General features: G+C 63.1%; 111 protein-coding genes, 1 pseudogene and 1 riboswitch (2 of these 113 cut by a window edge). Of the genes and pseudogenes, 40 read left to right on the top strand and 72 right to left on the bottom strand.

Translation table 11 applies throughout. The annotated features are described in order from the left end of the window. Both BJ994_RS14175 and BJ994_RS14170 read right to left on the bottom strand, forming a co-directional pair. On the bottom strand, window positions 1-549 hold the 5' portion of the coding sequence (locus BJ994_RS14175) for a ribonuclease Z (RefSeq protein ID WP_167995082.1). It extends 345 nt beyond the left edge of the window; 549 of the gene's 894 nt are visible here — the first part of the coding sequence; the start codon lies at window positions 547-549; its stop codon lies beyond the left edge, outside the window. A 12-nt stretch (window positions 550-561) separates the two neighbouring features. Then, window positions 562-1,836, bottom strand: coding sequence for a multidrug effflux MFS transporter (locus BJ994_RS14170; protein ID WP_342450382.1), 1,275 nt, complete (start codon window positions 1,834-1,836; stop codon window positions 562-564). Between the two features lie 92 nt (window positions 1,837-1,928). Here BJ994_RS14170 and BJ994_RS14165 point away from each other — a divergent pair, with 92 nt between their 5' ends. From BJ994_RS14165 to BJ994_RS14150, 4 genes are all read left to right on the top strand, one after another. Further along, window positions 1,929-2,615 carry an ATP-binding cassette domain-containing protein gene (locus BJ994_RS14165; RefSeq protein ID WP_167995080.1) on the top strand — a complete coding sequence of 229 codons (687 nt, stop codon included), beginning with the start codon at window positions 1,929-1,931 and terminating at the stop codon, window positions 2,613-2,615. 23 nt (window positions 2,616-2,638) lie between these two features. Beyond that, the gene (locus BJ994_RS14160; protein WP_342450381.1) at window positions 2,639-4,147 is read left to right on the top strand and encodes a DUF6297 family protein; all 1,509 of its coding nucleotides are present in this window, start codon (window positions 2,639-2,641) and stop codon (window positions 4,145-4,147) included. Window positions 4,148-4,629: 482 nt separating this feature from the next. Next, window positions 4,630-6,567 carry a S8 family peptidase gene (locus BJ994_RS14155; RefSeq protein WP_209066890.1) on the top strand — a complete coding sequence of 646 codons (1,938 nt, stop codon included), beginning with the start codon at window positions 4,630-4,632 and terminating at the stop codon, window positions 6,565-6,567. A gap of 94 nt (window positions 6,568-6,661) precedes the next feature. Further along, window positions 6,662-7,294: a Pr6Pr family membrane protein gene (locus BJ994_RS14150; protein ID WP_167995076.1), complete on the top strand. Its 633-nt coding sequence runs from the start codon at window positions 6,662-6,664 to the stop codon at window positions 7,292-7,294. Here BJ994_RS14150 and BJ994_RS14145 read toward each other — a convergent pair. The 3 genes from BJ994_RS14145 to BJ994_RS14135 are packed head-to-tail and all read right to left on the bottom strand — an operon-like array spanning window position 7,278 to window position 9,510. After that, window positions 7,278-7,694 (bottom strand): SgcJ/EcaC family oxidoreductase, encoded by a 417-nt coding sequence (locus tag BJ994_RS14145; RefSeq protein WP_167995056.1) that lies wholly within the window; start codon window positions 7,692-7,694, stop codon window positions 7,278-7,280. The two genes, BJ994_RS14150 and BJ994_RS14145, sit on opposite strands and share 17 nt — an antisense overlap. Then, a complete protein-coding gene (locus BJ994_RS14140; RefSeq protein ID WP_167995054.1) occupies window positions 7,691-8,014 on the bottom strand; it encodes a hypothetical protein in 324 nt (107 codons plus the stop codon). The genes BJ994_RS14145 and BJ994_RS14140 overlap by 4 nt, the downstream gene beginning before the upstream one ends. A 56-nt stretch (window positions 8,015-8,070) precedes the next feature. Continuing rightward, the gene (locus tag BJ994_RS14135; RefSeq protein WP_167995052.1) at window positions 8,071-9,510 is read right to left on the bottom strand and encodes a lipase maturation factor family protein; all 1,440 of its coding nucleotides are present in this window, start codon (window positions 9,508-9,510) and stop codon (window positions 8,071-8,073) included. Between the two features lie 143 nt (window positions 9,511-9,653). Here BJ994_RS14135 and BJ994_RS14130 point away from each other — a divergent pair, with 143 nt between their 5' ends. Both BJ994_RS14130 and BJ994_RS14125 read left to right on the top strand, forming a co-directional pair. Further along, entirely contained in the window at window positions 9,654-10,421 is a 768-nt protein-coding gene (locus BJ994_RS14130) for a hypothetical protein (protein WP_167995050.1), read from the top strand. Window positions 10,422-10,598: 177 nt separating this feature from the next. Continuing rightward, the gene (locus tag BJ994_RS14125) at window positions 10,599-11,021 is read left to right on the top strand and encodes a hypothetical protein (RefSeq protein WP_167995048.1); all 423 of its coding nucleotides are present in this window, start codon (window positions 10,599-10,601) and stop codon (window positions 11,019-11,021) included. A gap of 14 nt (window positions 11,022-11,035) precedes the next feature. Here BJ994_RS14125 and BJ994_RS14120 read toward each other — a convergent pair whose 3' ends face one another. The 4 genes from BJ994_RS14120 to BJ994_RS14105 form a co-directional block, all read right to left on the bottom strand. Continuing rightward, window positions 11,036-11,716 carry a response regulator gene (locus BJ994_RS14120; RefSeq protein ID WP_167995047.1) on the bottom strand — a complete coding sequence of 227 codons (681 nt, stop codon included), beginning with the start codon at window positions 11,714-11,716 and terminating at the stop codon, window positions 11,036-11,038. Beyond that, entirely contained in the window at window positions 11,709-12,935 is a 1,227-nt protein-coding gene (locus BJ994_RS14115; protein WP_167995046.1) for a sensor histidine kinase, read from the bottom strand. Before BJ994_RS14115 ends, BJ994_RS14120 begins: the two co-directional genes overlap by 8 nt. A 26-nt stretch (window positions 12,936-12,961) precedes the next feature. Continuing rightward, entirely contained in the window at window positions 12,962-14,029 is a 1,068-nt protein-coding gene (locus BJ994_RS14110) for a hypothetical protein (protein ID WP_167995045.1), read from the bottom strand. Window positions 14,030-14,176: 147 nt separating this feature from the next. Continuing rightward, window positions 14,177-15,838, bottom strand: coding sequence for an alkaline phosphatase D family protein (locus tag BJ994_RS14105; RefSeq protein ID WP_167995044.1), 1,662 nt, complete (start codon window positions 15,836-15,838; stop codon window positions 14,177-14,179). A gap of 163 nt (window positions 15,839-16,001) precedes the next feature. Between BJ994_RS14105 and BJ994_RS14100 the strand changes: the two genes are divergently transcribed. Then, window positions 16,002-16,829, top strand: a complete 828-nt coding sequence (locus tag BJ994_RS14100) for an aquaporin (protein ID WP_167995043.1) — start codon at window positions 16,002-16,004, stop codon at window positions 16,827-16,829. Here the strand turns inward: BJ994_RS14100 and BJ994_RS14095 are convergent. After that, window positions 16,826-17,530, bottom strand: coding sequence for a GntR family transcriptional regulator (locus tag BJ994_RS14095; RefSeq protein WP_167995041.1), 705 nt, complete (start codon window positions 17,528-17,530; stop codon window positions 16,826-16,828). The two genes, BJ994_RS14100 and BJ994_RS14095, sit on opposite strands and share 4 nt — an antisense overlap. A 51-nt stretch (window positions 17,531-17,581) precedes the next feature. Here BJ994_RS14095 and BJ994_RS14090 point away from each other — a divergent pair, with 51 nt between their 5' ends. Next, window positions 17,582-20,440 carry an FAD-binding and (Fe-S)-binding domain-containing protein gene (locus BJ994_RS14090; RefSeq protein ID WP_209066887.1) on the top strand — a complete coding sequence of 953 codons (2,859 nt, stop codon included), beginning with the start codon at window positions 17,582-17,584 and terminating at the stop codon, window positions 20,438-20,440. A 349-nt stretch (window positions 20,441-20,789) separates the two neighbouring features. Here the strand turns inward: BJ994_RS14090 and BJ994_RS14085 are convergent, their stop codons facing one another. From BJ994_RS14085 to BJ994_RS14060, 6 genes are read right to left on the bottom strand one after another with little or no spacing between them, the layout of a single operon-like run. Next, window positions 20,790-21,710 carry an alpha/beta fold hydrolase gene (locus BJ994_RS14085; protein WP_167995036.1) on the bottom strand — a complete coding sequence of 307 codons (921 nt, stop codon included), beginning with the start codon at window positions 21,708-21,710 and terminating at the stop codon, window positions 20,790-20,792. A gap of 49 nt (window positions 21,711-21,759) precedes the next feature. Beyond that, the gene (locus tag BJ994_RS14080; protein WP_167995034.1) at window positions 21,760-22,692 is read right to left on the bottom strand and encodes a glycine betaine ABC transporter substrate-binding protein; all 933 of its coding nucleotides are present in this window, start codon (window positions 22,690-22,692) and stop codon (window positions 21,760-21,762) included. Between the two features lie 30 nt (window positions 22,693-22,722). After that, on the bottom strand, window positions 22,723-23,508 hold the full coding sequence (locus BJ994_RS14075; protein ID WP_167995031.1) for an ABC transporter permease: 786 nt from the start codon (window positions 23,506-23,508) through the stop codon (window positions 22,723-22,725). Next, on the bottom strand, window positions 23,505-24,725 hold the full coding sequence (locus BJ994_RS14070; protein ID WP_167995029.1) for a betaine/proline/choline family ABC transporter ATP-binding protein: 1,221 nt from the start codon (window positions 24,723-24,725) through the stop codon (window positions 23,505-23,507). The genes BJ994_RS14075 and BJ994_RS14070 overlap by 4 nt, the downstream gene beginning before the upstream one ends. Continuing rightward, window positions 24,722-25,366 carry an ABC transporter permease subunit gene (locus tag BJ994_RS14065; protein ID WP_167995027.1) on the bottom strand — a complete coding sequence of 215 codons (645 nt, stop codon included), beginning with the start codon at window positions 25,364-25,366 and terminating at the stop codon, window positions 24,722-24,724. The genes BJ994_RS14070 and BJ994_RS14065 overlap by 4 nt, the downstream gene beginning before the upstream one ends. A gap of 46 nt (window positions 25,367-25,412) precedes the next feature. Beyond that, window positions 25,413-26,246, bottom strand: a complete 834-nt coding sequence (locus tag BJ994_RS14060; protein ID WP_167995025.1) for a DUF6282 family protein — start codon at window positions 26,244-26,246, stop codon at window positions 25,413-25,415. A gap of 282 nt (window positions 26,247-26,528) precedes the next feature. Between BJ994_RS14060 and BJ994_RS14055 the strand changes: the two genes are divergently transcribed. Both BJ994_RS14055 and BJ994_RS14050 read left to right on the top strand, forming a co-directional pair. After that, complete coding sequence (locus tag BJ994_RS14055) at window positions 26,529-27,371, top strand: nitrilase-related carbon-nitrogen hydrolase (protein WP_167995023.1); 843 nt, start codon at window positions 26,529-26,531, stop codon at window positions 27,369-27,371. Between the two features lie 4 nt (window positions 27,372-27,375). Then, window positions 27,376-28,146 (top strand): IclR family transcriptional regulator, encoded by a 771-nt coding sequence (locus BJ994_RS14050; protein WP_167995021.1) that lies wholly within the window; start codon window positions 27,376-27,378, stop codon window positions 28,144-28,146. Window positions 28,147-28,153: 7 nt separating this feature from the next. Here the strand turns inward: BJ994_RS14050 and BJ994_RS14045 are convergent, their stop codons facing one another. Then, entirely contained in the window at window positions 28,154-29,281 is a 1,128-nt protein-coding gene (locus BJ994_RS14045; protein WP_167995019.1) for an FAD-dependent oxidoreductase, read from the bottom strand. A 19-nt stretch (window positions 29,282-29,300) separates the two neighbouring features. Beyond that, the gene (locus BJ994_RS14040) at window positions 29,301-29,852 is read right to left on the bottom strand and encodes a TetR/AcrR family transcriptional regulator (RefSeq protein WP_209066878.1); all 552 of its coding nucleotides are present in this window, start codon (window positions 29,850-29,852) and stop codon (window positions 29,301-29,303) included. Window positions 29,853-29,890: 38 nt separating this feature from the next. Between BJ994_RS14040 and BJ994_RS14035 the strand changes: the two genes are divergently transcribed. Then, window positions 29,891-31,030: an alpha/beta hydrolase gene (locus BJ994_RS14035; protein ID WP_209066876.1), complete on the top strand. Its 1,140-nt coding sequence runs from the start codon at window positions 29,891-29,893 to the stop codon at window positions 31,028-31,030. Between the two features lie 12 nt (window positions 31,031-31,042). Here the strand turns inward: BJ994_RS14035 and BJ994_RS14030 are convergent, their stop codons facing one another. Continuing rightward, window positions 31,043-31,471, bottom strand: coding sequence for a VOC family protein (locus tag BJ994_RS14030; protein ID WP_167995017.1), 429 nt, complete (start codon window positions 31,469-31,471; stop codon window positions 31,043-31,045). A gap of 239 nt (window positions 31,472-31,710) precedes the next feature. Here BJ994_RS14030 and BJ994_RS14025 point away from each other — a divergent pair, with 239 nt between their 5' ends. Then, complete coding sequence (locus BJ994_RS14025; protein ID WP_167995015.1) at window positions 31,711-33,186, top strand: alanine/glycine:cation symporter family protein; 1,476 nt, start codon at window positions 31,711-31,713, stop codon at window positions 33,184-33,186. A 73-nt stretch (window positions 33,187-33,259) separates the two neighbouring features. Here the strand turns inward: BJ994_RS14025 and BJ994_RS14020 are convergent, their stop codons facing one another. The 4 genes from BJ994_RS14020 to BJ994_RS14005 all read right to left on the bottom strand — a co-directional run bounded on the left by BJ994_RS14020 (window position 33,260) and on the right by BJ994_RS14005 (window position 37,484). Further along, entirely contained in the window at window positions 33,260-34,162 is a 903-nt protein-coding gene (locus BJ994_RS14020; RefSeq protein WP_167995013.1) for a macrolide 2'-phosphotransferase, read from the bottom strand. A 307-nt stretch (window positions 34,163-34,469) separates the two neighbouring features. After that, window positions 34,470-35,507 carry an LLM class flavin-dependent oxidoreductase gene (locus BJ994_RS14015; protein ID WP_167995011.1) on the bottom strand — a complete coding sequence of 346 codons (1,038 nt, stop codon included), beginning with the start codon at window positions 35,505-35,507 and terminating at the stop codon, window positions 34,470-34,472. A gap of 45 nt (window positions 35,508-35,552) precedes the next feature. Continuing rightward, window positions 35,553-36,419 (bottom strand): TPM domain-containing protein, encoded by an 867-nt coding sequence (locus BJ994_RS14010; protein ID WP_167995009.1) that lies wholly within the window; start codon window positions 36,417-36,419, stop codon window positions 35,553-35,555. Between the two features lie 120 nt (window positions 36,420-36,539). Beyond that, entirely contained in the window at window positions 36,540-37,484 is a 945-nt protein-coding gene (locus BJ994_RS14005) for a helix-turn-helix transcriptional regulator (RefSeq protein ID WP_167995007.1), read from the bottom strand. 132 nt (window positions 37,485-37,616) lie between these two features. On the opposite strand from BJ994_RS14005, the gene BJ994_RS14000 reads away from it, so the two are divergent. Next, window positions 37,617-38,660: an NAD(P)-dependent alcohol dehydrogenase gene (locus BJ994_RS14000; RefSeq protein WP_167995005.1), complete on the top strand. Its 1,044-nt coding sequence runs from the start codon at window positions 37,617-37,619 to the stop codon at window positions 38,658-38,660. 110 nt (window positions 38,661-38,770) lie between these two features. On the opposite strand, the gene BJ994_RS13995 is transcribed toward BJ994_RS14000, so the two are convergent. Genes BJ994_RS13995 through BJ994_RS13985 form a run of 3 tightly spaced genes read right to left on the bottom strand, consistent with a single transcriptional unit; the run spans window position 38,771 to window position 43,935 of the window. Continuing rightward, window positions 38,771-40,798, bottom strand: a complete 2,028-nt coding sequence (locus tag BJ994_RS13995) for a glycoside hydrolase family 3 protein (RefSeq protein ID WP_245192303.1) — start codon at window positions 40,796-40,798, stop codon at window positions 38,771-38,773. Window positions 40,799-40,858: 60 nt separating this feature from the next. Continuing rightward, window positions 40,859-42,652 carry a serine hydrolase domain-containing protein gene (locus tag BJ994_RS13990; RefSeq protein WP_209066874.1) on the bottom strand — a complete coding sequence of 598 codons (1,794 nt, stop codon included), beginning with the start codon at window positions 42,650-42,652 and terminating at the stop codon, window positions 40,859-40,861. Next, window positions 42,652-43,935 (bottom strand): exo-beta-N-acetylmuramidase NamZ family protein, encoded by a 1,284-nt coding sequence (locus tag BJ994_RS13985; RefSeq protein WP_167995003.1) that lies wholly within the window; start codon window positions 43,933-43,935, stop codon window positions 42,652-42,654. The genes BJ994_RS13990 and BJ994_RS13985 overlap by 1 nt, the downstream gene beginning before the upstream one ends. Window positions 43,936-44,474: 539 nt before the next feature. Between BJ994_RS13985 and gdhA the strand changes: the two genes are divergently transcribed. Beyond that, complete coding sequence (gdhA, locus tag BJ994_RS13980; RefSeq protein WP_167995001.1) at window positions 44,475-45,815, top strand: NADP-specific glutamate dehydrogenase; 1,341 nt, start codon at window positions 44,475-44,477, stop codon at window positions 45,813-45,815. 4 nt (window positions 45,816-45,819) lie between these two features. Here the strand turns inward: gdhA and rbsD are convergent, their stop codons facing one another. The 6 genes from rbsD to BJ994_RS13950 are packed head-to-tail and all read right to left on the bottom strand — an operon-like array spanning window position 45,820 to window position 51,677. Continuing rightward, a complete protein-coding gene (gene rbsD, locus BJ994_RS13975) occupies window positions 45,820-46,203 on the bottom strand; it encodes a D-ribose pyranase (protein WP_167994999.1) in 384 nt (127 codons plus the stop codon). Further along, window positions 46,200-47,150 carry a ribokinase gene (locus BJ994_RS13970; RefSeq protein WP_167994997.1) on the bottom strand — a complete coding sequence of 317 codons (951 nt, stop codon included), beginning with the start codon at window positions 47,148-47,150 and terminating at the stop codon, window positions 46,200-46,202. The genes rbsD and BJ994_RS13970 overlap by 4 nt, the downstream gene beginning before the upstream one ends. Beyond that, on the bottom strand, window positions 47,147-48,091 hold the full coding sequence (locus BJ994_RS13965) for a substrate-binding domain-containing protein (RefSeq protein WP_167994995.1): 945 nt from the start codon (window positions 48,089-48,091) through the stop codon (window positions 47,147-47,149). Before BJ994_RS13965 ends, BJ994_RS13970 begins: the two co-directional genes overlap by 4 nt. A gap of 28 nt (window positions 48,092-48,119) precedes the next feature. Beyond that, the gene (locus tag BJ994_RS13960) at window positions 48,120-49,103 is read right to left on the bottom strand and encodes an ABC transporter permease (RefSeq protein ID WP_167994993.1); all 984 of its coding nucleotides are present in this window, start codon (window positions 49,101-49,103) and stop codon (window positions 48,120-48,122) included. Next, window positions 49,096-50,631, bottom strand: a complete 1,536-nt coding sequence (locus BJ994_RS13955) for an ATP-binding cassette domain-containing protein (protein ID WP_167994991.1) — start codon at window positions 50,629-50,631, stop codon at window positions 49,096-49,098. The genes BJ994_RS13960 and BJ994_RS13955 overlap by 8 nt, the downstream gene beginning before the upstream one ends. A gap of 41 nt (window positions 50,632-50,672) precedes the next feature. Further along, entirely contained in the window at window positions 50,673-51,677 is a 1,005-nt protein-coding gene (locus tag BJ994_RS13950) for a LacI family DNA-binding transcriptional regulator (protein ID WP_342450380.1), read from the bottom strand. Between the two features lie 225 nt (window positions 51,678-51,902). On the opposite strand from BJ994_RS13950, the gene BJ994_RS13945 reads away from it, so the two are divergent. The 3 genes from BJ994_RS13945 to BJ994_RS13935 all read left to right on the top strand — a co-directional run bounded on the left by BJ994_RS13945 (window position 51,903) and on the right by BJ994_RS13935 (window position 53,827). Continuing rightward, window positions 51,903-52,328, top strand: a complete 426-nt coding sequence (locus BJ994_RS13945) for a MarR family winged helix-turn-helix transcriptional regulator (protein ID WP_167994987.1) — start codon at window positions 51,903-51,905, stop codon at window positions 52,326-52,328. After that, window positions 52,325-53,569, top strand: coding sequence for an MFS transporter (locus tag BJ994_RS13940; RefSeq protein WP_167994985.1), 1,245 nt, complete (start codon window positions 52,325-52,327; stop codon window positions 53,567-53,569). Before BJ994_RS13945 ends, BJ994_RS13940 begins: the two co-directional genes overlap by 4 nt. A 72-nt stretch (window positions 53,570-53,641) precedes the next feature. After that, window positions 53,642-53,827 carry a PspC domain-containing protein gene (locus tag BJ994_RS13935; protein ID WP_167994983.1) on the top strand — a complete coding sequence of 62 codons (186 nt, stop codon included), beginning with the start codon at window positions 53,642-53,644 and terminating at the stop codon, window positions 53,825-53,827. A gap of 55 nt (window positions 53,828-53,882) precedes the next feature. Here BJ994_RS13935 and BJ994_RS13930 read toward each other — a convergent pair whose 3' ends face one another. From BJ994_RS13930 to BJ994_RS13890, 9 genes are all read right to left on the bottom strand, one after another. Beyond that, window positions 53,883-54,953, bottom strand: a complete 1,071-nt coding sequence (locus tag BJ994_RS13930) for an Ldh family oxidoreductase (RefSeq protein ID WP_167994981.1) — start codon at window positions 54,951-54,953, stop codon at window positions 53,883-53,885. 21 nt (window positions 54,954-54,974) lie between these two features. Then, a complete protein-coding gene (locus BJ994_RS13925; protein WP_167994979.1) occupies window positions 54,975-56,141 on the bottom strand; it encodes an MFS transporter in 1,167 nt (388 codons plus the stop codon). Window positions 56,142-56,147: 6 nt separating this feature from the next. Continuing rightward, entirely contained in the window at window positions 56,148-56,945 is a 798-nt protein-coding gene (locus tag BJ994_RS13920; RefSeq protein ID WP_167994977.1) for an IclR family transcriptional regulator domain-containing protein, read from the bottom strand. Window positions 56,946-57,013: 68 nt separating this feature from the next. Then, on the bottom strand, window positions 57,014-57,676 hold the full coding sequence (locus BJ994_RS13915) for an RraA family protein (RefSeq protein WP_167994975.1): 663 nt from the start codon (window positions 57,674-57,676) through the stop codon (window positions 57,014-57,016). After that, window positions 57,677-58,678 carry a tripartite tricarboxylate transporter substrate binding protein gene (locus BJ994_RS13910; RefSeq protein WP_167994973.1) on the bottom strand — a complete coding sequence of 334 codons (1,002 nt, stop codon included), beginning with the start codon at window positions 58,676-58,678 and terminating at the stop codon, window positions 57,677-57,679. It abuts the gene before it with no gap. Between the two features lie 58 nt (window positions 58,679-58,736). Beyond that, a complete protein-coding gene (locus BJ994_RS13905; protein ID WP_167994972.1) occupies window positions 58,737-60,242 on the bottom strand; it encodes a tripartite tricarboxylate transporter permease in 1,506 nt (501 codons plus the stop codon). A gap of 7 nt (window positions 60,243-60,249) precedes the next feature. Next, on the bottom strand, window positions 60,250-60,819 hold the full coding sequence (locus BJ994_RS13900) for a tripartite tricarboxylate transporter TctB family protein (RefSeq protein ID WP_167994971.1): 570 nt from the start codon (window positions 60,817-60,819) through the stop codon (window positions 60,250-60,252). Between the two features lie 13 nt (window positions 60,820-60,832). Then, window positions 60,833-61,669, bottom strand: a complete 837-nt coding sequence (locus BJ994_RS13895; protein WP_167994970.1) for an NAD(P)-dependent oxidoreductase — start codon at window positions 61,667-61,669, stop codon at window positions 60,833-60,835. A gap of 523 nt (window positions 61,670-62,192) precedes the next feature. Beyond that, window positions 62,193-63,494 (bottom strand): MFS transporter, encoded by a 1,302-nt coding sequence (locus BJ994_RS13890; RefSeq protein ID WP_245192582.1) that lies wholly within the window; start codon window positions 63,492-63,494, stop codon window positions 62,193-62,195. 284 nt (window positions 63,495-63,778) lie between these two features. Between BJ994_RS13890 and BJ994_RS13885 the strand changes: the two genes are divergently transcribed. After that, window positions 63,779-64,966 (top strand): epoxide hydrolase family protein, encoded by a 1,188-nt coding sequence (locus BJ994_RS13885; RefSeq protein WP_167994968.1) that lies wholly within the window; start codon window positions 63,779-63,781, stop codon window positions 64,964-64,966. Window positions 64,967-65,042: 76 nt separating this feature from the next. On the opposite strand, the gene BJ994_RS13880 is transcribed toward BJ994_RS13885, so the two are convergent. The 6 genes from BJ994_RS13880 to BJ994_RS13860 all read right to left on the bottom strand — a co-directional run bounded on the left by BJ994_RS13880 (window position 65,043) and on the right by BJ994_RS13860 (window position 67,259). Continuing rightward, a complete protein-coding gene (locus BJ994_RS13880) occupies window positions 65,043-65,285 on the bottom strand; it encodes a toxin (protein ID WP_167994967.1) in 243 nt (80 codons plus the stop codon). Further along, window positions 65,282-65,515, bottom strand: coding sequence for a ribbon-helix-helix domain-containing protein (locus tag BJ994_RS13875; protein ID WP_167994966.1), 234 nt, complete (start codon window positions 65,513-65,515; stop codon window positions 65,282-65,284). Before BJ994_RS13875 ends, BJ994_RS13880 begins: the two co-directional genes overlap by 4 nt. 107 nt (window positions 65,516-65,622) lie before the next feature. Further along, a complete protein-coding gene (locus tag BJ994_RS13870) occupies window positions 65,623-66,213 on the bottom strand; it encodes a dihydrofolate reductase family protein (RefSeq protein WP_167994965.1) in 591 nt (196 codons plus the stop codon). Window positions 66,214-66,249: 36 nt separating this feature from the next. Then, the gene (locus BJ994_RS18445) at window positions 66,250-66,570 is read right to left on the bottom strand and encodes a dihydrofolate reductase family protein (RefSeq protein WP_342450379.1); all 321 of its coding nucleotides are present in this window, start codon (window positions 66,568-66,570) and stop codon (window positions 66,250-66,252) included. Beyond that, window positions 66,494-66,826, bottom strand: a complete 333-nt coding sequence (locus tag BJ994_RS18440; RefSeq protein ID WP_342450378.1) for a dihydrofolate reductase family protein — start codon at window positions 66,824-66,826, stop codon at window positions 66,494-66,496. The genes BJ994_RS18445 and BJ994_RS18440 overlap by 77 nt, the downstream gene beginning before the upstream one ends. A 55-nt stretch (window positions 66,827-66,881) precedes the next feature. Continuing rightward, window positions 66,882-67,259 (bottom strand): YciI family protein, encoded by a 378-nt coding sequence (locus BJ994_RS13860; protein WP_167994963.1) that lies wholly within the window; start codon window positions 67,257-67,259, stop codon window positions 66,882-66,884. Window positions 67,260-67,487: 228 nt separating this feature from the next. On the opposite strand from BJ994_RS13860, the gene BJ994_RS13855 reads away from it, so the two are divergent. Both BJ994_RS13855 and BJ994_RS13850 read left to right on the top strand, forming a co-directional pair. Beyond that, the gene (locus BJ994_RS13855) at window positions 67,488-68,384 is read left to right on the top strand and encodes an alpha/beta hydrolase family protein (protein ID WP_167994962.1); all 897 of its coding nucleotides are present in this window, start codon (window positions 67,488-67,490) and stop codon (window positions 68,382-68,384) included. A gap of 110 nt (window positions 68,385-68,494) precedes the next feature. Then, window positions 68,495-69,223: a class I SAM-dependent methyltransferase gene (locus BJ994_RS13850; protein WP_167994961.1), complete on the top strand. Its 729-nt coding sequence runs from the start codon at window positions 68,495-68,497 to the stop codon at window positions 69,221-69,223. Between the two features lie 554 nt (window positions 69,224-69,777). Here BJ994_RS13850 and BJ994_RS13845 read toward each other — a convergent pair. The 8 genes from BJ994_RS13845 to BJ994_RS13810 form a co-directional block, all read right to left on the bottom strand. Next, on the bottom strand, window positions 69,778-70,215 hold the full coding sequence (locus BJ994_RS13845; RefSeq protein WP_167994960.1) for a DUF805 domain-containing protein: 438 nt from the start codon (window positions 70,213-70,215) through the stop codon (window positions 69,778-69,780). Window positions 70,216-70,374: 159 nt separating this feature from the next. Further along, the gene (locus BJ994_RS13840) at window positions 70,375-70,629 is read right to left on the bottom strand and encodes a helix-turn-helix transcriptional regulator (protein WP_167994959.1); all 255 of its coding nucleotides are present in this window, start codon (window positions 70,627-70,629) and stop codon (window positions 70,375-70,377) included. A gap of 2 nt (window positions 70,630-70,631) precedes the next feature. Further along, the gene (locus BJ994_RS13835; protein ID WP_167994958.1) at window positions 70,632-71,210 is read right to left on the bottom strand and encodes an AraC family ligand binding domain-containing protein; all 579 of its coding nucleotides are present in this window, start codon (window positions 71,208-71,210) and stop codon (window positions 70,632-70,634) included. Between the two features lie 84 nt (window positions 71,211-71,294). Then, a complete protein-coding gene (locus tag BJ994_RS13830; protein ID WP_245192301.1) occupies window positions 71,295-71,996 on the bottom strand; it encodes a phytanoyl-CoA dioxygenase family protein in 702 nt (233 codons plus the stop codon). Window positions 71,997-72,351: 355 nt separating this feature from the next. Beyond that, the gene (locus tag BJ994_RS13825) at window positions 72,352-72,891 is read right to left on the bottom strand and encodes a hypothetical protein (protein WP_167994957.1); all 540 of its coding nucleotides are present in this window, start codon (window positions 72,889-72,891) and stop codon (window positions 72,352-72,354) included. Beyond that, the gene (locus BJ994_RS13820) at window positions 72,888-73,478 is read right to left on the bottom strand and encodes a GNAT family protein (protein ID WP_167994956.1); all 591 of its coding nucleotides are present in this window, start codon (window positions 73,476-73,478) and stop codon (window positions 72,888-72,890) included. Before BJ994_RS13820 ends, BJ994_RS13825 begins: the two co-directional genes overlap by 4 nt. A 4-nt stretch (window positions 73,479-73,482) precedes the next feature. After that, on the bottom strand, window positions 73,483-74,190 hold the full coding sequence (locus BJ994_RS13815) for a VOC family protein (protein ID WP_167994955.1): 708 nt from the start codon (window positions 74,188-74,190) through the stop codon (window positions 73,483-73,485). Between the two features lie 184 nt (window positions 74,191-74,374). Continuing rightward, complete coding sequence (locus BJ994_RS13810) at window positions 74,375-74,590, bottom strand: helix-hairpin-helix domain-containing protein (protein ID WP_167994954.1); 216 nt, start codon at window positions 74,588-74,590, stop codon at window positions 74,375-74,377. A gap of 146 nt (window positions 74,591-74,736) precedes the next feature. Continuing rightward, window positions 74,737-74,853, top strand: a riboswitch (SAM riboswitch). 44 nt (window positions 74,854-74,897) lie between these two features. Here BJ994_RS13810 and BJ994_RS13805 point away from each other — a divergent pair. Continuing rightward, window positions 74,898-76,223, top strand: a complete 1,326-nt coding sequence (locus tag BJ994_RS13805) for a bifunctional o-acetylhomoserine/o-acetylserine sulfhydrylase (RefSeq protein ID WP_167994952.1) — start codon at window positions 74,898-74,900, stop codon at window positions 76,221-76,223. A gap of 152 nt (window positions 76,224-76,375) precedes the next feature. Here the strand turns inward: BJ994_RS13805 and BJ994_RS13800 are convergent, their stop codons facing one another. Further along, on the bottom strand, window positions 76,376-77,023 hold the full coding sequence (locus tag BJ994_RS13800) for an isochorismatase family protein (protein ID WP_167994950.1): 648 nt from the start codon (window positions 77,021-77,023) through the stop codon (window positions 76,376-76,378). Between the two features lie 133 nt (window positions 77,024-77,156). Here BJ994_RS13800 and BJ994_RS13795 point away from each other — a divergent pair, with 133 nt between their 5' ends. Continuing rightward, window positions 77,157-78,101: a GlxA family transcriptional regulator gene (locus BJ994_RS13795; RefSeq protein WP_167994948.1), complete on the top strand. Its 945-nt coding sequence runs from the start codon at window positions 77,157-77,159 to the stop codon at window positions 78,099-78,101. A 112-nt stretch (window positions 78,102-78,213) separates the two neighbouring features. On the opposite strand, the gene BJ994_RS13790 is transcribed toward BJ994_RS13795, so the two are convergent. The 7 genes from BJ994_RS13790 to BJ994_RS13760 form a co-directional block, all read right to left on the bottom strand. Next, window positions 78,214-78,474, bottom strand: coding sequence for a Txe/YoeB family addiction module toxin (locus BJ994_RS13790; RefSeq protein ID WP_167994947.1), 261 nt, complete (start codon window positions 78,472-78,474; stop codon window positions 78,214-78,216). After that, entirely contained in the window at window positions 78,471-78,722 is a 252-nt protein-coding gene (locus BJ994_RS13785; protein WP_167994946.1) for a type II toxin-antitoxin system Phd/YefM family antitoxin, read from the bottom strand. Before BJ994_RS13785 ends, BJ994_RS13790 begins: the two co-directional genes overlap by 4 nt. 254 nt (window positions 78,723-78,976) lie before the next feature. Continuing rightward, window positions 78,977-80,122: an NAD(P)/FAD-dependent oxidoreductase gene (locus tag BJ994_RS13780; RefSeq protein ID WP_167994945.1), complete on the bottom strand. Its 1,146-nt coding sequence runs from the start codon at window positions 80,120-80,122 to the stop codon at window positions 78,977-78,979. Window positions 80,123-80,125: 3 nt separating this feature from the next. Beyond that, window positions 80,126-81,214 carry a Gfo/Idh/MocA family protein gene (locus tag BJ994_RS13775; protein WP_167994944.1) on the bottom strand — a complete coding sequence of 363 codons (1,089 nt, stop codon included), beginning with the start codon at window positions 81,212-81,214 and terminating at the stop codon, window positions 80,126-80,128. Then, window positions 81,211-82,107: a carbohydrate ABC transporter permease gene (locus BJ994_RS13770; protein ID WP_167994943.1), complete on the bottom strand. Its 897-nt coding sequence runs from the start codon at window positions 82,105-82,107 to the stop codon at window positions 81,211-81,213. Before BJ994_RS13770 ends, BJ994_RS13775 begins: the two co-directional genes overlap by 4 nt. Beyond that, complete coding sequence (locus tag BJ994_RS13765; protein WP_167994942.1) at window positions 82,107-82,994, bottom strand: carbohydrate ABC transporter permease; 888 nt, start codon at window positions 82,992-82,994, stop codon at window positions 82,107-82,109. The genes BJ994_RS13770 and BJ994_RS13765 overlap by 1 nt, the downstream gene beginning before the upstream one ends. Window positions 82,995-83,076: 82 nt before the next feature. Then, the gene (locus tag BJ994_RS13760; RefSeq protein ID WP_167994941.1) at window positions 83,077-84,375 is read right to left on the bottom strand and encodes an ABC transporter substrate-binding protein; all 1,299 of its coding nucleotides are present in this window, start codon (window positions 84,373-84,375) and stop codon (window positions 83,077-83,079) included. Window positions 84,376-84,544: 169 nt separating this feature from the next. On the opposite strand from BJ994_RS13760, the gene BJ994_RS13755 reads away from it, so the two are divergent. Then, window positions 84,545-85,615 (top strand): LacI family DNA-binding transcriptional regulator, encoded by a 1,071-nt coding sequence (locus BJ994_RS13755; protein WP_167994940.1) that lies wholly within the window; start codon window positions 84,545-84,547, stop codon window positions 85,613-85,615. 122 nt (window positions 85,616-85,737) lie between these two features. On the opposite strand, the gene BJ994_RS13750 is transcribed toward BJ994_RS13755, so the two are convergent. The 4 genes from BJ994_RS13750 to BJ994_RS13735 all read right to left on the bottom strand — a co-directional run bounded on the left by BJ994_RS13750 (window position 85,738) and on the right by BJ994_RS13735 (window position 90,992). After that, a complete protein-coding gene (locus tag BJ994_RS13750; RefSeq protein ID WP_167994939.1) occupies window positions 85,738-87,015 on the bottom strand; it encodes a flavin-containing monooxygenase in 1,278 nt (425 codons plus the stop codon). Window positions 87,016-87,293: 278 nt separating this feature from the next. Further along, window positions 87,294-88,811, bottom strand: coding sequence for an APC family permease (locus BJ994_RS13745; protein WP_167994937.1), 1,518 nt, complete (start codon window positions 88,809-88,811; stop codon window positions 87,294-87,296). A 180-nt stretch (window positions 88,812-88,991) separates the two neighbouring features. Further along, the gene (locus BJ994_RS13740) at window positions 88,992-90,488 is read right to left on the bottom strand and encodes an aldehyde dehydrogenase family protein (protein WP_342450452.1); all 1,497 of its coding nucleotides are present in this window, start codon (window positions 90,486-90,488) and stop codon (window positions 88,992-88,994) included. Window positions 90,489-90,500: 12 nt separating this feature from the next. Continuing rightward, window positions 90,501-90,992 (bottom strand): hypothetical protein, encoded by a 492-nt coding sequence (locus BJ994_RS13735; RefSeq protein ID WP_167994933.1) that lies wholly within the window; start codon window positions 90,990-90,992, stop codon window positions 90,501-90,503. A gap of 119 nt (window positions 90,993-91,111) precedes the next feature. On the opposite strand from BJ994_RS13735, the gene BJ994_RS13730 reads away from it, so the two are divergent. Both BJ994_RS13730 and BJ994_RS13725 read left to right on the top strand, forming a co-directional pair. Next, the gene (locus BJ994_RS13730) at window positions 91,112-93,100 is read left to right on the top strand and encodes a primary-amine oxidase (protein ID WP_167994931.1); all 1,989 of its coding nucleotides are present in this window, start codon (window positions 91,112-91,114) and stop codon (window positions 93,098-93,100) included. Between the two features lie 90 nt (window positions 93,101-93,190). Next, window positions 93,191-93,805 carry a TetR/AcrR family transcriptional regulator gene (locus BJ994_RS13725; RefSeq protein ID WP_167994929.1) on the top strand — a complete coding sequence of 205 codons (615 nt, stop codon included), beginning with the start codon at window positions 93,191-93,193 and terminating at the stop codon, window positions 93,803-93,805. Here BJ994_RS13725 and BJ994_RS13720 read toward each other — a convergent pair. After that, on the bottom strand, window positions 93,802-94,746 hold the full coding sequence (locus BJ994_RS13720; protein ID WP_167994927.1) for a LysR substrate-binding domain-containing protein: 945 nt from the start codon (window positions 94,744-94,746) through the stop codon (window positions 93,802-93,804). The two genes, BJ994_RS13725 and BJ994_RS13720, sit on opposite strands and share 4 nt — an antisense overlap. Before the next feature lie 155 nt (window positions 94,747-94,901). Between BJ994_RS13720 and BJ994_RS13715 the strand changes: the two genes are divergently transcribed. From BJ994_RS13715 to BJ994_RS13685, 7 genes are all read left to right on the top strand, one after another. Beyond that, window positions 94,902-95,327: a Rid family hydrolase gene (locus BJ994_RS13715; RefSeq protein WP_167994925.1), complete on the top strand. Its 426-nt coding sequence runs from the start codon at window positions 94,902-94,904 to the stop codon at window positions 95,325-95,327. Then, on the top strand, window positions 95,324-95,995 hold the full coding sequence (locus tag BJ994_RS13710) for a DUF1028 domain-containing protein (RefSeq protein WP_167994923.1): 672 nt from the start codon (window positions 95,324-95,326) through the stop codon (window positions 95,993-95,995). The genes BJ994_RS13715 and BJ994_RS13710 overlap by 4 nt, the downstream gene beginning before the upstream one ends. After that, on the top strand, window positions 95,985-97,130 hold the full coding sequence (locus BJ994_RS13705; RefSeq protein WP_167994921.1) for a M20 family metallopeptidase: 1,146 nt from the start codon (window positions 95,985-95,987) through the stop codon (window positions 97,128-97,130). Before BJ994_RS13710 ends, BJ994_RS13705 begins: the two co-directional genes overlap by 11 nt. 25 nt (window positions 97,131-97,155) lie before the next feature. Next, on the top strand, window positions 97,156-98,574 hold the full coding sequence (locus tag BJ994_RS13700; RefSeq protein WP_167994919.1) for an aspartate ammonia-lyase: 1,419 nt from the start codon (window positions 97,156-97,158) through the stop codon (window positions 98,572-98,574). 277 nt (window positions 98,575-98,851) lie between these two features. Then, window positions 98,852-100,177, top strand: coding sequence for an MFS transporter (locus tag BJ994_RS13695; protein WP_167994917.1), 1,326 nt, complete (start codon window positions 98,852-98,854; stop codon window positions 100,175-100,177). A gap of 395 nt (window positions 100,178-100,572) precedes the next feature. Then, a complete protein-coding gene (locus tag BJ994_RS18215) occupies window positions 100,573-100,746 on the top strand; it encodes a hypothetical protein (RefSeq protein WP_245192300.1) in 174 nt (57 codons plus the stop codon). A 249-nt stretch (window positions 100,747-100,995) separates the two neighbouring features. Continuing rightward, complete coding sequence (locus BJ994_RS13685) at window positions 100,996-101,403, top strand: lyase family protein (RefSeq protein WP_167996028.1); 408 nt, start codon at window positions 100,996-100,998, stop codon at window positions 101,401-101,403. A gap of 127 nt (window positions 101,404-101,530) precedes the next feature. On the opposite strand, the gene BJ994_RS13680 is transcribed toward BJ994_RS13685, so the two are convergent. The 4 genes and pseudogenes from BJ994_RS13680 to BJ994_RS13670 all read right to left on the bottom strand — a co-directional run bounded on the left by BJ994_RS13680 (window position 101,531) and on the right by BJ994_RS13670 (window position 104,217). Next, window positions 101,531-102,280, bottom strand: coding sequence for an ABC transporter permease subunit (locus BJ994_RS13680; protein WP_209066867.1), 750 nt, complete (start codon window positions 102,278-102,280; stop codon window positions 101,531-101,533). Between the two features lie 81 nt (window positions 102,281-102,361). Further along, on the bottom strand, window positions 102,362-102,679 hold the full coding sequence (locus tag BJ994_RS18210) for a hypothetical protein (protein WP_245192661.1): 318 nt from the start codon (window positions 102,677-102,679) through the stop codon (window positions 102,362-102,364). A gap of 42 nt (window positions 102,680-102,721) precedes the next feature. Then, window positions 102,722-103,189, bottom strand: a pseudogene (locus BJ994_RS18205) (ABC transporter ATP-binding protein); the annotation flags it as partial. Continuing rightward, window positions 103,189-104,217, bottom strand: coding sequence for an ABC transporter substrate-binding protein (locus tag BJ994_RS13670; protein ID WP_167994914.1), 1,029 nt, complete (start codon window positions 104,215-104,217; stop codon window positions 103,189-103,191). The pseudogene BJ994_RS18205 and the gene BJ994_RS13670, both read right to left, overlap by 1 nt. A 646-nt stretch (window positions 104,218-104,863) precedes the next feature. Between BJ994_RS13670 and BJ994_RS13665 the strand changes: the two genes are divergently transcribed. The 8 genes from BJ994_RS13665 to BJ994_RS13630 form a co-directional block, all read left to right on the top strand. Next, window positions 104,864-105,838 (top strand): dipeptidase, encoded by a 975-nt coding sequence (locus BJ994_RS13665; protein ID WP_209066865.1) that lies wholly within the window; start codon window positions 104,864-104,866, stop codon window positions 105,836-105,838. A gap of 30 nt (window positions 105,839-105,868) precedes the next feature. After that, the gene (locus BJ994_RS13660; RefSeq protein WP_167994913.1) at window positions 105,869-106,159 is read left to right on the top strand and encodes a muconolactone Delta-isomerase; all 291 of its coding nucleotides are present in this window, start codon (window positions 105,869-105,871) and stop codon (window positions 106,157-106,159) included. A gap of 63 nt (window positions 106,160-106,222) precedes the next feature. Next, window positions 106,223-107,704, top strand: coding sequence for an aldehyde dehydrogenase family protein (locus BJ994_RS13655; RefSeq protein ID WP_167994912.1), 1,482 nt, complete (start codon window positions 106,223-106,225; stop codon window positions 107,702-107,704). A 1-nt stretch (window position 107,705) separates the two neighbouring features. Next, a complete protein-coding gene (locus tag BJ994_RS13650) occupies window positions 107,706-108,512 on the top strand; it encodes an IclR family transcriptional regulator (protein ID WP_167994911.1) in 807 nt (268 codons plus the stop codon). A 55-nt stretch (window positions 108,513-108,567) separates the two neighbouring features. Continuing rightward, window positions 108,568-109,290 (top strand): maleate cis-trans isomerase family protein, encoded by a 723-nt coding sequence (locus BJ994_RS13645; RefSeq protein ID WP_167994910.1) that lies wholly within the window; start codon window positions 108,568-108,570, stop codon window positions 109,288-109,290. A 51-nt stretch (window positions 109,291-109,341) separates the two neighbouring features. Further along, window positions 109,342-110,220: an ABC transporter permease gene (locus BJ994_RS13640; RefSeq protein ID WP_209066862.1), complete on the top strand. Its 879-nt coding sequence runs from the start codon at window positions 109,342-109,344 to the stop codon at window positions 110,218-110,220. Window position 110,221: 1 nt separating this feature from the next. Then, a complete protein-coding gene (locus BJ994_RS13635) occupies window positions 110,222-111,172 on the top strand; it encodes an ABC transporter permease subunit (RefSeq protein WP_167994906.1) in 951 nt (316 codons plus the stop codon). Window positions 111,173-111,179: 7 nt separating this feature from the next. Then, window positions 111,180-112,751 carry the 5' portion of a phytoene desaturase family protein gene (locus BJ994_RS13630; protein ID WP_167994904.1) on the top strand. The gene runs 36 nt beyond the window's last position, so the window shows 1,572 of its 1,608 coding nt (coding positions 1-1,572); it begins with the start codon at window positions 111,180-111,182; the stop codon falls past the right edge of the window.

The following is a 112,751-nucleotide window of genomic DNA, read 5'->3' as shown; positions in this document are numbered from 1 at the left end:
GCTGACGTCCCCCAGTACGACGTCGGCGAGCCGGCCCTCGCGCTGGAGGCGCCCGACGTCAGGCCCCGCAATCCCCGAGGCAGCGAGCCGGTGTGGCAGGAGCGTGCGCGAGTCAGGTTCGCTGAGCCGGTAGCCGTACGCCTCGATGCGGTGATGAAGGGGCTCCACCGAGAGTCCATCGGCGATGGAACCAGCGGAACCGTGGGGCTGCAGCCGCAGGTCGAGACCCGGAGTGGCCAGTGAAACCAGCGCCCGGACCACCTCCTCACCCGAGGCCGGATAGTGCAGGTAAACGGGATGGTGAACGCCGTCGAGCACCATACGCGAGAGCACACCGGGCAGGCCGAAACAGTGGTCGCCGTGGACGTGGGTGAGGCAGATGCGATTGATGTCGGTCGCGGATACGCCCGCGTAGGTCATCTGCCGCTGCGTGCCTTCCCCCGGATCGAACAGCAGCCCTTCGCCGTCCCAGCGCAGCAGATAGCCGTTGTGATTGCGTGTACGCGTGGGAACCTGCGACGCAGTACCAAGGATCACGAGTTCACGCATGGCACGAGTCTGTCACTTCGGGGGCCGGACAGCCTCGACCTGTTCGTAGGTGTCCAGCCTCATCCAGCCACCCCTGCGGAAAACGGGAGTTCCAAGGAGCAGAACCACCACCGTCAGGGTGCAGGCACCGAGCATCACTACGGCCATGGAAACCGAGTTCCCCCCGAGTACTCCCACCAACGGACTGACGACACCGGCAACACCGGACTGCAGCGCGCCGATCACCGCGGCGGCGGTCCCGGCCATATGCCCGTACGTGTTCAGCGCGAGGACGGAGGCGTTCGCGGGAATCATTCCCTGGGTACCGAGCACCAGCCACAACGCCACCATCAATCCGAGGACTCCGCCGAAACCGGATGCGGCAACAGCCACCAGAACAAGGGCAAACACAAGCTGCACCACAGCCGCCGCTCGCAGCAGACGGGCCGATGAGACCTTGCGCACCAGGGCCGCGTTGAGCTGCGCGGAGGCCACCAGGGCCACCCCGTTCAGTGCGAACACCAGCGCAAACTGGGTCTGGCTCAGCCCATACTCGTCCTGAAAAACAAACGGCGAGCCGACTACATAGCTCATGATCACGCCGAGCCCCAGCCCAGGGATGACCGCGAGCGACATGAACCGCACATTCCGGAACAGGTGCCAGTAGCCGCCAGCAATATGGCGTACGTGGCCGGGCCGGCGTCGTTCCTCCGGCAGAGTCTCCGGCATCCACCGCCAGACGATAGCCACGAGCACCAGCCCGATCAGGGCCAGGGCATAGAACACGGCACGCCATTCCCACAGACCGGCAATGGCCTGGCCAACGGTCGGCGCAAAGAGGGGTGCGACGCCAATGACCAGCATCAGCCGCGACAGGAGGCGCGCGGCGTCGGACCCGACAAACCGGTCGCGGATCACGGCGATAGCAACCACCGAAGCCGCAGCGTTAAAGAATCCCTGTAGCACGCGCAGGGCAATGAGCGTGCCGATATCGCCGGCGATGGAACAGAGCACCGAGATCACGACGTGCAGCAGGATTCCCACGATGAGAGGCTTCCGCCGCCCGAAGCGATCCGAGAGCGGACCAATGACGAGTTGCCCCACGCCGCCGCCGAGCAGCATCCCCGAAAGCGTGAACTGGACCGCCGCCTGGCTGGCCCGCAGATCCTCGGCCACCGCCGGTAGGGACGGCAGGTACATATCCGTGGTGATGGCAGGCAGGGCGGCGAGGGCGCCAAGCATGAGGATGTATTTGATGCCGGGCTTGTAGCGGGGTGTTTGCGCTGGCTGCGCAGGGGTGGAACTCACCTGCGCAACTCTAGTCCTGTGGACTGGCGCATGGGCGATGTTCTGAAACGTTACGAACCCGGCATCCGGCACCGGCCCGATAGGGTGGTCGGGTGACTGATCGGGGGACCGTACTGGAGGCCGAGCGCCTCCTGGTCGGCTATGCGGGCGCACCGGTGTGCGGGGAATTTTCGGTGAGTGTCAGCGCGGGGGAGGTTCTCGGCGTCGTCGGTTTCAACGGCGCGGGGAAGTCGACGGCGGCACGCACCCTGGCGGCCCGTCAGAACCCGATCTCGGGTGAGGTCAAAGTGCACGGACTCCTGGCAAACCCCGACGCCGTACCCTTCCGCCGCGAGGTCTCCGCAGTTTTCGATGAGGACCTCTTCTTTCCCTCCCTCACGGTCCGCGAACACCTGCTCCTCGTAGCGCGCGGACACTCGCTGCCCCAACCCGAAGCGGTTGTGGAGGAGGAATTGGACTTCTTCGGGCTGAACGAGCGGGCCGACGTCGTCCCGGAGCAGCTTTCCTCAGGACAACGACGGCGCACCCTCCTCGCAGCCGGGCTTCTGCGCCCGGCCTCCCTGCTCATTCTCGACGAGCCCGAACAGCGGCTGGACCCCGTGATGCGGGAAGCGTTGGGACACCGCATCCGGACAATGGCCGAGGACGGCTGCGCGGTTGTCCTCGTCACCCACGATCCGCAGTTGCTGACCAGCACCGCCACCGACTGCCTGGTGATCGACGACGAAGTCACGCACTCAGCGCCGGAACGTGGCGCGGCGATCATCGCGGGCTCCTGATGGGCGCGGCGCCCGCACAGGAGGTGAGCTCCGCCGTCGACGTCGTCCGCTTCACCCGGCGGTCCTCGCGCCGCTACAACCGTGCACGTACCTCATTCGGGGACCTGTTCATCGACGTGTACACGAGCGTGCTCGCACTAGCGTGTGCCGCGGCGCTCGCGGTGTCGTTTGTGCTGACGCTGCGCGGTGAGTTCCTGGACCGCGAGCCGGGCGCGAGCGGCATCATCCCGAACCCGGTTCTCGTCATCCCGGACCAGGCACTGTGGGTCCTGCTGACGTTCGCGGTGCTCGCCGTCGTCGTACTCCTGGGCCGGCGGCTGGGACCGATCGCGCTCGGCGGGCCCGAGAGCGCGTGGTGGCTGCCGCTGCCGGTCGACCGGCGGCCCATGGTGTGGAGGCCGTTCCTGAAACGGACAGTCGCGGTGGGCATCGGGTCCGCCGTGCTGTACCTGCCGTTCAGCGTCCTGACCGAGCTTGACCGGCCGCTCGCTGAGCACGGGTTCGCGGCGGCCACGTTCGGGGGACTCGCCGCGGCCGCGCTTGGCGTAGCGGCTCTACTGCAGCTGAAAGCGGGCAGCGGAATGCTGCGGGTCCTTGTGCCTGCCGTATTCCTGGCGGGCAGCGCTGGGGTGGTGGTGCTGGCGCCGTCGGTCTGGACGTCGGTGCTGGGCCTGGTGCTGCCCGTTCTCCTACTACGCGTGATCTCACCGCTCGCCGGCACCGTGCCGGGTGCGGAACTGATGCGGGCGGGCGGGGTATCCGGGCACGTTGGCGCGTCGATCTTCCTGATGAACTCGAACGAAGTCCTGCGAGCCCTCAGCGGCGGCGCTCGTTCCGCCCACGGCCGCGGCGCACGCTTCTACGCCCGCCCCACCCGACGGCCCTTCGTCGCGTTGCTGCGCGCCGACGTCGTCGCCTTCCTTCGCCTGCACCGGACGCCGACGACGGCGCTCGCCTGGCTGGCCGCGTGCGTTGCGGTGATGCTGGTGGACGGTGGTCTCCCAGTTTTCGCCCAGTTGGCGGCGGTTGTAGTGGCCGGCTGTGCGACGGCGTCCGGGTTCGGCGCCGTCGCGCGGCGGACGGCCCTGGTCCCCGAACTCGGCGGGCTGGTCCCGGTCAGCCAGACGCTGGTCCGCTCCAGCAGGGCCGTCATGCCCGCCGTCGTAATGGTGGCCTGGATGGCGCTGCTCGGAGCCGTACTTGTTGTCCTGGGGGTGGTCGGGCCCCTGCTCATTCCTTTGGCGGCGCTCGCAGGTGTGGGAATGGGTGCGGGCTCTGTCCGCGGCGCTACCCGGCCGCCCACTGACTGGACAGCACCGCCGGTCGAAACTCCCTTCGGGCCGGTGCCGCGCGCGCAGTTCGCTTCCTCCCTGCGTGGCGTTGACGTCACTGTGCTTAGCATGATCCCGGTACTCCTCACGCTGTACCTCGGAGCCGTTTTCCTCCCGGTGCTGCTCGTGCAGGCGGTAGTCAGCGGGGTGGTGTTCCTCGTCGTCGCGATGACCGCGTCCGAAGGCCAAGGGAACGCCTAACCTCACGGTGAGCGGCCTGCGTCGTACTTTTATTGAGCATTGAAGCGAAACAGCCGGCTGGACTTTACCGCTTGATGCCATTCTTCGCATGGAATGAATGAAACTTCATCAAAGGCGTTGTGTTATTGCTGATTACGCCGTGCACTATATGCAGGAAGCCATCTGCATGCTAAAAGCATAACGAGAATATCTAAACGAGTGACTAGACCGTTCTTGAAACGATTCTCGTAAGCGTACACCTGAGATCTGCGCCGATTGCGCACTTCCGCACGTTGAAAAACGAGAAAGTGGTAACTATCACATACCTCATCGAGGACGTGAGCGCATTACTTTGGAGCAAACTTGTTTGATTTGCCCTGGAGGTATTTACACCTTGCAAAAACACTCGTACTTTTACATCGGTTCCCGGTTCACCTACCGAGAACCACCATCATTCCCACCTCCCGGAATCCAATCGATTCCGGGCGAGAGAAAGCAGTTCAATGGGTAATACCAAATCGAGGAAGCAGGGTTTCCTCGCACTGTCCGTCGCTGCGGCGGTCGGTGCGATGACCTTCGTTGCTTCCCCTGTGATCGCCGCGCCCAACCCCAGCGGTGAAGCTGACGCCGGAAAGGCAACCGCGTTCGTCCAGAACGTCGCGGAAGGCGAAAGCTACAGCAAGTTCATCGTGACCTACAAAGCATCGGCTGCAAACGCAAACGCCAAGGGCCGCGCAAACGCGTGGGGTCTCGCTGCAAAGGAGCAGGGAGTCTCGGTCAAGGAAGTCCGTACCCTCGCAACCGGCGCCACCCTGATCTCCTCCAGCAAGCCCCTGGCCGGAGAGGACGCGAAGAACTTCATGAAGGACCTCGTCGCTTCCGGCACCGTTGAGTCCGTAGAGCCAGATGTGAAATTCACGGCGCTCCTGGATCCTAACGACACCCGCTACAACGAGCAGTGGGACTTCACCGGCCAGAACGGCATGCGCACACCCGGTGCCTGGGACACTTCGACGGGCGTTGGCGCCGTGGTTGCGGTCATCGACACCGGCATCACGTCCCACTCGGACCTGAACGGCAACATCCTGCCCGGCTATGACTTCGTGGCTGACGCATCAGCAGCCCGCGACGGCAACGGACGCGACGCCAACGCCCAGGACGAGGGCGACTGGTACGGCGCAGGCGAATGTGGCCAGGGCTCGGCCGGCCGGTCATCGTGGCACGGCACGCACGTAGCCGGCACTGTTGCGGCAGTGACCAACAACGCCAAGGGTGTAGCGGGCGTTGCACCGGATGCGAAGGGTGTTCCGGTCCGTGTACTCGCCAAGTGTGGCGGATCGCTGTCAGACATCGCTGACGCGGTTATCTGGTCCTCGGGCGGATCAGTACCCGGAGTTCCAGCAAACGCCAACCCGGCGGACATCATCAACATGAGCCTCGGCGGCGGCTCCTCCTGCAGCAGCACCATGCAGAGCGCCATCAACGGTGCCGTCTCACGCGGTACCAGCGTTGTGGTTGCAGCAGGTAACAGCAACGTCGACGTCTCCGGCGCCATGCCGGCAAACTGCAACTCCGTCATTGCCGTTGCAGCCAGCAACATCGACGGTGGGCGCTCGTACTACTCGAACTACGGTTCGCTCGTTGACATCACCGCACCGGGTGGCGACACCCGCAACGGCGCCGCGGGCGGCATCCTCTCGACCCTGAATGCGGGTTCGACGACGCCGGCCGGCGAGAGCTACGCCTCCTACCAGGGAACCTCCATGGCCGCCCCGCACATCGCCGGTCTGGCAGCACTGATGGTTGGTGCGAAATCTGACATCGCCCCCGCCCAGGTCGAGGCGACGCTCAAGGACGGCGCACGCACCCTTCCCGGCAGCTGCTCCGGCGGCTGCGGTGCCGGCCTCGTAGACGCAGCGGCAACGCTGGCCCTGCTCGGCGGCGGAACCGATCCCGATCCCGATCCGGATCCGGACCCGGAACCCTCCGGCAACCTGCTGAAGAACGCCGGCTTCGAAGAGGGCGGCGCGTCCTGGACATCGAACTACGCCGACACCTTCGAGAGCGGTGCGAACGCACGTACGGGCAATGGCTATGCGGGACTGAACGGCTACGGACGGTCCAGCTCCTACACCCTGGACCAGTCGGTGACCATTCCGGCCAACGTCTCCGCGGCTTCGCTGAACTTCTTCCTGAACGTCGCGAGCAATGAGGGAACCGCCTACGCCTACGACACGCTCCGGGTGCAGGTGATCGACGGGTCCTCCACCAAGACCCTCGCCACCTACTCCAACAGGGACAAGTCGTCCGCCTACGCCGAGAAGGTTCTTGACCTCTCTGCGTACAAGGGCAAGACCGTCAAGCTGCGCTTCCTCGGTGTGGAGGATTACTCCTACGCAACCGTCTTCCGTATCGATGACACTTCGGTAACCACCAGGTAGAGGTCCCGGAATAGAGAGGCCGCCGACCGCATCCCCACATGCGGTCGGCGGCTTCTTGCGTCTCTTGCGCGTTGGGCGCCGTTACTATTCGAGCATGACGAAGAAGAACCTGGTGATCGCCTTTCGGCTGGTATTCGCGGCGCTCTCCCTTGCCGGCGTCGTCGTGCAGCTCACGATCTCGCTGAACTCGGATTTCGGCGCGGTCAACTTCTTCAGCTACTTCACGATCCTCTCGAACATCATCGCCAGCCTTGTATTCATCATCAGTGCGGTCCGCCTGGCACGGAACTATCAGACCAACGATGTGGACGTCGCCATTCGCGGCGGGTCGGTTGTCTATATGGTCTTCGTGGGAGTCGTGTTCAATACGCTGCTTCGCGATGTCGAGCTCGGTGGGCTGCTGCCCTGGATCAACACCGTTCACCATATGGTGATGCCGTTGGCCGTGCTGGTCGACTGGATCGTGTGGCCGCCGCGCTCACGCATCAGGCTGCGGACCGTCTTCGTGTGGATGATCTTTCCGGTTGCCTATGTCCTCTACTCGCTGATCCGCGGAGCGGTGGTCGGGTTCTATCCTTACCCGTTCCTCGATCCCACGGTGCAGGGGTACGGCGGTGTTGCGCTGTACTGTGCCGCGTTGGTGGTCGCGTTCGCGGTGCTGGCACTGCTGGTGCGCTGGATCGCGAACAGGGTTCAGCACGCGGGTGCCGTTACCGCTGGAGGATGACCTTGGAGGTTTCGAAGTCGACCGGCGCGGAGGTGTGTTCGTGAACGATCCTCCAGCCGTCGTCGAACTTTTGCAGGACCCACGTCAGCCGGTTCTGCATGGAACCGAGTTCCTCACCGGTACTGCTGACCTCCCGGTAAGTGATGATCGCGTGCAGGGTGGCCAGTGTGTCCGTGAGGGTCGTCTGCACATCGGCGAAATCGACGCCCACGCTCTGCTCGCCCAGCGAGCCGAACCACTCCTCCACGGATGTCCGCCAGGCGGACGCACCTTCGTGGCTCCAGACGACCCAGAGATCGAAGAGGCGGACGCCGTCGTCGTACAGGGAAAGCAAGCCGCCGACGTCCTTGGCGCGGACGGCGGCGGCGTAACGCTGCGGAAAGGTCTCGACCTCGTTCACGGCATCCCGTCGACGCCGGCCTGACCCTGAACGCCGGCTCCGGGGTACTGGTGGGCGTTGTGCGGGCGGTCATCCTCGAAGGGCTTGCCGTCCTCATCATGGCCGTAGGTGCGGGGACGGTTGAGGTCGCGTTTGCGTGCCTGGAGGCCGAGGAAGAACATGACGATGCCCTCGAGCAGCAGGAACGCGCCGATCGCGGCGAGGAACCAGGCCAATCCGTCAGCCGTGCCGTTGATGATCTCGGCCATCGGAGCCAGGAGCAGGAAGAATCCGGCGAGTAGTGACGTGCCACCGATCAGCAGGAGTTTGGTGAAGGTCATGACGGTCCCCCTTGAATAGTCGTTCTTCCATTCAATCAGCGTTTACCCGGCAGTGGCTAGGCGGCCGGGTGTTCGTGGTCCGATCGTAACGAGATCGGATCCACCAGCGTGCCCGACTGCTCCCGCATCCACCACAGACCCGTGGACCGCTTTTCCTCGCGGGTGCTGAAGCGGTAGCGGAAGACCCGGGCGCGGATGTAGCGGGGTGGTTCGCCGTCGAACGGGTCATGGCGGATCAGTTTCAGGATCTTTGGGTCGGCCCGCAAAAGCTTCACAAGCAGCGGGCTGAACCAACCGCCGTCGGACCCAAGTGCGAGGAACCACATCAGCCAGTCCAGCCGCAGATGGTACGGCGCGTACTGTCGCGGCATGCGGCTAGGGTCGCCGGGCTTGCCCTTGAACTCGTATTCGCGCCACCGTGAGCCGGGGGCGCCGTCGTCGATGGTGCCCTCGATGATCACCTCGTACCGAGCCTTCGTCACGCTTCCGAACGCGCCGTACGCGTTGACCAGATGGAAGCGGTTGAAGCTGGCGTTCATGAGCTGGCGCTTCGCGAACAGGTTCCGTAGCGGTTGCCAGCTCAGGTAGGCGATGAACGCGGCCATCAGTACGACGACGACGGTGAACCAGACCGGCGTCCGCCCGTACGCTGGTTCAATGGTGACCTGGAAGAGGGCTTCGTAGAAGGAGTCGGGGACGGCGCCGAATGTGAGCACGATGGTTATCCAGTTCAGCCACGCGAAGTTTCCGGAGATCACGAGCCAGGCCTGGGTGGCAATGATGATGACTGCGGCTATCCCTGCTATCGGCTGGGGTGCGAAGAGGAAGAACGGCACCACGAGTTGGGTGAAGTGGTTTCCCGCAACCTCGATGCGGTGCAGCGGTTTGGGCAGGAGATGGAAGAACCGGCTGGCCGGGTTCGGCATGGGCTGGGTTTCGTGGTGGTAGTAGAGGGCGGTGAGGTCCCGCCAGGAGCGGTCACCGCGGATCTTGATCGTCCCTGCACCGAACTCAAGGCGGAACACCAGCCACCGGATGGCGAGGAGTACGAGGAGCGGGGGATCGACGTCGTTCGAGCCGAGGAACGCCACCAGGAACCCCGCTTCGAGCAGCAGGCTTTCCCAGCCGAAACCGTAGAACACCTGACCGATGTTCACGATCGACAGGTAGAGCGCCCACATCATGAGGAATGCAACCATCGGAAGCCAGGGAGGGCCTGCCTGCGGTAGTCCTGCTATCAGGAGGGCGGCAATGGCGGCGCCGATCCAGCATGTGGTGAGTAGGAGCCTGTCCGAGTAGCGCCAGCGGAACAGTGTGGGCCCTGCGCGTTTGCCGACGCGCTCGATGAATCTGGGCGCGGGGAGGAGTCCGCGTTCGCCGAGCAGGGCCGGGAACTGGTTGATGGCCGAGACAAACGCGATCAGGTAGATGGCGGCGACCCCGCGCTGAAGGATCTGCCGGCCTATCTCGTATCCGTCGGCGTCGAGCCAGTCCATGCTTCAACGATTGTTCTGTGCTTCGGTGGCGTCAAGGGGCGGGCTCGGCGGGTCTTTGGATAAGCGCCGCAAGCTGGCCGACCCTCTGGGTTACGATTCCTCCATCGACCGCGAACTGGTCGCGGCACAAGGGGAAATCCATCATGAAAAAGTCTTTCGTTACCTCCTGCGCGCTCGCAGTAACTCTGTTGCTGACCGGCTGCGGCGGCTCCAATGAGGCAGCCTCGGACGCACGTTTTTCTGCACCCTCGGACGCAGCTTCGTCTGCCGCTGAAGCGCCCTCCACAAAGCCCACGACGACGGCGCCTCCTGAGCTGGTCAGCAAGGCTGAGCTTGAAGCTCGGGTAGCCTCGCTAACTGACGCCTTGGATGCCCCTCTTCAGATCGTTCCCCCGCAAGAGGCGGAAGCCGGAGTGGCGAGAGCCGAGGAGGCGATGGGGAGTTCCACTATCCACCCAGAGAAGTGCCGCGAAATGGTCATGCACAACATGGAGTTGGGCCGTACCAGGGCCACCGGAGGGCTGCTGGGAATGGGGGCATCGGACGATGAAGGTGGTGTACTTCTGGCCGCGCTACTGGACGGTTCGACCGATGACGCCGTCGAGCGAGGATTCACTATGGATCGTGAGCAGCTCAAGGCCTGCTCCTCGATGACGATTTTGATAGGGGAATCGACGACTACGCTCACCTCCGAGGAGCTACCGCAGGATCCGATCGGCGAACAATCCTATGCTCTTCTGGCAATCGAAAAGGTCGGCCCCGGAGGAGCGGTGTATACGCTGTCGGTGAATGCGCGCGGCAATGGCCTTATCGCATCCGTTCAGACAGTTGGGACGGTTGAACCGGACGGAGCCGCACAGGACCAACTCGCCGACCTGGCTGCGCAACTGCTGGAGCCGAGTAAGCCGTAACGGATGCAACCCTGGCTTTCAGGAGTTGGGACATTTGGCTGAGGTGTCCGCAGGGTGTTGCCTCCTCGAGAGTGCAGGCGTTGCAGGCATTGCAGGCAACGACAGCAGAGGATGCATTCTCCGAGAAGACATATGGTCAACCCGCTCGACGAGCGGTGCAACTTAGGAATAGGGAACATGAGAGCAAGAGCCACAGCAGCAGTTTTGGTGACGACGGCGGCACTCGCCCTGAGCGGCTGCGGCGTCTTGAGTGCCAATTTGGGCGGTGAAGCGGAGGCACGTGACGGCGCCGCCGTACCTGCGGATGGTTGCATCGGCGGATGGGAGGGGTGGTGGAACTCCACTCCCGTTGACGGAAATGACGAGCACCTGCCCCAGCAGACGGTCACAATCCTGACTGACACAGGCCGCGTCATCGACACCTTCGACCGTTCCGGCAACCTCGCCGGCGATGCCGAAACCACCGGCGTCGACTATCAGCCGGAAGGCGACGAGACCTGGCCGGCGAACTCCGCCGTGGTCGTCGACGCCGAGACCGGCGAGACGATCAAGATTATTCCCATCGAGCCGGGAACCAATGTGTGCGGCGAAACACCTTGATCCGCTGAAATAAGCTAACGTGCACCCGGCAGGATGAACCCCGACTCGTACGCCGCGATCACGGCCTGGGTGCGGTCGCGCACGCCGAGCTTCGTGAGGATCGACGCGATATGGCTTTTCACCGTTTCCACACCGAGGAACATCCGCTCCGCAATCTCCTGATTGTTGTACCCGCGGGCAAGATTCTGCAGCACCTCATTTTCGCGGGCGCTCAGCCCTGCACTGCCGACAACATCGTTCCCAGCCACGCCGCCATGCCGTTGACGGTCAGCAACCAGCTGTCTCAGCTTCGAGGGGAAGACAATCGACTCACCGCGGGCAACAGCACGAACCGTCTGAATGAGTTCCTCCGGCTGTGAGCGCTTCAGCAGGAAACCGTGGGCGCCGGCTTTGAGCGCATCGTAAACGTAGTCGTCACTCTCGAAAGTGGTCAGGATCAGGATCCGCGGGGCATGAGGCAGGAGCCCGGAATTGGCCACGAGCTGCGCTGTCGCCTCAATCCCGTTCATCTGCGGCATCCGGACGTCCATCATCACCAGGTTCGGCTGCAACCGGCGGACCTGCGACCAGACTTCCCTGCCGTCGTCGGCCTCGCCCACTACATCGAGGTCCTTCTCCAGGGACAGGATGGCCGCAAGACCGGACCGGATGAGTGGTTCATCATCCACAAGCAGGATCCGAAGAGTTTCACCCACGGGCACTCCCAACAAGGGGAAGCGAGACGTCGAGGGTCCACTGGCCGTCTGCCGCACAGACCCGCACGCTTCCGTCCACCAGCCGCGCCCGCTCCCGGATGCCGTCCAGACCTCGACCACCGCCGGCCGAAGATGAAGGAGAAGACGAACCCACAGGGTTGCCAAGGATCAGCTGCAGAGAGCGTTCACTGCGCAGGACCTGAAGCCGGGCTTCGCGCGGAGACGCGTACTTCAACGCATTGGTCAGCCCCTCCTGCAGGACCCGGAGAGCGGCAGCCGAGGCGGCCGGGGGCAACCCGGCCAGCGCGCCGTCGTCGTAATCGGTCACCACAACCAGCCCCTGCGAAGTGAACCGCTCCACCACGGTGGGAAGCTCCTCGAGCCCCGTTTCGGCACCCACGGAGCCGGAGGAGCGCAGAATCCCGATCACCCTGTCCAGCTCAGCGAGTGCTGCCCGGCCGGTTTCGGCGGCGGTGTGCATGGCGCGTGCGGCAGCGTCAGGATCGGTCGCCAAGAGCCGCTGCGCCGCTGTGGACTGCAGTGTTGTGACGGTGAGGGCGTGACCTACGGAATCGTGCAGCTCACGGGCAAGTTCGTTCCGGCGTGCAGCCGCCCGTTGCTGCTCCGCCTCAAGCGCCGACCGTTCGGCGGCGTCCGGGCCCAGCATGCCCTCCGCCCAGTGGGGCAGCGCCGACCCGGCGAGAACGGTGAAGACCGTGATCGCGACGCTGAGGCCGAAGGTCCAGAGCACCGCCGTCGTCGTGTCAGTGAAAGGGACGACGACGGCGGCAAGTTCCGCGACATCCTCCATCCGGCCGGCGAGGAAAGAGACTGTGATCGTAACGACGAGCGGGATGGTGACCACCAGCGTCACCAACAGGAGCGATCCGGTGAGCAGGTGGACCATGTACCAGGCGACTCCACGCCAGCGCCGGGAGGGACGGTCGAGGCCGATGGGCTCCGGAAGGTCGATGGCCAGCAACTCCCGCACCGCGGTCCGCTCGAGGGCCCGGGTGGCCGAAAGGCTCGCCGGTACGGCCAGCAGCGCGACGAGGAGCGCAAACGCCACGGCCGCCGAGCCGGAGCTGACCGAAGCCAGCTGCGCCGCCCAGATGAATACCGCGAAATACGGCACGGCGAGCAGGGTGCCGATCATCATGAAGACGAAGTGCCTGGCAATGCGGGCTGTCCGCCTGGGCTTGCGTCCGCGGTCGGTCATGGCCCTATTCTTGCTCATCAAGGAGCTCAGGCGGACTGCCCGCAGATGCCACACTGTCCGCGCCGCTTGAGGTAGTAGGCGAGCGTCGCCGCCGCGAGCAGCGGACCCCACACGATCCAGAGGAAGGCCGGTGCACCGGTGGCCCAGTTCTCGGCGTCGAACGGGACGCCGCCTGTGATATCAGCGGTGAAGAGGCGGATGATCTCGGTGCCCGCGGGCACCACAACGACGGAGACCAGGCTCGCCGGAATAACGGCCAGCAGCACAGGAACGGACCGTCCTCCAATGAATGGAACCCAGCGCGGGAACACCGACCCCCAGCGTTGAATCAGGCCGAGCGTCAGCAGGGTGCCGAGCAACGCCATCGACGCCAGACCCAGGCCGGCGTACACCCCGCCGCCGGCCTGCAATTCGCTGAGCAATTCTGTGCTGAGTCCCAGCGGAATTCCGGCTGCCCAGGCGAACCGGGTGAGCGCATACGCGGCCGGTATCACCGCGGCCGCAATCGTCACCGGCTTGCCCCAACGCCGGGCGGACGCAGCGGTGAACCGGTTGTTCCCGCGTCCGCAGGCGAGGCACGCGCCGACGCTTCGACGAACGGCGACGACGGCAGTCCCCACCCACATCGCAACACCGGCAAGCACCGCGGCCTGGTGCCCGACGATCGGCCAGTGGAAGTCGATGTCCAAAGAGCCGGGATTCACCAGGAAGTTGATGAGCAGAAAGGGTACGTAGCCGAGCATCGTCAGGAGCCGGCTGTCCACCACGAGCAGAAGCGTAATGCCGGCATAAACGACAGCGAACGTAACCGCCGCGCCCGCGAGGAGCCGGCCCGGCCGTCGTCGTACGTGGATTGCCAGGGCGAGTCCGCCGCCGAGTACCGCAAGGGCTGGAAGCACCCAGTGCAGTACGTCGCCGAGCGGTCCGTTGAGGGGCGCATGTTCGGCAGGTGCTGCCGGATCTGCCAGCGGCAGCCGACCGCCAAGTACGACGACGGCGGCCGCCACTGCCGCGTAGGCGAAGGCTGCGATCGAGGTGATGAGCGGGACGGCGGGTAGCAGTTTGGTTGGGCGTTTCAAGGATTGCTGAGTCATGACTTCAGTCTTGTTTCGCGTTGCCGCCCGCGAATCCCTCCCGCGGATGAGCGGCATCCCCCAAGCGGGGGAACTTACGTGCACCTATGGCGGCTTCCACCGCGGCGAAGTCGCCGTAGCTGCACGAAAGTTCCGGATTACGGGGTGTTACGGGGTTTTGGCTGCCCGCGGCTCGATGGTGATTGAGGTGACCTCCCGCAGCTTCGGCGCGGAATGGTCCTTATCGTCAACAACGCCGGTGTCCCAGCGGAGATTCAGGCCCTCAGGTGTTACCTCGAGGCTCGCGAGGTTGTTATCGAACCACGGGCTCTTCAGCGTTGACCAGTGGAACGGTGGATGAGGAATGAACTTGGCGAGCATACCTCCCACGGGCCCGGCAACCCGCGTGGACATCAGGGCCGCGACCCAGCGCAGCGCCGGCCGCAAAGGGTTGCGGATGGGTGAGCAGACCGCCTGAAGTACGCGGGACTGCATGGGCTGGTCCACCTCCTCGATGTAGGAAAAGTGCACGTCACCCGACAGGAAGGTCACAGTCTCGGGAGCCTTGCCGCGGCGGCCCTGGGCAACTTCTGTGGCCATGGCGGCAACGGCGCGGAAGGTCGACGGGAAGGCAGCCCAGTGTTCAAGGTCAATGGCCTGCCGGATCCGCTCGCCGACAGCGGCAACGCGCTCTCCCCAGCGGCCGTCGGCGAGCACGGCATTCCACTCCTCGATATGGTGCAGCCCGCGCGGTAACAGGAACGGCAGGGATGTGGCCACGAGGAGATGGCGGCGGTCGCCCTGCATCCGCTCGTCCAGCCACTGCAGTTCCTTGCCGTCCAGCATTTCGCGCTTCCCGGGTTCGAGGACGCGCGCCGCCCGGGAGTCGAGCACGATCAGCCGCACGTCACCGAAGTTCCGGCAAAAACTCCAGCGGTACCGTTCAGGATCCCGGTCCGCTTCCTCGACCAGGGCTTCAAGGACGGGGCTGAGTTCCAGTTCGCCGGGGCCGCGGTGGGAGACGATGGCCTGCCAAATCTCGTCGTCGGCCCTGTCTGCGGGCGACAGGTTACCGAGGTGCTGGTAGACCCAGTAGGACGCGAGCCCGGAAACGATCCGGTCCTTCCACCAGGGGATGCTCTCAACCTTCCGCTTCCAGAGCAGCGAGGAGTTCCAGTCGTCGCGGATGTCGTGATCATCGAAGATCATGGCGCTCGGAAGGGTGGACAGCAGCCAGCGGATGGCCGGGTTGGACCACGCGAGCCGGTAAATCTGTGTGTACTCCTCGTAGTTGCGCAGTTCAGCGTCAAGCTTGGTGGTGATTCCGCGGTCGTCCCTGATGAGCTGCAGCATCTCGTTGCTCGGAATGTCCGCGTACACCTGGTCCCCGAGGAACGCAATCAGGTCCGGCTGCGGGGACCCATCGCGGGAGGCGAGATCCAGCGCGAAGGCCAGCAGCGAATCCACACCGTGGGTCTTGTGCGCGGCAAGGTCGTTGGCCTCGCTGGTCCTGCAGGATCCGAACGCCAGCCGGAACGGGCGCTCAGGATCCACGGTGCGGATAGTGGAAGGCGGGAAGGGTGATCCTTCTTCGGGCCACACCTGCTTGTTGCCGATATGCACGGTGTAGGGGAGCGTGGCTCCGGGTTCCAGCCCGCCGATCTCAACCAATGCGTAGTGATGTCCATGGATCGAGAACGTGCGGGCATCCCACTCGCGGTCGCCGGCACGAACAACGACGACGCCGGCCACCCCGGTTTCCACCCATACGCTCGCCGAGGTCTCGTCGACGAACCGCAGCAGAGGGCCGAGCATCAGGAGATTGTCCATCGTTCATTTCTACCCGGGTTCGCGAGGGCCGCGCTATGGGGGCGTCCAGGAACAGTCCGGTCTACGGCCGCGTTTCGGGTGACCGCCGCTGAATTGTGTCAACAAATTCCAGCTATCGTCCGTGCAATTTTGTCCGAGCCGTTCAACCGATGAAGCTGTTGCCATGACACCTGACCAGCCACCCTTGTGGCGCCGTGCCGTAGCGGAATTCCTTGGCACAGCCATGCTCGTCGCGATCGCCGTCGGTTCCGGGATTGCCGCTGTACGGCTGTCGCCCAATGACATCGGCCTGCAGTCGCTGCAAAACAGCACCGCCACGATGTTTGGCCTAACCGTACTGATCCTGGTTTTCGGGCCGGTGAGTGGGGCTCATCTTAACCCGGTGATTTCGCTTGCCGATTGGTTCCTGGGGCGGCGTACCGCTTCAGGCCTGTCGCTGCCGGATCTCGGCGCCTATGTTGTCGCCCAGGTCACGGGGGCAATTGGCGGCAGCGTGCTCGCGAATGCGATGTTCGACGTTGGGACGGCCGTCTCATCCAAAGAACGCGACACTTCCGGGTACATGTTGAGCGAGATCGTTGCCACAGCCGGGTTGATTCTGCTGATTTTCGCCCTGGCGGCAACGAATCGGGGCGCGCTCGCCGCGCCGGCGGTCGGCGCCTATATCGGAGGTGCGTACTGGTTCACGTCCTCAATGTCGTTCGCGAACCCCGCGATGACCGTCGGACGTATTTTCAGCGACACTTTCGCCGGCATTGCGCCAGGCTCCGTGCCCCCTTTTGTCGTAGCACAGTTGATCGGCGGTGTAGTGGGCGTCGGACTCCTGCTCCTACTCTTTCCGAAGGTCAAACACGCCGCCGGCGACATCGTTATACCGCACCCGGCAGAAGCGGTCATGGCCCCCGGCTTCCATGAAGAGCCGGCCGGTCCGTCGCATGCGATCCCGGCAAGCCCCCAGATCCCGATTAACGGCGGGGCAAAGCCGAACTAGCGGCTCCAGGTGACGTACTCCGCCCACAGGCGGTCAACGTCGTCGTCCTCCCCGGCCGCTTCCCGCAGGAGCAGGCGGCCGGTCGATTCGAGGTGCTTGCGCATCGATTCGGCCGCGGCGGTGGCGTTGCCGTGTTCGACGGCGGTGAGGATCGGCAGGTGCTCGGCGTACACCTCCTCGAGGGACCGGGACTTGCGCATGGTGGACATGCCGACAAGCCGCGTGGCATCGCGCAGGTTCTCGATGATCCGGATGGTGTGGCTGTTGCCGGCGAGGTTCAGCAGGAGGGCGTGCAGCCGCTGGTCGTGGAGGAGGAACGCGCCCTCATCGCTGTCCTGGACCGCTTGCTGCATCGCCTCGCGTTCGGTTTCCAGCGCTGCACGATCCTCCGCGGAAGCCCGCCGTGCCGCCTGCGCCGCTGCCGGTATTTCGAGCGCCATCCGGACGGCCATGATTTCGGCCAGCTCCCGTGCGCCGGGCAGCACCACGCGGAATCCCCGGTTACGCACAATCGACACCATGCCCGTTTCCGCGAGCCGGAGCAACGCCTCGCGGACCGGGCTGCGCGAAACGTCGAGCTGATCCGCCAACTGGTACACCGAATACAGCTCGCCCGGCACGAAGGTGCCGTCCCGGATGCCCTCGCGCACGGCGTCGATGGTGCGCTCGGTCAGGGACGGCGGGCGGGGAGTGGAAGGCATGTCACCAGAGTAGTAGCCAGGAACCCCTCGTGTAGGAGTAACATGTTACTTATGGCGACGACGCTCACCGAACCCACCTCCCTGACCGCAGAACTGCAAGCACGCGGCGTTGCAGACGCCCGCGCGGACGCAACGTCCCGCGCCGTGTACTCCAGTGACGCTTCGCTGTATCGAATCCAGCCCGCCGCCGTCGTCTTTCCGCGCCACATCGACGAGGTGCTGACCACCCTCGAGGTGTGCCGTGAGCGCGGCGTTCCCGTCACGTCCCGCGGTGCAGGCACGTCGATTGCCGGGAACGCCATCGGCCCGGGCGTGGTGATCGACTTCAGCCGGCACCTGAACCGGGTCCTGGAGTTCGACGCCGAAGCGCGCACCGCCGTCGTCGAACCCGGCGCAGTCCACGCGACGCTACAGAAGGTGGCGCTCGCGAACGGGCTTCGGTTCGGCCCCGATCCCTCGACGCACACGCGCTGCACCGTTGGCGGGATGATCGGCAACAACGCGTGTGGCTCGCGCGCGCTGGCCTATGGGCGCACCGCAGATAACGTGACGCAGCTCGACGTCGTCACCGGCTCCGGTACGCGCCTGCGGCTGGGGGCTGCGGGGGAGACGCCGAGCCGTGCGGAAACTGATGCGTTGCGCTCACTCGTGGCCGCGAACCTCGGGACCATCCGGACCGAGCTCGGGCGGTTCGGGCGGCAGGTTTCGGGATACTCGCTGGAGCACCTGCTGCCTGAGCGGGGGTTCGACCTGCGACGAATGCTTGTGGGCAGCGAGGGTACGCTCGCGGTGATCCTTGAGGCCGGCGTCCGCCTGGTACAGGACGCGCCGTACAAAACCATGGTGGTGCTCGGCTTCGGGAACATCGGCGAGGCGGGTGACGCCGTCACCTCCGTGCTGCCCTTCAAACCGACGGCGTGCGAGGGGCTCGATTCGCGGATTGTCGAGGTGGTCCGCACCCGTAAGGGGCCGCAGGCCGTGCCCGAACTTCCCGGCGGCGCCGCCTGGCTGTTCGTCGAAATCTCAGGGGACGACGCGCTCGAGGTCGCCTCCCGGGCCGCCGAGGTGAGTCGAATCGGCGCCGCGCGGCATGCCCGCATCGTCGAGGATCCCCGTCAGGCGGCAGCGCTCTGGCGGATACGTGAGGACGGCGGCGGACTCGCAGGACGCTCGCCGTCGGGAGCTCCCGCCCACGCCGGATGGGAGGACGCGGCGGTTCCCCCGGAGCGGCTTGGCGACTACCTCCGCGAGTTCGATGAGATGCTCCTCGCCCACAACCTCACCGGCTTCCCGTTCGGCCATTTCGGCGACGGTTGCGTGCACGTCCGTCTGGACTTCCCCTTCCAGAACGACGACGGTGCCGCCGCCTTCCGCGCCTTCCTCACCGACGCTGCGAAACTGGTGGCGTCCTACGGCGGCTCGCTCTCCGGCGAGCACGGCGATGGACGAGCCCGCAGCGAGCTGCTGCCCTACATGTATACGCCGGATGCGCTGGCACTGTTCGGCAAGGTCAAGGGAATCCTGGATCCGGACAATCTCCTCAATCCGGGCGTTCTGGTGGATCCCGACCCGTTGGACGCCAACGTCCGTGTCGCCTCCGCTGGGCCCCTGCGTTCGGGACTGGCGTTCGGCTACGAGCACGACGACGGCGACTTCAGCCAGGCGGTCCACCGCTGTACCGGGGTGGGGCAATGCCGTGCGGCGCATCGTGATAATCAGACGGTCATGTGCCCCTCGTACATTGCGACACTCGAGGAGAAGGATTCGACCCGCGGACGCGCGAGGGCGCTGCAGGAGATGATCAACGGAAGCGTGACCGGGGGGCGGTCCGATGGTCTTCCTCCTGGAAAGCCGAACTGGCGGGCCCCCGAAGTGCACGAAGCGTTGGACCTCTGCCTGTCCTGCAAGGGCTGCGCGTCCGATTGCCCCACGGGGATCGATATGGCCGCCTACAAGGCTGAAGTGCTGCACCAGAGTTACAAGCGGCGGTTGCGGCCGGCGTCACACTATTCGCTGGGGTGGTTGCCGCGGTGGGCGCGATTCGCTTCTGTGGCGCCGCGGGTGCTGAACTTCCTGATGCGGCTACCCGGGGCTCGTCAGCTCGGGTTGCGGGTTGCCGGGGTGGATTCGCGGCGGAACATTCCGGCGTTCGCTCCGCAGACGTTCCACAAGTGGTTCCGCTCGCGGACTGCTGGTTTCTCCGGTGATCGCCCCCAGGTACTGCTGTGGGCGGATTCGTTCACGAACAACTTTTCGCCTGAGGTTGGTCAGGCTGCGGTGCGGGTGCTGGAGGACGCTGGGTACGAGGTGCTGATCCCCGAAAAGCCGGTGTGCTGCGGGCTGACGTGGATCTCGACCGGGCAACTCGACGCGGCGCGGAAGATTCTGCGTTCATCCGTTTCAGTGCTCGATGAGTACGTGGAACAGGGCATTCCCATCGTTGGGCTCGAGCCCTCCTGCACAGGGGTGCTCCGGTCGGACGCCGTGGAGTTGCTGGGCCGCTCAACTGCTGGTCCGGTTGCCGGTGCCACTTACACCCTCGCCGAACTGTTGGCGAAGACGCCCGGCTACACGCCGCCGTCGCTGGTGGGAACCACCATCGTTGCGCAACCGCACTGCCATCATCATGCGGTGATGGGTTGGAGTCCTGACGCCGCCCTGCTTGAGGGTGCGGGTGCGACGCTGCAGAAGCTTGGCGGCTGTTGCGGGTTGGCCGGGAACTTCGGCGTGGAACGGGGGCATTACGAGGTGTCCGTTGCGGTGGCCGAGCAACAACTCCTGCCGGCGGTCCGCGCCGCGGAAGATGACGCCGTCGTACTTGCCGATGGCTACTCGTGCCGCACCCAGCTCGAGGATCTCAGCGAACGGAAGGGTATCCACCTGGCGCAGCTGCTGGATCAAAGGCGGTAGCTTCGGCTGCTGCCGACTGGCGCAGCTCGCGGGCCAAAGGGCGGCTAGCTTCCGCTCCCGGTCACGCCGCACACAGCAACAAGTCCCACTGTCTGCTGTGCCGCCCGGGGGCCGATATGCCTCTTGCGAAAGTGCCTGCATTGCAGGCAATGACGGCAGATTGCAGGCAACAGCAGCAGATTGCAGGCATACCTGCAGTGCAGGCAGTATCTGAAAAGAACACAGGAGGCCCAGCGACATTGCCGCAGCGCATCGACCGTCCTCAGACACGAAGAAGCCGGTGAGGTGCAGGGCCGGGGGATAACCCACGGACCCGCACCTCACCGGCCCTTATGACAGACGATGAACTCTAAGCCGAAACGCTCCTGGCCGGCGACCCGCTTGCCGCAAAGGCACTGTCGAAGAACTCCTGCAGCCGGTCGCACAGCAGCATGAACTCTGGGTGCTCGCTGTACATGAAGTCGTTGTGACGGCCGTCGATCGTGTAAAGGGTCTTCGGTGAGGATGCCGCTGCGTACAGGGACGCTGCCTCATCGTAGGGGTGGAGGGTGTTGCGGGTCCCATGCCCGATGAACAGCGGAACCGGTGCCAGATCCTTCACCACCTTCTCCACCTTCAGGTCGATGATCGACTCGGTGAATTGCAGGCGCGTGGGGTGCCCGAACCCGTAAACCTGTGAAAGTTCCTTACCCACGTAGTCCTCGGTAGCCGGATCCAGTGGGTAGTGCGCGAAGGTGTCGGCCAGCTTCGACTCTCCCTCGAGCACCCGCCGCGTGCGGTCCGACTGGACTTCGTCGACGATCTTCGTCCACTCGTCGTAGGTGTGAATCGACTTGAGCCAGCGCTCGCCGTCGTAAAACCCATTCAACGACGCTACACCGGCAACATTGCGAGCCTTCTGACCGGCGAGCACCACATTTGCCGCGCCCATTCCCCAACCGATGAGCCCCAGACGGTGGTTGTCGACATCTTCCTGCGAGTGCATGAAGGTGATGGCGTTACGGATGTCCTCAACCTGCTGCTCAATGAGGACCGTTCCCTTTTCACCTTCACTGTCCGCGAAGCCCCGGTAGTCGAAGCCCAGGCAGATGTACCCGCGCTTCGTCAGGTTTTTCGCGAACATCTTCGGGTAGAACTCGTTGAATCCCTGGTAGCCGGAGTTCACTACTAATGCGGGGTGAGGCCCGTCTCCTGAGAGCTCCTCGGGGTAATAGAGGGTTGCCTTGAGGCGGCTACCTTCACTGAAGAACGTGGTTTCCTTCTCGATCACTGTGTTTCCTTCTGTTCCATGGTGGATCTGTTCGTCGGTATAGCGCTGCCTAACCGAGCAGGCCTTCGCTCTCGAGCCATTCCTCTGCGACGTCACGCGGCTGCTCGCCGTCGTTGTCGATCCTGCCGTTGAGTTCAGTCATGGTCTCGTCGGTAAGTGCTTCGCTGATCGGTGCCATGATGTCCGCGATGGCCGGGTACTCATCGAGGGTTTCCTGCCGCAGGGTGAGTGCGCCCTGGTACTCGACGAAGAACTCCTGATCGTCCTCGAGCACCGTCAGGTCATTGGAGACAATGCGTGCATCCGTGGAGAACACCTCGCCGAAAGTGCACTCCTCGCCGATCTGCGTATAGATCAGGTTGAGATCGAGCTCGACGACGTTGTTGAACTCGAAGCCGTAAGCCTCCTCCAACCCGGGAAGCCCGTCATCGCGGTTGATGAACTCGCTGGCCGCGCACACAGTGGCGTCATCCGGGTTCTCCTGGATGTAGGCGGCTGCATCGCTCATGGTGCTGAGACCGTTTTCTTCAGCGAAGCTGCTCGGAACAGCGATGCGGTAGGTGTTCTCGAAATTGGCGGGTTCCAGCCAGGCAATGCCATTCTCGGCGTCCGCCTCAGCCACGGCGGCGTACAGGTCCTCCGGTACGTCCGTGGTGGTATTGCCGAGAATGTTTACCCATCCGGTGCCGGTGTAGTCCCAGTACATGTCCACTTCGCCGGTTTCCAGCGCTTCACGGACGGTGGCGCTGCCGGAGATTCCGGTCCTGTCCTCGACCGCAGCTCCAGCGTTTTCCAACGCCACAGCGGTGATTTGGCCGAGCAGGATTGACTCGGTGAATTCCTTCGACCCGACGATGAGTTCAGCGCCGGCGAGCTCACCGCTGGAAGCGGCGCCGCCGTCGTCGTTCCCGCCGCCACAGGCGCTCAGCGTCAGTACAAGACCGGCACCGACTGCGGTGATTGTCCTTGCCTTCAAGTTCATGATTCCTTCTTCGTTGTAGTTGGTGTGGTTCTAGAGGCCTTTGGGCCGAAGGAAGTCCTCGGCTATTCCGGCCAGGTAATCGATCAGCAGCGCGAGGACAGCCGTGAGCGCTGCGCCGATGATCTGGATGAGAACGCGGTTGGTTGATAGCCCGGCGACGATGATGTCGCCGAGGCCACCGGCATTGATGTAGGTGGTCAGGGTCGCTGTTCCCACGTTGATGACCAGCGCTGTGCGAACACCTGCCAGGATGATCGGAACGGATAGCGGCAGCTCAAGTCGGAACAGCACACCCGATTTGGAGATCCCCATGCCACGGCCCGCTTCGAGGACGGATTCGTCCACCTGTTCAAGCCCCACCATGGTGTTCAGCAGTACGGGGATGATGGCGTAGAGCACGAGGCCCACCACGGCAGCCTGGAAACCGAGGAACAGGAACGCAACGGCGAGGAGTACCAGGACGGCAATCGTCGGGATTGCCTGGCCGAGGGTGAGCAGGGTGATCAGGTATGGCCGGAAGCGGCGGGTGAACGGGCGGGTCAGCAGGATGCCCAGGGGAACGGCGATGACCAGCGTGAGCAGTGTCGAGACCGCTGTCAGCTGGATGTGTTCCCAGGTAGCAGTGGCAAGAGCCGCGGCATTGAGCGAACGGGCTTCAATGCTGTCGAGCTCCCGTGAACTGACGTAGAGGTACATAATCAGACAGGCAGACGCGAGTATCGCCGGCATCACGAGGTAGCCGGCGAGTGACCGGTGGCGCGGAAGTGCTGCGCTGGGCACGACGGCGGTACGAACCCGGGTCCCAACGTCCGTCATGGCTGCCCTCCCGCCGTGGCAACGCCGGCCCCGTAAGCCGACCCGGAATTCGCCTGCGCCGCGGTGCTCCGCATGGAACGGATCGCTCCGTTGATCTGATTGATGTCGACGATCCCCTGGTAGGCGCCGTTGGAGCCGGTGACGATAGCCACGCCGTACGGTGCCGCGACCAGTTCGTTCAGCGCATCGCTGAGCGTGTCGGTGGGCCGCACGGTCACACCCGGTTCGAGCCCCAGTTCGCTGAGCGGACGCCCTGATGCGCCATCGAGGTCTTCCGCGCCAACCCACCGGGAGGGCCGCCCGCCGTCGTCGAGTACAAGGACGGCACCAAAGGCGCTCCCGCGGAGCATGTTCCGGACCTCGGTATGGTCAGCGTTCGTTCGAACGGTTGGCCACTGCGTCAGGTCGATATCGGATACATGACTGAGGTTGAGGCGCTTGAGCGAGGCGCCCTTGCCGATGAAGTCGGCCACGAACTCATTGGCCGGTGCCGTCAGGATGCGCTCCGGGGTGTCGTACTGGGCAACCCGGGAGGCCTCCTGGAGGATCACGATGCGATCGCCCATCTTGATCGCCTCATCGATGTCATGGGTGACGAAGACGATGGTTTTGCGGACCTCGGACTGCAGGCGCAGGAACTCGTTCTGGAGGCGGTCGCGGGTAATCGGGTCAATCGCGCCGAAGGGTTCGTCCATCAGCATCACGTCAGGATCCGCTCCAAGGGCACGCGCGACTCCCACCCGTTGGCGTTGCCCACCTGAAAGCTGTTTCGGATAGCGGTCGCGGTACTCTGCCGGCGCCATGTTGACCATCTCCAGCAGTTCGTCTACCCGGGCGGATACCCTCTTGCTGTCCCAGCCGAGCAGCTTCGGCACGGTTGCGACGTTTTCCCCGATGGTCATATGTGGAAAGAGGCCAACCTGCTGGATGACGTAGCCGATGCGCCTCCGCAGCTGGTCGGGATCGGCGGATGTGACATCGTCGCCATCGAGGATGATCCGGCCGGACGTGGGTTCGATGATGCGGTTGATGGTCTTCATGGTGGTTGTCTTGCCGCAGCCGGATGGGCCAACCAGGACAACAATCTCACCCTCGTAGATGTCCAGCGTCAGATCGTCGACAGCGTTGTGCTTCTGGCCGGGGAACCGTTTCGTGAGATTTTCCAGCCGGATCATGACTTTGCGGGCGTTCTGGCTGTTGGTCGGTGAGGTGATCATCGGATTCCTTGGGAGGTTGTGAGCCTGCGGATGGCATAGAACAGGACATCGAACAGAATGGCGAGGACAACGATGCCGACCGTTCCCGCCAGCACCAGATTCACGGCCACGGGTGTGCCGACCCGGGCCAGCCCGGTGAAGATCAATTCGCCGTAGCCCGGTCCAAGCACGATCGAGCCGATGGCGGCGATGCCGAGGAGCACCAGGCTGGTCACCCGGACGCCGGTGATGATGACGGGCCAGGCCAGAGGCAATTCGATGCGCAAGAGCTGTTGGCGGCGGCTCATCCCCATGCCGCTGGCTGCTTCCACGATTGCCGGGTCCACTTCCCGTAAACCGGTGATTGTGTTGCGTACAACGGGAAGCAGCCCGTACATGGTCAGCGCGACTACCACCGGCATGGCGCCCAGGCCCAGCGGTCCGATGAGCAGGATGAAGAGGGCAAACGAGGGAACCGTCAGGAACGCACCCGTAACCGCCAGCACAGCTTCCCGTGGACGGGGCTTGCGATAGGTAGCTATGCCGAGGCCCACGCCAATGACCGTTGCGAGCAGCACTGAAACGCCGACGACGGCGGCATGCCCGAGTCCCAGCTCAAGCATGTCGTCACTGCGGCTGACCAGGAATTCGAAGAAGTTCACTCGGATCCGCTCCCTGATTGATTCCGGGCGGTTTGTTCAGAACTGGTCATGACAGCACAAGCTCCCTTGGGTTGTCGGACGCACTTGCTTCGAGCCAGCTTCGGTCCAGGCCAAGTCCGGCGAGCGTCTCGATGAGTTCGCGCAGCGCGCGGGGTGGTTGCGGGCTGGTCGGTTGCCCGGCGTCGGAAGCCAGGATCAGTTTGTCCCCTGCCGCCCGGGCAACTTCGGCGAGCAGTGCGTTAGTCATCTCCGGTTGGTGCCAAAGCTGATAGGCGGTGATTTCGACGTATGCCCCCTGCGCCGCGAAGTCAGCGATCTCGGAAATGCCCATCGCCGGGACGGTATAGGAAGGGTGGGTCAGCAGGAACCTGGTGATGTTACGGCTTCGTGCCTGCTCGAACAGCCAGCGGCATTCGTCGCCGCTCAGGTGGCCTGTGCAGAGCACGGCGTCGAACTCGGCAATCAGGTCCAGCACCAGCGCAATGTCGTCCAGTTGCTGCTCGGTTGCTGCCAGCACCGGCGGAGTGGAGAGCGTTGACCGGTTCAGGCGGGGCTGGAGGTCGCTCAATCGGGGAAGGCCGGCTGCTTCCTGTGTGTGCGCATCCGCCGTCGGGAACCAGATGACCCTGCCGCCGCTTTGCAGCGTGGCTGCAACCGACGAGGGATTGATTCCGCCGGCCGGCCGGTTGAGCGCAATGCCGCCCACGACGTCGAGCCCTGACGCTCGTGCCAAAGCCCTGGCTCTACCGACGGTTGACTCCTGATGGCCCTTGAGCACGAAGCCGCTGAAGCCGGCGGCCGCGTACTCGGCGCAGATCTGATCGTCGTATCCGATGCGGTCCATGACATCCGGTGCCGCGTGAACGTGTACATCGAACACGCTCAGGAGGCCCGGAGTCTTGTAGTGAAAGGGCTACGCTGCCCGTTTTCGGTCTGGATCATGTCGACGACTCTAAGAGGCGAATGTGATGAAGACAACACGGTGGTGCAAAATATGCAACACTGTTGTCTGGATACTCAGTTGCCGGCAGGTTGTTGAATTTGCATCCGACTATTGCAATCAACGCATCCGGACGGGATAGTGATGCCACGACGATCGACGCTATTTTGATGAGCTCGGACCATCAGAAGCAGTTCAGGAAAGACAGGAAGAACGTTGCCCTTGAGTGAACCCAACAGCCGTGCCCGGGATACGTTGCGCGTCCGGCTTCTACAGACCGATCCCGTACTGGGTGACGTTGACAGGAACCTGCAGAGCCTGGATGAGCTCATCGGGTCATCCTCGGATTGCGATCTCGTTGTAGCGCCGGAGCTTGCCACTCACGGGTATCACCTCAGCGAGGTTCCGGACGCGATGCCGCTTCAGCCGGACGACGAGCGGCTGCTCGGACTTGGCAGGCATGGTCCGGCAGCCGTGGTGGGATTCGCTGAGGCCTTCCGCCACCACACCTTCAACAGTGCCGCGCTCCTGACAAACGGCAGTTCCCGGATTCAACGGAAGATGTACCTCCCCACCTACAAGGGGTGGGAGGAGCGCAAGCACTTCCGCCCGGGAGGCCAACTCCACTGTGAAGACCTCCTGAACACGCGCCTATCCGTACTCATCTGCAACGACGCCTGGCAGCCTGCCATCCCGTGGCTGGCTGCACACGGTGGAGCGGAAGTGCTTGTGGTGCCGGTCAACAGTGCCACCAGCAACGTAGGCGTCCCAACTGAGCGCGCCTGGGAAATTCTGCTGCTTCACGCGGCGGTGGTCCTTCAGTCCTACGTGGTGTTCGTGAATCGTTGCGGTGAGGAGAACCAGCGGGACTTCTGGGGTGGGTCGCGGGTATTTTCGCCATCCGGAGAAGTGTTGGGGCAGTTGGGTTCGGAACCGGGAGAACTGGACTGTGAACTGGACCTGGGGGCGTTGCGAACACTGCGGCGCCAGTGGCCGTTGCTGCAGGAGTCCCGGGCTGACCTCATAGCGCGGGAAGCTTCCAGGCTGGCGGAGGAGGAGGCCTGAGACCATGACTGAATCCAGAAAACAGAGTGGGGCAGCCAAGATCATGGCGTTGCTGGAGGTACTGGGCACTGCTGATGCGGCTCAGTACCCGCATGGAATGACGGTGTCGGAGGTTGCCCGGGCCCTGAGCAGGGACAAGTCCATCATTTCCCGCCAGTTGAAGAGCCTCCTGGAGTCCGGTCTGGTATCCCGGGATCCATCAGGGTGCTTCGAGTTGAGTTGGCGTCTGTATGCGTTGGCATCGCGTGCGGGCGATCAGAATCTGGCGAAGCGGGCTGGGCCGGTGATGCGACGGCTGACGGACAACGTTCGTGAGCGTAGCCATCTGACCGTCCTGAGCGACGGGGAAGTACTCACGGTCCGCTCCGAGAGTTCGCGTCGGTCCATCGAAACGCAGGGCTGGGTGGGGCGGACCATCCCCGTGGGGAGAAGCTCCAGCGGCATGGCGCTGCTTATGGACCATGAAGACGAGCAAATTCTTGAAATTGCGTTGGCAACAGATCCCGCCGGTTCACGCAAACAGGCGGCTGCATTCCTGGATGAGATCAAGCAGTCCAGGCAACGCCAGTACACGATCGCCAACCGCATTTTCGATCCGGAGATCATCGGCATCGGCACACCCATTCGCGATTTCTCAGGACGAATCGTTGCTGCACTGAACATCTCCGGTCCGGCAGCCCGCATCGAGGACCACATTCCACTGTTCGGCTCGCACCTCATTGCCGCGGCCACCAGCCTCCGGCACCCCGACACGGGGGCTGCATCCGCGCACTGAACCTACCTCAGATCGGCTCGCGCAGGTCCTTGATCAGCGGCCCGACCATCTGCTCCATCGTTGCGAGCAGCAGCGCCTTATCCCGAACTGCAGCCAGGCGGGCCGAGCGCACGAACATCAGCCGCGCCAGCCGCCGCGACTGGTTCTGCGCCGCCTCGACGCGCTGCCGCCGTCGTCGTACGTAGAGGTCCAGTGCGTTCGGGAGGTAGCCAGCGTCAGTGCGGGATAGTTCGTCCGCCAGTACAGCCGCCGATTCCAGTGCCATTGACGCACCGATCCCCGCCGTCGGAAGGAACGCTGCCGCGGCGTCACCCAGCAGCGCTACCCTTCCCTTCACCCACTTCGGCGCCCGCACGTCGGCCATCGGCCAGAGGTAAAGCGGCTCATTCTCCGGTGGCAGGCCATCCACCAGTTCGGGCGCCCCGTGTTCTGTGAGCAGCGATGCCACCCGGGTGGACCGGCCGCGGGATTGCAGCGTATCGAGAGGTGCTCCCGCGATGACGCACAGCCGGTCGCGGCACGGGTAGGTGCCGAGGAAACTCCCGGCGGCCCAACGTTCGGTGGTCGCTCCGGGCGGAGTCAGCGATGGATCCGCCCACCAGACGTAACAGCCCCAGCCGGTGTGCCGGTCGGGTACGCGTCCGATGGTCAGGTCGCGGACGCGGGAGTGGATGCCGTCCGCGCCGACCACCAGGTCGAACGTGCCCGTGGTCCCGTCGTCGAACGCCACCTCCACCTCGTGGACGGACTGCCACAGCGAGGCGATCCCGACGCCGTCGCGCACGTCGATCGAGCTGGTGAGCGGTTTCCGCAGGAGTGTCAGCAGGTCCTCGCGCGGGATGATGCCAAGATGTCCGAAAGCGCCGATGCTCTCCGGCATCGCAGAGGAAAACAACGTGCGGCCGGACCCATCCCGCCCGGTGTAGGACTCCATCGGCTCACTCGCCGCAACGAACTCCTCATGCACGCCGAGCGCATGGAAGACCCGGCTCCCATGCGGCCACAGGGCGATCGCGTAGCCAAGGTCCGCGTCGTGCGGCCGACGGTCGACGACGACGGCGGCCTCCCCCCGCCTCGCCAGTAATCCGGCCAGCGCCAAGCCTGCGGTGCCGGCTCCGACTATGAGGATGCGCATGATTTTTCGTCCTAACGGGTCAGTGGGAAATGAGTCCGCGCAGCAGCGCCGCGATCGCCGGGGCGGGGTCGGCATCGGGTGCGGGGTGGACCAGCCGACTGGTCAACAGCCCGTCGATCAGCGCGAGCAGGTACTGCAGGTGCGCCTTCGGATCCCGCGAGCCAAGAGTTAGGAGCGCGGGCATCATCCAGTTCGCCAGTTCAGCGCGGCCCTTCTCGGCCTCCTCGCCCAGCTGCGGCCGGTTGCTCGCCTCAACGAACACGGCGTGGCGCGCGAGGGAAAGCGAACGGTGCTCACCCGTCAGCTTCTCAACGAGGCGGCCGAGGGCCGAAGCGAAACCGCCGACGTCGTCAAGGTCCTTCGTGGAAGCGAGCGCACTCCAGACAGCCATTTCCCGTTCGAGGATCCGGTTCAGCGCGCCGGTCAGGAGGGCGTCGCGGGACCGGAACCGGTTCGATGTGGAACCGAGCGGCAACTGGGCCGCCGCATCAACCGCGCGGTGGGTCAGTTGCCGTACGCCGCCCGCGGCAAGCACTTCGATGGCGGCGTCGAGAAGAAGCTGTTCACGCATAGACAGAACACTACACCCGTAGTCTAGAATCACTACATATGTTGTCGAATCTGCCTGTTGGTTTCCTGCTGACCGTCCTGATCCTCGGGGTGGCGACCGTCTGCGCGTTGTGGCCCAAGCGTGCGCCGGGCCCACTCGGCACCGGAATGTACCTGGCCGGCATGGGCGTGAACGAGATACCTCTGGTCGCTGCGCTCTGGGCAGTCCCGGGCACAGTGCTGACCCTGGCAGATGACGATCCACTCACGCCCGGCGGGATTCTCGGTGCGGTGATCCTGGTTGTGGCCTGGGTTGGCCTCGGTGTCGTGGCGTACCGCGCAGTGAGGTCGGCCGATGTGCCGGAGGCAGCTATGCGTGCGTCGCTCGGTACGGACTGGCGATCGGGGGTCGAGCCTGGGCGGCCGAACCTGCTGCGCGCCTTCCTGCTTCCCTTCCTTCGGCGGCGGCGGGACGTTGAGCGCGTGCGGAACATCGCGTACGACGACGGCGGCAGGCGGCACCTGCTCGATGTGTACCGGCACCGGTCCCGGCCTCAGGGGTGCCCGGTGTTTGCCCATTTCCATGGCGGGCATTTTGTTTCCGGGGCCAAGAACCGCGAATCGCTGCCGCTGCTTTACCACCTCGCGAGCCGTGGATGGCTGTGTGTGAGCGCGAACTATCGGTTGACTAGCTTCCCCGATTACGTGGTGGATGCGAAGCGGGTCCTGGCCTGGGTGCAAGAGCAGGGTGCGTCGTATGGGGCGGATCCGTCGGTGGTGTTCGTGGCCGGTAATTCCGCAGGGGGCTATCTGGCCTCCTTCGCGGCGCTGACTCCGAACCAGCCGGAGTATCAGCCGGGCTTTGAGGGTATCGACACGTCCGTTACCGCCGCCGTGTGCCAGTACGGGTACTACGGCACGACGGCGGGGGATCCTCGCAGTACTCCGGCCGCGCATGTCAGCGAGGAGGCACCGCCGTTCCTCGTGGTGCACGGGGATCGGGACACGATGGTTCCGGTTGAGTGGACCCGGGAGTTCGTTGCCGAACTGAAGGCAGCATCCCGCGAGCCCGTGGTGTATATGGAACTGCCCGATGCCCAGCACACCTTCGACTACTTCAACTCGCTCCGCGCACAGCTCGTGGCCGAGCGGATTGAGGCGTTCGCCGGGTGGGTCCGGAGCCGCGCGAACGCGAGGTAGGCAGCCCGCACGTCAGCCGAGCACCACGTCACCGGTCTCGGTGATCCGCCAGCCCGGGTTGTGCGCGATCTCCCAGACGACGCCGTTCGGGTCCTTTACGTGCGCGTGGAAGATCCCGCCGAACTTACCCTGCTGCGGCTGCTTCAGGATGTTGGCGCCAGCCGCAGCCATCGCGCCGACCGTGCGGTAGACCTCCTGCGGGCTGGCGACGTTGTGCGACAGGGTGATGCCGGAGATGCCCGGCGCAGCGGTGACGCCCTGGTCCTCGGCGAACTTGCCGGCCTCGAACAGGCCAAGAAGCAGGCCGGGAGCAACCTGGTAGAAGATGATCTCGTCGTCGACGTCCAGAAGTGCGTCCCAGCCGAGGCCCTCATGGTAGAAGCGCCGCGCCGTCTCAAGGTTGGGCGTGGCAAGCGTGATGAAGTGCAATTGCTGGTCCATGGGGTTCCCCTTGCGTCGTTGCGGCACCGATGGCCAGCCTAGCTGTGATCATCCGGCGGCGAGTGACGCGGCTCTATCGTGAAGCTGCCGCAGACGACCGCGCTCCCATTCCTTGAGAAACGGTTGGCGACGAGCCACATAGTATGTAACATTTCACATACTATGTGGCACAAGCCACAAGCGATCACCGCCGTGCTGGCCGTCCTCGGCCGGCGGACGACGACTCAAGGAAGAGGCGCATGGACACCCTGGTAAGCATCAGCGACGGCTTGTGGAACCCGATGGCCTACATGGCGCTGGGGGTGGGGCTGTTCTTCACGCTCCTCACCGGCGCCGCCCAGTTCCGGCTCCTGCCGGACACACTGCGGCAGATCTTCAAGCCCAAGAACGCCGACGACGGCGGCATCTCGCCCCTGCAGGCGCTCCTCCTGACCATTTCGAGCAGGGTGGGCGTGGGCAACATTGCCGGCGTCGGAACAGCAATTGCCGCAGGCGGTCCGGGAGCACTGTTCTGGATGGTGGTCTGCGCTCTGTTGGGTGCGGCGAGTGCTTTTGCGGAGTCAACCCTCGCGCAGGTCTTCAAGCGCAAGATCAACGGTGAGCATCGCGGCGGCATGCCGTTCTACGTTAAGTACGGGCTGCGGATCAAGTGGCTGGCGGTGCTTCTGGCTGTGCTGACGGCGCTGGGATATGGGTTCCTCTTCCCCGGCGTGCAGTCCAACAACATTGCGGCGAGCATGGAGACGGCGTTCAGCATTCCGGTCTGGGTGACGGCGATTGTCGTGACGGGCCTGCTGGGTTTCGTGATCGTCGGTGGTACAAAGCGCGTTGTTGGCGCCGCCCAGTTCATGGTCCCGATCATGGCTGTCGGGTACATCCTGGCCGCCGTCGTCGTACTGTTGGTCAACTTTGACCAGATCATTCCGACTCTCGGACTCGTCCTCTCAAGCGCGTTCGGCATGCATGAAGTGTTCGGCGGCATCGCGGGCGCGGCTGTCGCATGGGGTGTACGGCGAGCGGTGTTCTCGAATGTTGCCGGCGTGGGCGAAGGAACGTACGGTGCGGCGGCGTCGTCGGTCAGTCACCCGGCGAAGCAGGGCCTGGTGCAGGCATTCTCGATCTTCATCGACACCGTTGTAGTCTGCTCGGCGACCGGCCTGATGGTGGTCATGACCGGTTCGTACAACGTCACGCGTGATAACGGCGATCCGATCGTCACCAACGTTCCCGGCCTTGAAGCCGGCTCCGCTTATACACAGGAAGCGGTGAGTGATGCGCTGCCGGGATTCGGTCCGGGATTCGTTGCGATTGCTTTGTTCTTCTTCGCCTTCACCACACTGGTGGCGTTCTACTACATCGCGCACACGAACATCGTGTTCCTGGCAGGCCGCGAATTGGGTCCGGTGCTGAGCTGGGTGCTGAAGATCGGCATGCTCGCAATCACGTTCTACGGATCGGTCGAGTCCGCAGCCGTCATGTGGACGATCGGCGACATCGGCTACGCCTCGCTCGGTTGGATCAACATGGTGTGCATCCTGCTGCTCGCGCCGATTGTCCGGAAGGTCATCAAGGATTACGACCGCCAGCGCCGCACTGGCGCGGACCCCGTTTTCGATCCGCGTCCGCTTGGTATCAAGGGGGCAGACTTCTGGGTGGAAGCCACTCCGTCGGAGACAACAGTCGGTTCGCGGCGCGGGAGCGCGGGCGAGGACTGACCTGCTCGCTTTCCCGTAGGCACAGAGCCCGACGCCGGTGCCTGCCTCCGGCGTCGGGCTTTCCTATGGAGCCTTAACCGTTTGGGCGAAGCTGCGCCTCCGCTGCCGCTCGATGCTCCGGTTCGCCTGATTCGAGTGCAAAAAGCGCATAGTTCAACGGTCCGGCGGCAATCAGTTCGCTGCACCGTCCTGCGAGGTTGGGTTCGCTGTGCCCGGTGAGGTCGCGATACGCGTCCACGGTCGCGGCGAACTGCTCCGGCGGCGCAATCATGAACTGGTACATGAAATCGAGCGCCGGATCGCTGACCCTCGCGGTGGTCCAGTCCAGCGCTGAAACGATGCGGCTGTCTTCATCCAGGAGCAGATGCGCCGGGTAGAGCTCGCCGTGGGTGAGCACGGTGCGCTCCGGCCAGAGGTCGTCGTCGTCAATCCAGGTGCGCCACACGGTGACGAGATCGGACTCGACGTCGAACTCGTCCAGCACCCGGTCGAGGTCACCTGACCACCGTTGCCGCACCTGTTCGGGAGTTTCGAAGGGAATGCCGGCTTCGGCTGCCTCGGTGGTATCGAGGCGGTGTAGGGACACGATTACCTCCGCAAGCGATTGGGCGTACTCAGGTGAGGCGACGTCGTAGTGCCAGACCGGCTGCCCTTCAACATCGAGCGTCAGTCCCGGCTTGCCAGGCAGCAGCGGATAGGCGATGAGATTGGGCGAGCTGATGCGCCAGTCCGGCACCGCGATGGGCAGGCGCGGGCCGACGAAGTCGAGGATGCGCTTTTCCTCCACGATCTTGGCGGACACATCCGCCCGCCGGGGAATCCGCAGCACCCAGTCCTCACCGGTTTCCGCACTGGTTGCGAACGCCACCCGGTAGTCCAGGCCGGCTTCGTTGAACCGGATGGTCGCGGGGTCCAGGGCAAGCCCGTGCTGCTGGGCGAGGTCCGAAACGGCGTTCGCTGTTGGTTCGGGTGTCATGCCTTCGATTCTTGCACCCGACGACGACGGGCTCAGCTTCTCGCAACGGCCTCCAGGACGAGCTTCGGGCTGGCCTCTCGCGGCGGCCTCCAGGGCGCCGCCGAACTGTCAGCCCGGACCACCACCCGGCTGTCCTCCCGGATATGCGCGGGGAGGCTATATGTCGCTGCGGATTCCGCGTGCACTGCAGGCATTGCATGCAACGAGAGCACCGCAGGCAGAATCCTGAGAGGGACAAGGCACCAATCCGGCCTTCCGCGGACTGCCTCCCCGGGGGCAAAACCAGGCGGCAACAGACGGGTGGAACTCAGCCCGCCGTCGTCGTTGTTTTCCTCTCCCAGCCGATAGTCGGCGCGATGTGCTCGATGACGTTGCGGAGGAGCTTCGCGTTGTAGTCGACGCCGAGTTGGTTGGGGACGGTGAGCATCAGGGTGTCGGCGGACTGCACGGCGGCATCCGCGGCGAGTTCTTCGGCGAGTACGTCCGGTTCACCGATGTAGCTCTTGCCGAAGCGGGACATCGCGCCGTCGAGCACTCCTACCTGGTCGCGGGTTTCGCGGAGGGCGCTGAGGGCGAAGTAGCGGCGGTCTTCGTCGTCAACGATCGGGATTACGCTGCGGCTGACCGATACCCGCGGTGAGAAAGTGTGGCCGGCCTCCGTCCAGGCATCGCGGTACAGCTGAATCTGTTCGGCCTGGAGCTGGTCGAAGGGAACGCCGGTGTCCTCGGTGAGCAGGGTGGAGCTCATCAGATTCATGCCCTGTTCGGCGGCCCATACGGCGGTCTTGCGTGTGCCGGCACCCCACCAGATTCGTTGGCTCAGACCGGGGGAGTGCGGCTGGATGGGCAGGAGCCCGGAGGCCTGCCGAGGGTCCGCCTCGGCGACGCCCGCGCCGCTGATCGCATGACGGAAGACCTCGGTGTGGCGGCGTGCCATGTCGCCGGGCTCTTCGCCCCCGGCCGGGACGTACCCGAAGTTGGCGGCGCCGTTGAGCGCGGGTTCGGGTGACCCGCGGCTGATGCCGAGTTGGAGCCGTCCGCCGCTGATGAGGTCCGTCCCGGCGGCTTCCTCTGCCATGTACAGCGGGTTTTCGTAACGCATGTCGATTACGCCGGTGCCCATCTCGATCCGGCTGGTACGCGCAGCGATTGCGGCCAGCAACGGGAATGGCGCTGCCTGCTGGCGAGCGAAGTGGTGGACACGGAAGAATGCACCGTCCACCCCGATTTCCTCTGCCGCAACGGCGAGGTCGATGCCCTGCAGGAGGGAATCGCGCGCAGTGCGCGTACGTGAACCCTCAAGGGGAGACCAGTGACCAAAGGAGAGGAAGCCGATACGCAACATGTTCGTCACAACCATGTACGACGGCGGGACATTCCGCGGGTGCGCTCAGTAGCTCCCGGACGCGCCGCCTCCGGTGAATCCTCCACCGCCGCTGATCGATGAACCGGAAGTGCCCGCAGTGTTGCCTCCATACAGCGACGGATTCGCCACGTACAACGGCAGCCAAATCGCCGGACTGGTGAGCGCGTTGTCCTTCCGATGGCTGTAGCGGTACTTGCGGTAGGCGTCGCGTTGGGCGTCGGTCAGCTCGAAGTCCGGATCGCGCTGCTCTGCAGTCCGGATCTCCTGATCAGCAACACGACGACGACGGCGTGAGTCCGCCACGACCAGCCCGACTATGAGCCCGATGACGACAACAAGCCCGCCAACGATGCTGACCGGAAGAACCCAGGCATACGGGTCCTTCGGCGGTTCCTGACCCTGTGCATAGGTGTAGATCTGGCTGATCGCTTCAGTGAGCCCCTCGGCGTACTGCTCGTTCCCGAACGCCGGTTCGAGGACATCCCCGATGACGTCCTCGGCCTCATCATCGGAGAAGCGCTCGCGGACGCCGTCGGCTGTTTCGATGCGCAACTCGCGCTCGCCGGTATCCGCGACCACGAGCACGCCGTTGTCTGCTCCCTCGTCGCCGACGCCCCAGGTGGTGGCGACCTCGCGGGCGTAGTCTTCGATCGATCCGGCGGCGCCGTCGACCGTGAGCACCGCCACGCGGGCTGCGTCTGTGCTGCCGTTCTGCTCTTCGATGAGCGTGTTGAGTTCCTGCTCCTGCGCGTTGGAGAGGACGTCGGCGGAGTCCAGGACGTTGCCCTCGGCCGGAGGTTCGGGCACTGTGCCAGTGCCTTCGTCGCCGCAGCCGGTGAGCACCAGCAGCAGCATCGCGCCTGCCATGACTGCGCGTCTTGGATGCAACACGAGCGTCCTTCCGGTCCGGTTTTCTCCAGCGTAGCGAGGCGCTCGTCGCAAGGAATCGGTCGGAAGGACTAATCCCTCCGATCGAAGGGCGCGCGTAGAACCGATTAAATTTGTCGCCACTCAAGCATTCTGCGTGCTCCAGCTCGCCAGGAAGTTCAGCGCCTCTTCGGCAGGGCTCGCCGGTTCCACCGTGTAGGTCACGATGGTCAACCCGGGATCGCCCGGCAGCACCAGCGACTCCCCGGTCACCTCGAACTCGCCGACCACGGAATGGCGCAGTGTCTTCGTGGACGTGTAATGGAACTTCACGTTATGGGAAGCCCACCACGCCCGGAACTCCTCGCTGCGGGTGGACAGTTCGCCAACCAGGTCCGTCAATCCACGGTCGTACGGATTGGAACCGGCTTCAAGGCGTAGGGCAGCAACAGAATCCCGCCCGATCCTCTCCCACTCCACGAAGAACTCACGCGACCGGGGATCAAGGAAGGTATAGCGGGCGAGATTGAAGGAGGCCGCGCCGTCGTCATACGCCTCTGAGAACAGGGCGCGGCCCAGGCGGTTGGAGGCCACGACGTCGAACCGGTTGTTCCGCACATAAGCGGGCGCATGGATGGTCTCAAGGATGCGCAACACGCCCTCACGCACCCCGGTGCGTGCGGCAGCACGCGGCCGTGAACGGGTCCCGGACGTGGTCACACGGCTGGGCGCCTTAGCAGCGTTCGCGAGATTGAACAGGTAACCGCGTTCCGCCTCGTCGAGCTGCAGCGCCCGGGCCAGGGACTCCAGCACGGAGTCGGACACCCCGCCGAGGTTCCCGCGTTCCGCCTCGTCGAGCTGCAGCGCCCGGGCCAGGGACTCCAGCACGGAGTCGGACACCCCGCCGAGGTTCCCGCGTTCCAGACGTGTGTAGTAGTCAGTGCTCATGCCGGCGAGCATCGCCACTTCTTCGCGGCGCAGGCCCTTGACCCGGCGTCGTCCTCCGTAGAAGGGGATCGCCGCCTGTTCCGGGCTCAGTCGTTCGCGGCGCGTGGTGAGGAAGGCGCGCACTTCGTCCCGGTTTTCCATGCTCCAACGGTACGACGACTCACGGCCCGCCAGGGAGGGACTGGCAGTACCGGGACAAGCCGGAACTCCCACATCGACCGGCGAGGGTGTTTGATTGATAGCAGTCCGCACGATCGATCTGAGGAGATTTCCTTGCCCACCACCGTTTCCGCTTACTCCGCACTATCCGCAACCGAAGACCTCATCCCGACAACCATCGAGCGCCGGGACGTTGGCCCCGATGACGTCCTGATCGAGATCAAGTTCGCAGGCATCTGCCACTCGGACATCCACACCGTCCGCGGTGACTGGGGTCCGCAGCAGTATCCCCTGGCACCCGGGCACGAAATTGCCGGCGTCGTCACGGAAGTCGGCTCGAACGTCACCAGGCACGCTGTCGGTGACCGCGTGGGCGTGGGCTGCATGGTCAACTCCTGCCGCGAGTGCAAGAACTGCAAGGCAGGCGAAGAGCAGTACTGCCTCAAAGGCATGACCGGCACCTACGGCGCTGTTGACCGCGACGGCTCGATCACCCAGGGCGGCTACTCCACCCACGTTGTGGTGGCAGAGGACTTCGTGGTCCGCATTCCCGAGGGTATCGAGCTCGACGTCGCCGCGCCCCTTTTGTGCGCCGGCATCACCACTTACTCGCCGCTGCGCCACTGGGGTGCCGGGTCCGGTAAGAAGGTTGCCGTCGTCGGCCTCGGCGGTCTCGGTCACATGACCGTCAAACTCGCCCACGCGATGGGTGCTGACGTTACGGTGCTGTCCCAGTCGCTGAAGAAGCAGGAGGACGGGCTCCGTCTCGGTGCCGACCGCTACTACGCCACCAGCGACGAGAACACCTTCACGGAGCTGGCCGGATCCTTCGACCTGATCATCAACACCGTGAGCGCTTCGATCAACATCAGCGACTACCTGGGCCTGCTCTCGCTCGACGGTGCGCTGGTGAACGTCGGTGCTCCCGCTGAGCCGCTGCCCGTGAACGCGATGGCGCTGATCGGTGGACGCCGGTCCTTCGCCGGATCAGCGATCGGCGGTATCCGCGAAACCCAGGAGATGCTGGACTTCTGCGCCGAGCACCAGCTGGGCGCAGAGATCGAGGTCATCCCGGCCGAGAAGATCAACGAAGCGTACGAGCGCGTTCTCGCCTCGGACGTGCGGTACCGGTTCGTGATCGATACGTCGACGCTCTAACCATTCGTCGCAGGTTTAAACCGAAACCTCGGCGTGTCCGTTGAGACACGCCGAGGTTTTGGCATTGAGGCCCGTCAAACCTGCACGGAATCGATCAGGAGGAGCGGGAGTTATGGCCTCCCGGTTGTGAAGGTGTCGCTCCACTCAGTGGTGGCGCCGTCGTCGAGCACGTAGCCCTCCTGCGCCACGGCTGTGACGGTGACGGTGTCGCGGAGCTTCCGGTGGGACCCCGCTGCGACCACCTCGCCGTTGACCAGGTAATCCACGCCCTCCACGGCGGGAATGGTCAGGGTGTCCTGCCCTCGGCCCGGCCGGTCATCAAACATTGGCTCCGCAGGGACCACTTCGGTGGCGTAGCTGAGACCGAAGCCCAGCGGCAGGAGCATGCCCTCGCCGTCGGCTTCGGGAATGTTGACCGGCAGCTTGCCGGTCGGATTCACTTCACCCGTGATGGCACGCACAACGCCGTGGAAATTCACCGGCTTCACGCCGTAGCTGTTCAGCACGGCGTCAGCTCCCGGGAAAACACTGATGTCGTACGGGTTGCGGGTTGCAATAACGACGACGGGCGTACCCGTCTCCGCGAGCGCCGCCACCATCTGTTGCTGGGCAGCGTTGCCGGTTGCGTTGTACGAGGTGAAGACGACGACGTCGGCATCCTCCGCCGCAGCGACCGCACGTTCGCGGTACGCAGCCGAGGGTGAGCTGCCGTTTTCGTATTCTTCAGTGACGGCGAAGCCCTTATCCATGAGCATCGGCCCAACCAGTTCCGGCCAGCCCGAACCCGATCCGACCATCAGCACCGACTCGTGCCCATCGAGCGGCAGGACGTCGCCCTCGTTGCGCAGAAGGGTGACGGCGCGGTCCGATATGGTGTTGGCCGTGGCGAGGTGCTCAGGGTTACCGACGACGGTGTCCACGGCCCCGAGATCAGCCATCGGCTGCTCGAACACTCCGCGCTTGACCTTCCACTCGAGGATCCGGCGGACCGATTCGTTGATGCGTTCCTCTGTAAGCTCTCCGGATTCGACGGCGGCGCGAACGCCCGCGAAGGACGCATCGACGTCGGGCGAGTTCAGAAGGATGTCCGAGCCGGCCTGGATGGCCATGACGGAGATCTCCTCCTGGCTCCACTGAGCGGTCATCGCTGCCATGTCCAGGGCGTCAGTGGTAACCAGGCCCTCAAAGCCCATCTCGTCACGGAGCAGGCCGGTAAGAACCTTGTGCGAGAGCGTGCCCGGCATTTCCGGGTCGATCGCCTCGACGATGATGTGCGCGGTCATGACCATGTCCACGCCGGCATCAATCGCGGCCTGGAACGGCTGCAGGTGCTTGTTCAGCGTTTCGCGGTCGTAGGTGACGATCGGCAGTCCATAGTGGGAGTCCACCGAGGTATCGCCGTGGCCGGGGAAGTGCTTGGCCGAAGCGCCAACATTGTGGGCCTGCATGCCTTCGATCTGGGCGACGCCCAGGGCGCTCACGGTGTCCGGATCCTCACCCATGGAACGGATTCCGATCACCGGGTTGTCCGGGTTGGAATTGAGGTCCAGGACAGGAGCGAAGTCAACGTTGATGCCCATGGCCCGCATCTCCGAGCCGAGAATCTCGCCCTGTGCCCGGGCCAGCTCCTGGTCGAACGTGGCGCCGAGGGCCATGTTGCCGGGAAGGACTGTGGCGGGCGGCCCGATGCGGGCAACGAGTCCGCCTTCCTGGTCGATCGTCACGGCCAGCGGAATGCCGCTATCATCCAGGGCGACTTCCTGCAGACCGTTCGACAGGCCGGCCACCTGATCCGGATTGTTTGTGTTGCCGGACCAGGCGAAGTAGAGCACGCCGCCCAGATCGTACTTCTCGACCACCTCGGCCGGCGTATCAACACCGTAGCGTGCCTGGTTATTGGCCTTCATCGACGTGTCGTTCGCAGATGACCCGTACACATGTGTCCAGGTCATCTGGCCGATCTTCTGGTCCAGGGTCATGTCGGCGATCATCGCGTCGATGTTGGGTGCCGCGGTCGTCGTAATGGGGGTGTTGGCTGGGACGTTGGTCGGCACGGTCGCGAAGGCCGCGCCCGTGCTCGCGACGAGCAGCGCGGTGGCCGCCGCCGTCATCAGTGTTGCCTGTCTCTTCAAATGCATGGTTCCAGTACTTTCACTTGGTGGGCGTCAGCGCCCAGTGGATGGATTGGTCGGAAGTTGTCAGCGGCGTACGAGCGAGAACCCGTCCGCCTCGAAGGCGTCAGCGTTGCGTTCGCCGTTGAGGATGGTGCGGTTGCCGTCGTGAACCTGGATGTTGTCCACGAAGATGCCGCGGCCAAGGGTGTTGCCGTCCGTGGTGTAGCGCCAGCGGATCAGGTGCTCGCCCACGGGAAGCGTGGCCGTGGCCTTGCCCCAGGTGCGCTCGCCGTGGTTGTTGTAGGTGCCATCTGTCTGCTCGGTTCCCTCCGGTCCTGTTACCGCGAACGGCAGCAGGTCCCAGGTCTGGCCGCCATCGGTGGAGGTCTCCAGCGCGAAGACGTCAGTGGTCTCGTTGTCGGCAAAGACGTCGAAGGTCAGCTCGGCTTCGTCCGGGACAGTCACGCTGGTCTGCAGGGTGGCCTCGGAACTGTTGGCGGCACCGCCGAACCAGGCGGTTGGACCCTTCTGTGGGTTTACAGCGAGGGCGCCGGCGAGGCCGTCCGCAACCACTCGTCGAGCCGGGTTGTTGGACCCCCAGGTCCGGCTGGGATGCACGCGGTTGGTCAACAGGATCGCGAAGGACCGGGATGCGTAGTCAATGACGATCGACGTTCCGGTGTACCCGGTGTGACCAGCTGCGGATGGATTGGAGAGTCCGCCCATGTACCACATCTGGTTCAGCTCGAACCCGAGGCCGTGCGCGTTGCCGGGGAACTCCTCGTTCTCGTTCTGCAACAGTTGCTCGACGGTGCTCTGCTCCAGAATCCGGACTCCCTGGTAGACACCGCCGTTCAGCAGCGTCTGGGCCAGCACGGCCATGTCACCGGCGGTGGAGAAGATCCCCGCGTGACCCGCAATGCCGCCCAGGCTCCACGCATTCTCGTCATGGACTTCGCCCCACACCATGCCGCGGCCGGCGGCCTCCTGGTACTCGGTGGCCGCGATCCGGTGCAGCTTGCTAGCCGGAGGGTTGTACCCGGTATCGGTCAGGCCAAGCGGCCCGGTGATTCCGGTTGTCAGCGCTTCATCGAGCCGCTGGCCGGTGACCTGCTCCACCAGCACGCCGAGGGCGATCAGGTTGAGGTCGCTGTAGGTGTAGGCGGTTCCGGGTTCGTCATCCGGTGTGGTCTCCATGACCGCCTGGATGCGTTCAGCCTTGGTGTCATAAGCGCTCCAGAGCGGCAGCCACGGTTTCAGGCCCGAGGTGTGCGTGAGCATCTGCCGCAGCGTTATCTCTTGCTTGCCGTTGTTCCCGAAGTCGTGGACGTAGGCGGCGTACGGCTGGTCCAGGTCCAGGTGCCCCTGTTCAACCTGCTGCATGACCAGGAGCGAGGTGAAGAGCTTGGTCACCGAGGCGAGGTCGTAGATGGTGTCCTCGGTGGCCGCGATCTGCTCATCGGCGGGCAGTTTGGTGCCGTCGCCGTCCGCGTAGAGACGCGAGAATCCACTGGCGTGCTTCCCGACAATCCGTCCCTGATGAGCCATCAGCCCGACGGCGGACGCGTACATCGGGCGGGTGCCGGCGTCCGTGGGATTCGCGTACGCCTCCACTTGGTCCCAGGCGGCGTCAATGGTTGAGGTGTCGTGGATGCCGACGGCACGGGGGTTACCTTCGACCAGGCGCGTGTTGGCCGGTGAGAACCCGTCCAGGGGCATGTCGAACCTTCCCGCGGCGCGATGGTCTGCGCCGTTCGTATTGCGCTGGGCTGCAGGGCTCTCGTCTGCGTAGGCCACTCCGCTGAATCCGCTGAGGATCATTCCCGTAATGGCCAGGACGGCGCCTGTCTTGTACCCGGCCTTGTGTGGCGCGCGCATCAGCGGCGTCCGGGGTAGAGGAGGAAAGGCCGGGTGTCGCGGACAAACTGACCGAGTTCGCGGCCCCAGGAGCCGATGATCGTTTGGGCGTCAGCACCGGCGTCGATCTGCTCGGCGGCGCGTGCCGATCCGCTGAGCAGACCCATCCAGCGGCCGCCGTCGCCGCGCCAGTCGAACCCCGGGTACAGGCGCTTTGCCTCGACGAGCATGTGGATGCCCACTTCGAGGGCTTCGACGCTCTCGTGATCGTTGATGTGCACCTGGACGCCTGCGCAGATCTGACCAGCATTCTTGGACAGAGTCGGGTTGAAATACGCCTCACGGAAGGTGACGCCGTCGAGCCCCTTGCTGTTCAGGGCCTCCGCCCACTGGTAGTCCACGTAGGGGGCGCCGATGAGTTCGAAGGGGCGGGTGGTGCCGCGTCCCTCGGACATGTTGGTGGCCTCGAACAGGGCAGTGCCGGGGTAGAGGGTGGCGGTTTCCGGCGTCGGCATGTTGGGGCTGGGGAGGATCCAGGTTGCCCGGTTGTCCGGGCCTGTCATTTCCCGCTTCCAGCCTTGCACCTCGACCACTTCGAGGTCGATTGGCTCGAGGCCAGCCTTGGGGAGGAAGACGGCGTTGAAGTAGCGCGCGAGCTCGCCGACCGTCATGCCGTGCTGCAGCGCGATTCCGAGCTTGCCGACACCGGACTGGAAGCCGTCCTGCAGCACCGGCCCGCGTGCCTGGCCACCGATCGGATTGGCGCGGTCAAGGACCACAAAGCGGCGTCCGCTCTGCGAGGCTGCCTGCATGGCGTCCCACATGGTCCAGATGTAGGTGTAGAAGCGGGCGCCGACGTCCTGGATGTCGAACACGATGGTGTCAACGCCGGACTCCTCGTAGAAGCGCGCGTAGGTTGCTACCGATGCGCCGTAGGTGTCATAGACGGTGATGCCGGTGCGGGGGTCAACGGAGGTTTCCTCGGCTGCGCCGTCCTGCGCGGTGCCGCGGAAACCGTGCTCGGGGCCGAAGACGGCGCCGACGTCGACGCCCTTGCTCGCCATGTCATCGACAATGGTGCGGAAGCTGGACAGGACACCGGTTGGGTTGGTGATGACGCCGATTGTGCGGCCGGCGAAGACGCTCCAGTTATCAGCGGCAGCTACGTCGGCCCCATTGACCAGCGTGTGTTTGTTCTTGTTCTTGGGCTCCTTCGCGACGGCGCTTGGTGCAAACGGTGCGGCGACGGCGGCGACGGCGCCGAGTCCGGAGGCCTGGATCAGACTTCTTCTGTTGATAGACATGGGGGTGCCTTTCGATGGGTGTAGAGGCGTAACACTTGATCGGCAGTATCGTTTCAACCGGTCGTGCTGGAGGTGGGCTTAAAAGGGCACCTGCTGCCGATTGGTTGAAGCGACATGTGAAGGTGATCTAGATCACTATGAAACCTATGCCGACTTAGGGGCTTGAGTCAACTAAGTTCGAGAGCGGGTTTTCTTGAAGGTGGGATGCAACGCGCCTACGGTTGAAATTCCATACCGATTCGTCAGGGGTCGGCGACTGGGACTTCATCGAGATCCAGTCGGAGTTCGTGGACTGAGCAATGCGAAAGGCCTGCAGCTGAAGTCCGACGACGGTTCTTTCATCGCGGGGGAGGGGCCCCTGGTGTCGGGGTCGACGCTTGCGTTGGTTATGGCGATGGCGGGCCGCGCCGTGTACCTGGACAGGCTGGAGGGTCCGGGTGTGCCGATTCTCCAGTCGCGCTTGAAGAGCTGACGCTGACGGTGGGTTTATGCTGCGGCGATAGTCTTGCCCGGTACCTCTGCAGCGATAGGAGAGTCACATGGACTCGAGAATAGAAGCGATCCGCAACGACGTAGTCCGCCGCAACCCCGGCGAGACGGAGTTTCACCAGGCCGCGTATGAAGTTTTCGACTCGCTGAGTCCTGTCCTGAAAAAACATCCCCAGTTCGTGGAAGCGTCGATTCTTGAGCGGATTTGCGAGCCCGAGCGCCAGATCATCTTCCGTGTGCCCTGGGTCGACGACGACGGCACGGTCCGCATCAACCGCGGCTTCCGGGTGGAGTTCAACTCGGCTCTCGGACCCTACAAGGGCGGGCTCCGTTTCCATCCGTCGGTGTACCTCGGAATCGTGAAGTTCCTGGGTTTCGAGCAGGTCTTCAAGAACGCGCTGACCGGAATGCCGATCGGTGGAGGCAAGGGCGGCTCCGACTTCGATCCGCGCGGGCGCAGTAACGGTGAGGTCATGCGTTTTTGCCAGTCCTTCATGACCGAGCTTTACCGTCATATTGGCGAGTACACCGACGTGCCAGCGGGCGACATCGGTGTGGGTACCCGCGAGATCGGCTACATGTTCGGACAGTACAAGCGGATCACCAACCGTTACGAGTCCGGCGTGCTGACCGGCAAGGGCACTGGTTGGGGAGGTTCACTGGTACGCCCGGAAGCAACCGGCTACGGCGCGGTTCTGTTCGCTCGCGAGATGCTTGCTACCCGCAAGCTCGGATTCGAGGGCCAGCGGGTGGTGGTTTCCGGTTCCGGCAACGTCGCGCTGCACGCGATTGCGAAGGCACAGGCGCTGGGCGCCAACGTAATCACCTGCTCTGACTCTTCGGGGTACGTTGTCGAGGAGCAGGGCATTGATATCGACCTCCTGAGGGACATCAAGGAGAACCAGCGTGGACGCGTGAGCGACTACGCGGAGCAGCGCGGTTCTGGAGCGGTCTTTGTTGCGAACGGCTCCGTCTGGGACGTGGAGGCGACAGTTGCGCTACCCTGCGCTACCCAGAATGAGTTGGACGAGGCTGCGGCGAAGGGGCTGCTATCCCGTGGGCTGGTTGCCGTCGCCGAGGGTGCGAACATGCCGAGCACTCCCGAAGCGATCGAGCTGTTCCAGGAAGCGAAGATCCTGTTCGGCCCGGGCAAGGCAGCGAACGCCGGCGGTGTTGCGACGTCGGCTCTGGAAATGCAGCAGAACGCCAGCCGAGATGCCTGGTCGTTTGAGCACACGGAGCAGCGGCTCGAAGGGACGATGATTGGCATTCACGAACGATGTGCGGCTACGGCTGATGAGTACGGGCTGCCGGGCAACTATGTTGCCGGAGCGAACATCTCCGGGTTCGTGCAGGTAGCTAACGCGATGCTGGCACTCGGCGTCGTTTAAGCACCTAGAACGTCACCCCGCAGCGCAGCACAATGTTCGCGAACGGCGTCGCCTCGCCCGTCCGGATGATCAGCCGCGTTGACGGCAGCAGAGCCTTCAGCTCCTCGTGGGCAACGAGTTCCGGCATCAGCTGTTCCGCCCGGACAATCTCTTCAATAACGCTGCCCGACGCCTCGCTGGCTATCAGGGATCCCTCGATCTCGACGTCGTCAAGCACAGCCCGCAGTACGTCGCCAAAACGTGGCGTCCCCTTCACAAGGGCGAGGTCGACGACGGCGGCAGACGCCGGCAGCGGCAGCCCACAGTCCGCGATCACCACCAGATGTCCGTGACCCAGTGTGCCGAGCGCGGCGTTGAGGGGGCCGTTCAGTATTCCGTGTTTCTTCAAGCCCCGGCTCCCGCAGAAACCGGAGGCAGAGCATCTTCCAGTGAAGGATAGGACGGTTGCGCGCCCTCCGCTCCGACGGCGAAAGCACCAACGCGCACGGCGACGCGGACGGCGTCGGGCAGGGAATCTCCCATGACCAGCCGGGCGGCCAGGGCGCCGACGAAAGCGTCCCCGGCGCCGGTCGTGTCCACCACCGGCACTGACGGCGCCGCAATCTCAAGCAGGCCCGAGGAGGAGGCCAGCAAAGCACCCGAACCACCCAGCGTGATCACCACGGACCCGAACCCGCATGCCAGCAGGGAACGCGCAGTTTCGGCATGGTCCAATGAATCGGCATGGTCCGACGGCGCAGGTGCCCCGGTTAGCTGGGCCAGCACCAACGCGCCTTCGTGCTCATTGACCACCAGCGGATCGGCGCGGAGAAGCGTCTCACGGTCCAACTCAATCACTGGTGCCAGATTGATCAGCACCCGCCCGTGCGCAGCGGCGACGGCGGACGCGACCGACGCGGCAGGAATCTCGCCCTGCAGAACCAGCACACCGGCGTCGGCGATCCGATCCGAGGCGGCGCCGACCAAGGACTCACTGACTTCCCCGTTTGCGCCGGGGATCACCACAATGGTGTTCTCGCCGTCGTCGTCAACCTCCACAATGGCCACTCCCGTGGTGGTTCCCGCGCGATGCACCGACGTGGTGTCCACCCCGGCCGCGTGCAGGCCGGAGAGTGCGACGTCGGTGTAGGAGTCCTGTCCCACGGCGCCGATCATGGTGGTCGGGGCACCAAGCTTCGCCGCAGCTACGGCCTGGTTGGCGCCCTTGCCGCCGGGCATCACCGTCATGGTCCGCCCCAGCAGGGTTTCGCCCGGCTGGGGGTGGCGTTCCAGTGTCACTACGAGGTCGGCGTTGATGGACCCTACAACGACGACGCCCGGCGGCTGTGTGCTCATTCGGTGAATTCACCAACGTTCTCCGAGTTCACGGTGGTTACCGGAACGGGGATGGTTTCCTCGACGGTTTCGCCCGCTAGCAGCTGATCGAGAACTTCAACGGCGCGCTTGCCGAGTTCGGCCGGCTGCTGCGCGATGGTTGCTGCCATGGTTCCCGCCTCAATGGCGGCGAGGCCTTCCTCGGTGCCGTCGAAACCGACCACGCTCACTTCGGTGCCGGCGCGCTCGCCGAGCGCCTGGATGGCGCCGAGTGCCATTTCGTCGTTCTCGGCGAAGATGCCGGTCACATCCGGGTTGGCCTGCAGGAGGTTGGTCGCGACGTTCAGTGCTTCGGCGCGGTCGAAGTTGGCGGTCTGCATCGCTACGACCTCGATATTCGGGTACTCCGCAATGCCCTCGGCGAACCCTGCTCCGCGGTCACGGCTGGCGGAGGTTCCAGCGACGCCCTGCAGGACGATGACCTGGCCTTCCTCGCCCATCGCGGCTGCGAGTGCGTCGGCTGCCTGGCGGCCACCGGCCACGTTGTCGCTGGAGACGAGGGACTCGATCTCGGCGCCGTTGACGGCGCGGTCAACAGCGACGACGGGGATGTCGTTCTCGATCAGCGGCGCGACAGAGGCGGCCGCGGCGTCGGAATCCACAGGGTTGATGATGACGCCATCGGTGCCGCTGGATGCGGCGGTCGCGAGCTGGTTGGTCTGGGTGGCGGAGTCGTTCTGCGCGTCGACAACCTCAAGGTCGATGCCGGCCTCTTCGGCAGCGGCCTCTGCTCCGTCACGGAGTTCTACGAAGAATGGGTTGTTCAGCGTGGACAGCGCGAGCGTGGCCGACGCCGAACCCTCTGCCGCTTCATCGCCGCCCCGGTTACATGCGGTGGCGCTGAAAGCTAGCGCGAGGGACACGGTCAGGACTGCTGCCTTGCGCGGATAGGTGAACTTCATTGTCTTGATTCCTAACTGTTGATCGGACTTAGTGGGGTGCGTTCTTCCTACGCAGCGAATCGATCCCGACGGCGACGGCAATCACCATGCCGATCACAACCTGCTGCCAGAAGGACGAGACATTGAGTAGATTCAGGCCGTTGCGGATCACCACGAGCACCAGTGCGCCCACGAGCGTGCCGCTGATGCGCCCAACGCCGCCTGCCAGCGAAGCGCCTCCGATGACGACGGCGGCAATGGCGTCGAGCTCGTAGCCCACCGCGGCCTGGGGCTGGGCGGAGTCCAGCCGGCCGGACAACAGCAGGCCGGCGAGTGCGGCGAACAGACCGGACAGCGCGAACACGGTGACCAGGACCTTGCGGACCGGTACCCCGGAGAGCCGTGCTGCTTCGGTGTTGCCGCCGACGGCGTACATGTAACGCCCCATGACGGTGAAGTTGAGGATCACTGCGGCGACGATCCCAGCGACCACCAGGACCACGATCGGCATCGGGATGACGCCGAGGTCGCCGCCGAGGAAGGAAACTTCAGGCGCCGTCGCAATCGGCCTGCCTTCGGAGAGCACCAGGGTCAGGCCGCGGGTCACGCTGAGCATGGCGAGCGTAGCGATGAAGGACGGCAGGCGCCCGTAGGCTACGGCGAATCCGCTCACCGCACCGCTAAGCGCCCCAATGAGTAAACCGCCGACGACGGCGAGCCACCCCGGCAGATCCGCCTGCGAGAAGATCCAGGCGCTGCCCATGGCGGAAAGCGCTGCCACGGAGCCCACCGACAGGTCGATGCCCGCAGCGACGATGACGAAGGTCAGCCCGAACGCCATCACCGCGATCACGGAGGCCTGGATGCCGATGTTCAGGAGGTTCGGCCCGGTGAGGAAGTCCGGCGTGGCAATGAACAGGGCCAGCCCGAGGACAAACAGCCCTACGAGCGCGCCGTTATCCGCGAGGAACTTCTTCACCCGTGACCCGCGCGCGGCGTTCTTCGGCGCGGTGGGCGCTGCAACCTTACTCATTCCCGTCCTCCATTAGCTTGTCTTCGAGATCGCGCTGCACGTCGCGTACCGCCAGGGTCATGACGGCGTCCTGGGTGGCCTCCCCGGCGGCCAGTTCGCCCGAGATATGCCCACCGCTCATCACCAGCACCCGGTCGCTCATGCCGAGCACTTCGGGAAGTTCGCTGGACACCATGACGACGGCGCCGCCGGCGGCGGTGATCGCATTCATCAGTTCGTAGATTTCAACCTTTGCTCCGACATCCACGCCGCGGGTCGGTTCGTCGAGCAGCAGCACCGACGAATTCGCGACGATCCAGCGCGCGAACACGGTCTTCTGCTGGTTGCCGCCGGAGAGTGAACCCACGGGCTGGTCCAGGGTGTGCATGCGGATGCGGAGCTTGTCAGCGACGTCCTGGGCGCGCTTGCGCTGGCCGGTGCGGTCCACGAGCCCGGATTTCGCCGTGGTCGCAAGCGTTGCGTACCCGATGTTCTCGTTGACCGGCGCTCCGAGTACCAGCCCGTGCGCCTTCCGGTCTTCGGGTACATGTCCGACGCCGGCGCGAATGGCCGCGCCGATGCTGGACTTGGGCAGCTCCTTGCCACGGACCCGGACGGTGCCGGTGACGTAGGGATCGACGCCGGCGATGGCGCGGATCACCTCCGTGCGGCCCGCGCCGACGAGGCCCGCCAGGCCGACAATTTCGCCGGCCTTCACTTCGAAGGAAACGTTGTTGATAAGCCCCTTGGTGGAGAGGCCGTTCACTTCGAGGAGGGTGTCGGCGGGGCCGTCATACTCGCGGCGGCGCGGGAACTGCTGCTCGATGGAGCGGCCGACCATGAGCCGGACGAGCTCGTCCTCTTCCGTGTCAGCGGGTACTTCGTCGATGAACTCGCCGTCGCGCAGGACGGAAACGGAGTCCCCGATCGCGGCGATTTCGTCGAGGTGGTGGGAGATGAAAACCATGCCGACGCCGCGCTGCCGCAGGTCCTCGACCACGGCAAAGAGGGCGCTGATCTCGCGTTTGGTGAGCGCCGCCGTCGGCTCATCGAGGATCAGCATGCGGGCGTTGAGGCTGAGGGCCTTCGCGATCTCCACCAGCTGCTGCCGGGCGATGCCGAGTTCGCCGACCCTGTGGTCCACGTCGATATCGAGGCCGATCATTTCCAGCGCTGCCCTGGCTGTTTCGCGCATTGTGCGCCTGTCCACCATGCCAAAGCGGCGCGGGAAGCGGCCCATGCAGATGTTCTCAGCCACCGTCATCGAACCTACGAGGTTGAGTTCCTGATGAATGGTGGCAATCCCGAGGGCTTCGGAGGCATTCGTATCTGCAAGCCGGACTTCCTTGCCGTCAACGAGGATGCGGCCGCCGTCGGGCTGGTGAACGCCGGCCATCATTTTGATGAGCGTTGACTTGCCGGCGCCGTTCTCACCGAGCAGCACCTGCACCTTGCCGGGGAAGACATTGACCGTCACACCCTTGATGACAGTCACCGGACCGAAGGTCTTGGTGACGTTGTCCAACGTCAGGATGGGATCGTCTGTCACAGGGTTGTTTGTGACTGGGCTATTTGTCACTGGGTTATCTGTCACTGCGTTGGACCTCCTGGAGGGGGCGGAGTTGAGCCGCGGATGATGAGCCGGCTCGGCAGGATTACGGATTCGGGATTGTTGCCTGCGATGACCTGGGTGAGGAGGTCGACTGCAAGGCGACCCATGGCGTCTACGTCATGGGAGATGACGGTGAGTGCCGGGTTGAGGAGGGTAAAGGCTTCGATGTCGTCATAAGCAACGAACGCGATGTCCTTGCCGATGGCGAGGCCGCGTTCATTGCAGACGGCGATGGCGCCGATGCTCATGAGGCTGTCCGCGGCGAGCAGCGCGGTTGGCGGGTGGGGGAGTTCGAGCAGGTGCCGCGCGCCTGCCGCACCACTGCCCGACTGGAAGTCGCCGAAGAAGAGGAGGGCGCCGTCGTCGTCGGCGTTTGTTTCCTTGAGGGCGTTGAGAAAGGCAGCGAGGCGCTCGCGGCCTGTGGAGGTGGACTGCGGGCCGGCAATATAGCCGATACGGCGGTGGCCCAGGCTGGTGAGGTGGCGGACGGCTTCCTGGATGCCGGTGGAGTTGTCGGGGGTGACGCTCGGAACGGTGGTGTTCGCGATGACGCGGTCCACGAAGACGGTAGGAACGCCGCTGGCGAGGACGCCCTGAAGGTCTGTGAGGTCACCCTGTGGGGCGGCGATGAGGCCGTCCACGCGTTGGGTGAGCATGACGTCGAAGTAGCGGTCCTGCTGTTCGGCATCCTCGTTGGCGTTGCCGAAGAGGGTGAGGTACTTGAAGTCGCGGGCGCGTTGTTCGACGGCGTGGGCCAGGTCCGCGAAGAAGGGGTTGCGGACATCGGGAAGGACCAGGCCGATGGTCTGGGTGCTGGTCTTGCGGAGCGAGCGGGCCTGGGCGTTGGGGCGGAATCCGAGTTTGGTTGCGGCTTCGCTTACCGCGGTCCTTGCTTCCTCCGAGGTGGAGGGGTGGCCGGAGAGAACGCGCGACGCGGTGGCTACGGAGACGCCCGCCTTGTCGGCGACGTTCCTGATCGTCACTGATCGCACCTGTGCTCCTACTGCGCTGGTCCGTGGAATCGTTTCCATGGAATCGATTCCACTATGGCACACCTCACTTCGAACGGGCAAGTGGGAGTTGGCAGGGGGAGAGTAGGCGCGTCCTCGAACCGAATGTATTAGGGCTGTTATATTAGTGCTGTGACGAATTCTAGCGATCCGACAAGGGCCAGTTCAGTTCGCCCTTTGAAGCAGTTACTCGCTGGCATGGACAATGACATCGCAGCTGTTTACAGCGCGCGTGGCGTCACAGGCGTGCGTCCGCGATACAGCATGGCCTTGATCCGGCTGCATCACTTGGGACCAATGACTGTTCGGGCCCTTGCGGGCGAGGTTGGTGTCACTCATTCGGCGATGAGCCAGACGGTGACAGAGATGAAGCGCGAAGGGCTGATCAGCAGCGCTCCCGGCGCAGATGCAAGGACCCGCGAAGTCTCTCTGACGTCCAAAGGCGAAGACCTCGTCCCGTTTCTCGAGGCAGAGTGGCGGGCAACCGAAGCAGCTTTCGACGACCTCGATTCCGAGCTGCCGTACTCCTTCCAACAAGTGGTCAAGGACATGGCTGATGCGTTGCAGCGACGATCCTTCCGCGAGCGAATTGTTCAGCACCTGGACAGTGGGCAGGAGGAATGAGCGTCCTCGACCGATCACTCGATACGAGGCCTCTCCGCTCCAATCCGCACTTCCGAAGACTATGGATTGGAATTTCGCTTCAGACGCTTGGCCGACAGATCACGGTTGTCGCGGTTCTATACCAGGTGTGGGAGATGACGCAGAGCTCTCTCTGGGTTGGTATCGTCGGACTGGCTTATGCCTTGCCCATCATCGTCTTCGGGCTGATCGGCGGATCGCTGGCGGACTCGATGGATCGCCGATTGCTGGTTCTGTGGACAACCATTGGGGCACTTGTTGCCGCCTTGCTCCTCGCCCTCCAGGCAGCCTTGTCCGTTGGTTCCCTGCCGATACTTCTGTTGCTGCTGTTCGCCCAGAGTGCGTTCACCTCTCTCGGTAGTCCTGCCCGCCGTACTTTCGTTCCGAGGCTCCTACCCACCGAGCAGGTTGGGGCTGGTATCGCGCTCGTACAAGTCAGTTTCCAATTGAGTATGTTGATTGGCCCGGCCATTGCCGGGTTATCTATCGCTTGGTTGGGCGTGCAAGCGTGTTACGCGATTGAAGCAGTCGCGTTTTGCGCCGCGATCTATGGTGTGGCGGGCCTTCCCTCGATGCGCCCACTCGGGGAAGCTGGCAAGACGGGCGTAGCGGGCTTGAAGAACGGGCTTCGATTGATCGTTCGGCGTCCAGAACTGTCGGGGTCTTTCCTCAGCGACTTGGCTGCGATGTTTTTGGCCATGCCGGTGGCCCTGTTTCCTGCGATGAATGAGCAACGCTTCGATGGCAGCCCCCAAACACTGGGATTGTTCCTGTCAGCCATCGCGGCCGGTGGAATCGTAGCGAGCGCTTCGTCCGGCATGATCAACCGGATTGCCCACGCCGGAAGGGTTCAGTTGGTTGCAGCAGCCATGTGGGGTGCGGCGCTGGCAGCGGCGGGCCTAGTGAGCGGTCTTTGGGCCACACTTCTGTTTCTCGCTCTGGCAGGTGCAGCGGACACTATCTCGGTAATTTCACGGGGAACCATCCTGCAGGTGGCTACGCCGGACGCCTATCGCGGCCGGGTAAGTGCTGTAGAAGGCATCGTCGGAGTTGGTGGTCCTGAACTGGGAAATCTTCGCGCAGGGATCTCAGCAAGCTTGCTCTCACCACAGCTGACCATGGCGACCGGAGGCCTCGCGTGTGTACTGTCTATCGGAATCATCGCCCTTACCAATCCAGCCCTGCGCAGGTTTACGATGAAAGATCACGCGCAAGAAGAATAGTGGGATGGCTCCGATGGTTTTCTGCAGACCAGCGGGGTTTCGTCAGCCGATCATCGCGCGTAGAGTTCCCGCATGGCTGGCACACTGACACGTCCCCGTAATGGCAAGTTGATCGCCGGAGTCTGCGCAGCTCTTTCAGCTGGTTTCGGCATCCCCAAATGGCTCGTCCGGCTCGGGTTCATCATCTTCGGGCTGGTGGGCATTGGAGAGCTCGTGTACATCATCCTGTGGATCGTGCTGCCCAAGGCGGGCGCCTAGCACAGATCCGGGGCAGGCGACTCGCGCGTCATGATGTGATGAGGCATGACCTGGTCTAGGACAACAGAAATTCCGCCTCGCTCTTCGAACAGACCAGCCTGACTTGTTCGACCAACGCACTGCTCAGCGGTATCCCGGCCTCCAACCGTTCGTCACGCATCCTGCGTTCCTTGTCGCCGGCCACCAGTACGGGCAGGTCCTGGGAGGCAGACGATTCCGAGCGCAACGTATCGAGGATGGCCGAGACAGCGGCGGTAAACGATTCCGGGTCGCCGAAGGAGGCCGGATCTATCGCAAGACAGAAGTGTCCGATGTCGTCGGCGTCGTCCGTGTCCTTCAAAGGCGCGAATGCAGCCCCGGCCAGCGCACCCGCCAGAATCTGAACCATCACCGCAAGCCCGTAACCCTTGTGGCTGGAGAGCAATTCGGTGCCGCCCAGCGGGCTGAGGCCACCCTGTTCCTCGCCCTGAAGCTGAGTGTATGCGGCGCGCGAGTCGGTAACGGCATTGCCCAGGGAATCGAGCACCCAACCGGCAGGCAAATCCTGGCCCCGGTAGTCGTATACCTTCACCTTATTAACGGCCACGGTGCTCGTTGACATGTCCAGCACGAACGGATGCCCAGCACTCGGCGCAGCAAACGCCAGCGGGTTAGTGCCGAGCAGTGGTCGAGAGCCCCGGGTGGGCACTACAGCCTTTGTTCTTGTTGTCGAAGTGACAAGTCCAAGGAGGCCCGCGTCTGCAGCAATCTTTGCGTAGTACCCGGCAGCGCCGAAGTGGTGCGAGCGCCGAACGGTGACAACGCCCACGCCGTTCTCCCGCGCCTTCGAGCTCGCCAGCTGCATCGCGTAGACCATGGTCGCGTGTCCCAGGTTGTCTCGGGCATCGACGACGGCGGTTGCCGGACTTTCGAGCACGGTCACCGGATCAGCCCTGATCTGGAGCTTGTTCGAGTCGATGAGCCGTTGATAGCTGGGCAGCATAGAGATGCCGTGGGAGTCGATTCCGGCCAGATCGGTCTCGACCATTACACCCGCGGTGATTGCTGCCTTCTCCGCAGCCATCCCCCAGACGGATAGAACCGCGAGGATCTGCTTCCGAACGAGTTCCGCGCTGTACAGTTCCACTGTTTACCTTTCGTTATACGATCAAGACTCAAGTGGGTTCCGGCCGGCTATGAATCCTGCCGCCCCGAGTGCCACGGCCATTGCCCAGAGAGCGCCCGATGCGCCGAATCCGGCGGCGACCGCGCCCGCAGCGGTTGGGAAGACGATCTGACCCAGCCGGCTGCCGCTGATCCGCAGCGACATGGCCCTGCCCTGGCTCCCAGATGGCGCGGCACCTGCGAGCCAGGCCATCGTTACGGGCTGACCGATGCCAAGTCCGAACCCCAGGAACACAAGCAGGACAACGAGTGCCGGCATTGGCATCCCCAGCGGCACCAGGGCCATCGACACCGCGGCGATCACCAGGCTGAGGAACAGCAGCCGATCCGAGCCAAGCACGCGAACCAGCGCACCAAGGAAGAACCGTGAAACCATCGACGATGCCGCGCGAACGGACAAGAGTAGCCCGACGATCCCGGCGCTGATGCCCAGTTCCGCGCCGAGAACCGGCAGGTAGATGAGCGTGATATCGACGGCGGCGAGCACAATCGCGGTGATGGTGATCGCGGGGACCAGCCCCTGGATCCGGAGTATTTCCCGCCAGCTTGCCGGTTTACCGTCGCCGCGGGCAACCCGTGAGCGCCGGACAGGAAGTACGACGGCGAGGACAAGCGAAGCCGCCATCAGCACCGTCGCTACAGTGAAGATCAAACCGGTATCAGGAATGGTGGCATTCGCGCCGAAGACGGCGATGAGACCGGGACCGAGTGCCTGGCCCAATGATCCCGCAAGCGTGTAGTGGCCGAACGCCGCTTGAAGCTTTCCGGGCCGGGCCAGCCCGGCGACAGCGGCTTGCTGTCCGATGACAGCCATCAGGTGCCCGATGCCCAGCAAGACGCTCCCGAGAATCAGGGTGGAGGTGGTGCCGCCAACGAGAGTCAGCGCAACACCCGAGAGAGCCATGAGCAACGTGCCGGTCACCATGATCTTCTTGGGCCCGAACCGGTCAGTTGCCTGCCCAACGAGCAGTGCACACAGCAGGGGAGCGGCGGCGTAGGTCGCAGCCAGGGCGCCCAGCCAGGCAGGAGCAATCCCGATCTCGAGCGCCCGATAAGAGATTGTGGGGCGCACCGTGAAGGCCATTCCCTGGGTAATGACGGCTTGGACGAAAATCAGCCACATCGCCGCAGAGAGGCGCCCTTTTGCCATCCTGCGTCAGCGGCCCATGGTGTTTCGAGCCTGTAGCGGTTCCGGGGCACTGAGGTGGCGCTGTCCTATTGAGCGGGCTGCCTGCCGTACTTCCCAGACCACCTGAGTCACCTTTTCGCCGCTCATGTGCGCGTCGGAGCCACTGACCACGACGACACCCACCATGCGTCCGCTTCCGCTGAACACGGGAGCTGACACAGACGTGGTGTCGACGGCCCGTTCGCTGTGAGCCACGAGGTAGCCGTCGGCGCGGATTGCCTGAAGCGAATCCTTGAACTCCTCTGGCGTTAGTTCCACGCCGGACTGCATCTGGACGACTTCAACGGCACGGAGGAGTTCGTCCACTTCTTCGTCGGTCATTCCGGAAGCCAGCACACGTCCGGCGCCCAGATGCAGCGGAAGTCGCTCGCCAATTGGGAGGGCGTAGCGCAGGGGGTGCTCGCCCTCCACACGCGCGACCACGACGCGGCTCTTCCCGGACTTGACGTACAGCGATGCCGTGAGCCCGGTTGCCGTCGCCAGTTCCTGAAGGACCGGAAGTGCGGCTGCACTGAGCCGGTTGCCGCGCAGGAACGCATGCGCCATAGGGACAGTGCCGACGCCCAGCTGGTAGGTAGATTCATCACGCTCAACCAGGCCGCGTCCCTCCAGCACGTTGAGGATGCGCTGCGTTGTGCTGATCGCCAATCCCGCCTGCTGCGCGATGTCTGTGAGGCGCAGTGGGCGGATGTTCTGCTCGAGTACGCCCAGTACATCGAAGGCGCGTTCCAGCGATCGCATGGGCGACTGATCATTCGGTGCCACGGTGTCTCTTTCAGCTGAATTTGCAGGACGGTGTTCCCGGCCGGGTGGGGGCCCGGCCGGGAATCACTCTAGCCGGGAGCGCCTACTCCGGCACTGGGCGCGCGATCAAGAAGCTCGCTGTCGATGCGGTCCCGCGTAGCCTGCTCGGCGTCCCGCTTGGCTTCGGCACCGGCAACTACCTGGTCTGCATACTGGCGCGGAATGACGACGACGCCGTCTGCGTCACCAACGATAATGTCGCCAGGATTCACCGGCACACCTCCGACGGCGATGGTTGCGCCCACCACGCCCGGCCCGTTTTTGTACGGGCCGGCAGCGGTCACGGTTCGTGCGAAGACGGGCATCGCGTATTCAGCAAGTCCTGGAGCGTCCCTGACAGCCCCGTCGATCACGAAGCCTTCCACACCTTGGAGCTTGGCCTTTCCACCAATGAGCTCACCGATCAGCGCGCGGGATTCATCCGCCTGACCGCTGACCACTATTACGTCTCCCGGTTGCACCGATTCGAGCGCCTCGTGGATGTACCGGTTGTCACCGGCGCGGGTCCAGACTGTGTGGGCCGTACCAACACATCGGGCGCCCGACCACACCGGATGGATTGCCGGATCCATCACGCCGAGGCGTTCCATGGCGTCGCCGATGTTCGCTGTGGGAACCGCCCAGAGGCGTTCCCGCAGGTCTGCTGAAAGTGGCTGGTATCCGTTCTTGGGAACGCTTGCGAAGGTGCTCATTTAGCCTTCCTCGCGAACCAGCGGGAAGAGCTCCTCGAAGGTGTTCTGGGTCTCGGTCCAGTACTCCGCGTATGCTTCTGCGTCGCGGTAGCTGGGTGCCAGACCGAGCTCCTGCATCGGGGTGAGGAACTCTTCGTTCTCCATGATGGTGCCCATCGCGTCAGAGATGGTCGTTACTGCCTGCTCAGGTACGCACGACGGGAAGGTGTAGCCACGCGAGGAGGAGATTTCGACGTCGTACCCGCTTTCAGTGAAGGTTGGCACGTCCGGCAGGAAGGGGCTGCGCTCTTCGTCCATGATGCCCAGGACCTTGCCCTGACCGTTCTCTGTCATTTCGACGACGTCACTGACGTTCGCGACGTAGATTTCAGTTTCTCCTCCGAGGAAAGCGGTCTTGGGTGCGCCGCCGCCGTCGGGGAAGTGAACCGGTGAGAACTCAGCGCCGGAGGCTTCCTGTACTGCAACCATGGCGAAGTGTTCGTTGCTGGCCACGCCGGTGGTTGTGTAGAGCAGCTCGCCGGGGTTCTCTTCGGCCGCCGCGATGAGATCGTCGATGGTCTCGTATGGGCTGTCCGGGGCAACAACAATAGCGGTGGGGTCGACTACCTGCAGGGCGATCGGTGCGAAGCTCTCGCGATCATAGGTAGCGCCACGGCTCTCATCGAGGACCGAAACGATTGCGGACGGAAAGTTGGCTGTGCCGAAGGTGTAGCCGTCGCAGGGCGCGTTCGCGACGGCGGTGAGGCCTACCTGCCCGCCGGCGCCTTCCCGGTTTTCCACGGTGATGCTGACGCCGAGCTCGTCCTCCAGGGCATCGGCCATGAGGCGGGCGCCGACGTCGGTGCTTCCGCCGGGGCCGTAGCCCACGACCATGGTCAGGTTCTCTTCGGGGTAGTTCTCGCTGACTTCGCCGGTGCTTTGCTGCCCCGCGGCGTCGCCGCAGGCGGACACTGCAAGCAGAAGCAGCGCTGCTCCCGATACTGAAGTGATTGACTTGCGCATTTTCGATCTCCTTGGCGGATTGGTTGTACAGGTTGGACGGATAGAGGAGGACAGGGGATTAGTTTTCGGCGTCACTTGGGAGAAGCATCTTTCGTTTCAGGCCGCTCGCCGCGACGGATCCGATGAAGATCAGGGCGGCGATGATGAGCAGGGTGAGGGTGATCGGGCGGGTGAAGAAGATGCCGAAGCTTCCCTGCGACAGCTGGAGTGACTGGCGCAGCGCCGACTCCAGGAACGGGCCGAGGACGACGGCGAGCACCAGGGGCGCAAGCGGAATGTGCAGTCGGCGGAACACAAGTCCGACGATGCCGAACGCGATCATTATGAAGACGTCGATCACGCTGTTGCTCACCGAGTAGGAACCGATGACCAGGAACGCGAAGATCAGCGCGACGAGAACTTCATGCGGGATCGATAGCACCCTGGTCCACAGGCCCACCAGTGGAACGTTCAGGATCAGCAGGATGATGTTGCCGATGAAGAAGCTCGCGATGATCGTCCAGACCAGGAGCGGCTCCTGGGTGAACAACAGCGGTCCCGGCGTAAGCCCGTTCTGGAGGAACGCGCCCATGAGGACGGCGATGGCCGGCGTTGCGGGGATACCCAGCGCGAACAAGGGGACCAGCGAGGCGCTGGAATGCGCGTTGTTAGCTGTTTCGGGTCCGACGACGCCCTCAATTGCTCCGGTTCCCAGCTCGCGGCGGTAGCGGCCCACCTTCTTCTCCACGCTGTAGGACAGCAGGGATGAGATGGCGTTGGTGATGCCGGGGACCAAGCCGATCGGCGCGCCGATGGCGGTTCCGCGCAGCATCGCTGCTCCACCGCGGGTAAGGTCTTTTCTTCCCGGAATGAGCTCACGCAGACGCGGGGCTCGTGGGCGGAGGGTCGGTGCCACCATGTTGTCCAGGAGTTCACCCAGACCGAAAATACCGATGATGACGGGCACGAAGTTGAGTCCATCGAACAGGTGGGCAGAGCCGAAGGTGAAGCGGGGGAGCCCGGCAACCGGATCAATTCCGACCATCGCGATGAGGAGGCCGATGGCGGCCGAGATGAGCCCGGCCGCGACTGACTTGCCCACCAGCCCGACAAGCAGGGAGAGACCGACGATCACGAGGGCGAAGAACTCCGGTGGCCCGATCTCCAGACCCACGACTGCCAGCGCCTGGGCGCCGAAAGCGAGCCCGATGGTGGCGACGATCCCGCCGAAGAAGGAGCCGATTCCGGCCATGGTCAGGGCGACGCCTGCCTTGCCCTTCTTCGTCATCGCGTAGCCGTCAATGCACGTGATGGCTGATTCGCTCTCGCCGGGGATGTTGAGCAGCACCGAGGTGATGGTTCCACCGTAGGCAGTGCCATAGAAGATGGCGGCCAGCATGATGATGGCCGAGACCGGCTCCATGTTCAGGGTCAGCGGGATGAGGATAGCGATGCCCGCGGTGGAACCGATGCCCGGTAGAAGGCCGAGCATGGTTCCGACCAGGCAGCCGATCAGTGCGAAGAGCAGGTTCTGCAGTGTGAGGGCTTCAGCGAAGCCCATCGCGAGGTTGTTTAGCGCATCCATGAGTGCCTCACAGTCCCAGGTTCTCGAGGAAGCCGATTGACGACGTCGGCAGTGTCACCTGAAGTACGTCGGTGAAGAGATGGAAGACTCCGAAGCTGCCCACCAGCGCGATGATGAGGGACAGCGGCCACTTCCGACCGCCCTGGAACTTCAACTGGAAGAGCAGGAAGGCGAACATGGTGAGCTGGAATCCAAGGACATCGAGCAGGCTTGCCAGCACGATCAGACTCAGCAGGACAATCCAGATGGGGCGCTTTTTGGCAGTCGGTGCGGTGCTTTCGGCTGCCGGGTCAACGGCGACCGGTGCTTCTGCCGGAACGATCACGTTGGGGTTCCCGCGGAGCGCCTGAACGAGCCACACCGCCGAGGAGGTGGCCAGCAGGATCCCGATCCAGAACGGGAAGAATCCAGGGCCGGGACCGAGCGTGGTCCAGTAGCCGAGCCCGAAGCTGGTGAAGATCACGGCGGCCGCGAGGGCCATCAGCGCGACGGGCACGCCGACGAGGAGGATCTTGTTCGGACCGGCCGGTGATTCCTGAACTTCAGGTTCAGCGGTACTGGTGGCTGGTTTTGACATAGTCAGCACGTCACTAGGCTTTCGCGCTGCTCGACGCCAGATCGGACTCATTGTCCTTACTCCTGCCTGTAGGGGAGCCTGGGGTGTTTTGGTTTGCCAGGCGCTTCAGCGACGCGACAGTTGCCGAAGTCATTTCGGCAGGTACGCCCATGGAGGAAAGATACGCGTGCGCACCTTCCATTTCGAAGCCGCGACGTTCGGCGTGGATCCGGGTGCCGGTGAGGAAGCGGTCGATGACGGCCTGGCCGTCGCCAGCGAGCTGCCTAGTGATCTCGTTGCGAATCCACTCCGTTGCATTTGCGGCTTCTCCGGCGGAGACCGCTTCGACGATGAGCGAGGCCAAGCCCTTCATGAAGACGCTGCGCAATAACTTGTGGGCCATTGCGGCGCCCGCCGGTGCGTCGAGGGTGTTGACCTTGGCGCCGAGCTGGCGGAGGGTATTGGCGGCGCTTGTTGCGCCGGATCCACTGACCAAAAGGGGAGTCGCTGCTCCCGCTACCGTGACGGGTCCGAGGATGGCGACGTCGGCGAAGTGTGCTCCGGTCTGCTCGACGTGGGTTGCCAGGCTCTCCATCTCGGCAGGAGCTGACGACGTCATGTCGGCGTAGATCGCGCCGCGCTTCAAGTGCGGTGCGCACGTTTCGGCAACTTTGCGCGCGACTGCGGCGGACGTGAGTACGAGTACGAGGTCGGCATCAGTGACGGCTTCTCTTTCTGATGCGGCGACGTTGATGCCGTCGGGAGCCTCGACGTCGCGTGGGTCGAAGGCGGTCACTTGGTGGCCTGCCGCGACGAGGGCGGCTGCATAGCGGGAGCCCGCCTCGCCTAGCCCAATGATTGCGGAGTGCATGTGTCTCCCTTTCTGCCTCTTTGCAGGAGTGGCTGTTTTAGCTTTACCATCCTGTGGTAAAGCCTTCCATCTGCTGGTAATAAGCATGACGTGCCTTGGGTCACATGTCAATGGGAATGGAGACCTGACTCACTTCGCCGCCCCCCCGAGTCCCTCCGAATGATCCAATGACCCGAAACTGTCGGAGGCGACGCATACGCTTGCGGCATCTGCACTCGATGCAGGAAATCAAGGAGGTGAGTTAGATGGCAAAAGGTTCTAAGCCTTCAAAGAAGGCGCTGTCCAATGCGGGCAAAAAGCTCGCGTCGGATTCATCAAGCAAGGCAGCCAAATCGAAAGCGGGATCAACTCTTGGAAAGGGTTGACCGGCCAGCATGGACGTAGGGGCTGGCACTCGCCGCCCCTACGTCCATGCTTTAGATGGTTCGCAGCGATCAACGACTGCACAAAGCCACTACCTGCCCCAGCCAGCGCATTGCTGACATGAACTGGCCGGGCGCAATAACGCAAAGAGGTCGGGCGACTACGTCGTGGATGCCTCAGCGGCCGTCCGTGCGTAGGTTTCGGAAACCCGGCGGTAGACCGGCGTCAGGAAGGCCAGTAGCGCCGCCACGATGATGACTATTCCTGCGATGAGGAAGATCAGTGCGATGCCGCGTGAGGTGCCCTCGCCAAGTAGCGGCGCGAGCTGAGCTGAACCCTCCGCCGACCGGGCGTAAGGGATGATCCAGAGCTCGGCAATTGGTGCGATGAGGAACGCGGTGATCGGCGCTGCCCCGGCTTCGAAGGCCATCGCGAGCCCGAACACCCGCCCTTGGCGGGGCAGAGGAACCACCCGCTGGATCACTGTCTGCTCAGCGGCCTCAATGAACGGGATCAGCACCAGATAGAGCCAGATGCCGAGGACGTAGAGCCACGCCCATTCACGGATGGTGAAGACCGCACCGATCACTCCCATGATGACGACGGCGATCAGCATGGTCCGCAGCGGATTTTTTCCGAGACCGAACTTGCTGATGAGGGCTCCGCCGAGGATGAACCCCGTGGCGCCGAGCGCGAAGTAGGCTCCCCACAGCTCCACGGGGAACATCTCCAGTCCATAGGGGTCCATCAACGCCATGTAAACGCCGCCAACGAAGTTGTTGAACGTGGAGAACAGGATGAGCGCAAAGAGCCCGGTGATCGCCATGACGGCGGCGAAGGAACCGCGCAGGTCGAAGCTGCCGTGGGCGTCGGTCGCGGCCGCGCGCACCTCCTCCGGCATACGCAGCGTGAGCAGGTGCGCGAAGGCGAGCGCTGTCAGCCCAAGCGCGACGACGATGGTTCCACCCATGCCGACCAGCCCCACCGACAGGCCGGAGAGCACGGACGTGATGATGAACATGATTCCCTGTACCATCCCGACCAGGCCGTTGGCATTAGCGCGCCGGTCCGGCTCGATCAGGATAGTCACGGTGGTGGAAAGGGCGATGTTGCGCAGGTTTTCGACGACGGCGCCGATCAGGATGATCACCGTGAAGATCCAGAACCACGGTTGGGTCAGGTCCAGCAAGGTGGCTTCGGGCAGAAGCAGGAAGACGACGCCGGCGAGCACGAACATGCCGAGGGTGAAGGCTGCGGAGAACCGCATGACCGCCAGCTTGCGGTAGCGGTCCACGAACGTGCCGAAGCTGATGCTGGAAAGGGCAATCAGCAGCATGTACGCGCCGCCGATCACCCCGGTGGCGATGACGTTACGGGTTTCCAGGTACGCCCAGAACGTCAGAGCGAACCAGAGGTAGCTGGTCGTGATGTTGGCGACTCCCGTATTCACCAGGATGCCCATGAATGTGCGGTACCGTTCCGCCGGGCCGCGCAGGGACAAGTCAATCGACTCATCGTTGGCGGTGGCACCCGATTCGTCGCCGCCGGGCGGCGCGGCGGAGGTGGCGTCGTCGTCGTACGTGGCTGCGCCGCCGTCGGGAACCGGAGCGGCCCCCTGCGGGGCCGGATCCTGCCGGGTCATGCGCCCAAGTGTACTTCGCGGGGTGGGGGGCGTGACAGGGTTCTTGGGGAAGGCCAGCAGATATTCAGGACCGTTCCTGTCCGCTTTAGATGAGACCGTGAGGTATGACTACTTCGGAGATTGTCCCGTTTACCATCCGCATCCCGCAGGACGAGATCGACGATCTACGACGTCGACTTGCCGCGGCCCGCGTCCCTGCATCATTGCCGCCGACAGTCAACGAGTGGGGTGCTTCGTCGGAGTGGGACCAAGGGGTTCCTCAGAGCTGGTTGGCGGCTTTGGCGGACTACTGGCGGGACGGGTTCGATTGGCGGGCGTACGAGCAGCGGCTCAATGACATACCCCAGTTCACAACCAGGATCGATGGTCAGACTATGCACTTCGTCCATGTCCGTTCCGAGGACGACGACGCCGTTCCCCTGCTTTTAGCGCACGGGTGGCCGGGATCTTTCCTGGAGTTCGTTGACTTGATTGGACCGCTGACCGCACCTGAGCGACACGGTCGCCCTGGCGGCCCGGCTTTTCACGTCGTGGTGCCATCCGCCCCGGGTTTCGCGTTTTCCAGCCCGTTGGCCGATGGCGGCTGGGACGACTCCCGGATTGCGGATGCTTATGCCGAGTTGATGAGCAGGCTCGGCTACGAGCAGTTTGGGGTCCAAGGCGGCGACTTCGGGGCAGGTTTAGCCCCGGAGATTGCCCGCCGGGCTCCGGGAAGGGTGATGGGTATCCACGTCAACGGGACCACTGGACCCATGCCGCAGCTTCCCCTGAGCGAGGAGGAAGCGGCTGCCCTGACCGATCGTGAGAGGCAGGCGATCAAGGACATTGAGGCGTTTATGTGGCAGCAATTCGGCTACATTTCCATTCAGTCGACGCGGCCGGGGTTAATTGGCACGATGCTCACGGATAGCCCGACTGCGCAGCTCGCGTGGATCATGGACAAGTTCCAGGCGTGGACGTGGCCCGTGGAACAGGACGTCCTGCAAATTCTTGACCGCGACTTGCTGCTCGCAAACGTGTCCCTTTACTGGTTCACCCGAACAGCCGGATCTGCTGCCCTGACCGTCTATGCCCAGGGAAGCGGCTGGGGCACACCCAAAGAAAAAACAAGCGTGCCGACGGCTGTTCTCAACTTCGCCCATGACATCGCGATCCGCAGCTACGTCGAACGAGAAAACACCGTCACCCGATGGACTGACGTCGACCACGGCGGGCATTTCGCAGCGCTCGAAGAACCTGACCTACTCGTCGAGGACCTACGGGCATTCTTCAGTACCCTCGCCAAGCCCTAAGGCAGTGCCCGAGTCAAGCTCTTGGGAATTCTCAGCGGCACGCGCCCACTTCGGTGCAGGAGCGAGAGGTTGGTGATTAGGGCAGCAGGTTCCAGTATTGGCGTCTGGCGGGCATGGCGTGGATCACCATCTCCTCGCCGCTCTCAAAGACCAGCACAACGGTCTCAAGCAAGCGAGTCCGTGTGTCAAAGCCGAGCCGCAACTCGCGATGCGGCCAGTCGTCCTCCTCAAGGGGCTCGATCCACTGGGACCAATCGGCTGCCTGGACTGCATCCTCGGGCAATACGCCGTGCTTGAGTGCATTCGCGTGGACCCTCACGCCGCAAAGTCAGCAAGTGCGCGGCGAATCGCCTCCGAGCGTGACAGGTGCTCTCGCTCGGCCAGCTTGTCCAGTGCTGCAATTTCCTCGGCGGTGAGGCGCACGGCGACGACCTGCATCGGCTCAGCGCCACGACCGGGGCGGCCGCGTCCGCGACGCTTCAATTCCTCTACGTCATAACCAGATTCGGCCTCGTCTGCCCACTTCTGAATCTGCTCGTCGGTGACCATGAAAAAATCGTATAACGAAAATGGTCTGGGCGGTAGAGGAAGCGTCTGACGTCGGGTCGGCTCGAAGGGGTGTCGACGTCGGTGGCCGAAATGCTCGGCCCGCGGGCTTAGGTGCGCCGCGTCGGGTGGTAGGTCAACGCCAACGTACGTCCGTCAAGCGTGCGGCCGTCCAGAAGCTTAAGATCGTAGTCACCCAGGCCGGCGTAGATCGGGCTGGTTCCGGTTCTTCCGCTGATGACGGGGAACACAGAGACTTCGATCCGGTCTACAAGACCGGCCGCGAGGAGCGACCAGTTCAGCGACAGGCTGGCTTGCGACCGGAGCGGCACATCCGAGGTTTCCTTGAGCTGGCGGATGATCTCAACCGCGTCGCCGTTCTCGATGGTCGCGTCCGGCCATCCGAGAGTGCCATCCAATGTGGAGGACACAACCGTTGCCGGCATCCTGTACAGGCGCGCGTTCCATTCGTCGAGGGTGTTCGGGTCGACCCCCGCGGCGAAGATTCCTGCCACTTCGCGGAAGGTGGTCGCGCCGTAGACCATCCGCTGCGGGGCGGCAAAGAGCGCGGCTCGCCACTCCAGAAGCTCTGGGCCCTGTTTCGACCAGTAGCCGCCCCAGTCGACCCCTTCGGGGCTTGGATCGTAGGACCCGTAGCCGTCCAGTGTTGAAAAGACATCCCAGGTATAGGTGGCGGTCATGGCGGTGCTCCTTGGGGGGGTCGACTGTTGTTGGCTTTAGTGGACGACGTCGTAGATTGCCTTGACGACGCCGTTTGCGTAGACCTCGGATTCGCGCAGGCGCAGCTGTTGCCGGTCTTCGTCCTCCGTGCTGAAGAGACTCTTGCCTGCGCCGAGAAGTACCGGAAATACGAGGAGGTTGTAGCGGTCGATGAGATTGGCGTCGGAGAGTGTGCGTGCGAGTTCGGCGCTGCCGTGAATGAAGATCGGACCGCCTTCGGTCTGCTTGAGCGCCGAAATGTCATCGACTGATCGCAGGATCTCGATCGGCCCCCCAGTCGTCGATGATCGCTTCTTCGCTGAGCGTGGTTGAGACAACGTACTTGGGAAGGTCCTGGTACGCTGCGTGGTCCTCGGAGCCTGGCCAGATCGGGGCGAACGCTTCGTAACTGCGGCGGCCGAACATCAGCGCCGTCGTCTCCGTCAACTCTTCGCCCTTGAGAGCGAAGGCTTCGGAAACGAACTCCATGCTGAAAACCCATCCTCCGCCGCGGTGACCTTCAGCGACGCCTCCCGGCGAGTCCACCACTCCATCCAGCGACATGAATCCCGTCCACACCAGTTCTCTGGCCATTTCCTGCTCTCTTTCCTGTGCTGTAATTGCCCACTTGCGATTTCAGGTTGGGATGCTAATTCTCTGGTACTTCCTGCAGCGCACGTACTTCGATGCGGCTCTGTACCGCTGATGATGCCTTGGCCGCCCACTCGACCGCGGCGTCGTCGTCGGCCGCTTCAATCAACCAGAAGCCGCCGACGTAGGATTCTGCTTCGACAAAGGGTTCGTCGAGCACCCGGGTTTCGCCCGCGGTGGCATCGACCGTCTTCGCGGTGGAGGGCGGATTGAGCCCACCAGCGTAGATGAGGGAACCTGAGTCTTTCAGGGCTGTGTTGAACTCATCGACCGCGGCCATGACGGCGGCGAGCTCCGCTGGGTCAAACTCCTGCATGGAAGCCATCGTCGGCTCGGTAGCCGAATCATGGGGCAGGGTCAGGAAATAGCGGGTCATGGCAGATCCTTTCGTAGGTTTCTCATCCAGTACCAGTTAGACGGTGGTACTTCACGAAACTCATCGGTGGGGACGACGCCGTCATCGTTGTGACCGGAGGTCCGCCCGCCGATGTAGTCAAGGACGTGGAGCAGCTCTTGGCCGCCGCACCCAGCCGTAAGACAATGAGAGGGACGAGGGCATTTGAATCAGCGGCACTCTTGATGATTCACAGGTGATGGGGGGACCATGGCGGATGCGATAGATGTCACTGCTTACTCGGACGGGAATCGGTTGGCCGGAACCCTGTACATTCCAGCTCAGCCGCGGTCCTTGCTGCTCATGCATCCCGGATCCGGGCCCTCCGATCGCAACAATGACTCGTTCTTCCCTCCGATTAGGACGGCGCTCCTGGGAGCGAATATCGCCGTCGCCTCCTTCGACAAGCGCGGTGTGGGCGGCTCGGAGGGGGACTGGCGTCAGGCGGGGATCGAACTGCAAGGTGATGATCTTTGCACTTGCCTGCAGGCGGTCCGCGAGTTAATTCCCACCGTGCCGTCCGGCGTCTTCGGTCACAGTCAGGGTGGCTGGGTAGTCTTGGAGGCCGCCAGTCGGAGCGGAGCGGACTTCGCGATCACCAGCTCCGGACCCGCAGTGTCACCGAACCAGCAGGAACTCTTCGCCAGCAAAAATGCGCTGACCGCGCGCGGGTTGAAGGATGAACAGGTCGCCGAGAGTGTTGAGTTCTACACACAGATCCTGGCGCAGCTGTCGAACGGATCCCCCTTCGCCTCCTTCGAGGCTTGGGCTGCTACTCATAGAGACCCCATGAACCTCCTGCAAAACGCAGGCGTCTTCATACCGGGCGATCAAGCGCACTGGGACCTCGCGGCGTCTATGGGTGATTACGACCCCCTGGTACGTCTGCGCAATTTCGACCTACCGCTCCTCGCCATCTTCGGGTCCGAAGACCACGGGGTGCCGGTCGCGCAGAGCATCAGCATCCTCCGCCGGTCAGTGCCCGCCTCGCTGCTGCAGACAAGCGTTATCCAGGGAGGTAATCACCGGATTAAGCGCCGCCCCACCGGTGACCTCGCTCCCGGTTACCTGAAGACTGTTCTGGCGTTCATCGAAAACCATTCCTGATCGCGGCCGGACCCCGATGCCTCGAAACAGCGCTCCGCCCTGTCAACACGTTGACTGCGGGACAAGGAGAGGCAGTCACGTCCGCGGCGACCTTTGGGTACGCTGGCTCGATGACTGACTCTCATGCCTCCGATTTGTACGATGCCGTCAACACCTGGGGCGCTGATGACGAGTTCTTCCTGCAATTCGCTACATCGGTCCCTGCTGCCCGAGTGCTCGACCTGGGTTGCGGCACCGGACGCGTGACTCTTGCGGTCGCGCTGGCAGGCTGCAAGGTTACGGGTGTGGACCCTAATGGGAACAGACTGGAAGCGGCGAGGGCTAAGCCGGAGGCTGGACGTGTGGAATGGGTCGAGGGTGATTCGACGGTGATTCCACCGGGCCACGAGTTCGACGCTGTAATTATGAGCGCGAACGTCGCACAGGAAATTCTCGACGACGCGGCGTTGGCTCGGTCCTTCGCCGATATAGCAGGCCATCTTGTCCCGGGCGGCCGACTGGCTTTCGACAGCCGTGACCCAATGGCACGGGGCTGGGAAGCATGGACGAAAGAGCGAAGCCACAAGACTGTCCAACTTCCCGAAGGACAAAGCCAGCACTGGTACCAGACCACCGGGGTTGATGAGGCGCGCGGTCTGGTTGAATTTTGCGCGCACGAAGTCGGTGTTGATGGCACTGAGAATGTCGGATGCGGCACCCTCCGCTTCCGTTCAGAAGAGCACCTGAGCACCATGCTCAGCGAGGCCGGATTAGTCGTAGACGACGTGTTCGGAGGTTTCGAAGGCGAGCCAGCCGGGCGAGGCGTCGGCAGTCTGGTGATTACCGCTCACAAACCCTAACGCGATGCGGGGGCAACGCCGTCGGAATTGCGTATCGCAAGCGTGCTCAAGTGCGCCTTTGAGCGATGAGGACACGGTCACCTCAGCCAGGACGACGGCGGCCAGAAGCAGCCACCCTTGGCCCTGTTGTTCAAGTGTGTTCCCCTGGTGAAGCACCCCTCGGTGTGGTCAAGTTCCGAGTCGAAGTCGGTCTCGCGGACGGCTTAGCGTGAGGTATGCGCCTGACCCGGAACCGCCATCGACCGCCCGCACAGCAATGGGTATCAGTCGCTCTGATCGCCGCGCTGTCCGCAGGGCTCTGGTTCGGCTGGTTCGCGTGGGATATTGCCGGTAATTCCGGGTTCCTTCACATTCGCTTGGATCAGTACGGCCGCCGCAACGGATGACAGTGGACTCTGGCTGGTCGGGGCGGTGCTTGTCGTCTTCGGTGCTACCGCGGGTGCGGCTCTAATGCTCGTAATTGCTGCCGCTGTGGAAGCAACTTGCAGGAGGAAGCTGAGCTCCGCATCCGCGGCTTCCTCTGAGTAAGATCCTCCGCGGGCTTTTTGGTTTCCTCACGTGTCGAATCGTGCGCCCTCGGCTCGCGATCGACGAATCGCGAGCAGGAGCAGAACGAAGGAACCGGGAGGGATAAGCGCGAGCAACACCCACCAGGCTGAGAGGTTCGAGTCGTGCAACCGGCGAGCTGCGATGGTGAACCCAGGGATAATGGTGACTATCAGCCAGAGTCCCGCGACGAGCAGAGAGAATGCTGCAAGCGGCGAACCAGGCGCCTCCGTCGGATGCCAGTTGAACAACTCGATGTTTGCGAAGATCCCGGACCCGAAAGGACCGAGAAGCAAGGTCGGCTGTGGCGTCCGTCCCGAAATGAGCGCAGGAACAAGTAATTGCGTTGTAGCCAGAACGACGACATTGACGAGCATCCACCACCAGTACTCGCTCCGGCTTGCCCGTCCCCGGAGTTGAAAAGCTCTGCCGGCAAAGCGACCCATTGCCTGTAGTAACGAAGCTCTTGGCAAGGGGGCAGCGTATAGAGCGGTTCCACGGGTAAACGTCACGGTGCGATTCTAATCGGAGCGCATCGAGAGGGGTGAATGGTCGTCACTGCCGGACACCCGAACGGATGGCGCGCTCCCGACACCGTGCGGCAACTAGCGATCCGAGCCTTCGAGGGTGCCGCGCTGCTCGCGCCGGAAAGCGAGCGGCGACATGCCAAGCCTCCGGACGAAGAGCCGGCTGAAATGCCCTGCATCCTCGTAGCCCACCCTCTCGGCGATGTGGTGGATGGGAAGGTCCGTCTCAACGAGGAGATTTTGTGCTCGGCTCAGGCGCTGCTGCATCACCAGTTCCTTTGGAGTGAGGCCGGTGGACGAGAGTATCTTCCGTCGAAGCATGGACTGGGACATGCCTACAGATTTTGCGTACGCCTCCACCGAAACGCTGCTGTATGCCTGGTTGCGCAGACCCTGCACCAGTTGATCCTCCTGGCTGCCCACCCCATGCACGCCGAGATGATCAGCAGGGCGAGGGCACTGGCACGGAGGTCACCGGCCGGGCCAGCCTTACTGAGTGCTGAGTCGAGGAAGGCGAACATGGTGATCGCCTGGTCATCCAGAAGGGGTTTTGGATGAAGTGCGCTTTCTGGATGCAGAACACCGAGTGACTGCAGCGCGGAGGTTGTGGCGCCGGAGAACACCATCCAGTGTTCCGTCCAGCCCTCAGCGCCTGGTCCGTAACCGTATTTCAAGCTCGGCGGGATCCAGAAGCACGCCGGTGCCGTGACCGCTGCCGCAGAGCCCATCCCATCCGGGCCCCACACCTTGCCCTGTCCGGCGCTGATTACCACCAGTGCGTAGGAGTTGAGTTCGCGCCCGTAGATGGTGCGCAGTGCCCCCGACTGCTCTCCTGCACCCAGGCAGTTCAATCCTTCGTTCCGCAGCGCGGGATGAGGAGGTCTGTAGACGGCCCAGTCTTGTCCCTTGCGCATATCTGTTGAGTTTACGATTGGCGCGCGGGGTAAGCGGGCTCTTTGTGATTACGAGGCACGTAGGGAGAGTGCGGCGTCGTACTCTTAGAGGCCGTCTGTGTGCCAGTCATTCTGCCAACGCCAGTCAATGGGATCGTTTACGCGCTGGTAGCGGATGTCTGCGGACAGTCGCATGCGACCTTCCAGGTCCTTGTTGTCCAGTGCTGCGTGAACAATTTGCGCCGAATGAACGACGACGTCGCCCGCCTCATAGTCGGTGACCAGCCACCGGGCGTCATGTTCGTCGGCCAGCCCGGGCAGATCGGCGGTGATGGACACAGCCGGTAGTTTCAGCGTTCCTGTGCGCTCCTGTCCGCCGCGTTCGACGGCGCAGTCCCCGAGAGGGATCCACATGGAGAGGACGCGATCGGTACCTTCGCGGAGGTAGACGAGGTCGTAGTGCGCCTGCGTAGCTGTTCCGATGCCGTTGTCACCCGGCTTGGTGTGCCTCAAGATCTTTCGCTTGTGGAGGTGGGTGTCGTCGCCCAGGAACCAGGCGAACCACTCCTTGATTCGTGGATGGGTGCACAGGGCACCAAATTCCTCGCCGGGAACGATGGTTTTGAACAGCGCATCGCGCAGCGCGCCTTTGTCCTCAGCTTCGGTGTTGGCGTGTCCTGTTTCGGGATCCGATCCAGGCTTCACCAGACCGGTGTGCTCCAGCGAAGCGAAGTAGTACTCACGGAACTCCAGGACCTCTGCCGGGCTGAGGAATACCTTCAGGTAGAGGTAGCCCTCCCTCTTCATCTGGTTTTACAACCAGGTTTTTGTCCTGCCGGAATTCATCAGGGACCGGCTGGAGCGCACCAAGGCGGGCGGGGGACTCATCCAGCACATAACCGTTCGAAGTAAGCATGAATCCAATACTTCCTGCGCCGGGTGTTCAGCGACATGAACAATGTGGTCCACGTTCTTGGACTTACCTGCAGGGGGCATCCTGTGGGTCGTGTTGCCGAAGGCGGAGCGGTAGGCCGTCTCCCACCGTCGTGCCGGCCGCGCTCAGGGCGCCGTCGTCGTCGGGGTTTCAGTGCCGTGCGTGCGTAAGACTATGAAACCCGGCGGCGGTTCATCTTGCCTTCCTGGGCGGTGGTCACTGCGGGTGTTAGCAGGCTTCCGGCCCCAGCCGGAGTTTCCGCTGTGTGTTGAAGTGGTGTCGAAGTCGTCGGTGCCGGTGTTCGAAGAGGGCGCCGACGAACGCGCGAAGCACGCCTGCCGTGATCGAGAGCCGTGGCACGACAGTGAGCTGGTCGGTGACGCGGGTCAGGTTTTCGGTAAGGGCTTCGAGCTCGCGGCGGTGCTCCCAGACACTGGCCGTGCGCATCCTTGAGCGCTCGTGGAAGCGCACGGGCTGGGTCACCTCGATGAGCCGCAGATCGTCGTACTCGATTGGCAGCACACCGCCAAGCAGCAGCGGCGCCTTTCCGAGCCACTCACCCACGGGTACGGTCGCGATTGTTGCATGCCGGTATCCGACGGGCATCTGCATCGACAACAAGGGGCGCAGCTCGTGGTTGATCCCGGCGGGCGCGGTTACTCGCTCCCAGACCGCATCCCTTGGGGCGGCGACGACGACAGACCTGGTTACACGCACCGCCGGCTGTCCGGCCTTTGCACGATCGCCGCTGGCGGCGAACAGTCTCATACAGGCTCCATCACTTTCACCATGACGCAGTTCTTCAGCCCTTTGGGCCGGTCGTAGGTGAAGCCGAGCCGCTCGTAGAGTCGGCGGGTGCCGTTGTAAAGGAACGACGACGACATCTTCTTGGTCTGGTTGGTCAGGTCGTGGGGGTAACTTTCTACTCGTCCGCCGCCTGCCTGCGCAATCAGGTCGAGGGCTCCGGTGATCGCCAGCTCCGTGACGCCCTGCCGCCGGTGGCGCTTGTCGACGAAGACGCAGGTGATGCGGTAGTCGGGGTCTGCGGTCTTGGTGGCGTCGTACTGTTTGCGGTGGTGGATGTTGGGCAGCTCGACCGGGACGCCGTACTCTGCCCACGCGATAGCCTCGTCGCCGTGCATTACCAGCGCGGCGTGCGCCTTGCCCTGCTCGACGTAGGCCTTCTTCATTGCTCGGCTGCCGTCGTAACCCGGGCCTCGCTCGGCGCAGTCCGGGTGGAAGTAGGTGCACCAGCAGCCTCCGAAGATGCCATTGTGCCGCACCACCATGGCCTCAAAGGCCGGCCAGGTAGCGGTGCTGAGGGGAGCGATGCAGTACGGCGACCCGGCACCCATGCTTCTACTCCTTCGCCGCGGCAGACGCGTCGACGCACAGGACTCCTCTGTTCCCGTCCTGGTCGGCGATCACGGTCAGCATCGGCGCATTGCTGTCATCGACGACGGTCCCACCCGCGGCGAGAGCGGCGGCGACCCGCTGCTGGGCCACCTCCGGCGCCACATATACCTCGACGTGGAACCGCTGACTGGGCGCCTCCTGCTCATCGAAGTCGCCGAACCACAGGTTTGGAACCCGCCCCGTGGCGTCCCGGATTTCGTCGCTTGGGGTTCCGCGGCCCTGGGCGTCGGTGTCCCCGGTCAGCAGTGCCGCCCACACCGGGGCTATAGTCGCGGAGTGCGCCGTGTCAAGGCCGAGCTCGATGTCGCTGACCGAAGCTGGATCCGCCTCGAGCTTGTGATCGACGGCGATCTCGGTGATCCGCCGCGCGAGGTCGATGTCCTGCTGGGTCACCCATTCGACGACGTGTTCGGTGCCCTCGTCGTCGCGATAGATGGCATCCTTGGTGACCAGTTTGAGGTCGATGTATCCATTACCCATCGACACGCGCGGATAGTGCCCGAAGGGGTCAGCCGCCTCACCAACCGCCGTGACAAACCGTGCGCCGGTACCGAAGTCATCGACCAGGTAGCGCGCATGCAGTCCCTGGGCCAGCTTCCGCCAGTCGGTCAGGTTAGCCTCGGCGATTTGTGCACCTGTCAGCATATCCATAGGCGGACTCTACACGTGATTCACCTCACAACGTTCTACACGCGCAACCGGACTCACTCAACAACTCGACACGTCACCGTCGCGGTTGTCCACCTACCGCACCGGGAAAGTGGTCCGCTTCGGCGCCCGGGCCCGACGAAGTTAGAGATCGGGAAAACGACGACGACGACGGCGGCTCGCGCGGTCAAACAGGTTTCAGGAAACCTGTTCCCATAGCGGCGAGTTCGGCCTCCAGGATGCGCACCGCGTTCGGCCCGACGCCGTGGACAGCGAGCAGGTCTTTTGCGGTCACCTGCTCAAGTTGGGCGAACGTGGTGTAGCCGTGGCGTGCCAGTTCCCTGCGTGCGGTGCGCCCGATCTCCCGGGGGTACTCCGTTGGTACTGGAGAGTCTTCTGGCATCGCGCAACTCCTCGTCGATGGGCGGTGTTCGTACATTGTGCCGTGGGGCCCTCTCGGTGTCACGCAGCTGGGGCAGCAGAGTCGCCGGTACGTGATTTTTCGTCATGTTGGCATCCTGTGAGTTTCCCTTCCCTAGACTGGGCGCAGGTCATGAGTGCCAGCGCGAAGCCCCGGCTTGCTGGCCGGCAACCCTCCTTCCGCGGCGGGGTGCCCCGGGTGAGGACCTGGCTGTTCGGCGAAGGGCCGGACGGCAAGCGCTGCCCGTGGTGCTCGAGAGCATGCCGGGCCCAGATCACAGGAGCCTTAGATGTCCAACGGATGGTCCTTCGAAACCCGCCAGATCCACGTCGGCCAGGAGCCGGACGCCGCCACCGGCGCACGTGCGCTGCCGATCTACCAGACCACCTCCTTCGTCTTTCCCACCGCCGAGAGTGCGGCGAACCGCTTCGCGCTGGCGGAGCTGGAACCGATCTACACGCGTATCGGCAATCCCACGCAGGACGCGGTGGAGCAGCGGATCGCAAGCCTTGAAGGCGGTGTTGGTGCGCTCTTGCTCAGTTCGGGGCAGGCTGCGGGAACCTTCGCGATCCTGAATATCGCTGAGTCCGGTGACCACATTGTTGCCAGCCCCAGTCTGTACGGCGGCACATACAATTTGTTTGCTCACACCCTGAAGAAGTTCGGAATCTCCGTCACGTTCGTGGAGGACCCGGACAACCTCGACCAGTGGCGAGACGCCGCCCAGCCGAACACCAAGCTGTTCTTCGCCGAGGTTGTCTCCAACCCCCGACAGGACGTGCTGGACATTGAAGGCGTCTCCGGCGTCGCCCACGACGCCGGTGTGCCGCTGATCGTGGACAACACGCTCGCGACGCCGTATCTGATCCGTCCGCTCGAGTGGGGTGCGGACGTCGTCGTGCACTCCGCCACGAAGTACCTAGGTGGGCACGGTACGGCGATCGCCGGCGTCATCGTCGATTCCGGAAAGTTCGACTTCGGGAAGGACCCTGAGCGTTTTCCCGGCTTCAACACCCCTGATACCACCTACAACGGGCTGGTCTACGCCCGCGACCTTGGCGAAGGCGGTGCCCTTGGAGCGAATCTGTCCTACATCCTGAAGGCCCGCGTCCAGCTCCTGCGCGACCTGGGCTCGGCAGTGTCGCCGTTCAACGCCTTCCTGATCGCACAGGGTCTGGAGACGTTGAGCCTGCGGGTGGAACGGCATGTAGGCAACGCTGAAAAGGTTGCGGGTTGGCTGGAGGCACGGGGCGACGTCGAATCCGTCGCCTACGCGGGCCTCCCCTCGAGCCCCTGGTACGAGCGTGGCCGTAAGTATGGTCCGAAGGGGACCGGTGCGATCGTCTCGTTCGAGTTGGCCGGCGGGGCCGATGCAGGCAAGCGGTTCGTGGATGCGTTGGAACTGCACTCGCATGTTGCGAACATTGGGGACGTGCGTTCGTTGGTCATCCATCCGGCGTCGACCACGCACAGCCAACTCTCCCCGGAGCAGCAGGCCGTTGCCGGAGTTACGCCGGGACTGGTCCGGTTGTCGGTGGGTCTGGAGCACATAGACGACATTCTGGCTGACCTCGAGACAGGCTTCCGTGCGGCGAAGGCGGCATCTGGTACATAAAAGTCCGATTGGGCAGAACCCCTGCCGATGGCATCCCGGTGACCACAGTGCAACGGACTGTTCGTGATTGCCTGGCTACCGGCACCGACCCCTATCAGCTGCGACTCGCCGTCGACCGCGGCCCCGCCGCATCAGCCGTGCGTTCGCGGCGCTTATGCCGGGGTCGGCACTTCGGCGCGTTCCGCTCCCGCCACAGCGGAACTGCCAAGATCGCTTCCCTGCAATGATTCCTGCGTGTTGACGGCGTTGATCCATGCGTCGGTGGTGCCGACACGTGCCCAGTTCGAGTTCAATAGGGTGAGCAGGGTGGTGTGCACCGTTTTCGCATCAACGAAGCCCGCGTCGTTGGCGAGGTTGATCGCGCCGGTGGCGTCGGAGAGCACTTCGGTGGTGAACCCGATTGCTTCGGCTTCGACGGCCGAGGCGAGGATGCAGTTGTTGGTCATGTAACCGACCAGGGTGACGGTGTCGACGTCGTTCTGCCGGAGCCATTCGGCCAGGTCGGTGCCGGCGTACACGGATCCGTACTGCTTGACGATGCTCTTCCATGCATCCGTGCGTCGGCTCTCGACCTCGGGGTGCAGGGCAAATTCCGGGGAACCGGGCGCGAATACGGGGGCTCCTTCACTGGCGGTGTGCTGAAAGGCCGCAATCGGCATGCCAGCTGCGGTGGCCGCATCGATGGCTGCTGCGATTCGCGGCAGGGATTGTTCGTGCGCAGGGTACTGGATCTCCAGCATGCCGCTGAAGTACTGCTGCTGGATATCGACGAGGATGAGTGCGCGACGCGGAGTAGCCATAGTTCAAAATCTTCCAGGTAGTGGTGACAGGCCGGAGTGCCTTCATCAATGGTGCAGGGAGACACGGAACACCAACAGTGGCACAACGGCAGATATACGATGGATTTGGGCCAAGAGAACAGGAGAGCCGACCATGCGGATCGCCGTGTACGCGTTCGATGCCGTGACGATGTTCCATCTGGCCGTGCCGCAGATGGTCTTTGATGAGGTCACCCGGCAAGGGCTTGGTGCATGGAGCACGGTGCTTTTCGCCGACCGGCCGGGCTCGGTCAGTACAGCGGAGGGCTATCGGCTAGGAGGCATACAGGGCCCGGAGGCTGCAGAGGATGCCGACGTTGTGGTGGTGCCTTCATGGTTCGACGACGGACGCCCGCTCAGCACTGCTTTGCGATCCGTGCTGCACAACGCTCGTGATCGCAGCACTGCTGTCCTCGGACTTTGCCTTGGTGCGATCGCCGTCGCGGATGCGGGTCTGCTTGCCGGACGCCGGGCCGTCACCCACTGGCAAGCTTTCACCACCCTGGCTGACCGGCACCCGGATATCTCCCTCGATCAGTCCGTGCTGTACATCGACCACGGTGACGTGCTGACCTCAGCAGGGACAGCCTCCGGGTTGGACGCTTGCCTGCATGTCGTGCGGGACCGCCTCGGAGCAGACGCCGCCAATCAAGTGGCGCGCAGTCTCGTTGTCGCGCCGCACCGTGAAGGTGGACAGGCGCAGTACATCGAACACCCTGTCCCCGAGCGATCCAGCGACGATCCGATCGCACACCTGCTTGAATGGTCGCTAGCCAATCTTCGGGAACCGCTCACAGTCGAACGGCTCGCTGACCAAGCCCACATGAGCCGCCGCACCTTCGTCCGTGAATTTCGCTCAAAAACGGGAACAACACCGGCAGCCTGGGTCCGAGTTCACCGGCTCGATGCGGCCCGGCGACTCCTGGAGACCACGGACCTGTCCATAGAGCAGATAGCGACGGACTGCGGTTTCGGGAACGCCGTAACGCTTCGCCAGAACTTCGGGGCGGCCTTCTCGACCACCCCCACCGAGTACAGGCGCCGGTTCACCACGTGTTGAGTCCCTTTTTCTTCTACCAGATCGTCGTCCGCTGCGACCGCGTCGAGGAACTTGCGACCCGCGCCCGCTGCCGAGCGGCACTCGACGTAGCGTGATAGAGAGTGGTTGCTAATCAGTAGTGGTCGCGGGCCTGCAGCACCACGATGTGCGTGTCGGTCACAAAGTAGACGAGGCGATTGGCCTCATCAATGCGCCTGGACCGGGCGCCCGACAGGATGTGCTTGAGCGGTTCGGGTTTGCCGGTGCCGGTGAACGGGTCCCGCAAGACATCCTGAATCAGTAGATTGATTCGCTTCAGAGTCTTCCTGTCCTGGCCTTGCCAGTAGGTGTAGTCCTCCCACCCGTTCCGGTCGAATGCGAGCTGTCGACTCACGCCTCGTGCAGTTCGTGAGTCTCAAACTCGCCGCGCCGCGCACGCTCCAGGGCCGTCAACAGCCGCTGCGCACCTTTGGCATGCCGCAACAGGTAGGCCGTCTCGGTGATCGCGTCGTAGTCGTCCTTGGAGATGATGACGGCGTTGCCGTGTTTCGACACCACCTCAACCGGAGCATGGTCCTCGTTAACCTGCTGTATGAGGCCGAACAGGTTGCGTCGAGCGTCTGTTGCGGTGATTGCGGCCATCAGCCATCCCCTTCTAAGTGGTACACAAAAGCGTACCACTCATTCGAGCCGAAGACGGGCTCATTCAAAAGGTGAGAACCCTGGTCGACTTCGCATGCCCGCGAAGCTTTCTGCCGTTACCCTCTAAGTTCGTGAGGAAGTTATAGGGCAGCGGGCTCTTTCTTATAAGTTCGATAATTCTTCGAAACTGCGTTGGCTTCAGGGAACTCCCGCGGTGACGCGGGTAGCGGTGGAGGTGGCCGCCCGCCCGCCGCTTATGTGAGCTTTCTCTCTGAGAAGCGCTCTGGGCGGAAGCTCCTGAACATAGGGTGCGGTCGTCCGCTCATAATCTCGTCGGCCAGCAGTTCACCGGCGATGAGGCCAACGGTCGCTCCTGAGTGGCTGAACGCCACGTAGCAGCCGGGGACCTTTTCAAGTTCTCCGAAGACCGGTTCGCCGTCGCCCGGAATGGGCTTCCTGCCCAGTTTGTACTCGGCTGCTTTGAGCTTTGGGGAGCCTTCCAGCAGTGCGGATGCCTCGTCCAGAAGCTGCTGTATGGCGCACTCGGGGATGGAGCAGTTGCCATCCGGGCCCTCAATGATCTGGTCGACGTACCAATCGTGGTCGATCGCGAGGGTGCCACCCGGGTTGGGTCGGGTGGCAGCGCGCGGGGTGTTGAGAACTGCTTTGATGTCGTGCTCGAGTGGCTCAGTTGTGACGAGCATCGAGAGCGGGGAGCCGTCGTCTATTCTGACGCCAAGTTCGCCCACCACGGCCGGGGTGGAGGGGCCGCAGGCCACCACTACTGCATCGGCTTCGTAGCGCTCACCGGCAGTGGTCGATACTCCGGTCGCTCTACGATCGTTCACCAGGACGGAGGCTTTTCCTGCCTGAGTGACGATGCGCCCACCCCTGGAGACGAGTTCGGCGGCGAGGTGCTCGATCAGGTGCGGCAACGATACCCAGCCGTCGCCTGGGTTGTATATTGCGCTGCCGGGCACTGAGTCTGCCGCAATGCCGGGCACAACTCTCGGGATCCTGGCGGAGTCCACGAGGCGCGAGCCGTAGGCGTGCTCCTTCTCGTAACGGTGGCGCGCGAGGGTGCTGGCTTCGCTGTCAGCGTCTGACCAATACACCCCGCCGTCGAAGCGCAGCCATTCGAGATGGGGATTCGCAGCAAACATGGTTCTGTAGCGATCGATGCCTGCAACCCGCAAGGCGTGGTAGGCATCCGAGCGGATACCGGCGGAGTTGAGCCAGGATAGCGACCTCCCTGATGCTCCGCTGGCGAGCTCGGTCTCCGTGATGAGCACGACGGATGCACCTTCGCGTTGGAGGTGGACCGCCGTTGATACGCCGAGTATGCCGCCGCCGATGACGGCTACGTTCTTGCTGGAGGGAGTGTCGGGTGTGCTGGACATGGATCAGCTTCCTATGGTGATGGGGTGTGAGTGAGATGGGGTCATGCCGGTCGCACGGTGAACGTCCTCGATGATGCGAAGAACCTGCACCGCGTCCCAGGGGTCGACCGGAAGAGGCCTCCCGCTGGCAAGGTGGTCGCTCAGCAGTTTGTAGAACTGGGCATAATCGCCGCGCTGCGCCGGCACCACTTGTTGGGTTGCTCCTGTGCTGAGGGATCCCCAGGCTGATTCCGGTTCCATTCCGAAGTCGTCGTCATTGGGATCCTTCCCTGCGTCCAGTGCCGGTTCCTGGCCGTCGAGTCCCCACTTCAAGTAGGTGCCGCGCGTGCCAAAGAGGTGGAATCGAGGCCCCGGCAGTGCCGCCAGGCCGCTCATGGTTAGTCGTGAGCGGATGCCGTTTGCATGATGCAGGACCACGAAAGCGTCTTCATCGGCGTCCGTGGAGGCACTCGAATAGCGTGTGGTTTGGCCGTAGACATCCTGAACTGGTCCAAACAATTGCAAGGCTTGATCGATAAGATGACTGCCGAGGTCATACAGTATCCCCCCGGCCTCATCCAGGGTTGCAGCTCCCTTCCAGCTTCGGAAACCCTCGGGCTGCCACCATTCGAACCGCGACTCGAAGGTAGCGATGGTCCCCAATGCTTCGCGCCGCACAAGGTCCTGCACAGTGAGGAAATCCGCATCCCATCGGCGGTTCTGGAAAACAGTGAGACTGACTCCGGCACGCCCGGCCTTCCGGATGAGTTCCTCGCCCTGCGCTGCTGTCGGTACGAAAGGCTTGTCAACGACTACGTGTAAACCTCGGTCAATTGCAGCATTCGCCAGTTCGTAGTGGGTTCCCGGCGGTGTACCGATAACTACGAGGTCAATCTCGTCCGCATGCTTGAAAATGTCCTGAGGGTTGTTGAGCACCGTGGCCGATCGATAGGACTCTCGAGCTTGTCGGGATCGCTCCTCGTTACTTGTCGTGATGAACCGGAGGCTGTAGTCAGTATTGGCGGCCAGGAGCGGCGAATGAAAGACCCGCCCGGAGACTCCGAATCCCAGTACTGCAGTCCGGATTGTCCGCTCAGCTGTGTGGTTACTCATTTACCCATCCCTTCCGATAGCCCCCGGATGAAGTAGCGCTGTCCGATCGCGAAGGCGACAATCATGGGCAGGCTGGCAATGGCCAGGCCGGCGAAGAGCACAGACCAGTCGGTCTGCAGCGTGCTCTTGAAATCAAGCAGTCCGACTGGCAGGGTCTTCAACTCGGTGTCATTGAGGAAGACCAGCGCAAACGGAAACTCGTTCCAGGCGAAGAGAACGTAGACGAGACCGGCGCTGGCAAGCACGGGTTTGCACAGCGGAATGATGACGCGCAGGAAGATCTGGACCGAGTTCGCGCCGTCGATCCGCGCCGCTTCCACCACTTCGTCCGAGAGCGTCAGCATGTACGCGCGGATGAGGAAGATGGTGAAGGGCAGCCGGTAGGCGACGTAGACGATGATCAGCCCGGCGTGGGTGTTATAGAGACCCACGGCCTGCAGCAACTGGAACAGTGGAACGAGGATCATCGTCGGGGACACCATCAGTCCGCCGAGGATCAGGAACGTGACCGTCTTCGAGAACGGTAGGTTGAGCTTTGTCAGCGCGTACGCAGCAGCGGCGCCCAGCAGCAGCGTCGCCGCCAGCGAGATGACGGTGATGAAAAGACTGTTGGCGAAGTAGGCAACGACGCCCTGGTTCCAGGCTGTGACGTAGTTCTCGAAGGAGAAGGCATTCGGCAGGGCCCACGGGTCTGCGAAGATTTCAGCGCTGGTCTTGAAGGCCGACGAGAACATCCAGAAGAGCGGGTAGAGGACGCCAATGCTCATGACGACAAGCAGGATACGCACCAGATACCGTGCGACGATGCTCAGGTAGTCCGAACGGCGCTTTGGCTGTGCCGCTCCCCTCGCGCGGGTGGTTGGCGTTGTCGGTTTAATTGTTGTGGTGCTCATTAGAGGCTGACCCTCTTCCTACTTGTGTAGAACAGCTGCGTTGCGCCGATGATCAGCGTGATGAAGAGGACAATGGTGGCGATCGCGGAGGCGTAGCCCATGTCGTCGTTCACGAACGCGTTCTGGTAGATCAGGGTGCCCAGCACCTGGGTGGCGTTATTAGGACCGCCGTTGGTCATGGCGACAATCTCGTTGAAGACCAGGAAGGCGTTGCTGACCGTGACAATCGACATGACGGCAACCATCTCCCTGGTCAGCGGAATCGTCACGTTGAGGAACTGCCGTACCGGACCCGCCCCATCGAGCGCTGCGGCTTCATAAAGCTCGCTCGGGATACGCTGGATGGCCACCAGTAGGAGAGCTGCCACATAGCCCGTCCATTGCCATTGACTCATGGCGATGATCGCCCAGATAGCGGTCTCGGGTTCACCCAGCCACACCCGTGCGAGCCCTTCCAGACCAAGCCCGCGCAGAGCCTCGTTGAGGAAGCCGACTTCAGGGTGGTAGATGAACGAGAAGAGCACACCTGTCACCGTGATCGAAATGGTGGCCGGCAGGAAGTACACGCTGCGGAAGAAGGCCTGAAGCCTGCCCTTCACGAACCTGTCCAGCAGCGCCGCCAGGATCAGTCCGAGCCCTACCTGAATGATGAGGGAAACCGCGGCGTAGGCAACGTTATTGCGGATTGCAATCCAGAAGACCGCGTCGCCGAAAGCAGTGATGTAGTTTTCGAAGCCCACGAACTCCTGTTCCGGGGAAAAGACGCTCCATTGCAGGAAACTCAACCGCAGGTTCTGAGCCAGCGGGTAGTACAGGAGAGCGAGGATCGCCAGAATCGCCGGTGCTGCCCAGAGGATTGCACTGAGGCGGAGTCTTCTTGTCGTCATGGTGTGCACGAGTCCTTTCACTCGGGTGCTCCGCCGAAGCGGCGCCGCCATTGGATCGCCGCTTCGGTGGTTGAGGCAATGCCTACTTCAGACTGTCTGAGGCTGCTCGGATGGAATCCAGAATCTGTTCTGCAGTTTGTGATCCGTCGATGGCGGCCTGTCCGCCTGCGAGGAACGCTGCACCGACTTCGGGGTTCGTGGCTGTATCCAGCCAGATGTTGAAAGTTTCGACCCCCTGCAGATGCGTCAGCGCCTCGTCCAGCTGGGGCAATACATCTGCAACCCCTTCGGCGGAGCCAACGACAGCTGACGGACGGTCCCGCATCTCAAGCAAGCGGGCACCGTTCTCCTGGCTGGTGAAGAACTTGAGGAACTCGATGGCGAGGTCCTTGTTGTCGCTCTTCTCGTTGACCAGGAAGCCGTCCGGTGCGCCGGTGAGCGATTCAGCGTCGCCTTCTGCGCCTTCGATGTCCGGGAAGGCGAAGAAGTTCCAGTTCGCCGCGACCTCCGGCGTAGCCCCGTTCGCCTCCCTGAAGATGGAGAAGATGTTGCTTTCGCCGTAGTACATGGGGGCGACACCGGTCTGGATCTCTGCCTTTGCCGAATCATTGGAGATTCCGTTTGCTCCGGCAGTGAAGCACCGCTGAGCCAGCTCATTGAGGTCCTCAAACGCCCTGATGTACCCCGGGTGATCGAAGGTAGCGGTCGCAGGCTCGAAGTCCGCTCGCATGACGTCCTGGGGAACGTGCTTGGCGATCAGGGTGGTCAAATAGTGTACCCCTGGCCACATGGCGTTGTTGCCCATGGTGATGGGCGTGAGCCCTGCTGCTTCGAAGGTGTCGCAGGCCGTCAGGAGCTCTTCGTAGGTGGTGGGTACCTGCACGCCATGTTCCTCGAACATCGCCGAGTTGTAGATCATGTACTTCCCGGACATACTCACCGGCACTGCGTAGTTCTTCCCCTCGACCGTGTAGGCCTCGACGGCGGCGGGCAGCAGTGATCCTTCCCATTCACCCTCAAGTTCCGACGTGAGGTCAGCGGCGAAGCCAGCGTTGAAGTACTGCTCGCCGTAGCCGCCGGGCCAGGCGAAGTAGACGTCCGGAAGGTCATCCGAAGCTGTCAGGACGCGAAGGCGCTCCTTGTACGGGTCGTCCTGGATGGCCTGCATCTCTACAGATACTCCAGGGTTGGTCTTCTCGAACTCGTCGACGACCTTCTCGAAGAATGCCGCGTGATCTCCTTCCGGCCACTTGTGCATGACAGTCAGCGTCTGGTCTCCCTGGCCGGCATCCCCGCTCCCGCCACAGGCGGAGAGGGTCAACGTGAGAAGCGTCGAAACGACCAGAACGGTTTTGCTTCGGCTGCGAACTTTCTTGGTCATGGGTGCCTCCAAGGCAGGTAGTGAGATTCGGGACTGGAGGAGGACTCCACGGATGTGATGCGCGTCTCGTGTGAGTCCGGTCTCACAAGGGTATAGCATTGAGACCGGACTCACAAGTCCGTATCAGTACGATGTAGTTCGTCGCTTCCTCAGAGAGATAGGTCCATCAATGAGCACGAATTCGATTCGCCGGGAGACGACGGTGGCCGATGTCGCAGCCGTAGCGAAAGTGTCCAAGGCGCAGACAGCCCGAGCGCTCGGCGGTTATGGAGCCGTGAGCAGCGATGTTAGGTCACGGGTGCTGGAGGCAGCCGAGCAACTGGGGTACCGCCCGAACATGCTGGCCCGCAGCATGAACACCGGCCGGTCCCACACCATCGGCGTAGTGGTTGGAGACATCCAGAATCCGTACTTCAGCCTGGCCATGAGAGCAATTTCAGATACGGCCCAGCCCGCCGGTTACGACGTTCTGTTGATCAACACGGGCGAAGATGCCCCCGCAGAACGGGAGGCAGTAAGGGTTCTGCAGGATAAGCGGGTGGATGGCTTCATCATTGCGCCGGTGCTATCAGATGACAACGCGCATCTCCAGGCGGTAGTCGATTCCGGTCGACCGCTCGTCCTCCTGGACCGGGCTGTGGAGGGCTTGGACGTGGACGTGATCGCGACTGCGTCCGAACAGGCGTCCTTCGAGGCGGCACAGCTCTTGCTCGAAAATGGGCATGAGCGTGTTGCCTACATCTCCACTCTTAGGACCCGTTCGAACCGTTACGAAGATGGATTTGCGCTTGGTTCAACCCCTGTCGCTCAACGACTGGGAGGTATGCGGCGAGCCTTCAAGGAGGCTGGGAAGGAGTTTCCCTCCTCCTTGGTGCGCCTGAATGCAGGCACAGACGAGAACATTCGTCAGACTGTGAGGGAACTGCTGGCCCCGCCGTTCGATGCAACGGCGATCATGGCCTCCGACAGCGTGATCGCCCTCAGCGCGCTGGAAGAAATAGCGAACGCTGGCCTCAACATCCCGACGGATCTCTCCTTCGTGATGTTCGATGACCTCCCATGGACGAGACTCGTCACGCCGCCGCTCACCGTCGTATCCCAGCCCGTATATGAGCTCGGCGTCGCTGTAGCAACCGCCCTCATCCGGCGCCTCCGCGGGGGAAAAGCGCCAGAGACAACTTTCGAGGCGAAGCTAATCAACCGTGGGTCCGTCGCCGCTCCCCCAACCCCAAAACCATAACCAATCACGCTTTGTCCGTTTAGGTGCTGTGTAACAGGAGAAGCTCTCATGCACCCGGAGCGGCGCATAGCTTCCCACGATGTGGGCAGATCCCCGAAATGCACGTCCGTCACATCGCTACCTCACACCACCCCGCTCGCAGCCATGATTGTCCCCTCGATGTGCGCGAGATAACCTCGCTGAATGCTGATCTGATCGGCCACATACTTGGCGTCATGCCACACGCCCCAGATGAAGCTCGATCCGCGGCGTGACTGCCACGGCAACCCCAGGAAGTAAACGCCGGGCTCATCGGAAACGCCCCGCCGCTGCCGCGGCCTGGCGTTCTCGTCGAACGCATCGACCTGCAGCCAGCTGTAGTCGACGGCAAAGCCGGTCGCCCAAATGATCGAGGTGACTCCAGCCTCTGCGAGGTCGAGTTCGAGGAGCGGGTTGGTCAGGCTCTCCGGGTCCGGCTGGAGCGTACGGGCTTCCGTTTCCTCCGGGAGATCCAGGCCGTTCCGTTCCACGTAGGCGTCTGCTTCGTCGAGAAGCGCCAGGTAGTGCGCGTCGCCGTTGGCAATGTTGTCGCGCAGGTCCCCGGCGAACCGCATGGTTCCAACATCGAAAGAAGTTGTGCGGCCCACCAGCTTGATCCCGTTGTCCGAGAGGGTTCGGAAGTCGACGGTGTGGCCGCCGTCGGCTCCGCTCACCGCGATCGTCACGTGCTCTGCGCCCTGCGGGGGAGCGGACGCCTCCCATTTATTGAGTACTCCAAGCCACCAGCAGAAGTCCTGGCCCCGGTAGCTCCGCGGCGGCCGGTCATGCGGTCCGACAGACAGGTACACCTGGCGGCCCGATCGCTGAATTTCGGCGGCAATTTGGACGCCCGAGGACCCTGCGCCCACCACGAGCACGGCACCGTCCCGAAGCTGATCCGGGTTGCGGTACTTGCTGGAGTGCAGTTGGGTCACGTTAGCTGTTTCGGGAACGACGGCGGGAATCACCGGACGTTGGAAAGGGCCGGTAGCGGCGACGACGTAGCGTGCCGAGAAGTCTCCCGCTGACGTCGTGACCTGGAAGCCGGGGCCGCCGGCGTTGCGGCGTACGGAGGTCACCTCTACTCCACAGCGGATGGGCGCGCCGATCTTCTCCGCATACGCGACGAAGTAGTCTGCCACCTGTTCCTTGGAGGCGAAAGCCTCGGGTTCTACGTCGGTGAACTCCATGCTCGGGAAGCGGTCGTGCCACGCGGGTCCGTTTGCAACCAGGGAGTCCCACCGTTCGGAGCGCCACCGTTCAGCGATGCGGGAACGTTCCAGGACCAGGTGCGGGATGCCCCGCTCGCTCAGATGTTCGCTCATTGCGACGCCGGCCTGGCCTGCGCCTACAACGAGAACTTCAACTTCGGGGCTGGGCATGAAAATCTCCTCTGTTTCGGGCAATAGGGACTGGATGAGCACGACGTCGAAGGTGTGCTTTTTGCCATCCCGTGCGGTGGGTCGGCTCGGATGTCGTTAGGACCAGACACCGTGTCTGAATCAATTCTTGCGAGTCAAACTGCATCTGCATAGCGGATAAATCCGGTCCAATAGATCAGAAAAAGCGATGCAGCGCGTCCTGGCTAAGAGAACTCGAGATAAAGCGCCCCGCTCCCGTGGGGGTGGGAGCGGGGCGCGAAGAGCCGGAAGGTCGTCGATCAGACGCCGGACGTGAACGCTTCATCCTCGATGACCTCGCGGGTACCTCCGGCGTCGCGGACCTTCCTGCCGCGGACATAGCCCACAACCCCGAGGGCGAGGATGCAGCCGAGGGTGCCGAGCGCGAAGGCCTCGAACGTGAACTGCGAGACGCCCCAGATTTCCTCGAAGTTGTATTCCAGGCCGAAGAGTACGTCCAGCGTGCCCGGGAAGATGGCCACCCAGGAGCCGATCAGGATCCAACTGAAGCAGATCGCGCCCAGCACCTTGAATCCGGAGTCGGACACGGGAACCTTGAAGGGGCGGTGGGTCTGGGGATACTTGGTGCGCAACCGGACGGCCGCCGGGATGGCCAGGAGGTAGCTGAGCAGGAACGTGGAGATCGCGATGGTAAGGACCACTCCGAAGAGCGCGCTGCTGGTACCCGTAAGCTGCATCGCGGCGAGCATGAACAGCGTGGCCACCACACCGGACAGCGTGTTGACGCGGATCGGCGTGCCCAGTCTCGGGTGGAACCGGCCGAAGAACCCGCCGAAGAATGAACCGTCCGCGGCGGCCATGGCCTGCATGCGGTCGCTGATGATCATCCACGCGGCGCCCTGGGACACCAGAACAAAGCAGAAGACCATCGCAGAAACTGCCAGCATGATCTCAGCCGCACCACCGAAGACGGTGTAGACGGTAGCGATCGCGCCGAACAGTCCACCGATGCCGGTGATCTGGTCCACCGGAACCACCAGCAGGATCGCGAGGATCGGCAGGAGGTAGCTGGCGGCGGCGATCATCGAGGAGCGGGCCACCGAGATGGGAACGTCCTTGGCGGGGTTCTTCATCTCGCCCGCTGCGCTGTTGCCGGACTCGAACCCGAGGAAGGAGAACAGCAGCAGGGGAGTCACGCCGAGGAAGCCTGCGAGGGTCGGGGAGAAGAAGCCGAGGTCCAGACCGTTGAAGCCGTGCTGCACCCCGTACACGATGGTGACGAGGATGAAGAAGGTCAGGAACAGAACCTTGAGGATGGCGCCCAGCGAGGGCAGCCACTTGCCGTGCTTCAGGCTGACGATCGCGGAGGTCACCGTGATCCAGATGAAGGCCAGTTTGAAGGCGTAGTCCCCAACGCTGCCGGCCTCGATGTGGCCGACATACTCGGACCAGGTCTCCACCGCCACGAAGGCCATGGCTCCGCCGACCCAAACCGGCTGCGTCACCCAGGTGAAGAGCGAGGTGATCGCGGCGACCACGCGGCCGTAAGCCATCTTTGTCCAGACGTACACCCCACCTTCCTCGGTGAACGCGCCGCCGGTCTCCGCGAAGATGAGGCCGTAAGGGATCATGAAGGTGATGGCCAGGATGAGGGTCCAGGTGAAGGTCTCTCCGCCGAAGCCCGAGACCTGCCCGAGAACCTCGACCGAGATGACCGCAGCGACAACCAGCAGGAGGATGTCGAAGCGGCCGAGGGATTTCTGTAGATGCTTGCTCTGCTCCTCGGCAAGGCGGGTCTTGCCTACTGGCTGGTCCATGGTCGGTCCTTTGCTATGGCTTAAGTTTGCTACGTTGCGAAACTGGCGAGAAGGTTGCGGTCGTCCCTCAAATCAGGGAGGGCGGAGAGGTCAGGTACTGCCAGAAGCGTAGGCTCGTGAGTTGCATCACGTAAACCATTGAATGGCGATACACTTCATCACTTCACCAGATGAAGAAATTCAGCCGAACTGGATCCATGTGGTCTTCGGTGCGGTGTAGTTGTCGAAGGCGTACAGGGACAGGTCGCGCCCGAAACCGGACTGCTTAAAGCCGCCGAACGGCGTGGTGTTGCCCAGTGCGTCGACGGTGTTCACGGACACCGTGCCGGCCAGCAGATCCCCCGCTACCCGGTGCGCACGCGACAGGTCCGACGTCCAAACAGACGCCGCCAGGCCGTAGTCCGTTGCGTTCGCGAGGGACACCGCCTCAGACTCCGTGTCGAAGGCATGCAGCACCGCCACCGGCCCGAAGATTTCGTCTCGGTGGACGTCATGGTCCGCAGGCAGGCCGCCCAACAGTGTCGGCTCCAGGTAAGCGTCCGAGCCTCGAATCTCACGGCGCTCGCCACCGAAAAGCACCTCACCCTCGGTGCGTCCGCGCACAATCCAGCGTTCGACGTCGTCGGTGTGGGCGCCGCTGATCAGCGATCCGTTCCCTTCGAGGCCGGCGAGCGGATCCGCGGTTCTGTACTCTGCCGCTGCCTTGGCGAGCAGTGCGGCGAACTCATCGTGCACTTCACGCTGAACCAGGATGCGCGAGTTCGCCGAGCAGACCTGTCCCTGGTTGTAGAACGCGCCGAACGCCGCTTTCGCGGCCGCGGTTGCAAGGTCAGCGGTATCGGCGAAGACAACGTTGGAACTCTTGCCGCCGGCCTCCAGGCTGAGCCGCTTCAGATTGCTCTTACCGGACGCCTCGAGCAGCGTCCGTGACACGGCAGTGGACCCGGTGAACGCGAGCGCGTCGACGTCCATGTGGTGCGCCAGCGCGGCACCCACTTCCCGACCGGTGCCCGTGATGATGTTCAGCACTCCATCGGGCAGGCCAGCCTCAGTGGCCAGTTCGGCAACCCGTAGGACGCTGAGTGAGGTCTGCTCGGCCGGCTTGAGCACCATGGTGTTTCCGGCGGCAAGAGCCGGGGCAATCTTCCAGATTGCAATCTCCAGCGGATAATTCCAAGGCACGACGGCGGCCACCACCCCCAAAGGTTCCCGTGTCACCAGTGCTGTGGCGCCGGGAGGAACTGCCGGCAGCTCGCCGCTCTGCTTGTCGGCCGCCTCGGCGTACCAGCGCAGCGTGGAGATAGCGCCGGGAACGTCGACCGTCGTCGTCTGCAGGATCGGCTTGCCGCTGTCCAGGGTTTCCAGCAGGGCCAGCTCGTCGGCGTGCTGTTCCATCAGCACCGCGACCGCGAGCAGCGTCTCCTTGCGCTGAGCCGCGCCACTGCGCGACCACGACGGGAAGGCACGCCGGGCAGCGGCAACCGCACTATCGACGTCGGCACCCCGGCAGGCGGCGAGGTCCGCCAGTGTGCGGCCGTCAATCGGGCTTATGGTTGGCCGGGTGAGCTGGTCGCCGGCTGACGCACGGCGTCCGTTGATAAAGGCGCGGCCGTCGATGGCCAGCGCCTCGGCGCGGCTGTGCCAGTCGGTGGAGAAGGTGGTGCTGGTGCTCATGATGCTCCTCGGGCTCTAGGAAATAGCGTGGGTGGTGGGCAGTGGCTGTGCTGCCGTGCGGACGTGTACGGGGAGGCTGTGTCGACCGACGCGCAGGGCAGTGGAGGCCAATATCAGGCACAGAAGCTCGACTCCGAGGAGAGCGAGCATCGCGCCGTCGTGGGCTGATTCGGCACCCTGCGCAGTGCCGTGGTGGGACCCCGCCGACGGCATGGCGAGAACGGCGAGGTGAATCAGGATCATGACAACGCCCATGCCCAGCAGGTGCTCCGCCGCGCGCGAGGTGCAGCGTCGTCGGCCAACCAACGGGGCGGCGCAGGCAAGGCACGCGACAGCCATCGCCGCCATCCACCAGGCCATGCCACCTGCCGGTTCGGAAGCTGCTGCGCCGGCATGCGCAGTGGTGCTCACAACCACTGCGGTGCTGACAAGGCCAACCTGAATCCGGCCGGCTGGCGGGCGCAGGGTTGGCGGGCGCACGGAGCGCCACTGAGTGAGCGGATGCATTTCCCTCCTGACTTGTCGGCTGCCCGAACTGCGGGCTTTACGACCGGCACGTGATGTGCGTAACATCAAAAAGTTGGTTGAACAGTTGTACCACCAAAACTCGACTTTCAGGAAGTGCCATGACCCAACAGATATCCGCTCCGGCTGCGCGGACGCAGCATCCGCTGGAGCAGCTCACTGCCGAGGAAATCCGCGAAGCCCGGTGCATCCTCGCCGGCGCAGGCCTCGTTGAAGAGACCACCCGCTTCGCCTACCTGGGCCTGATCGATCCGCCGAAGTCCGCCCTGCATGGAGCCGACGACATCGACCGGACCGTCCGCGTCATGCTCTGGGACGCAGCGCTGTCGCGCTCGCTGGATGTTCGTCTGTCGTTGACCCGCCATGAAGTGCTCGACCGGCGCGAGTTGAATCCCGCCGTCGACGGCCAACTGCCGGTACTCTTCGAAGAATTCGAGATCATCGAGGAGATCCTCGCCAAGGATCCGCAGTGGATGGCCGCGCTGGCCTCCCGCGGGCTCACGCCGGCGCAGGTCCGGGTGGCGCCGCTGTCTGCAGGCGTCTTCGAGTACGAGAACGAGACCGGCAAGCGGCTCCTGCGCGGCCTCGGTTTCCGGCAGGACCACGCAAGCGACCACGCGTGGGCGCACCCGATCGACGGCCTCGTGGCGTTTGTCGACGTCGAGAAGCGCCGGGTGGATCACCTGATCGACGACGGCCCGGTGGACGTTCCCGCGGTCAACGGTAACTACACCGAGGCCGCGATCCACGGCGAACACCGCACGGACCTCAAGCCGATCGAAATCACGCAGCCCGAGGGGCCCAGCTTCACACTTGAGGGCAACCACCTGTCGTGGGCCGGTTGGGACCTGCGCGTCGGCTTCGATGCCCGGGAAGGCCTGGTCCTCCAGCAGCTCCACTTCACTCACGAAGGACGACGGCGCCCGCTGATCCACCGCGCATCGATCTCCGAAATGGTGGTCCCGTACGGTGACCCCTCGCCGTACCGGAACTGGCAGAACTACTTCGACTCCGGCGAATACCTGGTGGGCCGCGACGCCAACTCGCTCAAGCTCGGCTGTGACTGCCTGGGCGAAATCACCTACCTCTCGCCGATCGTCGCCGACGACTTCGGCAACCCGCGCACCATCGACAACGGCATCTGCATCCACGAGGAAGACGCCGGGATCCTGTGGAAGCACACGGACGAGTGGGCAGGCTCCAACGAGGTCCGCCGCAACCGCCGCCTCGTGGTCTCCTTCTTCACCACCGTCGGCAACTACGACTACGGCTTCTACTGGTACCTCTACCTCGACGGCACCATCGAGTTCGAGGCCAAGGCAACCGGCATCGTCTTCACCGCTGCCCTGCCGGACAAGGACTACCCCTACGCCTCGGAAATCGCCCCGGGACTCGGAGCTCCGTACCACCAGCACCTCTTCAGTGCCCGCCTGGACATGATGGTCGACGGCGACACGAACCGCGTCGAGGAACTCGACCTCGTGCGCCTGCCCAAGGGTGACGGCAACCCGCACGGCAACGCCTTCACCCTGAAGCGCACGCTGCTGGCCCGCGAATCCGATGCGGTCCGCGATGCCGACGGCACCAAGGGCCGCGTGTGGCACATCAGCAACCCTCAGTCGCTGAACCACCTCGGTCACCCGGTGGGCTACACCCTCTACCCGGAGGGCGGCCCGACGCTGGCCATGGCGGATGATTCCTCGATCGCTTCACGCGCGGCTTTCGCCCGCCGCCACCTCTGGGTCACGCAGCATGCCGAGGATGAGCTCTACGCCGCCGGCGACTTCGTGAACCAGCACCCCGGCGGTGCCGGCCTTCCGGCGTATGTCGCGCAGGACCGCGACCTCGACGGGCAGGACCTCGTCGTGTGGCACTCCTTCGGGCTGACCCACTTCCCGCGGCCCGAGGACTGGCCGATCATGCCCGTCGACACCACCGGTTTCACACTGAAGCCGCACGGATTCTTCGACGCCAACCCCACACTGAACGTGCCGCCGTCGTCGTCGGGCCACTGTGCTTCCGGAAGTGCAGCGGCAAGCGGTGCCGCGGGCACCGCCGTCGGGCATTCTGAAGCGGGCGGCTGCCACTAGCGCCAGTACCATCGCGGGGATGCGTTCCCCGCGATGGTACTGTGCACACGTTCGGGCGATGGGACCCGCAGAACCGAAGGAGTGAGCGTCATGCCCCGCTTGGTGGACCACCAGGAGCGACGCCGTTCGATCATCGAGACCACCTGGCGGCTGATCGCCGAGCAGGGGATCGAGAACGCGAGCATGCGGGATATTGCCCGGGAGTGCGGCTACGCGGCGCCGGGCGTCCTGGCCCACTATTTTCCGAATAAGGATGCGTTGTTGCTGGCGTCGTACCAGCTGATCTGTGAGCGGACCAACGAGCGGATCGACGCCGGCACCCGTGGCCGCCGTGGTCTTGCGGCGCTCCGCGGGCTGTGCCTGGAGATCATTCCTGCGGATCCGTTGACCGTGGTCGAGGCCCGGGTGGCGATTTCGTTCTGGCAGCGTGCGCAGACGGAGGAGTCGCTGCGTGCCGTTGGCCGCGATGCGCTGCTGCACTGGCGCAGCCTGATGATGGGCTTTCTTGCGGAAGCAGAGCACGACGGCGAATGCCCGCCTCTGCCGGACCCGGACTTCGTTGCGGATGAGCTTTTGAACATCATGATGGGGCTGCACGTCACGTCGATGCTTGACCCGTATGCGGTTACGGGTTCGCGGCAGCGGCACATGATGGAGCGGGCGCTGGCGCGGCTTTCGGCCGGACAGACTGCGGGTGTGGGTTAGGCCATTTCCTTCGTCTGTTTTGTCCCAGGCTGTTTTGGCTTCCCTGCCGCCGCGCGCTGCTGGCGCACGCTCTGCGCTACGGCGCGCATGCGGGCCGTCGGACGCTGTGTCCTCAGCCGGGCCAGCACGATGCTCAGCTCCGGCACTTTGTCCTTGATTACGACGGCGGCGACGTGGCCGCCGTCGTAGGTCAATCCGTGCTGCGGGCGCTGGTGCAGGATCGAGTAGCCGTGGCCGTTGGCTACGAAGGTGCGCACTGTCTCGTAGCTGGCGGAGCGGAACTGGACGTCGGGTTCGAAGCCGGCGCTGCGCAGGATGGAGAGCATGAGCTCGCGGCTGTGCGGGAGGTCGAGCAGGACGAACGGCTCCTCGGCGACCTCGGAGAGCGAGACCTCCTTGCGTGATGCGAGCCTGTGCTCCGGTGGGAGGGCCAGATACGGGCGGACGCTGTCGACGGCGGTGACCGCGATGCCTTCGGGCAGGCCGAGATCGTAGCAGAGGGCGAGGTCGGCCTGGCCGGTGAGGAGGGCGGCGGAGCAGCCGGTGGCGTCGGCTTCGGTGACCTCGAGTTCCAGCTGCGGGTGGTCCGTGCGGAGCCGCCCCAGGAGCCCGGGGAGCATGAAGGGCGCCAGGGTGCTGAAGCAAACCAGACGAATGCGGCCCTCGATGCTGCTCTGCTCGCCCTTGGCGTGATCGAGGGCTTCTTCGAGGTGCGCGAGGACGGCCTGTGCATCGCGGAGGAACAGCTCGCCCGCGGGGGTGAGCAGCAGGCCCTTGGAGCGCTGGCGGATGAAGAACTGCGAGCCGACGCTCTTCTCCAGCTGGGAGACAGCGGCCGACACGGCGGACTGCGCGACGTTCAGCCGAAGGGCCGCTCCGGTCATGGACTGCTGGGCGGCGGCCTCGACGAAGTAGCGCAGCTGGGTGAGCGTGACATCCATGCGGGATAGCCTACTCCTTCAACACTTCTACTGATGCAACACGTCGGAAATGACTGTTAGACAGATTCAAGATGCCGGAGGAAGGTGGAATCAGAACCCACCTGCTCAGCGGTGGTGACCATGTAACGGCAACGCAGTGGAGAGGCAGCAGCCCAGTGAAGCACCAGCGCATTCGCACCTTCAACACGAAGGAAACCTACCCCGAGCAGAATCTGGACAATGACCTGTGCCAGGCGGTCGTCGCGAACGGGGTTGTCTATCTTCGCGGCCAGATTGGGCAGGACCTGGAGACCCGGGAGTCCGTTGGGATCGGCGACGTTGAGGCGCAGGCCGAGAAGGCCATGGCCAACATCGACATGCTGCTGAAAGAAGCCGGCAGCAGCCTTGAGGACATCGTCAAGGTCACCGTGTACCTGGTCGATCCGCGCTACCGCGAGACCGTGTACCGCACCATGGGCCGCTGGTTGAAGGGTGTATATCCCGTGTCGACCGGGATCGTGGTGCAGGCGCTCGCCCGGCCCGAGTGGCTGGTCGAGATCGACGCGACTGCTGTGCTTTCGACGCCGGAGGGGCAGAAGTGACCTTCAGCATCGCCGCCACCGACGGGGAAGGCCGGTTCGGTCTAGCAGTGTCTTCCTCCTCACCCGCTGTTGCGGCGCGGTGTGCGCACCTGCGCGACGGCGTCGGTGTCGTGAGTTCGCAGAACATCACCGATCCGCGGCTCGGTGGCGCAATTCTCGACCGCATGCAGGCGGGAGCCTCCGCACAGGAGGCGCTCGACGCCGTCGTTCGCGATGCTCCTGCCGTCGACTTCCGGCAGCTTGTTGTGCTGGATGCTTCGGGTGGGTCTGCTGTTTTCAGCGGTGCGCATACCCTTGGCACGTACGGCGAGGGGCGCGGGCCGAACTGTGTGGCGGCCGGTAACATGCTGGCGAGCGCCGACGTCGCGCAGGCTCTGTGCGACGGGTTTGAGGCCGCGACGGGCGAGCTGGAAGAGCGACTTCTCGCCGCGATGAGAGCTGCGGAAGTGGCCGGGGGAGAAGCAGGGCCCGTGATGTCGGCGGGCCTGTCCGTGGTCTCCGGTCACGGCTGGCGGGACACTGACCTGAGGGTGGACTGGCACGAGGATCCGATTGCCGAACTCGAGCGGCTGCTCGAGGTGTGGCTGCCGCAGCGCGAGGACTACGTAATTCGGGGGCTCGACCCGGCGGCGTCAGTCGGCTACGGAGTGCCCGGCGATGACCGCTGAGCAAACTGTTGAGGTAGGCCAGCGGAAGCGCGTTCTGGAGAGCGTTTCCTCCGACCACCCGCGGCTGATTGTGCTCTCGGAACAGCTGCACGCGAACCCGGAACTGGGATGGCAGGAACATCAGGCGGCTGCGTGGACCGCGGAGTACCTGACGAGCCTCGGTTTCGAGGTGGAGAAGGAGTACCTCGGGTTCGCAACGGCAATCCGCGCTGTCTTTGGTACAGGTAGCCGACGGGTTGGGCTGATGGCGGAGTACGATGCACTTCCCGGCCTCGGCCACGCCTGCGGGCACAACATCATCACCGCAATCTCGTGTGGCGCAGCTGCTGCGCTCGCCGAGTTCGCCGACGAGCGCGATCTCACCGTCGAGGTGTACGGGACGCCGGCCGAGGAAGGCGGAGGCGGCAAGATCGAGCTGCTGAAGCGCGGCGCATTCCAGGGGCTGGACCTGGCCATGATGGCTCATCCCAGTCCCGTGGACTCGGCCGATGCCCGGCCCTACGCCGTCGCGCACAGCCACATCGAATTCCAGGGGAAGTCGGCGCACGCGGCCGCATATCCGGAGATGGGCGTCAACGCGAACGATGCATTCGTCGTCGCGCAGGTTGCACTCGGCCTGCTGCGGCAGCAGTTGCCGTCCGGCACTCGGGTGCATGGCATCCAGACCCGCGGGGGAGAGGCGCCGAACGCCATCCCCGAGAAGACGGAGGGCCGCTGGTACGTCCGTGCCGAAACGTTGGCGGACCTCGAAGGGCTGGAGGAGCGCGTGTATCGGTGTTTCGAGGCCGGAGCCCTGGCTTCCGGGTGCGAGCTGTCGATCACTCCGGAGTCCGAACCATACTCCGAGTTCCAGACCGACCAACGAGCCCTCGCGCTCTATGTTCAGCATGCCGAGTCGCTGGGCCGTGACTTCAACGTGCCGCCGGAGCAGGCAACTATGAACCGGGCTTCCACCGACATGGGCAACGTGTCGCAGGTGGTTCCGGCCATCCATCCCTATATAGGTCTGGGCTGCTTCCCTGCGGCCAATCACCAGCCCAGTTTCGAAGCGCACTGTGTCGGTGAGGCAGCGAATCAGGCAATTTACGACGGCGCTGCCGCCTTGGCGCTGACCGCCTTGGACTACCTGGCGTAGCCCGTCTCTCTACTGAGGAAGATTCATGACAAGCCAAGAGTCAACGTCGACCGGCAATTTTCGGTTTGAGCGGGACAGCCTCGGGGAGCGGGAAGTTCCCGCCGATGCGTATTGGGGTATCAGCACCTTGCGGGCTGTGGAGAATTTCCCGATCAGCGGACGCACGATCGGCAGTATGCGGTCGATGCTGTGGGGCTTCGGTGCCATCAAGGCAGCCGCTGCTCGTACCAACGAGAGGCTGGACCTGTTGGAGCCGGAGCGGTCGAAGGCCATCCAGGCGGCATCCCGTGAGGTGATGGACGGGCTGCTGGATGACCATTTCGTTGTCGATCGTATTCAGGGTGGGGCTGGGACCAGCACCAACATGAACGTCAATGAGGTGGTGGCGAACCGCGGCCTGGAGCTAATGGGCCGGGCCAAAGGGGAATACCCGGCGCTGCATCCGATAGACGATGTGAATCGCAGCCAGTCGACCAACGACACCTACCCGACGGCCATCAAGATCGCCCTGCAGCGCGAGTTAATGATCCTCTGCGACGAGCACGAGCGGCTCAGCGACGCGTTCGCGGCGAAGGCTGAGGAGTTCGCAGACATCATTAAGGTTGGGCGAACCCAACTGCAGGACGCTGTGCCGATGACCCTGGGTCAGGAGTTCGGGGCCTTCGCGGAAACCCTTCGTGAGGACCGGAAGCGCCTGCTTGAGTTGTTGCCGCATCTGCGGGAGTCCAACCTTGGCGCCACCGCCATTGGAACCGGAATCACCGCACCACCTGCCTACCGTGAAGCCGTGATCGTGGAACTCAATGAGCTGACCGGAATGCAGCTCATCTCCGCTACCGACCTGGTGGAGGCCACCAGCGACACCGGTGTGTTCATGTTGGTATCGGGCGTCCTTAAGCGGGCTGCGGTGAAGCTGTCGAAGATCTGCAACGACCTGCGGCTGTTGTCCTCGGGTCCGCAGACCGGTTTCGGCGAGATTTTCCTCCCCGCCGTTCAGGCAGGATCGTCCATCATGCCGGGAAAGGTCAACCCTGTTATCCCGGAGATGGTGAATCAAGTGGCTTTCAGGGTGGTAGGTGCGGACGCGACAGTGACGATGGCTGTGGAGGCGGGGCAGCTTCAGCTCAATGCCTTCGAACCAGTCATTGCCGACGCACTGCTCGAATCTCTCGACTGGCTTACCGCGGCATGCCGCCAACTGCGCACCCACTGTGTGGAAGGAATCCGGGCGAACACGGCGGTCCTGCAACAGCGCATGCTCGAGTCGATCAGCGTTGTCACCGGCCTTGCGCCGTTGATCGGTTATGCGGCAGCAGCTGACCTCGCGAAGGAAGCACTCGCCAGCAATCGGACCATCGCATCCCTGGCGGTGGAGCGTGGCCTGTTGGACGAACAGCGCCTATCCCTCGCGCTGTCGCCGAGCAGCCTGGCGGGGTTGGGCTAGGAGTCTTAGTCGTGTGAGGCGGCGCCGTCTTCGGCTAGAGCGACGCGAATCTCCTCGGGTGACAGGCGGCGCTCGTCCAGGCCGCTGGGCGCCTGGTGCTGATCGGTGCGGCTGCCCGTTGCACATCTGAATTTTCGATGCTCTTCAGTTTATATAAGTGTTAGACAGATCAAGACGCATGGTCTGAAATTGGTTAGGACCAAGGTGACCCGGATCACGCCTTCGCCAGGCGCTCCAGCCGGATTCCCAACTCACACCCCACCTCGTAGGAGGAACCATGGTGAACATTCATGCACAGGAACGGGTCGATCAGAAGGGCTTGCGCAAGAGCGTCACGGCCGGCTCGATCGGTGTTTTTGTCCACTGGTTCGAGTGGGCAATCTACGCCTATCTCGCCTCAACGATCGCTGTAATCTTCTTCCCCGAGCAGGATGCCACCGCGGCCTTGCTTTCGGTGTTCGCGGTCTTCGCGATCTCCTTCGGTGTCCGCCCACTCGGGGCGCTGCTTTTCGGCACGCTGGGTGATCGGATCGGAAGGAAGAAAACCCTCTCAATTGTCATTCTCTCCATGTCGGCGGCCACACTGGTTGTCGGCCTCCTGCCTACCTACGACGCCATCGGCATCTGGGCACCGGTCCTCCTGATTGCGGCACGCGTTGTGCAGGGCCTCGCGGCCGGAGGTGAGTTCGGAAGCGCCGCAGCGTTCCTGGCCGAATACTCACCGCGCAAGCGGCGCGGATTTGGTGTCAGCTGGCTGGAGTTTGGCAGCCTCCTGGGCTTCCTGGCTGCTTCCCTGGTGGTCTTCCTGCTGACGTCGGTCCTCTCTGAGGAAGCCATCCTGGCAGGTGGTTGGCGTATTCCGTTTCTGATCGCTGTCCCGCTTGGAATCGTAGGCTTCTACATCCGAACCAAGATTGAGGACACCCCCGAGTTCCTCTCCCTCGAACAGCTCAATAATGTTCCCCAAAGTCCCGTCAAGGAGGTCTTCAAGCGGAACCGCAAGCAGCTGCTGCAGATGAGCGGGCTGGAGATCATGATGCACGTAACGTTCTACGTGGTACTTGTCTACCTCCTTACCTACCAGGAAGTTGTGCTGGGATTTGACGCCGGCACTGCCGCACTTCTGTCGACCGTCGCGTCAATTGCTGGCTTGATTCTGGTTCCCATCTGCGGGGCTGCATCGGATCGCTACGGACGTCGTCCTGTGCTGATCATCGCGGCTGTCTCACTGATCGTCCTGGCAGTCCCTCTCTTCCTGGTGATGGGGTCGGGTGCCGCGTGGGCCGGAGTCGTCGGAACGCTCGGACTCGGAATCATCCTGGCGATCATCCTCGGTGTGCATGCTGCCGCAGCCGCTGAACTGTTCCCGACTCGTACTCGTCAGACCGGACTGTCCCTGGCCTACAGCGTCACAGCGGCCATCTTCGCGGGCACCGTTCCGTACTTCTTGACCTGGCTTATAGCCGAGACCGGAAACACCCTGATGCCCGCCTTCTACCTGGTGATCGTCGGCATCATCGGGTTGGTTGCGGTGCTGAGCATGAAGGAAACCAAGGGCATCGACCTGCTTCAGGGTGATGATCTGGCCTCGGTGAAGCAGTAACCCAGTCGGCGTCTGAAGGAGGGTCGCATTGTCCGTGAGCTTGACTGCGGACGGGTGGCCCTCCTTTTCATTTGCCACCAATAGCCGGTCACCGGTGGCTTCATGGCATGCGTGTCTGAACTGCCCCTAATCTGGCCTCGGTAGAGCAACCTCGGCGTGTTCTAAGAGATTCGAAATCTCGTCCAAAGCATCGGCGACGCTCTGGACTGCTCGCCTCGGAGCTTCCTGGGAAGAGTTCCAGCGCTGATGGTGTTCTTCACGCAGGAGAGCCACCAGCGAGATGGCAGTAGCTGCAACGGCGACCCAGAATGCAGCATCCATGATCACACCACAGGGCGAAAGCCCGCCCTGACCACGCCGAAACGCCGGCGGACCTCGAAGGGCTGGAGGGGCGCGTGTACCGGTGTTTCGAAGCCGGCGCTCTGGCATCTGGCTGCGAGCTGTCGATCACGCCGGAGTCTGAACCGTACTCCGATCTCCGGACTGATCAGCGATCCCTCGAGCTGTACGTCCAGCACGCCGAGTCGCTGGGGCGGAACTTCAACGCGCTGCCGGAGCAGGGATCATGAACCCTGCCTCCACCGAGATGGGCAACTTGTCGCAGGTGGTTCCGGCCATTCACCCCTATATAGGTCTGGGTTGCTTCCCGGCGGCAAACACCAGCCCAGCTTCGCGGCCCACTGTGTCGGTGGGGCAGCGAACCACGCAATCTACGACGGCGCTGCCGCCTTGGCGCTCACCACGCTGGACTATCTGAGCAAGCTCGCTTCCACCACCCACTCAGAAAGAAAGCATGAACAGTCAAGAGCCAATGTCGACTGGCAAGGTTTTGCTGGAACGAGACATGCAGCCTAGGGGAGCGGAAAGTTCCTGCCAGAGCGTACTGGGGCATCAGTACCCTGTTTGCAGCCGAGAACTTCCCGCTAAGTGGACGAACGATCGGCAGCATGCGGTCGCAGTTGTGGGGCTTTGGTGCAATCAAGGCTACAGCTGCTCGAACGAACGAGAAGCTGGGTTTGCTGGAGTCGGCGCGCTCGACGGCCATCCGGGCGGCGTCTTTGGAGGTGATGGACGGACTGCTCGATGAGCACTTTGTTGTGGATCGCATCCAAGGTGGTGCCGGAACCAGCACCAATTTGAACGTGAATGAGATCGTTGCAAACCGCGGGCTAGAACTGGTGGGTGAGACCAAGGGCGACTATGCGGCCCCGCATCCTGCAGCGTGAGCGAGCCAGTCGTCGCGAACGCCCTTCCTGAGTCTCTCGAATGGCTCACAGCGGCGTGCCGTCCACTCCGCACCCACTGCGTCGACGGCATCCGAGCAACGCGATGGATAAGAGGGAGTAATCTCGATTATCGGCGACGGAGAACGAGCTTGCCGATCAGTTCCACACCGTAGTACAGGACAAGCCCCATCACAGTCAGCACGATGAGATCCGCGAACAGCAGGTCAGTGCGAAGGTTGCCCTGCGTGACGATCAGCAAGTAACCGAGACCGGAGTTGCTGCCGACGAACTCCCCAACAATGGCGCCCACGATCGCGAATGCGATCGCGAGTTGCAACCCGGTGATGATGTGAGGGAGCGCGGTCGGGAAACGCAGATAGCGAAACTCCTGCCACTTGGTCGCACGCATGGACTGCAAAAGGTGACGCGAACCGTCGCTTACCGAATTTAAACCCTGTGTGGCGTTAACGACCACTGGGAAAAAGGCCATAACGAAAGCGATCAGCGATGCGGTCACCATTCCAGTACCGATCCACACGACTGCGAGCGGAGCGATGGCAACCTTCGGTATCACCTGCGAACCGACGAGGATCGGGTATAGCGCGCGCCCAACCGACGGCGACGCAACCATGATGACTGCCAGCAAGATTCCGACGACCGCGCTGAGTGCGAAACCGATCAGGGTTTCGACCAAAGTCACCGCAGAATGCCTCCACAGCAGCTCGGCATTCTCGAGGCCAGACTCCGCCACCGAAATAGGAGACGGAAGCAGGAACGCGGGAATGTCAAAGATGCGCACTGCGGCATCCCAGAGCACGAGCAATCCAATCAACATAATGGCCGGGGCGACCCCCGGCGCAGCAGCCAGCCTGCGCACCGTAATTCTTTGGTGTGATTCCGAACTTGTGGTCTGTACTGCGGACGTCGGCGTATGTGACATGTTCTAACAACCTTTGATTTAAGAGTTCGTGTGCTGCCGGTCTTTGAGGACTCCCAACCGCTCGAAAACCTTCGTGACGTCGCCCACGTGCTCGACGAACTTTGCGCTCTCGCGAACGTGGAGCCCTCGCGGCTTAGGCAAGGCGATATCGATCTCCGCTGTTATTCGGCCCGGGCGTGCAGACATCACGAATACGCGGTCGGAAAGAAACACCGCTTCGCTGATGGAGTGGGTCACGAACAGTACGGTCATACCGAGACGGCTGGCCATTTCGGCGAGGTCCACTGACATCTGATCGCGGGTCATCGCATCCAGCGCGGCAAAGGGCTCATCCATGAGAAGCAGCCTCGGACCGTGCAGCAGCGCTCGGCAGATTCCTACACGCTGCCTCATTCCGCCGGACAGTTGTTTAGGATACTTGTTCTCGAACCCGGTGAGCCCCACTTGGTCGATCAAATCCATGGCACGCTCACGCATTTGCGGGGAGTTTATGCGTCGCACGTTCGACTGGAGAAGGATATTCTCAAGTACGGTGCGCCATGGCATGAGAAGATCATCCTGAAAAACGATGCCCAGATCGGGGTGAGGCTCAATTACAAGGTCATCATCGATAATCACCTCACCGGACGTCGTCGGCTCCAGGCCCGCGACCAGCCGGAGAAGAGTTGACTTGCCGCACCCGCTCGGGCCGAGAAGGGAGACGAACTCGCCCGGGGACACCTCGGCAGAGATATCCTCCAAAGCCGTGACTACGGACTTTCGAGCTTCATATTCTCGGCGGACGTTTCGGCACTGAATCCCGACTGCCCTCTTTGACAGGGATGAGCTGGCGGCGGAAGTAGACATTAGTTGGCAGCCTCCACCAGTTCGTTGGTGAACATGTCCGAAACAGCAACATCGCCCTCGGCGCCGCCGTAAGTCTTCAGCACACTGACCGTGTTCTCCCAAACTTCTGGGTCGTTACTCGCCCAGGTTTCACTCTCAGGATCGAAGACCAAATCGAGCCACTCAATCAACTCAGCAACGCAGCCCTCTTGCGTCAGTGCTCCTTCTGAACGTGCGACTGTCAGATCACAGGCGGCCTCCGGGTCGGCCATGGTCTCTGCGAGCGCTTTGCGGTATGCAGCAAGGAAGCCGGTAATCTCTTCGGGATCGCTGTCTATGAAGGCCTTGCTTGCAATGAATCCGTGGTCGAGAACGTCAAGCCCGGCGTCCGAGTACAGCAGGCCATGCGGTGCTTCGCCCTGCGTTTTGAGCTGGGCCGTGTAGTAGTAGACCTGACCGCTGATGGCGTCGACGTCGCCGGTGATCAAGGATGCAAGTTTGCCGTTGGCAGGTAGGTTGACGATGGTCACGTCGGACTCGTCGATATCGTTGGCTTCCAGGAATGCGGGTATCAGGGTAGAGTCCGAGCCGCCTGGCGTACTGCCAATGCGAAGTCCACGAACATCTGCAGGGGATTCGAGCGTGGTTCCCTCAAGTACGGTGAGACCAGTCGCATTCTTTTCCTGCACCGTGGCGACAGCCTGGATTGGCACTTCGGCCAGCATCGAGACGGACGCTGTCGAAAGATCGACCCACCCAATGTCAGCCTGGTCGGTTCCCACCGCGAGGACGCCGTCCTTCGAACCAGCGGTGAGGTTGAAGTCTACCTTCAGTCCCTCCTCTGCGAAGTATCCCTTGTCATCGGCGAGGACTAACGGGGAGTGATAACCGACGTAACTGGTCCAGTCGAGCGCGAGACGCACGGCCGTTGTATTGCCCTCACTGGCACTTTCCCCATTGTCTGCTGCGCATCCTCCGAGCAGTAGAGGGACTAGGGCCAGCGAAACGAGGCCGGCTTTGTTTACGGGTGAATATGACGACTTTGACATTGCGCTCTCTCCTAGTGGTAGTGACGGCAGTTGCGCGTACCTTCCACTGCTGCTATAGCTCAAATTCTGGGACAGTGGACCAGAATGGCTCAAATGCTAGCCCCCGCTGAATACGGAAGTCAATAGGTATGGTCCGAGCGTTGATGCGGGACATGCACTCTTGGAACCTGGTCGCCTCCGCGTCGCCTCGGATCAGTCAGTAGGCCCTCTGGCCCCGCCAGGCTCGTCGTGGGGCGAGAGGTGGTCAGGTGGATTCTCGGCGAATTGTGACCGCTCTTCTCATTGTTGTCTGCGGGAGTCCCGGACTGCTTCCACCGCAGCCGGAGCTAGTGACGGTCCGGCCGCTGCAAACGCTCCGATATCAAGCGGGAAGCCGCGGGGCACGCAGAGGTGGCGAGTGCGCGCAAAGCAATCCGGGGTTATTGGAGGGGGGTATGCATGAGCTGGTGCCTGTTTCACCAGCGTCTCCGAAGCAATCGACGCCCGTAGTGCTCACGCCATTATGCCCGCGAGAGGTGACGCCTTGACTTTGTCAAACCGTCAAATTAGAGTCGACTCATCAATCTGGTCCACTGTCCCAGATATCCGGTTCACGTTCGTAGCGATGCCTCGGCTCGCTGTCGAGCACTAGAGATTTGGTTTTCAAATGCTGCTTATCGACGCTTTACAATTCAGCAAGCCATCACGCGAGCGGTTTGAAGAATGGCGTGCGGGGAATCTGTCCGCAGTCCATGTCACTACGGCTATCTGGGAAAACTCCACAGAGACGATGCGCGAAATCGGGCGCTGGCACCGTCTGTTCGAAGAGCATTCAGACATCATTTCCCCCGCTCGCACGGTCGCCGACATCGAGGACGCTGCGGCTTCCGGACGCACTGCCGTAATACTGGGATTTCAGAACTCCACCCCGTTTGAGAGTGACCTCGATCTTGTCGGGGCCTTCCGTGAAGCGGGGGTGCGTATCGCCCAACTCACGTACAACACGCAGAACTCGGCCGGGGCGGGATGCTGGGAGGACGACAACGCAGGCCTCTCCCGTACCTACGGCAAGAACCTCATTAAGGAAATGAACGATGTCGGCATGATGGTCGATGTCTCACATTGCAACGAGCGAACCATTCTGGAGACTTTTGAGGCTTCAGAGAAGCCGGTCGCGATTACCCACGCAAACCCTATCGACGTCGTGGGGATGGATGTCGAGCTTCCATTCCGCAACAAGTCCACTCAAGTGCTCAAGGAAATGGCGGTGCAGGGTGGCGTCATCGGTCTCAGCATGTACCCACGCATTGCTCCCAAGGGAGAAGACTGCACGATCGATGACTTCATCGACATGATCAAGTGGACGGTCGACCTCGTCGGGATCGAGCATGTCGCCTTCGGTTCAGACTTTTACATGGGGCACGCTGACGAGGAGATCTTGTGGTGGCGCCAGGGTCGCTGGAGCCGGTCCTCGATGGTGCCTGTCTCCGGCTTCGTCGAGTTCCCCGAATGGTTCGACTCTTCGCGCGGCTATCCCCTCATGCTTGAGCGGATGGCGCAGGCCGGATTCGCCGAGCGGGAGGTCGCCGCAATCGCCGGCGGTAACTGGTCCCGCATCTTCGCCCAGAACTTCGGTTCCTAGGCACCACCAGCCTCAAGCGAAAGAGGAGTCATGGAATTTCTTGTCAATATACGAATCAATCTCCCACACGACATGCCGGAGGCCGAGCACGACAATCTAGTCGTAACCGAACGAGCCATGGCAGCCGAGCGGGCAAAGTCCGGCAACCTCCTGCGTATGTGGCGGGTACCCGGCCGCCGCGAGAACTGGGGGCTATGGAATGCGAAAGACTCCACGGAACTGCATGAGATTCTCTCGGCGCTGCCGGTCTGGCCTTGGATGGACCTCACGGTCCACCCGCTTGCCGTCCACCCGGTCGATCCCGCCAACCAGCATCAGTAGCATCGCGAATCCAAAGCCGAACCCATTCGAGGTGGCTGCCATCTCAGTAAGGACACAGTGGATATGAATGTCTTGGAAAGCCTGATCTCCGGTCGATGGGAGAGCGCCGCGCCCGGCGGCGACGTGCTGGAACGCAGCTCGCCGTTCGCGCCGGGCGCCGTGGAGTTCGTCATACCCGACGTCTCGACGGACCAGCTCGATAAAACGATAGCCACGGCCCATCATGCGCAAGCCGAGTGGTGCGCCATGTCAGTTGTTGAGCAGGCTGACGCATTGAGGAGTGCGGCCGCGGCGATGAGGGCCAACGTTGAACCCCTAGCCTCCGTTCTGGTAGCTGAAGTCGGAAAGACCAAGTCTGAAGCGATCGGCGAGATTCAGAACGCCGCACGTGTATTCGAGTTTCACTCTGGCTCGGTGATGCGGGAGCGCGGGGTCGTGGTGAAATCTGCTCGAGCACATACTCACGTCATGGTTGAGTGGGAGCCGGTCGGCGTGGTGGGAGCGATCACTCCGTGGAATTTCCCGGTCAACCTCACCGCAGTCAAGATGGCTCCGGCGCTGGCTGCGGGAAATGCATTCGTCATCAAGCCGTCGTCGGAGGCGGCGGCTACGACGACGGCACTCATTCGCCTGGTGGCACCGCTCTTCCCTAGCGGTTTGCTCAGCATAGTAAACGGAGGTGGAACTGTCGGTCGTGCCGTAGTTGACCACTCCGGCATCGACGCCATCACCTTCACTGGTTCCACTGCTGTCGGACGCCAGGTCGCCGCGACCGCCGCTGCACGCGGCGTACCGTTCCAGTGTGAGATGGGCGGACGCAACAGCATCGTCATTATGGAAAGCGCCGATCTCGATGTCGCGGTTCCTGCAGCTGTCGCCAGTGCGTACCGCATGGCCGGTCAGAAGTGCACGGCTGCCAGCTCCCTCGTTGTCGACGAGTCCATCGTCGAGGATGTTATCGAACGCATAACCGCGGAACTGGCGACCGACAGTATGGTTCTAGGCGATCCCCGCGAGGCCTCGACGGTCATAGGCCCACTGATAAGTACAACGGCTGTCGACCACGTGACCAAAGCGGTTGAGGAGGCGGTGGCCGCCGGGGCGACCCTATGTTGGCCACCCGACGGCAAGCTGACCGTCGATGAACTAGAAGGTTCGTTCATACGGCCGGTGCTCATCACCGGCACGACCCCGGATATGGATATCGCGAGAGAAGAAGTTTTTGGTCCGGTGCTCACCATCGTGCCCGTTGCCTCTGTGGTTGAGGCGAGTGAGGCGGTAAATGCGGCCGGCTACGGCCTAGTGTCGTCCATCTTCACAAAGGACCTCGCAGAGGCGATGACGTTCAGCGGCCTGGCCAAAGCAGGCACCGTCCTGGTGAATCAGCCGACAACCGGTCTCGACTTCCATATCCAATTCGGCGGTTGGGGACTGTCCGGTCAGGGTCCAACAGAGCAGTCTGACAGCGCTTTACGCGCCTATATGCGACCGAAAACGCGATACCTCTCCTGGACTGATCCGACTACCCTGACTGGAGGTAAGTGAGATGACTACCTCTGCCACCCCAAGCGAGGCAACAACCTCAAACGGTTTGTATCACAATGAGACCGTCCAGGTCGTGGATCAGGCGCTGGTCGTCTTGAAGGATGTCTGCGGCAGCTCCGAACCGCGCGGGGTTCGCGAGCTCAGCCGCGACCTTGGTTACAGCAAGAGCACGGTGCAGCGCATTCTCTCCTCCCTGTTCGTGGCTGGCCTGGTGAGCGTGGACGAAGCGTCGCGGAAGTACACCGTCGGGCCGGCTGCTCTAACGCTCGCCTGGCAATACACCACTAGCAGCAACTTGGTGAGTGCGGCGGCCGGGATTGCCGAGGCTCTCGCGGTGAAAACCGGCGAGACAGTCAGCGTGTCAACGTTGACGGACAACAAGCGCGTCACGGTCTATGAGGCGGAGAGCCCACACCAGTTGAGGTTGAGCACGGGCGTTGGTCGTCCGCACTCCTTGCTCGCAGGTGCCACCAGCCGCGTGTTGCTCAGTCTTCTTACCCCCGAGGAACGCAAGCTCGCCATCGAGCGCGCAATCTCCGAGGGCGTCGCAGAGGGTCGCCATCAGGTGGAACCCGCTGAGCTTGAGGAGCGGGTGCAAGTTGCCGCGGTCGAGCGAATGGCCATAAGCCACGGTGAATGGATCGATGGGGCAGTCGGGTTGTCGGTTCCCATCGGTCGGCACGGCGATGACCTTGCCGCCCTCAGCATTTATGGCCCCGCAATTCGGATTTCCGAAGAAACAGTTAGCGAGTTCATCACCGCACTGTCGGAGGCCGCAAAGACCATACAAATGGCCTGGCGCGGCTAACAGGGCACGAAGACTCTTATCCCCTCAAAGACAACAGCTCAGGAAGTGAATAACAATGATTTTAGGTTGGCGTGCAAAGATTGGCCAGATTCGACCGGCTACGGCAATTGAGGGCGCTGAAGAGTGGCGTTCTGTCGCACCGACGGGTGTCGCGTTCGCAGATGCCCGGACAATCGTTCCGAAGGTGGACAGCGACGGGCTGAAGGTCATGATGTCGCAGGTCGTGGAGGCTTCCCGTCAGCTCGCGAGCTCGAAGGTGGACCTGATCGTGCAGTGTGGCGCACCGGGTACCTTCCTCGAAGGGCCTGCGGCCGACAAACGGATCAAGGATGCCATCTTTGCTGAGACAGCAGTTCCTGCAATCACCATGCAGGAGTCGGCGGTCGAGGCGCTCAAGGCGGTTGGGGCTAAGACAGTTGCCATTGGCACCATCTATACCGACGAGGTAAACGAGGCACTGGCCGGATATATGGAGGAACTCGGGTTTAAGGTCGCAGCGCTCGAGGGGCTGCAGATGACTGATCCGTATGAGGCCAGCCTGCACAACGCAGACAGCGCCTACAAGCTGGGCCGTTCAGTATACAAAAAATCGGGTAACGCCGATGCCATCCTCATCAGCTGCGGCACGTACCGCACTTTTGAGACGCTGCCCTACCTTGAGATGGATACCGGCGCCGACGTGATTAGCAGCAATCAATCCACGTTGTGGCATGCGCTGCGCACCTTAGGGCTAAAGGACGTCATACCGAATCTGGGCCGCCTGTGGACAGCTGCCTGACTGGGGATGCAATAGCAAGCCAATAAAAGCAAGGTAATGGGAAGGGCGACGATGCCACTCGCGGACCAAGCAGCGCCGAAGTTTCGGCAGTTGCGGATGAAGTCCCTGCCACGCATGGGTTCGTCGGCGCACGCCGCCGGATTCATCATCGTGGGCGTGATCGTGCTTTGTGCGATCTTCGCCGACGTTATCTCCCCGCATAACCCGGCCTTTGCGGATCCGTTCAATAAGTTCCTGCCGATGTTCAGCCCTTGCCACCCGTTGGGTACTGATGAATTGGGTCGTGACTTGCTGAGCCGTCTTATCCACGGCGGTCGGTTCGCCTTGTTTGTGGCTGTGGTGCCGACCTTGATCGCCTTGGTCGTCGGCGGGCTCATCGGGTTGCTTTCCGGTTACGTCGGCGGCTTCTTGGACTCCTTCATTATGCGCGTCTTCGATGTCATGTTCTCGTTTCCGGGGATCCTGCTGGCACTCGGCATCAGTGCTGCGCTCGGTGCGGGCACACAGTCGATGCTCATCGCGATGGTGGTCGTTACAGTTCCGGAGTTTGGTCGCGTTCTGCGAGGCACTGTGCTGAGCGTGAAGGAGGAGCCATACATCGAGTCTGCCCTCACCCTCGGTATCGGTCATTGGCGGATAGCGATTCGCCACGTCGTACCAAACATCCTGAGCCCCATCACGGTGCTCGCGGCCATGCAAACCGGTAACAACGTGATTCTGGCGGCCTCGCTCAGCTTCCTCGGCCTCGGCGCCCAGCCGCCAACGGCCGACTGGGGGTCAATGCTCGGAGGCGGTCGAGGGGCCATGATCTCGGCACCGCATGTCGCAACGCTTTCGGGTCTGGCCATTGTCATCCTCGCAATCGGTTTCAACCTCATTGGTGATGCAGTGCGCGACCGTCTCGACCCGAACATGCAGAAAGGAAGCTGACGTGTTGAAGTACATGGGCAGACGCGGCCTACAACTCATCCCGGTGCTCTTCGGCGTCACTCTCGCGGTGTTCATCATGAGCCAGATCATCCCCGGCGATGCGGTGGACGTCCAACTCGGTGGGAGTGCTACGCAGGAGGATCGCGAGCGGCTTCGCGAGGAATTGGGCCTCAACGAGAACCTCGTACTGCAGTACCTGGGCTACCTCGGTAACCTCGTGCAGGGGGACTTCGGGCAATCGGTCACTTATGGTGAGCCGGCCTTGGGAGTGCTGCTTAGCCGTCTTGGCAACACAGTGATCATTGCTATACCGGCCGTCATTGTTGCAGCGGTAGTCGGAATCTCTGCGGGTTCGTGGGCGGCCCGCAAGCCGAACTCCGGGCGGGACCGCGGTGTTACCGTGCTCGTGCTGTTCCTCACCAGCATGCCGTCGTTCTGGCTGGGGATGATCCTTATCCTGATCTTCGGGCTGACGTTCAGAGTGACGCCCGTCAGCGGCATGGAATCGATCGTGGGTGGCGGTGGTTTCCTCGACATCGCCCATCACGCCGTACTGCCCGTAGTCACGCTTGCAGCATGGTCGGTGGCCATCATCACGCGGATGACACGGGCCTCCATGCTGCAAACACTCGGTAGTGACTACGTGCGCACTGCGCGTTCGCGGGGGATCCCCGAGCGCAAAGTCATCTACGGTCACGCACTGGGCAACGCGATGCCACCCGTCATCACGGTGATCGGTCTTCAGGCAGGATTCCTGCTCAGCGGCGCAGTACTGACCGAGACTGTGTTCTCATGGCCCGGCATCGGTCTGGCCATGTCCCAAGCCATTACCAGCCGTGACACCGCACTGCTGCAGGGAGGAATCCTGCTGATCGCCATCATCTTCGTGATCATCAACTTCATCGTGGACGTGCTCTACGCCTACTTCAACCCCAAGATCAAGATCGGATAGTTCCAGAATGACACAGCGCTATGACGCCATCGTTGTAGGCGGCGGCCACAATGGTCTTGTCGCCGCAAGCTATCTTGCTCGTGCTGGCGAAAGCGTGCTTGTGCTTGAGGCGCGTGACATCGTGGGAGGGCCGGCTGGTGCCTTCGAGTTCCTACCGGGATACCGCACATCGTTCGCGAACTCGCCAGGCTCGTTCGAGCGGCGTGTGCTTACTGATCTGGAACTCCACAAGTACGGTCTCGAGTTCATCCGCCCCGATCCGACGCTCGTTCACGCTTTTCCGTCCAACCCATTCATCGGCTACCGCGACCGCCGTCTCGTGCACGACCAACTGAACCGTTTCGTCCCGGGTGAGGCGGATCGCTATCAGGAGTTGCTTGCCAGCCTGGAGGAACTCGGCCGCCAACTCGGCGTCTCGCTCTTCTCACCTTCTCCGACGATTGAGGCGCTCGATGAACGCATGGCGAATTCAGGACATGCCTCGCTTTATCAGCGTGTCTTCCACGGAAGCCTCGCCGACTTACTAGACGAATCACTTAAGTCGACGGAGGCGAAAGCGCTGCTGGGTATGATCGCCCTGAACGGAAACATGCTGCCACCCACCCAATCTGGCAGCGCCGTCGGTCTCATGCTTCGCCCCATTTCGATGGCGAGCGGTAGCGACTTCGAAGTAACGGCATCCCCCCTTCGTGGTTCGTCGGGACTCCCCGTCGGAGGTATCGGCGCGATCGTTGATGCCATAGCAGCCGGTCTACGCGCCCATGGTGGTGAGATTATCTGCTCTGCACCTGTCACGCGCATCCTGCACGACGGAGATCGTGTGAGCGGTGTAGTAACGGAGTCCGGTGACGAGTACATCGCCCCTGTCGTCATCTCGGCCATCGATCCGCAACTCACCGGCAGTCTGCTGGTGGATGATCCAACACCAACATCAGATCTGCTGTCCGAAGAGGCAGATTCGGGTTCGGCATTCAAAATCGTGTTAGCCCTCGACGGCCAACCGGAGTATGCCGACTTACCTGATGGACTCTCCACAGCGCAGGCTTGTGCTGCACAATTCCGCATTGCGCCTTCGTTCGAGTACATCGAGCAGAGCATCAGCGACGGACTGGCCGGGCGGCCCACCAGCAGCCCCATAATCTGGGGGCTGCTACTTTCAGAAACGTCCCCGCACCTGGCGCCGAAGGGACGAGGCCTACTCAGCATCAATGCGTGGCACGCGCCTTATGAACTCGCCGAGGGGGAGTGGGATGAGTCTCGCACCGAGACTTTCGGGCAGGTATGCATCGACCAGGTGAGTACTCTCATGCCAAGGATTCGCGATTACATCATTGATCACCGATTCATGAGCCCGGTGGAGGTGGAGTCGATCACTCGTCTTCCCAAGGCGAATATCACGCATGGCGACATGACCTTGGAGAGCCTGTTTGGTAACCGGCCGAATCGCGGACTACATGACTATCGCACATGGCTGCGGGGTCTGTATCTAGGCTGTGCCGGCTCCTGGCCGGGCGGCTACTTCACGGGAGTCCCAGGTTTTGGGGCCAGCCACGCAGTGCTCGCAGACAAGGTGAGCGCT

This window comes from Arthrobacter pigmenti (genome assembly GCF_011927905.1).
Classification (GTDB): Bacteria; Actinomycetota; Actinomycetes; order Actinomycetales; family Micrococcaceae; genus Arthrobacter_D; species Arthrobacter_D pigmenti.
Note: the sequence above shows the minus strand (reverse complement) of the source record. Positions and strands in the feature narration are given on the sequence as shown.

Bases quoted from the DNA above. Each gene is read 5' to 3' on its own strand.
- BJ994_RS13940 (WP_167994985.1), top strand. From the start codon at position 52,325: ATGAGCGTCCTCGACCGATCACTCGATACGAGGCCTCTCCGCTCCAAT.
- BJ994_RS14115 (WP_167995046.1), bottom strand. From the start codon at position 12,935: ATGACCGACCGCGGACGCAAGCCCAGGCGGACAGCCCGCATTGCCAGG.
- BJ994_RS14095 (WP_167995041.1), bottom strand. From the start codon at position 17,530: ATGCCTTCCACTCCCCGCCCGCCGTCCCTGACCGAGCGCACCATCGAC.
- BJ994_RS14005 (WP_167995007.1), bottom strand. From the start codon at position 37,484: ATGGAAAACCGGGACGAAGTGCGCGCCTTCCTCACCACGCGCCGCGAA.
- BJ994_RS14030 (WP_167995017.1), bottom strand. From the start codon at position 31,471: ATGGACCAGCAATTGCACTTCATCACGCTTGCCACGCCCAACCTTGAG.
- BJ994_RS14025 (WP_167995015.1), top strand. From the start codon at position 31,711: ATGGACACCCTGGTAAGCATCAGCGACGGCTTGTGGAACCCGATGGCC.
- BJ994_RS14020 (WP_167995013.1), bottom strand. From the start codon at position 34,162: ATGACACCCGAACCAACAGCGAACGCCGTTTCGGACCTCGCCCAGCAG.
- BJ994_RS14110 (WP_167995045.1), bottom strand. From the start codon at position 14,029: ATGACTCAGCAATCCTTGAAACGCCCAACCAAACTGCTACCCGCCGTC.
- BJ994_RS14070 (WP_167995029.1), bottom strand. From the start codon at position 24,725: ATGATCACCTCACCGACCAACAGCCAGAACGCCCGCAAAGTCATGATC.
- BJ994_RS13735 (WP_167994933.1), bottom strand. From the start codon at position 90,992: ATGCATCCGCTCACTCAGTGGCGCTCCGTGCGCCCGCCAACCCTGCGC.
- BJ994_RS13775 (WP_167994944.1), bottom strand. From the start codon at position 81,214: ATGAGTAACCACACAGCTGAGCGGACAATCCGGACTGCAGTACTGGGA.
- BJ994_RS13840 (WP_167994959.1), bottom strand. From the start codon at position 70,629: ATGTCCCAGTCCATGCTTCGACGGAAGATACTCTCGTCCACCGGCCTC.
- BJ994_RS13805 (WP_167994952.1), top strand. From the start codon at position 74,898: ATGTCCAACGGATGGTCCTTCGAAACCCGCCAGATCCACGTCGGCCAG.
- BJ994_RS13660 (WP_167994913.1), top strand. From the start codon at position 105,869: ATGGAATTTCTTGTCAATATACGAATCAATCTCCCACACGACATGCCG.
- BJ994_RS13895 (WP_167994970.1), bottom strand. From the start codon at position 61,669: ATGCACTCCGCAATCATTGGGCTAGGCGAGGCGGGCTCCCGCTATGCA.
- BJ994_RS14050 (WP_167995021.1), top strand. From the start codon at position 27,376: ATGACTGAATCCAGAAAACAGAGTGGGGCAGCCAAGATCATGGCGTTG.
- BJ994_RS13890 (WP_245192582.1), bottom strand. From the start codon at position 63,494: ATGGGCATCCTGGTGAATACGGGAGTCGCCAACATCACGACCAGCTAC.
- BJ994_RS13725 (WP_167994929.1), top strand. From the start codon at position 93,191: ATGCCCCGCTTGGTGGACCACCAGGAGCGACGCCGTTCGATCATCGAG.
- BJ994_RS13875 (WP_167994966.1), bottom strand. From the start codon at position 65,515: ATGGTCACCGACGAGCAGATTCAGAAGTGGGCAGACGAGGCCGAATCT.
- gdhA (WP_167995001.1), top strand. From the start codon at position 44,475: ATGGACTCGAGAATAGAAGCGATCCGCAACGACGTAGTCCGCCGCAAC.
- BJ994_RS13705 (WP_167994921.1), top strand. From the start codon at position 95,985: ATGACCGCTGAGCAAACTGTTGAGGTAGGCCAGCGGAAGCGCGTTCTG.
- BJ994_RS14035 (WP_209066876.1), top strand. From the start codon at position 29,891: ATGTTGTCGAATCTGCCTGTTGGTTTCCTGCTGACCGTCCTGATCCTC.
- BJ994_RS13915 (WP_167994975.1), bottom strand. From the start codon at position 57,676: ATGAGCACCTTCGCAAGCGTTCCCAAGAACGGATACCAGCCACTTTCA.
- BJ994_RS13695 (WP_167994917.1), top strand. From the start codon at position 98,852: ATGGTGAACATTCATGCACAGGAACGGGTCGATCAGAAGGGCTTGCGC.
- BJ994_RS13730 (WP_167994931.1), top strand. From the start codon at position 91,112: ATGACCCAACAGATATCCGCTCCGGCTGCGCGGACGCAGCATCCGCTG.
- BJ994_RS13870 (WP_167994965.1), bottom strand. From the start codon at position 66,213: ATGACCGCCACCTATACCTGGGATGTCTTTTCAACACTGGACGGCTAC.
- BJ994_RS14045 (WP_167995019.1), bottom strand. From the start codon at position 29,281: ATGCGCATCCTCATAGTCGGAGCCGGCACCGCAGGCTTGGCGCTGGCC.
- BJ994_RS13720 (WP_167994927.1), bottom strand. From the start codon at position 94,746: ATGGATGTCACGCTCACCCAGCTGCGCTACTTCGTCGAGGCCGCCGCC.
- BJ994_RS13745 (WP_167994937.1), bottom strand. From the start codon at position 88,811: ATGGACCAGCCAGTAGGCAAGACCCGCCTTGCCGAGGAGCAGAGCAAG.
- BJ994_RS13650 (WP_167994911.1), top strand. From the start codon at position 107,706: ATGACTACCTCTGCCACCCCAAGCGAGGCAACAACCTCAAACGGTTTG.
- BJ994_RS13780 (WP_167994945.1), bottom strand. From the start codon at position 80,122: ATGTCCAGCACACCCGACACTCCCTCCAGCAAGAACGTAGCCGTCATC.
- BJ994_RS14135 (WP_167995052.1), bottom strand. From the start codon at position 9,510: ATGGACTGGCTCGACGCCGACGGATACGAGATAGGCCGGCAGATCCTT.
- BJ994_RS13850 (WP_167994961.1), top strand. From the start codon at position 68,495: ATGACTGACTCTCATGCCTCCGATTTGTACGATGCCGTCAACACCTGG.
- BJ994_RS13905 (WP_167994972.1), bottom strand. From the start codon at position 60,242: ATGGATGCGCTAAACAACCTCGCGATGGGCTTCGCTGAAGCCCTCACA.
- BJ994_RS13670 (WP_167994914.1), bottom strand. From the start codon at position 104,217: ATGTCAAAGTCGTCATATTCACCCGTAAACAAAGCCGGCCTCGTTTCG.
- BJ994_RS13900 (WP_167994971.1), bottom strand. From the start codon at position 60,819: ATGTCAAAACCAGCCACCAGTACCGCTGAACCTGAAGTTCAGGAATCA.
- BJ994_RS18440 (WP_342450378.1), bottom strand. From the start codon at position 66,826: ATGGCCAGAGAACTGGTGTGGACGGGATTCATGTCGCTGGATGGAGTG.
- BJ994_RS13925 (WP_167994979.1), bottom strand. From the start codon at position 56,141: ATGGCAAAAGGGCGCCTCTCTGCGGCGATGTGGCTGATTTTCGTCCAA.
- BJ994_RS13665 (WP_209066865.1), top strand. From the start codon at position 104,864: ATGCTGCTTATCGACGCTTTACAATTCAGCAAGCCATCACGCGAGCGG.
- BJ994_RS14100 (WP_167995043.1), top strand. From the start codon at position 16,002: ATGACACCTGACCAGCCACCCTTGTGGCGCCGTGCCGTAGCGGAATTC.
- BJ994_RS13935 (WP_167994983.1), top strand. From the start codon at position 53,642: ATGGCTGGCACACTGACACGTCCCCGTAATGGCAAGTTGATCGCCGGA.
- BJ994_RS13995 (WP_245192303.1), bottom strand. From the start codon at position 40,798: ATGCATTTGAAGAGACAGGCAACACTGATGACGGCGGCGGCCACCGCG.
- BJ994_RS14150 (WP_167995076.1), top strand. From the start codon at position 6,662: ATGACGAAGAAGAACCTGGTGATCGCCTTTCGGCTGGTATTCGCGGCG.
- BJ994_RS13750 (WP_167994939.1), bottom strand. From the start codon at position 87,015: ATGCCCAGCCCCGAAGTTGAAGTTCTCGTTGTAGGCGCAGGCCAGGCC.
- BJ994_RS14130 (WP_167995050.1), top strand. From the start codon at position 9,654: ATGAAAAAGTCTTTCGTTACCTCCTGCGCGCTCGCAGTAACTCTGTTG.
- BJ994_RS14125 (WP_167995048.1), top strand. From the start codon at position 10,599: ATGAGAGCAAGAGCCACAGCAGCAGTTTTGGTGACGACGGCGGCACTC.
- BJ994_RS13825 (WP_167994957.1), bottom strand. From the start codon at position 72,891: ATGAGACTGTTCGCCGCCAGCGGCGATCGTGCAAAGGCCGGACAGCCG.
- BJ994_RS13985 (WP_167995003.1), bottom strand. From the start codon at position 43,935: ATGTCTATCAACAGAAGAAGTCTGATCCAGGCCTCCGGACTCGGCGCC.
- BJ994_RS14105 (WP_167995044.1), bottom strand. From the start codon at position 15,838: ATGGACAATCTCCTGATGCTCGGCCCTCTGCTGCGGTTCGTCGACGAG.
- BJ994_RS14075 (WP_167995031.1), bottom strand. From the start codon at position 23,508: ATGACGGACGTTGGGACCCGGGTTCGTACCGCCGTCGTGCCCAGCGCA.
- BJ994_RS13820 (WP_167994956.1), bottom strand. From the start codon at position 73,478: ATGGGTGCCGGGTCGCCGTACTGCATCGCTCCCCTCAGCACCGCTACC.
- BJ994_RS13845 (WP_167994960.1), bottom strand. From the start codon at position 70,215: ATGGGTCGCTTTGCCGGCAGAGCTTTTCAACTCCGGGGACGGGCAAGC.
- BJ994_RS13965 (WP_167994995.1), bottom strand. From the start codon at position 48,091: ATGAAGTTCACCTATCCGCGCAAGGCAGCAGTCCTGACCGTGTCCCTC.
- BJ994_RS13785 (WP_167994946.1), bottom strand. From the start codon at position 78,722: ATGGCCGCAATCACCGCAACAGACGCTCGACGCAACCTGTTCGGCCTC.
- BJ994_RS13800 (WP_167994950.1), bottom strand. From the start codon at position 77,023: ATGGCTACTCCGCGTCGCGCACTCATCCTCGTCGATATCCAGCAGCAG.
- BJ994_RS13655 (WP_167994912.1), top strand. From the start codon at position 106,223: ATGAATGTCTTGGAAAGCCTGATCTCCGGTCGATGGGAGAGCGCCGCG.
- BJ994_RS13810 (WP_167994954.1), bottom strand. From the start codon at position 74,590: ATGCCAGAAGACTCTCCAGTACCAACGGAGTACCCCCGGGAGATCGGG.
- BJ994_RS14090 (WP_209066887.1), top strand. From the start codon at position 17,582: ATGGCGACGACGCTCACCGAACCCACCTCCCTGACCGCAGAACTGCAA.
- BJ994_RS14040 (WP_209066878.1), bottom strand. From the start codon at position 29,852: ATGCGTGAACAGCTTCTTCTCGACGCCGCCATCGAAGTGCTTGCCGCG.
- BJ994_RS13815 (WP_167994955.1), bottom strand. From the start codon at position 74,190: ATGGATATGCTGACAGGTGCACAAATCGCCGAGGCTAACCTGACCGAC.
- BJ994_RS13700 (WP_167994919.1), top strand. From the start codon at position 97,156: ATGACAAGCCAAGAGTCAACGTCGACCGGCAATTTTCGGTTTGAGCGG.
- BJ994_RS14015 (WP_167995011.1), bottom strand. From the start codon at position 35,507: ATGTTGCGTATCGGCTTCCTCTCCTTTGGTCACTGGTCTCCCCTTGAG.
- BJ994_RS14155 (WP_209066890.1), top strand. From the start codon at position 4,630: ATGGGTAATACCAAATCGAGGAAGCAGGGTTTCCTCGCACTGTCCGTC.
- BJ994_RS13835 (WP_167994958.1), bottom strand. From the start codon at position 71,210: ATGCGCAAGGGACAAGACTGGGCCGTCTACAGACCTCCTCATCCCGCG.
- BJ994_RS13885 (WP_167994968.1), top strand. From the start codon at position 63,779: ATGACTACTTCGGAGATTGTCCCGTTTACCATCCGCATCCCGCAGGAC.
- BJ994_RS13990 (WP_209066874.1), bottom strand. From the start codon at position 42,652: ATGCGCGCGCCACACAAGGCCGGGTACAAGACAGGCGCCGTCCTGGCC.
- BJ994_RS13855 (WP_167994962.1), top strand. From the start codon at position 67,488: ATGGCGGATGCGATAGATGTCACTGCTTACTCGGACGGGAATCGGTTG.
- BJ994_RS13970 (WP_167994997.1), bottom strand. From the start codon at position 47,150: ATGAGCACACAGCCGCCGGGCGTCGTCGTTGTAGGGTCCATCAACGCC.
- BJ994_RS13640 (WP_209066862.1), top strand. From the start codon at position 109,342: ATGCCACTCGCGGACCAAGCAGCGCCGAAGTTTCGGCAGTTGCGGATG.
- BJ994_RS18210 (WP_245192661.1), bottom strand. From the start codon at position 102,679: ATGGATGAGCCCTTTGCCGCGCTGGATGCGATGACCCGCGATCAGATG.
- BJ994_RS13795 (WP_167994948.1), top strand. From the start codon at position 77,157: ATGCGGATCGCCGTGTACGCGTTCGATGCCGTGACGATGTTCCATCTG.
- BJ994_RS14140 (WP_167995054.1), bottom strand. From the start codon at position 8,014: ATGACCTTCACCAAACTCCTGCTGATCGGTGGCACGTCACTACTCGCC.
- BJ994_RS13645 (WP_167994910.1), top strand. From the start codon at position 108,568: ATGATTTTAGGTTGGCGTGCAAAGATTGGCCAGATTCGACCGGCTACG.
- BJ994_RS13830 (WP_245192301.1), bottom strand. From the start codon at position 71,996: ATGAAGAGGGAGGGCTACCTCTACCTGAAGGTATTCCTCAGCCCGGCA.
- BJ994_RS13755 (WP_167994940.1), top strand. From the start codon at position 84,545: ATGAGCACGAATTCGATTCGCCGGGAGACGACGGTGGCCGATGTCGCA.
- BJ994_RS13860 (WP_167994963.1), bottom strand. From the start codon at position 67,259: ATGACCCGCTATTTCCTGACCCTGCCCCATGATTCGGCTACCGAGCCG.
- BJ994_RS14080 (WP_167995034.1), bottom strand. From the start codon at position 22,692: ATGAACTTGAAGGCAAGGACAATCACCGCAGTCGGTGCCGGTCTTGTA.
- BJ994_RS13910 (WP_167994973.1), bottom strand. From the start codon at position 58,678: ATGCGCAAGTCAATCACTTCAGTATCGGGAGCAGCGCTGCTTCTGCTT.
- BJ994_RS13960 (WP_167994993.1), bottom strand. From the start codon at position 49,103: ATGAGTAAGGTTGCAGCGCCCACCGCGCCGAAGAACGCCGCGCGCGGG.
- BJ994_RS13770 (WP_167994943.1), bottom strand. From the start codon at position 82,107: ATGAGCACCACAACAATTAAACCGACAACGCCAACCACCCGCGCGAGG.
- BJ994_RS13765 (WP_167994942.1), bottom strand. From the start codon at position 82,994: ATGACGACAAGAAGACTCCGCCTCAGTGCAATCCTCTGGGCAGCACCG.
- BJ994_RS13760 (WP_167994941.1), bottom strand. From the start codon at position 84,375: ATGACCAAGAAAGTTCGCAGCCGAAGCAAAACCGTTCTGGTCGTTTCG.
- BJ994_RS13945 (WP_167994987.1), top strand. From the start codon at position 51,903: ATGGACAATGACATCGCAGCTGTTTACAGCGCGCGTGGCGTCACAGGC.